Below are 115,343 nucleotides of genomic sequence, written 5' to 3'. Positions count from 1 at the left end.
AAACTAGATCAGCCTTTAAGAGAAACCGTTCTTCACCTTTATAAACCTTTTAAATGGACGCCATGCTTTCTTCATCGTTTTTTCGAAGGCAGACTGAAGAAGAAAAAGAAGCTTCGTGTGATCATTGAATTTAAGGAAGGTGCAGCCGAGACAGGAATTCAAAACACGAAACAATTAATGAAAAAAAGCAGAAAAACAAATATAAAACGACATTTTTCACATATCGACTGCTGCGCTGCTGATTTAACGCCTGCTGCTTTAGAGGAGCTATTAGCAAACGGTGAGCATATTCGTAAAATTTATTTAGACCGGAAAGTTCATGCGCTGCTGGACGTAGCCACACAAGCAAGTCATGCTGAAGAAGTCATCCGAAACGGGACAACTTTAACCGGTGAAGGCATTACGGTCGCTGTCATTGACACGGGAATTTATCCGCATGAAGATTTAGATGGAAGAATTCGTGATTTTGTGGATTTAGTCAAACAAAAAACAAAGCCTTATGATGATAATGGCCACGGTACACACTGCGCGGGAGATGTCGCGGGAGATGGATCCGCTTCAGACGGCCTATACAAAGGACCTGCCCCAAAAGCAAATCTGATTGGTGTGAAAGTGTTAAATAAACAGGGGGCTGGATCACTTTCTACTATTATAGAAGGTGTTGAATGGTGCATGCAGTTCAACGAAGACCACCCTGATGATCCGATTCATATTATTAGCATGTCGCTAGGCGGAGCTGCGCAGCGTTATGATGACGAACAGGACGATCCAATGGTGCGTGCTGTCAATGCGGCTTGGGATCAAGGGATTGTTGTATGCGTCGCTGCCGGGAACTCTGGTCCTAACAGCCAGACGATTGCAAGCCCTGCTGTCAGTCAAAAAGTCATTACGGTCGGAGCCTATGATGACAGGAATACACCAGAATCAAGTGACGATATCGTGGCACCATTTTCAAGCAGAGGGCCTACTGTTTACGGGGAAGCAAAGCCTGATATCCTCGCACCAGGAGTAAACATCGTTTCTCTCAGATCACCAAGATCCTTTCTGGATAAACTCGACAAATCAAGCAGAGTAGACGATGATTATACAACGTTATCTGGCACATCGATGGCAACACCGATTTGTGCTGGTATTTGCGCTCTACTATTAGAGCATTCACCAGATTTAACGCCAGATGAAGTCAAAACCCTGTTAAAAGAAAATACAAGCAAGTGGTCTGGGGATGATCCGATGATTTATGGAGCAGGTGCAATTGACGCAGAAAAAGCAATCAAAGAATAAAGAAAAAAGCCCTTTACGTTTATGCGTAAAGGGTGTTGTTTGTCTCATTTTTAAGTGTGAAGTCTTTCATCTACTTGAGCAGCTGACATGTTATGCTTCGTTCTCATACATCTCATCTCCTTTTTGAATGTGCGTACGCGCTTCGATCACAATCTCAAAAAAAGTGGAAGATTCCTTGTACATGTCGCGTTCCTTATAATAATTAGCCGCATCAAGTGCTAATTCCTCTAAATCAGCAAACATTTTTTTATTTCTCAGGCCAAAAAGGGCCGACCTCAATTGCTCACAGCCGTCTTTCTCTATATAGAGCGCCTGTAAAAATTGGAATTTCAACTGATAAATTTCATCTTCCAATACACAAGCCTCTTTCATTCCTGTAGAGATGGCCTCGCCCGCCCGCTGAATATCTCCGAGTTTAAAACAAGTAAGGGCAAGTGAAAACAACGATTTGATCATCGTGGATGCTTGATCTTTCTGATAAAGTGAAATGGCTTGTTCAAAAAAGACAGTCGCTGTATGGTACGTTCCCATACTATAATGACAAGTGCCTAAGTTATTAAGAGCCATTGCTTTAAAGTAAGATGTACATTCTTTTTGTTCCATCGCTTCACAGACTTTTAACGCTTTTTCTAAATAAGGAAGCGCTTTTTGATACTGATTGACATCAATCCAATTACCTGCCATGACAAAATCACATTGAATGCTTCTTTTTCCATAAAGCTGATGTTTCTTATAGATGTCTCTCGCCTTTTTAGCATAGTGCATGGAGAAATAAGTTTGTTTCATATGATAGTATACTTCTGCGATTTTATAGTAGAATTCTGCTTTTTCGATCTCATCTGTCACTAAAATCAGTTGATGTTCCGCATGCTTGTAATATGAAATGGCCTCGATATACCGGCGCTGGATAAACGCATACATTCCATGAAAAAAATGAAAATAATAGCCTAGTAAGCCTGTCATCTCATCTTCTGCATCGTCAATTTCTTTAGGAAAGGACACTGCTTGAAGCGTTTCACTCCCTGCATGGACGGGCGCTAAGTGCTGAAGCATCATTTGATGGCGAAAATCCATTAGGGAATAATATAGGAGTAAATCTTGATCCTCTTCCATATCATGAATTTCTTCTTCAACAAGGCGCTTCATGCCGTTTGCCTGTTCAACTTCAAATTTGCAAATATGCGTGTACCATTGATTGATCTTTACACCTACTTCGGAAGATGGTATTTTGTGTGCCATCCACTTCAGCCCCATTCTATCATATCAAACTGATAACTATTATTTTACATAATTTATGTTTTTAAGGCAAATTGTAAGTTATTACATATTTTATGCTCAAATCGCATATTCCTATCTTTTTTACCAAGTTTAAATAGAGTACTTTTGCCATCAAAACTTTTTTACGAAGACGGGTCGAATTCTCTTAATACTTCTTTTAACGCATTGATATAACGTCTGAATGCTTTTTTCTTTCCTTTTCTCGTATCAAAATTGTCAAAAAAAGCTTCTCTTTGCGCTGTACTAATTTCTAGTTGAACACTTTCACCACTTGCATTTTGATTATTTATATTTTTAGGATCTGTACCAGAAAGCCGTTCGCCTTTTTGTACCATTTCTGCGGAAAATCCTCGATCTCTTAGTTCTCGCACAACCGCTCTTTGCATTTTTTCATTTGTGCCGCCAACGAGCGTGTGTCTTTTATCACTTTTATAGCCGTGGATGGAAATTGAAAAAGGATACGTTTTAATCATTTGAACCAAAACGGGTTCATCAAAATTAGTACTCGTGATATGCAGGTCCCGGTTATTGTCTTGCTTTGTACCTTCGAACAAATATGTAGAATAGCTTTCTTGAAAGGCTTCTACAATTTCACTTGTTCCTGGTTCAATCTCACCTCCATGAGGAGAAAATACGAGTAAATCACTTCCGCCCTTTTCGTGAAATTCTATCTCGTACCCTTCTTTTTCATGTCGTATGAGCTGTTTAAAGCTTTCGTATTGATCACCTTGTTTTCGCTCTTTTTGATACTTTTCTACCTCTTGATAATGCTTCTTTTGCTCTTTTTTTTCTTGAACAGAATGGGTGCATTTCACCATTAAAAGAGTACACAGAATAAGAAAGATGAATCCACATATTAGTAACCTTTTCATTTCACCGCTCCTTTTTTCTCTTAGGTGTCATCTTACCGCAATATTTTACTATCAATGGCTTAAAAAATTCAAAGGTTGTCCGGCTCATTTGAATGAATCAGGAAAACTTACCTGTTTTTAATGTCATCTAGGTATATCAGAGGTCTTTGAATTTTTGTTGTGCACATAAAAACTAAACCGTATGACCTCATTTCAATATTAGTTAAAACCACCTACAAAAATGCCAATATTACTCTTTTTTCAAAACAAAAAAGCTGTAAACAAAGGAGTCTCCTCTTCTGTTTACAGCTAGTCTCTGTATATCATCATTACATTCTTAATTCATTCTCTAAAGCTGTCATCACTTCATCTTGCGACAGTCCCTGCGCAAGTGAAATCTCACTCACTAACATGCCTCTTGCATCTTCAAGCATCTTCTTTTCACTTGAATTTAATGCTTTCTTCTGATTTCGTCTCATCAGATCTTTAACAACGTCTGCACCATCTTCGATCGCACCTGTTTTTAGCTTTTTCAGATTTTCATCATATCTTTGCTTCCAAGTAAGCGTGTCGTCGTTTGTTTCTTCTGCAAAATTGTTCATCACAACTTTCAGCGTTGCTTGATCTGCTACCGGACGTATACCTAGTTGATTGATTCTGCCTTTTGGGACCATCATCTGCATATTCGGCATTTGAATCAGAAAATATTCCTGCGTCTTACCTAAAATCTCTTTTTCTTCCATTCCTTCAATCACACCGGCTCCATGCATTGGATAAACAATTTTATCACCTATTTGAAACAAATCCGCCACCTCCGAAAGTATTCACAATATCATTATAACACATTTCATCAGAGGATAAAAATTTATATTTTATCATGTTAATTTAGCACTAGTCAATTCTTTTTATTTGAGTTTTTTCAGAAAAAGCCTTTTTTATAAAAGAAGTGAGAGCATCCAGTCCTCATGACTCTTTCTTGCATATACTAGCATTGAGTCACATTTAGGAGGGATGACAATGTGCAAATGCAAGTGCAAACATTCCCACTCAAACTGTCATAAAAAGCATGACGATCATCACCATGAGGATCCATGTAAAGAAAAAAAGTATTGTCATAAAAAAGATAAATGGTTTGAGAGCGATTTTTGGGATACCTCTCGAAGCTACGATCCCTGTTATTTTCCTAAAAGTGTCTGCAGCAGATGTAAAAAGCGTCGTAGAAGAAGACATCGCTACGAAATTTAAGGCTTGACGCTTTACCTGCTTTTCCTTTTCCCGGCTGAAAAGCCGGTTTTTTTCTTTCATATGGATAGGCTCATCAAGTAAATCTGTCTCATAGGATATGGCAACCTGACATAAAGGATGAGATATACATGAACGATATGAACAGCCAAATGAATCATTATCACCAAGAAAATCCCTATCACACATTTGAAAATGTGTATACAGCCAATCATGAGCATATGATCGCACCAAACATGCATGATCATATGAATATGCCAAACCATTATCATAGCGGCAAAAAAGATATGTATAATGCGCACCATCCACATCATCATTCACCCTATTCAACGTTTCCAAATCAGCATGATTACTTTTCAAAGCATGTTCCAATGAAGGACCACCATCATCTAGGCCATTATGGTGGGTACGGGATGATGCCGCACCATCCATACGGTTATCAAGATATGCATATGATGATGCCAACAAACCAGCAAATGCCTGGCCATTTTTACGGAATGAATCAACCAAATGCGCTATTCCCCCGCTATTACTAAAGAATGACAAAATAAGGGTATAATATCCCATTTAATACCATATGGTAATATGGTAACATTATAGGTAAATAATGGGTGTAATCATCTATTATTTACCTATATTCAACAAGGGGGAAGGAAAAAATGAAAAAAACATGGACGATTCTTATGCTGGGGATGCTCACATTGGTTATGGCGCTGTCAGTACCACTTTCTGCATCTGCTGAAGGAGCCGAAAGCAAAGCATCAACCAATGTAAAGCCAGCTGCGCTTTACGCTAAAATTACAGGAGCTAGTAAGCAGGAATGGTCTTATTCTGACATTGAGCTGACGTACAGCCCAAATTCAGTTTTAAGTCTTGGTACAGTAGAGTTCACATTGCCAAAGGGTTTCCAAGCAACAACGAAAGACATTATGAACGGTAAAGCATTAAAAGACAGCTACATTTTGAACAACGGGCAAACCGTTCGTATTCCGCTCAGATTGGATTTACTTGGAATTTCCAAGTATACATTAAAGCTTTCACATAAAGTACTTCCTGCTGCAGGTACATATACGTTCCGCGCAGAAAATCGAGCACTCAGCATCGGTTCTACATTTTATGCAGAAGATACGCTTGATATTAATACACGGCCAGTTGTGGTCACACCGCCAGATCCTTGCGGATGCTAAAGAAAAAAGCGCTCTGTTAAGAGCGCTTCAGATTGTTGACAAAGGGCTAAAATGATCTTAATTTTAGCCCTTTGTCTTTTTTTCAGCGTGATAGAAAACCTTTGCAGTCTAGGAAGGACGAGCATCGGAGCGGAGCGAATTTGACATTCGTGAGCACCGAAGCGCAGACCTGACAACGAATGCGAGGGTTTGTCTACACGCTGAGCGCTCTGTTAAGAGCGCTTTTTTTATATCACATCACCCGTTTAAACATTTTCTCCATTTCATAAGTGGAGTGATGAATAATGATCGGCCGGCCGTGCGGACAGGTGAATGGATCCTTCGTTGTCCGGAGTTCATCTAATAAGGCTTTGATTTCATCATGACGCAAATGACGATTTGCTTTGATTGAGCCTTTGCAGCTCATCATAATCGCCGCTTCTTCTCTCAGTTTCTTGATGTCAACACGTTTTTCATTAAGCACTTGCTCTATAATCTCTTCGATCAGTTCAGCCTCTTCACCTTTCGGAAACCACTGCGGATGCGAACGAACGATGTAGCTTCCTGAACCAAAGGGCTCTAAGAAGACACCCACTTTCGCTAGAATATCCTTATGCTCTTCAATGATCAGCATATCGTTTTTAGAGTAGTGAAATGTTAAGGGGACGAGCATTTCTTGCACTTCCTGTTCGATCTCTCCCACCTTCTCACGATAATACTCATACTTGATTCTCTCTTGAGCTGCATGCTGGTCAATGATATAAAGTCCTCGTTCATTTTGAGCCAAAATATATGTGCCGTGCATTTGCCCAATTGGATACATCACAGGGACGCGTTCGTTTTCAGGCATCGTCTCTGTCACATCTTCATATAGTACCGTCTCTTCATCTTCAAATGAAGCGGCGGATTCCTCTAAATGAATACGCTCAGATGATACTTCTTCATAAGATACTGGTGATGATGCTTCTCTCTTCTCTTGTTTAGGCATCCCATATGCATCGGTATAACTTGTCTCGTATATGACCGACTCGTGCGGCTCCGGCTGATAGGTTAGCGGTGTTTCCGGTTGGCTTTGGTTTCCTTGTTTCGCATCAAAGGTTAAGGATTGCTGCTCATTTTTCACAGCTGGTATTGGTGCTTTTTTTGGTACTGAGGCACTTGGAATGAGCTGCTGCTTTTGAAATACTTCCTTAATTCCTTGTTTAATCAGCTCATGAAGTTCCTGTTCTTTACTTAGTCTCACTTCAAGCTTCGAAGGATGAACGTTCACATCCACTAAAATCGGATCCATCTTCATCTCAATAAATGTAATTGGATGACGGCCAATTGGAAGCAGCGTATGATATCCTTCATGGATCGCTTTCACGAGCGGAAAATGTTTGACATATCGGCCGTTTACAACAGAAGACATATAATTCCGTGATGCCCTCGTCACTTCAGGTAACGAAATATATCCTTTCACTTCAAAATCAAGTGATTGTACGTGGAGCGGCAGCATTTTTTTCGCCACGGCTGTTCCGTAAATGGCCGCAAGTACATGACGCACATCTCCATTTCCATTCGTTTGGAGGAGAACTTTCCCTTGATGACGCAAACGGATCGATACTTCGGGATGTGCTAGCGCAATTCGGTTGACCACATCCGATATATTACCAAGCTCCGTATGAACGGTTTTCATATATTTCAGGCGAGCTGGCGTATTGTAAAATAAATTGGTGACCACAATCTCAGTGCCGCGGCGGCCAGAGGTTTTTTTCTCTGAAATAATCTTCCCGCCTTGCAAAGCTAAGTGTGTCCCAGCTCCTTCGCCAGTACTTGTTTTCATTTCTAAATGAGAGACAGATGCAATACTTGGCAGTGCCTCTCCCCTGAATCCAAGGGTTCTGACACGGAACAGATCATTTTCGTCTTTGATTTTGCTCGTTGCATGACGCTGGAAGGCGAGCTTACAATCTTCAGCATCGATTCCAACACCATTATCAATAATCCTTATAGAAGAAAGACCTGCTTCTTCTACATCGATTTCAATCACTGTACTTTTTGCATCGATCGCATTTTCCACAAGCTCCTTTACAACAGAAGCTGGGCGCTCGACCACTTCACCTGCAGCAATTTTATTGGATAGGTCATCGGATAACTGAATAATCTTTGCCATTTCTGCTCACCTCACCTTACATTATAATTTCTTTTGCAATTCATACAGCTTTGTCATAGCTTCAAGCGGAGTCATATCCATTAGGTTGTATGATTTTAATTCATCGATGACCGCTTGATCTTTCTGTTTTAGAGCAGCTTTTGGCTGTGGTTTTTCTTCTACTTCAAAGAAAGATAGCTGCTGTTTTTCTTCAGTCTTTTCTACTTTTGGTGCTGGAGATACGTTCGGGGTCACGTCATGTGATCCGCTCTCAAGCTCCGTTAAAATGGTCTGGGCTCTATTGATGATGGCATCAGGCAATTCAGCTAGCTGCGCTACATGAATACCATAGCTTTTATCAGCTGCACCTTCTTTGATTTGATGTAAGAAAACGACTGTGCCTTCATGCTCTTCAGCTCGCACATGAACATTTTTCAGCTCGCTTAATTGAGATTCAAGAACCGTAAGCTCATGGTAATGTGTAGAAAATAGGGTTTTGGCCCCAATATGATCATGAACAAATTCAATGATCGCCTGCGCAAGCGCCATTCCATCATAGGTGCTTGTCCCGCGTCCGATTTCATCAAATAAAATCAAGCTGTTTTTCGTTGCGTGCACCATCGCATTTTTTGCTTCGAGCATCTCTACCATAAAAGTACTTTGACCAGAAATCAAATCATCTGCTGCACCAATACGGGTAAAGATTTGATCGAAGATTGGTAGCGTCGCCTTTGACGCAGGCACAAAGCAGCCAATCTGTGCAAGAATCGAGATGAGAGCCATTTGTCTCATATACGTACTTTTCCCTGACATATTCGGTCCAGTGATGAGTAAGGTTTGTCTGCCTTTTCCCATATGGCAGTCATTCGGTACATATTCCTGGTGATCCAGCACTTTTTCAACGACAGGGTGACGGCCATCTTTGACATCCACGTCATCCTCTGAGAATTCCGGACGGATATAACGGCGCTTTTCACTAACAGTCGCAAAGCATTGAAGCGCATCCAGCTCACTCATTTGTTTTGCGAGCAGCTGTAATCTAGGAATATAGCCTTTTACTTGCTCCCTGAGAGCTGTAAATAGTTCATATTCCAATTCGTTAATATTTGATTCCGCTTCAAGAATCAGTGCTTCTTTTTCTTTTAATTCAGGTGTGATATACCGCTCTGCATTGGCAAGCGTTTGTTTTCTTTCATAGCGCCCTTCCTCAAGCAGATGTGTATTTGCACGTGTCACTTCGATATAATAACCAAACACTTTATTAAACCCGACTTTTAATGAGCGAATGCCGGTATATTCTCTTTCCTGCTGTTCGAGACGTGCAATCCAGTCCTTTCCGTTTCGGCTGGCATCACGGTATTCATCTAATTTTGCATTGTAGCCATCTTTAATCAAATTGCCTTCTTTTATCGTCATCGGCGGATTTTCATAAAGTGCATCTTCTAATAAATCAAGCAGGTCGCCGCAAGGATCAATCTCATTCGCTCTTGATTTTGCCATTTCCTCTGGTAATGATTGAACGAGTTGTTTAATATCCGGTACTTGTTTTAAGGATTCCTTGAGCTGGATGAGATCACGGGCATTCACGTTGCCAAATGCCACGCGGCCCGCTAGACGCTCAAGATCATATACTTGCTTTAATCGTTCGCGCAGATCCTCGCGCTCAAAGAAATGATCCATCAGAATTTGCACCATTTCCTGGCGCTCGTTAATTTGCGAAAGACGAATGAGCGGCCGGTCGATCCATTGCTTGAGCAGTCTGCCGCCCATCGCTGTTTTTGTTTCATCTAACAGCCATAATAAAGAGCCTTTTTTGCTTTTTGAACGAATCGTTTCTGTTAATTCAAGGTTTCGTTTTGAGTAAAGATCAATTTTCATCGTTTGTTCAAGCTCAAACACTTGAACTTTCTGAAGGTGATCCAAGCTTCTTTTTTGCGTTCTTCTTAAGTAGGCATATAGTGTTAAAAATGCCGTTTTTAACTTGTCGTCAAGATGGTAAACGAGCTGTTCAGCTTCCTCTAATAGTTCATCACTATCTTCGTATGAAATAGTTGCTTGGCAGCGTTCTTTAAGGGTTTTGATTGTTTCCTCATCCAGCTGCTTTGACACCACAATTTCTTTTGCACCAACAGAATAAATTTCTGATACGACTTCATCTAATCGATCGATGAAAGCCGCCATGTTTTCACCTGTTGATAAATCAGACAGCGCAAGACCGTATCCATTTTGAAAGCTAGTAACAGACGCAATGAAGTTGTTCTCGTTTTCACTTAAACCTTTACCATCCATGACGGTACCTGGTGTAATCAGTTGAACAACTTCCCTTTTGACTACACCTTTTGCCGTTTTAGGGTCTTCCACCTGCTCACAAATGGCGACCTTGTAGCCTTTTGAAATCAACTGTTCTATGTATGCAGAAGCAGAATGATATGGAACACCGCACATTGGAATTGTGCCGCCGTCTCTGCTTGTTAACGTAATTTCCAGTTCTTGCGCCGCTTCTTTCGCATCATCAAAAAACATCTCATAAAAATCGCCTAAGCGAAAAAATAAAAAGGCATCTTGATAATCTGCCTTGATCTTTAAATATTGCTGTATCATGGGCGTATAACTTGCCATATTTCTAATCCCTCACTATATTACTTTCGAATTCATACCATCTTCAATTATAGCATAAAAAAACACCTTTTTTCTCCTAGTTCAGGCACAAAAAAACTAGGGGGATATGCGCCCTAGTCATTTATTACTCTTCTGGATCACCTGCTAGGAACTCTGGATGAATATCCTCTAACTCCTCATCCACTTCCTCTTCCCACTCGTGATCATCTTTTTCTTTCCAGTCTGAATTGACCTCTACAACAATTTTTGTTTCACCGACTACCTCAGCAATGAACTCACGCTCTGCCTGAACGATAATTTTATTGCCATTTGGAGAAATGGTCACTTCTAAGCAATTGGGCTGCTGCAAAACTTTCGCAATCACTTCGTGCTCATCATCAAGGAAATTTTTATCTTTATATCTCAGTTTAATGATGTCTACATACTTCACACGCTCTGTGACGACTTCTGTTTTCGTGTTGTCAGCGTAAGAGTACCATACGTTAATATCAAATGTTCCTTCGATTTCAACCGTTTTACCGACCTTTTCAGCATCATACTTATGATTAATGATCCAACCACCTAGGATACTGGTTGGTTTTTGCGATGGAGAAATGGTGTGTGTGCTTTGGGTGAATTTCCTCCCTTTTGCAACCACCGCTTTTGTAATAATTTCTCTGTATTCAGACATTCCGGCATGCCTCCTTGTTCTTGATCGTTTTATCTTATGCTGGGCATTCGTCTAGTGTGTCACGATTTTGAACTTCATGTTCAATTAAATTCATTTCTGTTTCAGTGTATGCATGGTCGCCCATAAACTTGCCTTGAAAATTGGAAAAGTTGGAGAGTGAGAGGTTTGGAGATGATGAAACATGAAGAGAATGGGTAGTGCATTTCAATAGGAAAACAAAAAACCCCGCATCTGCGGGGTTTTCTCATTTAATGGAGCAACTTGGTGATGAGTTTTTCACTTTTGAACCGGTTTCTCCTAATAAGAGGTCACCGCCGGTTGAAAGAATGATTTCATCTGTTACTTGATTCGAAATTGTGTGCGCTACAAGCTGAAGCAGGGAATTGACTTCCATTTGTGATTCTTTGAATTCTTGAATGACTGGGATGTCATCCAGTTCTTCTTGCAGGGCATCGATTTTTTCTTCGACTTGCTTTAAGGCTTCATGTTTGCCGTAATGCTTTAAGTTCACAGCTTGTTTTTGAAGCGCCTTAATTTGATTAATGATCGTTGAAATTTTTGTATTTTCATTGATTTGCGCTTCTGCTTTTTTGAAGAAATCAACTTCTTCCGTTTCAGAAATCATTTTAGCGAGCTCTCTTGCGCGCTCGACAATCTCTTTCTTTGAATAAAGTGTCATTTTAATTCACCTCGATAGCTTCTCCAACCATTTCTCCGTCAAGAGACCAAGTTTTGGCTTGTGTGATTTTCACTTTGACGATGTTGCCAATCGCTTCTTTTGGTGCTTTAAAATTCACAAGCTTGCTTTTACTTGTATATCCGGCTAGGATCTCAGGGTTATTTTTACTTTCACCCTCTACTAATACTTCGACAATCTGCCCTTCATATTCCTTCATTTTTTTCGCAGAAATTTCATTCACAAGTGCATTTAAGCGCTGCAGACGTTCTTTTTTCACACGCATTGGCACGTTGTCTTTCATTTTCGCTGCCGGCGTTCCTTCTCTTGGAGAATAAATGAACGTATAAGCGGCATCAAACTCAACCTCGCGATAGAGGGAAAGTGTTTCTTCAAACTGCTCATCTGTTTCATTTGGGAACCCAACAATAATGTCCGTTGTTAATGAAGCATTCGGCATAGCTTCTTTGATTTTGCGCACAAGATCAAGGTAGCGCTCACGGTCATATTTTCTCGCCATAAGCTTCAGCACAGAAGAACTTCCGGATTGTACTGGCAGATGAATATGATCAAGAAGATTTCCGCCCTTGGCTAGCACTTCAATTAAGTGATCATCAAAATCACGCGGGTGACTTGTTGTAAAACGGATACGTGGAATATCAATTTTTCGCAGCTCATCCATCAGGTGGCCAAGACCATATTCCATATCTTCAAAATCTTTTCCATATGCATTCACGTTTTGACCAAGAAGGGTAATTTCCTTATATCCTTCTGCTGCTAAACGTCTGACCTCTTGAATAATTTCGTCTGGGCGGCGGCTTCTTTCCTTGCCGCGCGTATAAGGCACGATACAGTATGTACAGAATTTATCACAGCCGTACATAATATTCACCCAGCCCTTGATTTTACCTTGACGGGCTCTCGGAAGGTTCTCAATCACATCGCCTTCTTTTGACCAAACCTCAATGACCATTTCTTTTGAAAGGTAGCATTCAGATAACAGCTCTGGCAGGCGGTGAATGTTGTGCGTGCCGAAAATCAAGTCAACAAATGGGTGTTTCTTCAAAATACGGCTCACGACAGATTCTTCTTGTGACATACATCCGCATACACCTAAAATTAAATCTGGCTTTTCGCGTTTTAATGCTTTTAAATGACCAAGCTCTCCAAACACTTTGTTTTCTGCATTTTCACGAATAGCACAAGTGTTTAATAAGATGACATTTGCATCTTCCGTTGAGTTTGTTGGTTCATAGCCAAGCGCCATAAAAATACCAGCCATCACTTCTGTGTCATGCTCATTCATTTGACAGCCATATGTGCGAATATAAAACTTGCGGCCGTTCCCTAACCCTTGAAACTGCTCGTCAATTTGAAATTGATTGTATTCGACTTCTTCTTTACCCCGTTTTTTTGCATCTTTTAAGGAAGGCGGAATGTACACAGCTTCAAAATATTTGCTGTAGTCCTTCTCGGATTTTTTGTCCGATGAACTTACTTGTCCGCTCGCTTTTCTCTGCTCTTCATTCATGAATTTGTACTCCTTTCAAACCAAGTTCCACCCTACAGTATAGACTATTTTGTGATGAATTGAAAATAAATCATATGTGTCATCACTTTTCAATCCACCCGGATTCTGCATGAATATTGAGTAGGTTTTAACAGTAGGTTATCTTTCTCCAAAGGGTTTTGTATTTCTTTTACAATCTTCATTTGCTGTGTACCGACACTCTCAACTAAAGTAATCACATACGCTTCTTTTTCCTCTTCTGCTACCATTCTTTCTTGTTCCGATAAGAAGAAAGGGAAGTCTTGATGAGCAAGTTTAGAGCCCTTCACCTCTATTAGTTTTTCTTTTCCATCAGGGTAATACGATTGGATATCAAATCCATGACCATCTTCCCTTTCGGCTAACCAATTGACTTTTTTCGCTAATTGCTCCTGACCCGCTGCTTTTAATTGCTCTACTTCCATATCATAAACAAATTTTTCAGCTATCCTACCTGTCTCTTCATTTCGCTTGGCTCTTTCTTCTCTTAATTGCTTATAAACGTCTCTATGGATGATTCTTTTTCGTTTTATACTCTTACTAATCTTCGTGTCCATTTGAAGATCCGGATTCGAATATATTTCGAAAATAAAATCATAAAAGAATTCATTTAAGTTATATATATCTTTTAAAAATTCGTATTGATTAAATGTATCGATATTATACCTTTTAAATACCAAAGAACCTGCTGCATATTTTTTAGGTCTATCAGATTCTCCTAAGTAAAAATCACCTATTTCAAATCCTTTTAAATTAGGACTATGCACAGGTTTTAGTCGTTCTCGCCAAACATTCGCTTCATATTTGATCTTTTTGAGAGAAAGATTTTCAGTACCTAATCCTATCGATAAATAAAAGTCTTTGCCATTATTAGCGAATAAAATGACTATATATAATCCTTTTTGTGTTGTTGTTTTATTTGTTTTTGGATCCTTTGTTAAGAGTTGGTCTAGAAACGCTATCCAAATAGACTCTGAAATTTTCCCATTTCCTGTAGATGCTTTAATATCGATTCTATCCAAATTTTTCATATGGCTTTTTTCTAATTCATTTTGAATTTTGTTTGGTATCTCTTTATTAAACATTTTGTGAAATGGGTGATTCTTATCTGTTATTACATTGCTCTTATAATCTAAATATTGCTTATAAAAATCTTCTTTACTAAATAACATTTGTCTCATCACTTACCCCAATAGATCTTTTTACATACATTATACATAACAAACGGTAGATTTGATGAAAATTGGAAAGAATATCGCAAAAAAAGAGAGCCTGCGCTCTCTCAATCAAGTATGTTTAGTTTTTTTGCTTCTTCTTCAATGATTGTCAGTGCCCGGTTTAGTTCTTCTTTTGTGTGCTCGGCTGTGATGATGGCTCTAATTCTTGCCTTGCCTTTTGCTACTGTTGGGAAGGCGATGCCTTGAGCAAACACGCCTCGTTCTATTAAAGCTTTTGAGAAACGAAAAGTAAGTGCTTCGTCTCCAATCATGATTGGGATAATCGGTGTCTCTGTTGGGGCGACTTGAAATCCAAGGCTGATGACCTTTTCTTTAAAATAAGCGGCGTTCTCCCAAAGTGTATCGATTCGCTTCGGTTCATCTAACAGCACTTCAATCGCTTCTTCACATGCTCTAGTCACAGCCGGCGGATGTGAGGTGCTGAATAAAAACGGTCTTGCTTTATGTTTTAAATAATCAATTAAAACCGCTGAACCAGCTACGTAACCGCCGAGCACTCCGACAGCTTTACTAAGGGTCCCGACCTGTATGTGCACTCTGCCGTCGAGTTTAAAATGGTTGACCGTCCCGCGGCCATTCTCACCAAGCACGCCCGAGGCATGCGCATCGTCTACCATGACAAATGCATCATATGCTTCTGCTAGCCTGACGATTTCAGGAAGTGGCGCGATATCACCATCCATTGAGAAAACACCGTCTGTAACGATGAGGCGGACGCGATAATTCATTGATTTTTTCAAAATCTTCTCCAGCTCTTCCATATTGGAATGACTGTATACCTTTTTATCTGCTTTGGTTAGTCGGATTCCATCAATAATTGAGGCATGATTCAGTTCATCCGAAATGACAATATCATCTTTTGTCAGGATACTTGATAAAACCCCTTGGTTGGTCGTAAAGCCTGATTGGAACACAAGGGCTGCCTCTGTCTTTTTAAATGCAGCAAGCTTTTTTTCAAGACGTTCATGCATTGTCATTGTGCCGGCGATGGTTCGTACGGATCCTGTACCCGCTCCGAATTTATCAATCGCCTCTTTTGCTGCTTTCATCAGCCTTGGGTGCGAGGTGAGACCTAAGTAGTTATTTGAGGAGAGTTGTATAACAGATTGTTCATTTAAAGTAACAGTGGATGATTGTTTTGAGTCGATCTCTTTTAAGGTTTGGTGAGTGCCTTGCTGCTTCATTGTTTCCAATTCATCTTGTAAATACGTGAATTCCTTCATCATTTCTTCCCCCTTTGATATGATGGCATCATCAGTACGACTTTTCCGCACGTACCATTCCGCATGAGTTCAAAACCCTTTTCGAACTCTTCAAATGGCAGTGTGTGAGTGACAACTGGCTTGACATCAATGGTATTCGTTCTTAACAGCTCAGATACTTGACGCCACGTCTCAAACATTTTTCTCCCCGTGATCCCTTGCACGGTTAATCCCCTAAAAACAATTTGATTCGTAATATCAATTGTCACTGGCCGTTCTGGCAAGCTTAGTATATTGACTTTTCCTCCATTTGCACAAGCTTCGAGTGCTTGATTAATGGCAGCTGGCTGACCTGACATCTCACACATTACGTCTGCCCCTTCCATCCGGGTGAGCTGCTTAATCATCGCGACTGGATCATCTTTTCCAATATCCACGATATGATCTGCACCCATTTTTCGGGCAAGATCGAGCCTGTATTCATTTTTATCAACGGCGAACACTTGAACAGCTCCAGAAGCTTTTGCGACAGCGATTGCCATTAAACCGATTGGTCCGCAGCCAAAAATCGCCACAGATTTACCTGAAACAGGTGTGTGCAGTACTGTATGGACAGCATTTCCTAGCGGCTCTTGTATAGAGGCAAGTTCAACTGGCATTTGAGCCGGATTATGCCACACATTTTGTTCAGGTATTTTGACATATTCAGCAAAACAGCCATCAATGTCTACCCCTAAAATTTTCGTTTCACTGCACAAATGCTGCTGCCCTGTTAAGCACATATAACATTGATTACATACAACATGCGTCTCAGCCGATACAAAGTCCCCTACTTTTGCTCGTGAGACCTGCTTCCCGACTTTGACAACTTCCCCTGTAAATTCATGACCAAAAATGTAGGGCGCTTTGACTCGCCCCTTAGCCCAGTCATCCCAATTATAAATATGCACGTCTGTTCCGCATATCGAAGTGGCTTTCACTTGGATCAAGACTTCATGATCTTTGATTTCTGGAATCGGCATCTCCAACAGCACCGCTCCGTAAGCGCTTTCTTTTTTAACAATTGCTTTCATCGTTCCACACATGACGTACAACCCCTTTGTTAAAAAACTTCTCCCAATCAGATTTTAACACGACTTATTTTAGTCGTAAACACCACTGTCTACTAGATAAAGACAAATGAACACTCCACATATTTTTTTAGATATTTTTCTAAAAAAAAAGCAAATCTCCGGTTGAGAGGAGATTTGCTTTCATCGTCAGCGTTTCTTTGAAACGGCAACATATAGGGCTGGCACAATAAATAATGTCAGAATCGTTGAGAAAAAGACACCCGATACAATGCAGATGGCCAGCGGCTTAAAGAGTGGATCATGACTTAATGCAACAGGCATTAATGCAACTAATGCCGTAAATGCTGTTAAAAGTATCGGTCTAATCCTTGCTCTTCCCGCTTCAATGACGGCTGTCTGTTGATCAAATCCTTGCTTGCGCCGCTGTTCAATAAATTCGAATAAGACGACCGCATTTCGAACGACAATACCAGCCAATGAGACAATTCCCATTGTTGCCATAAAGCTGAATGGCGTTTGTGTGACAAACAGTCCGATAATGGCTCCTGATACGGCTAAGTAAACCGTTCCTAGAACTAACAGTGGAAGCATTAATGAATTGAACTGGAATGCGATGGTCACGTAAATGAGCAGCAGGACAACCGCAAATAAGAGACTAATTTCAATAAAGAACTGGGTCTGATTTTCATTTTCTCCACCTTGTGAAATGGTCAAATCCTTCGCTGCCGCGCTTTTCCCCACTTGATTAACGACTTCTTTCATATCGTCTTTAAACGAATCTGATGCGCCGGGATACGCCTTTAGCGTAATGGTTGGAACTCCATTTTCATGTGGAATGCTTTCATACTGCTCTGTTTCTTTTTCTGTTACATATCGGCTAAGCGGCTCAAGTTGAGGCATACCACCCTCGTTGGTCTTCACAGGTACTTTCAATTCTTTTAGCTTTAAACCATTTTGATGTGTACCTGTATCCTGTTTTACCACTAAATCGATGTCATTTGTTCCTTGTTTAAAGGTACCTAATGGAATCCCTTCTGTCACAAGCCCAAGCTGTCTGCTGACAAATTGAGCACTGAGCCCATCCTCTGCCATTCGCTCACGGTTTAATTCAAAGGAAATCGTTTTCGCCGGCTTATTGACATCATCTGTAATCAAGCTTGCTCCTTTGTCTTTCATTTCATTTGTCAGCGTTTCTTTGACATCAATGAGCTTTGTGAAAGAGTCACCCGCAACTGTTACTGTCACTGGCGCTCCAGTTGGCGGTCCTTGAACAATGGTTTTCATAAAGAGATCAGCCTCTTTGAATTTCTCTCGCAAAGGCTCGGTCATACGATCTATCAATGCCTTACTTGTCATCTGATCATTGTCTACTCTTACAACAATCTGACCGGTGTGGTCACTTGCATTTGAAATACTTTCATTAAACAGATTCGGCACCCCGCCGCCTGCAAAAATCGCCGTTTCTTCAATGCCTTTTTGCTGCTTAATTTCTTGTTCTATTTTCTTTAGTGTTTCATTTGTTTTGTCTAATGTTGTTTCACTTGGAAGCGTGACCGTGACGACCACTTCTTTCTTATTCGCCGCAGGGAAAAATTCAAATGGTGTGACGAAAATAAGTAAAAAAGCAAGCGTTGCAACAAGCAAGCCACTTAGTCCAATAACGAGCGGCCGCTTCACAATGTTTTTCAGCACACGGTCTGCATAGAAATCCGCCAGCTTTTTTAATGGTTTTCCTAGGAAGCCCGGCTCTTTTTGACTCTTCTTGTTCTTTCTTTTCCTGTTCACAGTATATTGATAGACCGGCACAAGTGTCAGCGAAATCACCATGGACGCAAGCACAGTCGTTACTAGAACAGACGGTAGTGCCCGAATAAATGAACCGTTTGCACCTGATAAGAAAAGAAGCGGCAGGAAGGCAAACACAACAGCAAGTGTTGATGTCAAAATGGACCCTGCGACTTCTTTTACGCCAGCAATTGTTCCTTTAAGCGGACTTTCGTATTTTTTCATTTGTCTTAAAATATTATCATTGACGACAATCGCATCATCGACAAGTATCCCTAAGGCAATGATAAAGCCGATGATCGAAATTTGATTGAGATCCACTTGTAAAAATGGCAGCGGAATGGTTCCAATTGTAATGGATAGCGGAATGGCGAGTGAAACGATAAACGCCCCGCCAATCGTGAGTCCAAGTGTAGTAACGATAATGACCGCGATGACTGCAACAATGGCTTCTTTTATTAAATCATTGAAAATGGCATCCACTTCACTTTTTTGTGAATAGTAGTCTACCCACTCCACCCCATTTGGCAGCTGCTTTTCTTTCTCAATGACATCATTGACTTTGTCATACATTTTAGGAATATCAAGCCCTGGTTTAATATTCACTGTAAATGAATAGGCGGGCTTTCCGTTATAGGACACAATATCACTTTTCTCTTTTTCTACTTCTTTTAAGCTGCCAAGCTGACTAATTGTGACCGGCTCTCGTTTTGTTTTTGAGAAAAGCTCAATTTTTTTGACTTGATCTAAGCGGTCATATGTATCGATGGACAGCTTGACCTTCTCTTTACCTGCCCGAATATCGCCTAGTGGAGATGTGTCAAATTCCTGATTGATGGCATTTGTGACATCAGTTACATTGAACCCTTCCCCCTCCAGCTTGTTTGAATCTAAGTTTAATATCGCTTGTTTGTCATTGAAGCCTTTGATAACGACATTGTCTACCCCTTTGATGTCCTCTACTTTTTCCTTCAATGCACGCAGCGATTTCTGACTCTTTGCTAAGTCCGATGATTGACTCGACACAATCATATAAGAACCAACGGGTACGCTGCCGAACTCATCCTTTATATCCGGCTCCATCACTCCGTCAGGAAAAGATGACGCAGCACTTGTCGTTTCATTCTTAATTTGACTTGCCACCTTTTGAAAGTCGGCTTGATCCTCAATTTCAAGCACAATATTTGAGAAACCAATGGCAGAAACCGAGCTCGTTTTCTCTACACCATTGATATCAGATAAAGCTGATTCCAGCTTATTGGTGACGTCTCTTTCCACCTGTTTTGCATCTGCACCAGGGAAAACGGTAGAAATCGTGACGAGATTCGCCTCGAATTCTGGCAGTTCTCGTTTAGGAAGCTGCGCGAATAAATAGCCGCCAGCAATGAGAACGATAAAAAATAAAATAAAAACAAGCTTTCCTCTTTTCAAAAAAGCTTCAAACATTATTTCACCTACTTAAATATTTATTTTTGATGTAGTAAATTCAACTTAATCTTAATTTATCATCATGGTGAAAAAATGCAAGCTCTAATATGTCATTTTTATCTATTTCACGAACTGAATATGTTATATAAGAAATGTATAGCGGTAAACAAAAACAACCTGCTTACATGATGTAAGCAGGTTGAAAATAATAAAATTAGAATTATCGTGGCTCAACAATCAATTTGATGGCTGTTCTTTCTTCTCCATCGATCAGAATGTCAGTAAAGGCTGGAATGCATATCAAATCCACTCCGCTTGGCGCAACAAATCCCCTTGCAATGGCGACAGCCTTAACCGCCTGATTCAGTGCTCCAGCGCCGATTGCTTGTATTTCTGCTGCACCGCGTTCACGTAAAACGCCCGCTAATGCTCCTGCTACTGAATTCGGATTTGACTTTGCTGAAACTTTTAAAATTTCCATTTCTGCTCCCCCTTAAATTTACAATGGATAAGTGAGTGTTCATTAGAACAATCTTTGTTAGATGATGCTATTTTTTTGAAAATCCATCCCCAAAATGTTTTTCAAAAATAGCAGGCTACCTACCATTTTTACTATATTCACGATAGAGGGCGCATATTCCTTCTTTCTGATTAATATTTTTCTGAAATAAATATGTGAACATTTATTCAAAGAAAATATGGTCATCATTTATCAAAATTCGATCAATTTTGACAGCTTTTTTCGACTGTTCGTCAATTTCTACGATTACTGCACTTAATGTTGTGCGGCCTTCTGCAATTTCAAACCGGACTGGGAGACTTGTTTTGAATCGTTTAATAATCGTTTCTCGGTCAACACCCAAAATGCCATCATAAGGCCCTGTCATCCCAACATCTGAAATATACGCAGTTCCTTTTGGCAATACGCGGTTATCTGCTGTTTGAACATGTGTATGCGTTCCAACGACACATGATGCACGGCCGTCTGTATACCAGCCCATTGCTTGCTTTTCACTTGTGGCTTCACCATGAAAATCAATAAAAATAAACGGTGTCCGTTTGGATGCTTCCGCAATTAATTCATCTACTTTTTGAAATGGGCAGTCAATTGGCGGTAAAAACGTACGTCCTTGCAGGTTAATGACAGCCAATTCTTTTCCTTGTTTTTTAATAAACGTGAGACCTTTTCCAGGTGTGCCTTCTGGGAAGTTAGCAGGACGGACCATATTGGCTGCATCATCGATGAAATCGAAAATGTCTCTTTTATCCCATGTATGGTTGCCCATTGTGAGCACATCAGCTCCTGCTTGCAGGAGCTCATGATAGATTTTTTCAGTCAGGCCTTTCCCGTGAGCAGCATTTTCTCCGTTGACAATGGTAAAGTGCGGCTGATATTTTTTCTTCAGCTTTGGCAAGTATTCTTTCAGTGTGTCTCTGCCAGGTGAACCGACGATATCTCCAACAAATAATATTTTCATGCGCTTTTGAACCCTTTCTCTTATAAATTGATCTTCTTATCAGTGTTGCATATTTACACAAAAAAATAAAGCGGCGCTAAGCGCACCGCTCTATTTTGCATACTCTACTGCGCGAGTTTCTCGAATGACTGTCACTTTAATGTGACCAGGGTAATCGAGCTCGTCCTCAATTCGCTTACGAATATCCCTTGCTAGACGGTGAGCTTCAAGATCATTAATTGAATCTGGCTTCACCATTATACGTACTTCACGTCCAGCCTGTATCGCAAACGATTTTTCAACACCTTCATAAGATTCAGAGATATCTTCTAATTTCTCAAGTCTCCGAATGTAATTTTCAAGCGTCTCACTTCTTGCACCAGGGCGTGCTGCAGATAATGCATCAGCTGCCGCAACAAGAACAGCGATAATAGATGTCGGTTCTTGGTCACCGTGGTGAGAGGCAATACTGTTGATGACAACAGGATGCTCTTTATATTTCGTCGCAAGCTCAACGCCAATTTCTACGTGGCTTCCTTCTACTTCATGATCAATGGCTTTTCCAATGTCATGCAGAAGACCTGCTCGTTTTGCAAGCTTTGCATCTTCTCCAAGCTCTGAAGCCATGAGACCTGCAAGATGTGCAACCTCAATTGAATGCTTCAGGACATTTTGTCCATAACTTGTACGGAATTTCAAGCGGCCGAGAATTTTGATAAGATCCGGATGCAGACCGTGAACTCCGACTTCGAATGTCGTTTGCTCACCCATCTCGCGGATATAATCATCGACTTCACGGCGTGATTTTTCCACCATTTCTTCAATTCGTGCAGGATGAATGCGGCCATCCTGGACTAGCTTGTCCAGAGCTATCCTCGCTGTTTCACGTCTAATCGGATCAAAGCCCGATAGGATAACAGCTTCAGGTGTATCATCTATGATCAAGTCAATACCAGTTAACGTTTCTAACGTACGGATATTTCGTCCTTCACGTCCGATAATACGACCTTTCATCTCATCATTTGGAAGATTGACTACAGATACCGTTGTTTCAGCTACATGATCAGCTGCGCAACGCTGTAACGCAAGTGAAAGAATGTTTTTCGCCTTTTTGTCAGCCTCTTCTTTCGCTCGGTTTTCAGATTCTTTCGTCATGACTGCAATGTCGTGGGAAAGCTCATTTTCAACTTGATCCAGAATGATTTGTTTCGCTTCATCTCGAGTTAGACTTGAAATGCGTTCCAACTCGGCTTTCTGCAAACGAATCATATCATCCACTTTGCTTTCCATCTCTTCAATATGTTGTTGTCGTTCATTCAGAGAATGATCTCTCTTCTCCAACAGGGACTCCCGTTTATCTAAAGATTCGTCTTTGCGATCAAGATTTTCCTCTTTTTGAAGTAAACGGTTTTCTTGTCTTTGAAGCTCATTTCGTCTTTCACGAACTTCTTGCTCCGCCTCTACACGAAACGAATGAATTTCATCTTTCGCTTCCAAGAGCGCTTCTTTCTTCAATGCTTCCGCATCACGCTTTGCATCCTCAACAATTTGTTCGGCCATGTTTCTTGCGCCGGATATTTTTGCTTCTGCAATGGTTTTACGAACAAAGTAGCCAACAACTAAACAGATTAGGCTCAGCAAAATGGAGATGATCGTAAACATCGTAGGCGACATATTTTCACCTCCTCTTGCTATGAACTTGGTTTTACAAATAAAGTGTCGGCATGTACATTGTTTTGTGTCTCAACATACAGGGCCTTCACAGGGAATGAGATCCTCACTGCCCTTGTCAAGTTTAAATTAGTTATCAATCATGTTAAGAAAAACAAGTGATACATTCCCATTGTAATTGTGTCGGAAATACTTGTCAAGCGTGCCATCTTAGCGTTTGCAAAAGCAGATCAGAATTATTCTTGATTCAGCAGCTGATATACTTTATTGTTCACTTGTCCCAGTTTAATGTTATTTTGAATGTTTGAGAACAAAACAACAATGGTTTGACCAGATTTGCTAAAGCTGTTCAAAATGTTGAAGCCCGGCATGACACCATGGCTTGAATAGCTACCGGGAGCAACATAAAATCCCATTCCGTATGTGGAGCTGCTTCCTGGCGTAAACATCTTTTTATAGCTCTTCTGCGAATACAGTTTGCCGTCAATCAGGGCTTGGTCAAATTTGTACATATCTATAGCACTCATATAAATATCTCCAGCACCATACAGCTGAGATAGATCGGGCATATACGGTGTAACCGCTTTGCTGCCTTTCAGCTTATACCCGACAGCAGGATAAGGTTCTTTTTCATATGTTTTGTAAAAGCCTGCATGCGTCATTCCCGCCGGTTTAAAAATATGATTCTTTATATATTGTTCATAGGACTCACCGCTTACTTCAGCAACAATATAAGCAAGAACAGAATAGTTGGAATCCTTGTAGCCCCATACGCCCGGCTGACGATTAATTCCCTGACGTTCTATGTCTTTTATTAATTCGTCCGGAGTAATTGCACCGTTTCCTTCAATATGTCCGTTTATTCCCGATGTATGTGTCAGCAGATTTTTCAAAGTAATTGTATGTCCGTTAGGGAAATGAGGTAAATACGTGCTTACCGGATCACTTGTCTGAAGTTTTCCCTTTTCCTCAAGCTGTAAAATGGCGGTTGCAATCAGCGCTTTTTGTGACGAACCGACATAAAAAGATGTTGATGGATTATTTCGAATTTTTCGTTTACGGTCTGCATAACCAAAACCTTTATTTGTTATGATTTCTCCATTTCTAACAATCATGGCTGTTCCGCTGAAACCGATCTTATTTAAATAACTGCTGATTTTGTGATTGCGGTCCACTGTTTTGATTTGTTCCTTTGATATTTTGGCGGTTTTCCTTTTGACTTCTTTTTTCTGGCTGTTTTCTAAAGCTACTGCCGTTTTTTGAAACGGGTATTTCTCTTCACTATTTCGATGAAGCACATTCCACATCGTTAAGCAAATCATCGCTACTAAAAAAACAAACACAATTTTTCCCTTCTGACTTGGTTGTTTCCGGCTACGTTTTGCATTTCTTCTGCGGGTCGGGCTTGTCATTAGTTTTTCCTCCCAAAATAAATGCCATTTTGTACACTTTAGACGGATGAAGTACTGAAAAAGTTGTCGAAAGTTTTTTGCAAAATAAAAAAGGCTGAGTTTTTCACCCAGCCTTTTTTATCATTTCATACTAATTTAATTTTTATTCTAATTCTAATTGTTCTAGCGCTTCTTCAGATTCCTGCTGCGTTACTCCGTTAGTATCCAAGCCGTAATGTTCTCGAATTTGCTCCTGGATCATCAGCATGATATCTTTATTTTCTTTTAGGAACTGTTTCGCATTTTCACGACCTTGTCCAAGACGTTCCTCTTGGTAAGAATACCAAGCGCCGCTCTTTTGTACGATATCTAGTTCGCTTCCAAGGTCGATGATTTCTCCCTCTTTTGAGATCCCTTCACCGTACATAATGTCTACTTCCGCAATACGGAATGGCGGTGCTACTTTGTTTTTCACCACTTTAATTCTCGTTTTATTCCCCATAATGTCATTGCCTTGTTTCAGCTGTTCAGCACGGCGCACTTCTAAACGAACAGACGAATAGAACTTCAGCGCACGTCCACCAGGCGTTGTTTCAGGGTTACCAAACATAACCCCAACTTTTTCACGAATTTGGTTAATAAAGATGGCAATTGTTTTTGATTTGTTGATAGCACCTGATAGCTTACGAAGTGCTTGAGACATCAAACGCGCTTGAAGACCAACGTGTGAATCACCCATGTCTCCTTCAATCTCTGCTTTTGGTACAAGAGCAGCTACAGAGTCAATCACAACAATATCAACTGCCCCGCTGCGGACAAGAGCTTCTGCAATTTCAAGTGCTTGCTCTCCTGTATCCGGCTGAGAAAGTAACAGTTCATCAATGTTGACACCTAGTTTTTGAGCGTAAACTGGATCGAGTGCATGCTCTGCATCAATAAATGCAGCTTGTCCTCCCTGCTGCTGAACTTCAGCAATGGCATGAAGGGCTACTGTCGTTTTACCAGAACTCTCTGGACCATATACTTCGATAATACGGCCTCGGGGATATCCGCCTATTCCAAGCGCAGTATCAAGTGCTAACGAACCACTCGGTACTGTTGAAATACGTGTATCTGTTTGCTCTCCTAGTTTCATAATAGAGCCTTTACCAAACTGTTTTTCTATTTGTTTAAGAGCCATATCTAAGGCTGCTTGACGATCACTCATTCTATTGTTTCCTCCTTTATCAATTCCACTATCTATACTATACCTTGTTTTACGTCATTTGCCAAGAAAAAAACGAACACATATTCGATTTTTTTCTCGGCAGATTTTTTAAGAAAAGAGTGTTTTCTATTAGAAAAAAACGCTCTTTTATAAAGGAGTAAACCTAACAAAAAACAAAATTAACTCTCTTTTAATAAATTGAGTAAGTGATGTAGACCATATTTCACAGCGCGCTTTCGAATGCCCGACCGGCTGCCTGTAAACATCCATTCAAACACGTCCGTCTGGTCTTTCGTCGATAGTCCAATGAACACTTTTCCAACAGGCTGACCCTCTTGGGTATCAGGTCCTGCTACACCCGTAAAGCTAATGCCAATATCACTTCCGGTCAGCTTTCTAACCCCTTCAGCAAGCTCTAAAGCGCACTCTTTGCTGACAGCCCCATAAGAAGACAGTGTTTCTTCCCGGCAGCCAAGTACCTGCTGCTTTACTTGGTTTGTATAACAAACCACACTTCCGTTCAAAATGGATGATGCTCCTTCGAGATCTGTCAGCCATTCGGAGAACATTCCACCCGTCAGACTTTCTGCTGCTGCTACTGTTTTCCCGTGCTCGTGCAAGGCTTTGGACGCTTCGCGGACAAGCGATGTATCCCCATATCCGTAGAAGTACTCTCCTACCCGTGCTAAAATTTGCGATTCTGTTTCTTTTAACAGACGCCCTGTTTCTTTTTCATCCTCATGCTTAGCAGTCAGCCTTAGCGTCACTTCACCGTCAGATGCGAGTGGTGCAATCGTCGGGTTGGTTTGAGCATCAATTAAATCTTCTAGGTCTGTTTCAAGCTGCGATTCACCGATTCCGAAGAAGCGCAGAACAACAGACACAATTTTTTCCTTTAAGCCAAGCTTCTCAGAAATCAGCGGCTTTGCCTCGTTTTCAAACATCGGGTGCAATTCACTTGGCGGTCCAGGAAGAAGCATATAAAACGTATCGTCTTCTTGAACAAACATACCTGGAGCCATCCCGAAACGGTTCACGAGCACATCTGATCCTTCTAGAACGAGTGCCTGCTTACGATTGTTCGGTGACATATCGCGGCCGGTCTTTCGAAAGTAGTCTTGAATCGATTCAAATGCTTCTTCATTTAGTACAAGCTCTTTACCGAGCGTACTCGCAATTGTTTCTTTTGTTAAGTCATCTTTGGTTGGTCCAAGACCACCTGAGAAGATAATAAAATTAGATCTTTCCTGCGCCACCTGAATGGCCTGTTTTAAACGCTCTGGATTGTCACCAACTGCTGTGTGGTAATAAACATTCACACCAATTTCAGCTAGTTGTTTGCTGATGAATTGTGCATTCGTATTCGTAATTTGCCCTAGCAAGAGTTCAGAACCGACTGCAATAATTTCTGCTTTTCTCTCTGACTTCAAAGCGTACACGTCCTTTTTAGTTAGAATTCTTTAAAGCTTCCCAGTTTTTTGCAAAGTAATCCCAGCCTGAGACAACAGTGAAGAACACCGCTACCCACATCGCTAGATCACCAAACGGGAATGATACAAGTTCAAACGGCAGGTTATGCAGTAAAAGTGCTGAAATCGCAATGATTTGCGCCCATGTCTTCACTTTTCCAAGCATATTCGCCGCCACTACTTCACCGCCTCCAGCTAATACAAGTCTTAGACCTGTTACAGCAAATTCACGGCTGATGATCACTATCGCCATCCATGCCGGTGTGAGGTTGTATTGAACAAGTATAATTAAAGCAGCTGAAACAAGCAATTTATCTGCAAGCGGATCTAAAAATTTACCAAAGTTCGTCACTAAATTAAGTTTACGTGCGTAGTAGCCATCAATCCAGTCAGTTGTTGAAGCGACAATAAACAGAATCGCTCCAACAAGGTGCGTTACTTCGATGCTGACGTCGCCAAAGCGTGCGACACCCCAATCAAACGGTGCAAGCATAATGATCATAAAAACAGGGATCAAGGCGATCCTAGAAAGGGTTATTTTATTCGGTAAGTTAAACATGAAATTCAATCCTCCAATAATGCAATTTTTTATGTATATATAATAGTAGGAACAAAAGAAAAGTCATCTACTTGCTTAAGATGACTTTTCCTTTCCTTTATTCACAATCACAATGTTTTGTGTCATGGTATTCTTAGGGTCTAATTCGTACTTAAGTGTCTCGTCATTTACCTTGATATCAATTCCAGACGCATTGCCTAGACGGATATCGACCTGAGAAAGATCAGAAAGGTCTGTTTTAAACGATTCGCCATCTTTTAGTTCACCCATCTTCAGCACTTTTCCAGATTCGTCTCTTACGCGCAGCCATGAAGCTTGCGAGGCAGAAATGGTTAACTCCATTTCGTCAGCACCTGATACTTCATACGTTGTCGTTGAGCCTTCTGTATTCGTCGCCTTTAAAGAGACCGTTTCATCGTCTTTTGATGAATCATCTTTTTTAGATGATTTTTCTTTATCATCTGACGTAGCTTTTTCTTTTTTCTTTTGATCTTTTGCAAGAGATGAATCCTCAGATACTTCATATTTAGATTCTGATTGCTGAGGGGCCGCCTGATTATTCTTCTGTCCGCTATCATGATTCACCGCCTGCACGATCACATAAATGATGGCGATGACTACAATGATGCCTCCAATAATTAAAATTGTCGGCAATAGCTCGAGCACTTTCGAGGCAGGCTTTGGCAGCTCTCTTTGCGGCTTAATATTCGATAATTTATCAGATACTTCATCATTGTACGTGCTTGGAACATCTTTACGAAACTCTTCGAACAATTGTTCAGGATTCAGTCCAACGGCTTCGGCATATTGTTTAATAAACGCTCTGACGTAAAATTTACCTGGAATAATATCATAGTTTCCTTGTTCGATTGCTAGCAAATAGCGCTTTTGGATCTTGGTAACCGTCTGAAGATCCTCCAGCGACATCCCTTTTTCCTCTCTGGCCTCAACGAGCCGTTTTCCCAATTCAGTCAAAACAAACACCTACCATTACCATATTAAAAATCGAAGCCAGAAAAACCAGAATGATCAAACACTTGTGGTTCTTCAGCGTGTTCATATGTAATCTCTTCGTCTGCGCTATTACGCAATTCAATGATATAGTCGAAATCATCCATTGTATATTCTGAATTTTGAATAAAGATGTCTGGATGCTCGACCACCTTTGTTGCCGGCAGTCTCATAATTTCCCTTAAAAGCTGCAAATGCTTCTCAGAACCTCTTCTTGTCGACACAATTCCATCAATAATAAAGACGTTATCTGGGCTGTATTCATCTGCGATCAGCTGACTTCGGATCGTCTGTTTCAAAAGAGTAGACGATACAAACAGCCATCTCTTGCTTGCACAAACACTTGAAGCCACAATTGATTCTGTTTTTCCGACACGCGGCATACCGCGAATCCCAATCAATTTATGTCCTTCTTTTTTAAAGAGTTCAGCCATAAAATCAACAAGAAGACCGAGCTCGTCTCTTTCAAAACGGAACGTCTTTTTGTCATCCGCATCACGCTGTATGTATCTTCCATGACGAACAGCTAAGCGGTCACGAAGCTTTGGCTGTCTTAATTTCGTTACTTTTATCGTTTCCATTGTATTTAAAATTGATTCAAGCCGCTTAATTTGATCTGTGTGGTCACAGCGTAAAAGCATTCCGCGTCTTGATACATCAACACCATTGATTGTCACAATATTAATTGAAAGCATCCCCATTAGAGAAGAAATGTCTCCTAAAAGTCCGGGACGGTTTACCTGTATCTCATATTCAAAATACCATTCGAGCTTTGCCAAATGATATTACCCCCTTCATTGTGGCAAATTTTTACCTTCCTTTATCATAAAGCATTTTCACATTTTTAGAAAGCACAATGTTGTGAAACGGTTAAAATAAAAAGAGAGGCACAAACGACCTCTCTTTTTGTTTAGTGCGAGCTATTATTTTCAACTAGCTTGACCATCATATTTGCAATGGCACGCTGCTCATCTTCTGATGCAACGCTCCAAAGGTCAGCAAGTACTCTTTCCTGCTCGTTCTTTGCCTCAACTTCGTTAGCTAGATATCCGCCAATTTCATATGCAAGGTTATTGATGGTCTCATCTTCTAAACCTTTATCCTGCGCATGATTTAAGCGATCACCTAAAAAGTTTTTCCAATGGTCCCAGTTCTCAAGTACAGACATGTCGATTCCTCCATTCGAAAAGATGAATTACAGCCATAGCTTTTGTCATGGAGAGACGAATTATACACGTTTTTTAACAGTACCAGCCGCCATTAACAGATAAAATTTGACCTGTGATATAACTTGACTGTTTTGAGGCGAGAAACCAAATGACATCTGCAACTTCCTCAGGCGATGCAAGCCGGCCAAGCGGGATTTCTTCTTCCAGCATTGCGATGTCTTCCTGCGTAAAACTACTCATCATGTCTGTTTTGACAGCACCTGGTGAGACAGCATTTGCTCTAATTCCACTTGGGGCAAGCTCTTTTGCTAATCCTTTTATAAAAGCATTTTGCGCACCTTTGACCATGCTGTACAGCACTTCACACGATGCTCCCGTTTCTCCCCATATCGAGCTGACCGCAATGATATGGCCTGCTTTCTTTTGGATCATGGCAGGTAAAAGGGATTGGGTAAGCTCATATGGACTTGTGACATGAAGCTGCACCATACTGGCTAATACATCTTTTTCTGTGTCTGTCACCAATCCGACATGGCTCCTGCCGCTATTTAAAACAAGTATATCTGGACAGAGCGGCAGGCGGCTGACAAGCTCATCTGCTCCGCCCGTTATAGCTAAATCTGCTTGAACGACATGCGTCTGAATGTGATATGCCTCATCCAAATGAGCGGCGAGGCGCACAGCTGCCTGTTCATTTTTATGATAATGAAGCATTAGGTTGCAGCCTTCTTGGGCAAGCTTTTTGGCTGCTGCCTGCCCAATCCCGCCACTGGCACCTGTTATCAGCGCCCAACGACTCATCACATTGATTCCTTCTTTCTATATGGGATACCTATTCTTTTCGTTTAAATGGGAACCAGTTGGCTGATCCGAACAATTTCACCATTACAGGTACGAACAATGGTAGCACAACGAGTGCGTACAATAAAAGTCCTGTGAGGACAAGTGTTGCAATCTGCAAGAGAGACAGCACACCTGATGGAAGCATTGCGGCAAATGTTCCTGCCAGAATAACAGCAGCAGACATAATGACAGATCCCATATTTTTCATTGATTCGGTCATGGCAAACTGGATGTCTTTTGTTTTGTATTCATTGAATCGCTCCATTAAGAAAATCGAATAATCGACTCCGAGCGCCATTAATATGACAAATCCAAAGAATGGTACAGCCCAGTTAATGCCTGGATATCCGAAGAAATGGGTGAAGATAAATTCTGTTATACCGATTGCTGTAAAGTAAGTCAATATGAGTGAACCTACCAAGTACAGCGGCATAACAAGCGAACGGAACAAGATCACCAAAATAAGGAAAATACCGATCATCATGTAAAGCACCGTCTTATTGAAATCTTGATCTGACAGCTGTTTCAGATCAGCGTTCATACTTGATACACCTGAAACGCCAAATGACGCATCTTTTAGGTTTGTTTCAGGAAGTGCCCTTTCAACAGAAGCTTCCACTTGTTTTATTGTCGACAGAGCTTCATTTCCATATGGATTTTTTTCTAAAATGACATCAATTTTTGTCATCTTGCGATCATCTGACATGTATGAATCAAATACTTGCTTGAACGCTTTATTTTTTAAGACGTCTTTTGGAATAAACCAGCCGGCCATGTCTTGATCTGGTGCATTTTTCAGTTCATCTAAGTAGTCACCTGCACCCATTAAGCCGCTCGAAATTTTCTCCAGTCCATTAACACTTTTGTTCAGGCCATCTGTCAGCTTTGTCAGATCATCCCCAAAGCCGCCAATCTTTTCTTTCATTTGCTTTTGACCATTAATGATGTCGCCCGCTCCATTTGCAAGCTTTGGCATATTATCAGCTAATTGTCCTTGGCCTTTAGACGTTTGATCCAGTCCAGTTTCAACTGCATCTAAGCCAGCAATGAGTTCATCGATTTGACTCGTCAAGACTTTTTGCTGCTCTGAGGCTTTTGCGATAAAGGCATCAGCTGCTTCAAGCTGCTTTCTAGCTTCTTTCGCTTGTTTGGCATAGCTGTCTGCCTGTTTCGCCCCTTCTTGCAAGGTCGCAGAAAGTTCATTGTACGAAGCTTTGATCGCTTGATACGATTGATTTTCTTTTACCTGCGGGATTTGCTTTTCAAGTGTACTAAATTGTGTATTTGCTTGTTTGATTAACGCTTTTACATCTGCTGCGGCAGAGGATGATGTATCCACTTGCGCTAACGCCGCCTTTAGTTCTTTAGAAATGCTTTTATACAGCGAAACTTGCTGATTCACTTGTGCGACTTGAGCCGTTAATTCCTTTTTCGCACCTTTGATTTCATTTTTAATGGCTTCTACACCTTTTTTATTTTGGTCGATGCCGTTTTGCAATTTTCTTAAGGATTTTTCAACATTTTGAATCCCTGTTTGCACAGATTCAGTACCGGAAATCAATTGATTAATCCCTTTTCCTGATGATTTGATTTGCGGCGTTTGATCCTCAATGGATTGACTCATTGTTGTGAGGGCATCCTGAATTTTTTTCAATCCTTCATTGCTTTTATCAAGCCCTGTGTTCAGTTCCTTGGCTTGTGATTTCACGTACAGATCACTCAGCCCTTTACCGACAGGACGGGTAGCACTTCTGACTTTGCTGACACCATCTGTTTGTTCAATTGCACGGCTGAGTTTTTCGATGGCAATCAGCCCTTCATTGTTGTCTAAAACATCAGCTGATTTCACGACCACTGTTGCCGGAAGTGCTTCACCCGGTCCAAACTTGTCAGAAATGGTATTGAATGCGTTGACCGATTCGTATTTGTTACCAATTTCATCTAAGCTGTTATAAGAAAGGGTTCCTTTATACATCAGAATGGGCGGAAGTGTAATGATTCCTACGATTATTAAGCTGAAAAGCGGTTTCTTAAATGAAAAGCGGCCTGCTGTTTCCCACATTTTTGACTGCGGGTGAGCAATATCGCCTTTAATCGGCCAAAATAACACCTTTCCTAAAACCGCCATAAAGAACGGTACAATCGTGAGAAGGGCCACAATGAGCACAGCAACCCCGACTGCTACTGCAACAGCTGATTTATAAAGCTGAAATTGTGCCAGACCAATACATGTAAAACCAATCAGAACCGCAATTCCGCTGAATAAGACGGTCTTTCCTGCTGTTTTATACGTAATGAGAATCGCCTCAATTTTATCTTTACCATGTGCGATCTCTTCCTTAAAGCGGCTGAGAAGCAGTATGCAGTAGTCCGTTCCAATTCCAAACATGATCGCGACCATAAAGATTTGAGTAAAGGTCGAGAGCGGAAAGTCTACATATTTTACTAAATAAGCCACGATCGATTGACTCACCAAGTAAGACAGTGCCACTGCGACTAACGGAACGAAAGGCGCCACAGCTGATCTAAAAACAAGAACAAGAACGACGAGAATAAACCCAATCGTAATGAATTCTGTTTTCTTCAAGCCTTCCTGCGAACTTGTGATAACATCATCATCAATTAACGGCTGCCCTGTCATTTCAAATTTCAGGTTTAAGCTTTTCAGCTTTTCATTGACTCTTTCTTTAAAATCGGATGCTTTGATTTTGTTTGAGTCATATGTAACTGGAACAAGAAGTGTCGTTTGATCTTTGGAGAGCATTTGTTTTTTAATATCTTTATTGGCTTCAAAGTAAGAAGTGATGTCCTCTATGTGGAGATCTTGATCCTTTTCTAAAATGTCCATTGCCTTTTTTAAAGAGGTTTCTCTTTCTTTCACAATGTTCTTTTCTTGAAAGACAATGACGATTGATTTTTCTGTATCCCCGTTTTCAGACATTTTCTTTAATAACTGATTGGCATATGAGGACGGATAGCCGTCTGGTACAGAAATTTGCCCCTTTTCTTTTGTTAATTGCGCCATATTAGGAGCGGTGATGAGTAACACTGCCGCTAATACGACCCACAGGATCGTGATCAGCCATCTACCCTTTATGATTGCTCTCATTAGTACTTTGTGCCTCCTCTTCGATGATCACTTGATAGATCTTTTCATATGTTTGAATAAATGATTCCATTTCTTTTTCTTCAAGCTTTTCAAAATAAGATCGAACTAGGTCTTGAAGCTGCTTTTCCATTCGGCTGACTACATCTTTGCCCTCTGGCGTGACATACAGGTGAACATTTCTTCTGTCAGCTTGATCATGTTCACGAAAAATATAGTTTCTCGTAAAAAGACGATTGGTCATAGATGTTACAGCACTTTTGTTTACATTACATACATAAGCCAGGTCCGTTGATGTACACCCCGGATGTAAATTGATGTATCGAAGGGAGTAATATTGATCAAGCGTCAGCTCTTTATCAAGCTTTTCTGTGATCATACTCGATACTTTTTTCTCCATCATGAGATAGACATCTGTATACCTCTGGATGAGCTGGGCAATTTTATTTTGTTCCATACGCTGCTCCTTTTTAGTTTAAGTGTTTAACTATTAAAGAGTTTAACTAACGAACAAAACAATTGTCAATGAATATCCTCGCAAATAAAGCGGCTTTTTCAATAAACATAAAAAAAGACAAACTCTGCCGATATGAGTTTGTCTTTTTACATTTATTTTGTTTTTGGGACGACTTTGAAAACGGACATCCGTTCTTCATCAATTTCTTCATCTAAAATTTGCTGAATATCAGCTAATTGAATTTGTTCCAGCACTGTGACGACATCAAATAAGCTCATGTCTAAGAATGCATATCGAGTAAATTGGTTCGCAATGTATTCTGGAGAATTCATGGCTTTTAAAAAGCTGCCGATTTTTTTCTTGCGGGCAAGCTCAATTTTCTCCTCTGTCATGAGGCTTTTTGCTTGAAGAAGGGTTTCTTTTAATACTTTTGCGAGTTGATCAGGATCATTTGTATCCCCGCCAACTGAAGTGAAGCCAAAGCCGCCTTCTTCTGTATAATCGTAGCTGAATGTTTCATCAATTAAGCCTTTCTCATACATCTGTTCATATTGTAATGAGCTTTTGCCAAACAGCGTCTCTAAAATGAGGTTCATCCCAAGCTCATGCTTTAGCAGTTGATTTCCTTTTTTATGCGGATTTTTTGTTTTCAACCCGAACATACATTTAGAGCCTTGTACGTTCATTGGTAGTTCGTATTCTTTCCGGTATACACCTTCAGGTTCATTGATGTCTTTTCGTTTGATCTCCGGCTGATCTGTAAATGGCTTTTTCGCCTGATTCGCTCTGACTTGATCTAAAATTTGCTTCGGATCAACGGGACCGACAACGAAAAGAAGCATATTGCTCGGGTGATAGAACGTTTCATAGCATTCATACAAATGATCTTTTGTAATAGGGGCAATGCTCTCTACTGTTCCAGCAATATCTATTCTCACAGGATGCTCTTGATATAAATTTTCAATCAGACCAAAGAATAAACGCCAGTCCGGATTGTCATCATACATGTTAATCTCTTGGCCAATAATACCCTTTTCTTTTTCGACTGTTTTTTCAGTAAAATAAGGCTCCTGAACAAAATCAATGAGTGTCTCAAGATTTTGTTCGACATTTGAGGTGCTAGAGAATAAATAAGCCGTTCTCGTAAACGTTGTAAAAGCGTTTGCGGATGCTCCTTGTTTACTAAAAGTATGAAACACGTCTCCATCTTCTTTTTCAAACAGCTTATGCTCTAAGAAATGGGCAATTCCGTCAGGTACTCGAATCATGTCTTCTTTGCCAAGCGGCACAAATTCATTATCAACTGAGCCATATTTTGTTGTAAAGGTCGCATAGGTTTTGTTAAACCCTTGCTTTGGCAGCACATAGACGTCAAGTCCGCTTTCCATTTTTTCGTGATAGACCGTTTCTTGCAGCTGATCGAATTGAATTGTTTTCACTGTCATGAAGCACCCTCCGTTCCTTTAAGAAAATAGGTCGTATCCCACTCGATTTTCTGACCCACTTTGATGATGTCCTCTTTTGTCACTCGGTCTAATGCTTCCAAAAAGGAATCAAGGGTTTCCCCAGTTGGCACAACGGCATGCTGATATAAATATTCTGCTGTCCCATAAGATGTATCGATCGTTTCAAGCAGCTGGTTTTTGACGACTGCTTTTGTTTGATCAATTGCTTCATCAGAAAAATCACCTTTTTGCATCGCTTCAAATTGTTCTTTGATGATGTCTACTGCCTGCTGGTAGTTGCCAACTTCAATCCCTGACATGACCATCATCAAGCCTTTAAAGCTCTCAAGTCTAGAAACAGCGTAGTACGCAAGACTTGCTTTTTCACGAACATTGATGAATAGCTTAGAATGCGAGAAACCGCCGAATATACCATTAAACAAATGCAGCGCCGGATAATCTTTATCTGCAATCGTTGTATGTGTGCGAAAGCCGATGTTCAGTTTGCCTTGTTTTACGTCCTCTTCATCAATGACTTCTTTTGGTTCATTTTGAGGTCTTGCTGATTCAGTCTGTTGTTTGATCGGTTCTCTTTCACTTGTTTTAAAGTATTGGGAGACCATTCGGCTGATGTCTTGTTCGTCAACATCTCCTACTACATAAAGATCAAGCTGGTTTGATTGAAGCGCATGCTCATAAGCTTCAAAGAGCGAGTGAGCGGTGATTGCGTCGATGTCTTCCATTTCACCATTGACGTGCAGTGCATATGGTTCACCTTTACACATTTCCTGCACGAGTCTTAAATTCGAATAACGCATTTTATCATCATAGACTGCCTGAATTCGCTGTTTTAACGTGCGTTTTTCTTGATCTACATATAATTGACTAAACACCCCATCTTCAACATACGGGTGGAATAATAGGTCAGATAGTAAGGCAATCCCTTTTTCTAGTAAAGGAGTTTGATCCTTTAGATATTTTTCATTCGCCATTTCTAGACGGAAGGTAATAATGTGATTCTCACCTTTTTTCGCCATGTCTGCCGAAACGGTTGCTCCATAGAGCTCATCAAAATAAGCACGCAATGCACCTGTTTTCGGCATCTTTTCTGTTCCTCTTAACAACACATGCGGGAAAAGAGAACGCATGGTGACGTCATCTTTGGATAACGGTGCAAGCATTTTAAAAAGGATTGTCACGGTTTTAAATTTTTCTGTTTTGACAATATGAGTATGAAGACCAGGTGTGTCCAGTGTCTTCTCTTGTAAGTACGTCATGAGAAACCTCCTTTGTTCATCCTATTTATTATGTATTAGAACATAGCTGATATATACGTGAAACAGCCATTTAATAGACATTATATCAATCAGAGGAAAGGATAGGAAATAAAAACGCCTCTGCTCATAGCAGAGACGCCAGTCATTATTTCGTTCTAAACGGCCACCAATTCCATTTACCAAAAATACGAACCATAACCGGAATAAAGAGCGGCAATACAACAAAAGCATATAATAAAAGTCCAATGAGTACGACCGTTGCAATTTCAACAAGTGATAATACTCCCGATGGCAGCATAGCGGCGAACGTACCTGCCAAAATGGCCACTGCAGAAATAATGACAGAACCCATATTTCTCATCGCTGATATCATCGATGCTTGTACATGCTCTCCCTTCCATTCATTAAAACGATCCATGAGGAAGATGGAATAATCGATCCCGAGTGTCACAAGAATAACAAAGCTGAAAAATGGGACAGCCCAGCTGACACCATCGTAGCCAAAAAATGTTTTAAATATCCATTCTGTTAACCCGATTGATGTAAAATAAGTTAAAATCAGTGAAAGTGTTAAGTATATCGGCATGACGATTGACCGTAATAAAATAATTAAAATTATAAAAATACCAATTAACATGAAGATGACAGTTCGAATAAAGTCACCGTCAGACGTTTCTTTTAAGTCCACATTTAAACTTGAGATACCAGATACACCGTATTTGGCATTTTTGAGTCCACTTACAGGTAAATATTGATCAAGGGTTTCCTCAATTTTTGCGACACCTTTCATCGCTTCATTGCTGTATGGATTCACATTTAGGATGACTTCAAAAGTCGTTAATTTACGATCTGGAGACATATACGTATGGAAGATTTGCTTAAATTCTTGGCGTTTCAGCACTTCTTCTGGAATAAACCAGCCCGTTATTTCTTCATCTGGCGCTTGCTGAAGCTGCTTTAAGTAGCCGTCAGCCTCGGTGAAGCCGCTTTTGACCTGCTCAAGCCCTTCAATACTTTCATCTAATCCATCTGTTAATAATGTAAGTTTTGATGAAAGCTGGCCAAATCCTTTTTTGATGGCTTTTTGGCCGTCTGTCAGCTGATCTGCACCATCTTCAATTTTAGGCATTTCTTTAATCAATTTTTTTTGGCCCTCATTTGTTTGGTCAAGACCGTCATAAATTTGATCAAGCCCATCCATGAGCGCCTGCACTTGGCGTTTTACTTCTTTTTGCTTGCTTGATAAGATTTGAATCACTTGATCTGCCTGCTTGATCTTTTGCTTAAAGTGAGAGGCTTCCTCTTCATATACACTCATTTGATCCCCTGCTTGATCAAGCATTCCTTTTGTTTCTTTGAATACTTTCTTGATTTCTTTATATTCTTCCATGTCTTTTACTTCTGGAAGACGATTTTCTAGTGCTTCAAATGATAGATTTTCATAAGATTTCTTTACTTTCTTAATGGTTGTCATCAGCTGCTGATTCGATTTCGCATGGCGTTCCAGTGTATTCACCACTTGCTCTAGCTCTTGAATCATCGTTTCACTGCTGCGATATTCTTGCTCTAATTCTTTTTTCGCTTCTTTGATTTTACTTCGAATCGTGCCGACGCCTTCTTTACTGCGCCTCACCCCATCTTCTAATGAGATAAGGGATTCCCTGACTTCTCCGATACCGCTTTTGATTGCTTTCGTTCCATCAATCAGCTTGTCAATGCCTTGAGCGGATTCTTCAATTTTTGGTTTTTGTTTGAGAAGGGCCAGGTTTGTTTCTGTCAAGCCATCAGAAATTTTCCCGATTCCTTCATGTCCTTTGCCAAGTTCTCCTCCCAGCTCTTTCGCTTGAGAGGTGACATAAAGCTGGCTCAGCCCGTCTCCAACAGGGCGCGTGACACTGCGGACTGTTTTGACTTCGTCAATGTCATTTAATTTACGGGTCAGTTTTTCAATGATCACAATCTTTTTTTGATTATCTAGCTTATTGTCACTTTCAACAAGCACATTCAGAGGCAGCGCTTCACCAAAGCCAAATTGCTCTGATATCGTATTAAATGCAGACACCGACTCATACTTATTCCCAATTTCATTTAAACTGTTATAAGATAGGGTGCCGTCGTACATCAGAATAGGAGGCACCGTAATAAGAGCGACTAAACCTAAGCTGATCAGCGGCCTTCTAAATGAAAAGCGCCCAGCCCATTCCCACATTTTACTTTGCGGGTGCCGGATGTTTTCTCTTTTAGATGGCCAGAATAGAGATTTTCCGAAAACAGACATAAAAAAGGGAACGATGGTAACAAGGGCAATCAGCAGAACGCCCACTCCAACGGCAACACTAACGGCTGATTGATACAATTGGAATTTAGCAAATCCAATACTTGAGAAGCCGACTAACACGGCTAAGCCGCTGAAAAATACCGTCTTCCCTGCACATTGATACGTGACGATAATCGACTCTTTGACATCACGGCCTTGGCCGATCTCCTCTTTAAAACGGCTTAACAGCAGGATGCAATAATCCGTTCCGATACCGAACATAATGGCTACCATAAAAATCTGAGTAAAATTAGATAGAGGAAATTGTGTATATTCTACAAGAAAAGCCACAATACACCGGCTGACAGCGTAAGAAATGCCTATCGTAATGAGCGGAACAACAGGTGCCAATATCGATCTGAAAACAATAATTAAAATAAAGAAAATAAAAATCATCGTGATAAGTTCAGTTTTCTTCAGACCTTGTTGAGAACTTTTAATGACATCTGAATCCACAAATTTTTGACCCGTTATTTCATATGAGACATGATAGGGCTTTAAAACTTCCTCAATTTGTTCTTTAATCTTCACAGCTTTTGTTTCGTAGTGGTCGAATTTGAATGGAACAAGAAGTGTACTTTTATCCTTTGATAAAAGTTGTTTTTGAATGTCCGGATCTACATGAAAATATGAAGTAATTCCGTCAATGTGGAGTTCTGGGGCATGTGTCATGAGTGCAGCTAAAGCCTTTTTTAATTCCTGCTCTTTCGCAGGGAACAGATGTTGTTCGGAGAATACAAGCACACCTGTATCTTTTTTCCCGTTCTTATCTGACAGCTTATCCAATAGGTGAAGTGCCTCAGCTGTTGGTGTCCCCTCCGGAACCTTTAATTGCCCTTTTTCTCTTGTTAATTCCTCTAAATCGGGCGCAGTAATAAACAGAATCACAGCTGTTATCATCCACACCACTAATACAATCCATCTTGCTTTAATTATTTGCAACATAGCTGCTTCAAGCTCCTTCTAGTTCATCAATCAATTTGCTGTATTTGAGCGTGTCTGAAGTGCTGACTGCGTCTCCTTCAAATGGCAGGATGACCTATTCAATTGTCCTTACGTGTTGAAGAAACACATCTCCATCATCAGCACGCGAGCTCAATTTCTGCCTAAAGAAAGACAGAAAATGAATGTTTTTGAACACCTCCAATTTGGGATAATTTAAAAGATATTACTATACATTAGTTTAACTATCAAAATTTTACATGTCAATTTATAAAAAAGAAAAAAGATGGCAAAATGCCGTCTTTTTTCTATATTTAAACTGTTTTCAATTGTTCGCTCTCATCCTCTTCATCTGGCTGGATGAAAAAGAGGACCAAAAATAGTGAAATGAGACTGCAAATGGTCGAGAGAATAAAAACAATGGAGTCCCCTTTATCCATAAGATAGGCAAAAATCGGAGGCCCTAAAGCAACACCGATAAAACGCATACTACTATAAAATGACGTAATGGTACCGCATTGTTCTTTTTCAATACCTTCTGTAATCAGCGCATCAAGTGCAGGCAGCACAATACCGATACCAACACCGCCAATGCTTAAACAGATAAACAATACGTAAAAGCTGTGATTCCACCATAAAAAAATATAAGAAAGTGATAACAAAGCCATACCTGCGATTAAAAAGATTCTCATTTTCCCTTTTTCTTTTCCAATCGTTTTTCCAGCAACGAAGGAACTGATTGATAGAAAAAGGAGCGGAATACTCAGCAGGAACCCTTTTTTGACACCTTTTATTTGATAAGCTGCCTCTAGATTATCGGATAAGTAAAAAAGCACACCAAAAAGAAGAAACATAATAAAACCGCCAATAGCAAAAATGGCATAAAGCCAGCGTCCCTCATGCTTAAAAATGGTCTTTGTTGATTTTAAAAATTCTTTAAATGAAGGCGGGTCCTCCTCTTTTTTTGCCGACTCTACCATGAACAGTACCATGAGAAAGCTGATGGCCGAAAAGAACGGAATGAACCAAAACGGCACATACCAAAACCATGAAGCAAGAAGTGCCCCAATAATCGGGCTTAGTACCTTTCCCGCTGTGTTAGAGGTTTCAATGGCGCCAAGTCCCGCACTGACCTCTTCATCATCATGAAACAAATCTCCTATAAATGGCATAACAACAGGTGCCGCTCCAGCTGAACCGACACCTTGAAGGACCCTGCCAAGAAGGATCCACATATACGGTTCTTTCATGATTGTTGAGGCGACTGCTGCCACAGCCCCTCCAAGTCCGGCGATTAAAAGACACGGCAGCAGTACCTTTTTCCGCCCAATCCGGTCTGATAAATAACCGGCGATTGGAATACATAAGATTGCTACAACCGAATATACCGTAATAATGAGAGAGACTTGAAAGGAAGTGATCGAGAGTTTCTTTTCTATCTCTGGCAATACAGGTATTAACATCGAGTTCCCTAGTGTCATGATTAGAGGGACTGATGATAACGCAATGATATTCTTTTTACTGACTGTTTTCTCGCCCAACATCATTCACCCAATTCTATATACTGTTACGTATTAGTGTGGCAAGTTTGGCGAGTATTATGTATGGGCAAACAAAAAGCAGCCGCCTATGGAAGCGACTGCTTGTTAAAATCGTTTGCGTATGACATGAAAGCTGAATTTATCCGCTCGAAAATAATTGAGGGAGTATAAGACCGGCTGATCATCCTGATCATAGTGCATTTGTTTGAGTAATAATAACGCCGTTTCAGGGTCACAATCTAGAATCGGTGAAACCTGATCGTGGTAGCCAATTGGTTCAATGTCCGCAACTGCATATTTGATCCCGCTGTGCGGTTCTCTTCCAAACAGCTCAAAAAGAGACTCTTCTTCATGTGTAAAAGAAGCGGGAAGGTGTTTGACTGGAATTTTATCTAAACAATAAACAACTGGCTGTCCATCTGCCGTTCGAACGCGTTCCATTGAAAAAATCCCATCAGATTCATCACACTGAAAACGAATGACATCATTCTCTGTTGGCTCCCCTTCTTGCGAAGATAAAAAGATGGTACCAGGCGTCATATTGACCTGCTCAATCATTTTCGTGACACTTGTCAGCTGTTCTATGCCTGTCGAAAAAAGTGGTCTTGAGTTGACGAAAGTCCCCACACCATGCCTTCTTATTAAATACTTTTCTTCTTCTAATATACGAAGGGCTTCACGCAGTGTCGCTCTGCTCACACCTAAAAGCTTTGAGAGCTCAAACTCAGAAGGCAGCTTTTCTTTTTCGGCATATACACCTGTTTGAATATCTTCTTTAATACGGTCAATCACTTTCAAATATAAATGGCGATTGTCTGTTTTGGTCGACATGTTTTCCCTCCGTCTAATCAATGCAAATGATAAGATGAGAAATCTCTATTCCGAGATAAGTTGAACATAACTATATCATGTTTTTGCAAATAAATAAATAGTCTGACATCCAGTTAACATAATCATACTATCGTTTACTATTTTCTAGGAAAGCTCTCTTCAACTTATGAAGAGAGCTCGTCATATTGTTCTTTTGAGAGTAGAACCTCTCTTGGTTTACTTCCTTCATATGGGCCTACAACGCCTCGTTCTTCCATTGCGTCAATGAGACGTGCTGCCCGGGTATAACCGATGCGGAACCTTCTTTGCAGCATAGAGACAGAAGCTGTCTGCATACCGATAATCAGTTCAACTGCTTCATCATATAGATCATCTTCCACAGCTGCAAGCTGATCCTGCGTTTCTTCGCTTGGAATCATTTCCTCTTGGTATTGTGCCTTTTGCTGTGTGATCACATGATCAACAACATGTTCCACTTCTTCATCTGATAAAAAGGCGCCTTGCACACGAACCGGCTTGTTTGCACCAACAGGTAAAAACAGCATGTCCCCTCTGCCCAGCAACTTTTCTGCGCCCCCCATATCAAGGATCGTCCGTGAATCTGTTTGGGAGGATACGCTAAAGGCGATGCGGGACGGGATGTTGGCTTTAATGACACCAGTAATGACATCAACAGAAGGTCTTTGTGTGGCGATAATCAAATGAATTCCCGCAGCACGAGCCATTTGAGAAAGTCTTGTAATGGAATCTTCCACATCAGATGAAGCGACCATCATTAAATCTGCAAGCTCGTCTACAATGACAACAATATAAGGAAGCTCTGGCTGTTTGGCATCTTCTGTTTGATTCATTCGTTTAATGTAATCATTGTATCCTTCAATATTTCTTGTCCCCGTATGAGAAAACAATTCATAGCGGCGTTCCATTTCGCTGACTACTTTTTTAAGTGCTTGAGAAGCTTTCTTAGGGTCTGTTACGACAGGTGCCAAAAGGTGCGGAATGCCGTTATACACATTTAATTCAACCATTTTCGGATCAATCATCATCATTTTCACTTCATGAGGCTTCGCTCTCATGAGAATACTTGTGATAATGCCATTGATACACACACTTTTTCCGCTTCCAGTCGAACCTGCTACAAGTAAATGCGGCATTTTGTTCATTTCAGCAAGCACGGCTTCACCCGAGATATTGCGGCCTAAGCCAATAAGGAGCTTAGCATTTGGACGGTCATTTTGCTTCGATTCTAATACCTCTTTTAATGAAACCATAGCGATTTCTGCATTCGGAACTTCAATCCCGATGGCTGATTTACCAGGAATCGGCGCCTCAATTCGAATGTCCTTTGCTGCAAGGGCGAGTGCTAAATCATCACTTAGATTGACGATTTTGCTGACCTTCACGCCAACATCTGGATATACTTCATATTTGGTCACAGCTGGACCTAAATGAACCTGTGTGACTTTTGCTTTCACACCAAAGCTTTGAAATGTTTTTTCAAGCTTTCTTGCATTTTCATATATATTTTTCTTATCTGTTTGCTGACCTGAATGCTGCGGCTCTGCCAAAATATCAAGTGACGGCAATTCGTAATCTTTGTTTTCAAGTTCTGTAAATGTCATCGGCGGCGCCTCTTTAGGTTCATCAGCTGTACCAGATTGAACTGGTGCACTTTGCACAGACTCTTGAAGAGGCTCTGTCTCTTTTGCAGCCTGCTTCTTTTGAACGGGCGGGGTGAGAATGTCATCCCTGTCTGCAAAGCTTGAAATAATCGGCTGGCTATTCTCAGAAGACGGCGTTTCCTCTTCGATCAAGATCAGATCATCCTCGTCCTGTTCTTGAATGCGTGAACGTTTTTTCTTTTCACCTGTTTTCTGAGAGGACGCGCTCTTTTTCGCCTGCCTGATTCCTTTCATATCTTCAACAAACGCCTTCCACTGCTTCACCATAAATTGTGATACAGGAATCGTCACTTTTTTCACCATTTCCTGCAGGGATCGGTTTGTAATCAGAACAATTCCAATCAGCATCAGGACAATCGCCATGATTTGCGAGCCTGCTTGCGCAAATAAGAAATAAGAAGCAGCAAACAATACAGCACCGATCATGCCGCCTCCTAAATCAGGTGACCCTGTTTCACCTTTCATATCCATCAAGAAAAGCTCAAATGTATTTCTAATTACACTTTGAGAGCCAATGACGCCAGCAGATGAAAGATGCTGAAAAAGCTTCACATGTGACAAAAGCAAGATACTCGCAATGATGCAGTAGAGACCTGCTTTTCTTCTTGTCAAAATATCTGGGATTTGTTTTTTCCAGAAAATCGTCACACCAAAAAGAAATAATCCGATAAGGCAGAGAATAAACCATTCACCTGCAAAGAATCGGAATAAATGTACAAAGGTTTGTCCAACAACGCCCAGCTGTAAAATGGCAATGATCGCTATGGCAATACAGACTAATCCATTTAATTCATATTTCAGTTTTAGCTGTTTATTTTGTTTTTTTCTCGTTTTCCGTTTTCTCTTTTTAGCCATACTCATCACCTTACTACGAAAGAAAATATAACCTACCGAAAGATCAGAAAGAAAGCAGCCTGGTTTTGGCTGCATCTTGTTGTAAGTTTTCCCTTTATTATAGCATAGAATCATTCATATGAGTCGGTTTGATTGGTGCCTAAATGTAACTTCAATCGCTTGCCTGGTGCAAGCTCTTGATTGAGAAAATCCATAGGATTGGTGCTCATGACTTGAACGATTTCTGCTTCATCTTCTTTCATTTCAACCATCACTGGCACACCTTGAATGTTTACCTGCTGGAGTTTACGTTCTCCCTGTTCCTCAGCGTAAATGGCTTCATATGGCATAGGCGTATATAAAATCATTGGATCAGCCCCTCGTTTTGAGATGCCCTGTCTCCGATAAGTTCATTCAACTTTTTAATCGCTTGTCCTACACCGCCGACTTCATTCATGAGTCCGTATTCCGCTGCCTCATGACCAACGACATTTGTTCCGATGTCTCTTGTCAAATTGCCTTTTGAGAACATGAGCTCTTTAAACTTCTCTTCTGTAATGTTGGAGTGGCTTGTGACAAAGTTAATGACTCTTTCCTGCATTTTATCTAAGTATTCAAAGGTTTGCGGAACACCAATGACAAGACCTGTTAATCGCACAGGGTGAATGGTCATCGTGGCTGTTTCGGCAATATACGAATAGTCACACGATACAGCAATCGGGACACCTATCGAGTGGCCGCCGCCAAGCACAATCGAAACAGTTGGTTTTGATAAAGAAGCAAGCATTTCTGCAATTGCGAGTCCCGCTTCAACATCTCCCCCTACTGTATTTAAGATGATCAAAAGGCCCTCTATTTTCGGGTTTTGTTCAACGGCTACGATTTGTGGAATGACATGTTCGTATTTGGTTGTTTTATTTTGCGGTGGAAGCTGCATATGGCCTTCAATTTGTCCAATAATGGTGAGGCAATGGATATTTGTATCTTGCGGCAGCTGCGGAACGGCTGTTTCACCAAGCTGCTGTATTTTGCTCATAATGCTGTCTTTTTCTTCTGGCTTTCGCTCAGGCTGCTGTTCATTCTTTTCGTCCATTTGTCTCCATCCTTTCCTCAAACTCTTCTCCTATTATGAACAAATAGCCCATATTCCATCCGCATTCCTCACGCTACATCAAAAAAGCCCAAAGAGCTTATGCTCCTTGGGCTTAGCGTGTAGACAAACCCTCGCATTCGCCCGCAGTCCTGCGCTTCGGTGCTCACGAATGTCAAATTCGCTCCGCTCCGGTGCTCGTCCTTTCTAGACTGCAAAGGTTTTCTATCACGCTAAAAAGAAGACAAAGTGCTAAAATAAAGTTCATTTTAGCACTTTGTCAATAATCTAAAGCCCAAAGAGCTTATACTCTTTGGGCTTTTCTCATCACACTTCCATAATAATTGGAATGATCATCGGCTTACGTTTTGTTTTTTCATATAGGAATTGATTGAGTACATCGCGCATGGATTGTTTCAATGTTGACCATTCAACAATTGAGTTTTCCGTTTGCTCTTTGACAATTCCTTTGACCATTTCTGTTGCTTTCACAATCAGCTCTTCGGATTCTCTTACATAGACAAATCCTCTTGTGATGATTTCAGGTCCAGAAATTAATTGTTTCTTTTGTTTATCTAGCGTAATGACAACGATCAAGATGCCGTCTTGAGACAACAGGCGTCTATCGCGTAGCACGATGTTTCCGATATCACCAACGCCAAGACCATCGATTAAAATGTTCCCTTGGTGAACTTTTTCACCGATTTTGACGTTCTGTCCTCTAAACTCAACCACATCTCCTTTATCAATCAAGAAAATGTCGCTGCGTTTCATACCTACTTCTTCGGCAATACGAGAATGTGCTTTTTGCATACGATATTCGCCATTCACCGGAATTAAATACTTCGGTTTTAGTAAGTTCAGCATCAGCTTTAACTCTTCTTGGCAGCCATGTCCAGATACATGCACACGTTTTTGTGCAAAAATGACTTGTGCTCCGCTTCTTGTGAGGAAATCCACTGTTTTAGAGTATGTGAGTTCTTGTCCAGGAAGTGGTGTAGATGCAATCACAACAGTGTCATCTTTTTCAATATGAAGCTGTTTGTGATTTTGCTTTGCCATTTTTGTTAAAGCAGCAAGCGGCTCTCCGTGGCTTCCAGCAGTCAGGATGACCACATCGTTTTTCGCCATTTTCTTCACTTCTTGAACGGGTACAAATAATTCTTCGTCTGCTGTCACATAACCAAGCTTGATCGCCAGCTGAAGGGTTGTCATCATATTCTTCCCTGCAACGGCAAGCTTACGGCCATTTTGATTGGTTGCATTAATGATCTGCTGCACGCGGTTAATATTAGATGAAGACACAGCAACAATCACACGATTTTCAGCATTGTACATCGCATTTGAGATTTCGTCTTGGACGAGCGCCTCAGAAGGTGTATAGCCTGGTTTTTCAGCATTTGCACTGTCTGAAAGTAGTGCTAAAACGCCATTGTTTCCAATTTTCGCAATCTCTCCGATGTCACAGGCTTGGTTAAGCGCTGGGGTTTGATCAAATTTAAAATCACCTGTGCATACGATTGAACCAAGAGAGGTTTTGAAGCTGATCCCAACTGAATCAGGGATGCTGTGATTCGTTCTAAAGAATGATACTTTTGTTGTTTCAAAAGTAATGACTGATTTTGCATGTACCTCACGCAAATCAGCTTTTTGATTGAAGCCATACTGCTTTAATTTTTCTCGAAGTAACGCAAGGGTCAGCTTCGTTCCGTAGACTGGTACAGACAATTTACTTAAGCAATGGAATACGCCTCCGATTGCTTCATCATGTCCGTGGGTAAGAAAAATTGCTTTCACCCGATCAGCACGTTCTGTTAAATAAGAGATATCAGGAATGACAACGTCAATGCCTAGCATTTCATTTTCTGGATGCATTAAACCTGCATCTACTACATATATGTCCGAATCAATTTCAATGACATATAGGTTTTTCCCGATTTCTCCAACGCCTCCGAGTGCAATAATTCTTACGTTCTCTGTATTTTTCTTTTTCAAAATTCTTATCCTCCTAGTCTCAAGCCCGTCCATCATCGCTTAATGCTATTATAACTGAATCTAATTTTAGAAAACAAGATGAAGTCACATTTTAAGAAAGTGTTTATGTATAAAAAACGGTCATACTCAGGGACATCTGAGAATGACCGCTTACGAAATCTTTTGTTTTGATCAGCTGTTTAAAACGCTGCTTAAATTCAGTCTCTCTTCTTCTGACAAAGGCAAAAGCGGAAGACGAACAGATCCGACGTCTAGTCCTTTCAGCTGAAGAGCTGTTTTGACAGGCGTTGGATTTGGCGCTGAGAAAAGCTGTTTCATGATTGGAAGCAGCTTTTGATGGATCAATGCTGCATTCGCTGTTTGGCCTGAAGCATAGCTTTTCAGCATTTGCTGCATATCAAGCCCTACGATATGAGACGCAACAGAGACAACTCCTTTTGCACCAACAGATACAGCCGGAAGTGTTAAGCTGTCGTCCCCTGAATATACATCGAAATCTTCTGGCGTCTCAGCAATGATTTTTGTCATGGCATCAAGATCGCCGCTTGCTTCTTTGATGGCAACAATGTTAGGTATTTGCGCAAGCTTAATCGTTGTTTCTGGTGCTAATGAAGCGACCGTTCTTCCTGGTACATTGTAAAGCATGACAGGAAGAGATGTAGACTCGGCAATGGCTTTAAAGTGTGCATACATGCCTTCCTGTGATGGCTTGTTGTAATAAGGTACGACAAGCATCACTGCATCAACGCCCGCTTCTTCTGCTTTTTTCGTTAGTTTGATAGACGCATTTGTATTATTACTGCCTGTTCCTGCAATGATTTTACAACGACCATTTGCTAATTTGACCGATTGCTGAAAAAGAGCGACTTTTTCTTCATTCGATAAAGTTGGCGATTCGCCTGTTGTCCCTGCAACGACTAAGGAGTCACTGCCGTTTTTTAATAAATAATCAATGAGAATTGATAGCTTTTGGAAATCGATGTTGCCCTTTTTATCAAAAGGTGTAATCATAGCTGTTGCGATATTTCCGAAATTCATTTTTTTCACCTCATCATGATTCAATCACATTTATCTTGAAAGTTCAAACACTTCATGCAGGGCATTGACGGCCGCTCTCATGTTTTCTTCGTTCACTAACACCCAAATGGTCGTATGACTGTCAGCTGATTGTAAAATCGGAATGTTTTGCTCGGATAGTGCCGATACAATTTTAGATGTGACACCTGGTACACCCATAATGCCTGCGCCAACAGCTGATACTTTCGCACAATTTGTTGTCACAATTGGCGTATAGCCAAGATCTTTTAGGATCGACGTTGCCTTTTCAGTCATTGCACCTGTCACCGTATACACAATTTCACTCGGTGTAATGTTGAAGAAGTCGACACTGATTTGTGCGTTTGCCATTGCTTTGAAGACCTCTGTTTGTACGCTGTACTGACCTTCTTTAGCAGGAACTTTGATTTGCGTCACATCATTGACATGTGCAATACCCGTAATAAGGCGATCGTACACATCATGGCTCATTTTATCTGAGTAGTGTGATGTAACGAGTGTGCCCTCATCATCAGAGTATGTTGAACGGACCCTCATTGGTACTTTTGCCTGCATCGCAATTTCGACAGCTCTCGGATGAATGACTTTTGCCCCTTGATATGCGAGGTTGCAAATTTCCGTATATGTCACAACTCTTAGCGGTTTTGCATTTTCAACAATACGGGGATCTGCTGTCATAACGCCTTCTACATCTGTAAAAATATCAATAAAGTCTGCCTGCAATGCAGCGCCTAAAGCAGCGGCGGACGTATCACTGCCACCTCGTCCGATTGTTGTCACGTCTCCATTTTTCGCGGCTCCCTGGAATCCAGCAACAACGACAACATCATGTTCAGACAGTGCTGCCTCCAGACGTTCGCACTTCATGTCAATAATTTTCGCACTTGTATGCTCCTTATCTGTTACAAAACCCGCCTGAGCACCAGTCATCGCTACAGCCTTTAGACCGTTTTCATTCAGCATACTTGAAAACACAACGGCTGAGATATTCTCTCCGCAGGAAACAAGCAAATCCTTTTCTCGATTTGTCATATGCTGCGCGCTGCCGTAAAGCAGACCAAGCAGCGTATCTGTCGCATAGGGATCGCCTTTTCGTCCCATTGCAGAAACGACGACAACCGATTTATAGCCTTTCTCTTTTGCAGATAAGATATGTGCGAGTGCCCTTTTTCTACCTTGATCATCTTTGACAGATGTACCGCCAAATTTTTGGACAATTATTTTCACTGTTTTCACTCCAAGTTCATTCTGACGTAACAGAAGAGAGCAGGCGAAAGATGCCTAACTCTCTTCTGTTCGTCCTCATCATCCATTGAATGTTAAACTAATTTTAATGCTTTTAAGCTTTCTGCAATTTGAACTGAGTTCCATGCAGCACCTTTAAGCAGGTTATCAGATACAATCCACATATGGAACCCGTTTGGACGGTCCAAATCTTTCCGAATGCGGCCGACAAATACGTCGTTTTTCCCAACAGCATCTGCAGGCATTGGATAAATTTGCTGAGACGGATCATCTTGCAGCGTAATTCCTGGTGCATCTTTTAGAATTGATTTGAGGTCTTCCACTGTTGCATCATTTGATTCTAGTTCGACGTAGACAGATTCTGAATGTCCCGTTTCAATTGGAAGTCTCACGCATGTTGCCGCTACTTCGAGCTCTGGCATATGCATGATTTTTTTCGTTTCGTTGATCATTTTCATTTCTTCGAATGTATAGCCATTGTCTTGGAATTTATCAATTTGCGGAATCGCATTAAATGCAATTTGATAAGGCATAACTTCCGGTGTTACATCTTCTTTATTTAAAATGGCTTGTGATTGGCTGTATAGTTCGTCAATGGCTTCATGTCCCGCACCTGATACTGCTTGATACGTAGAGACAATGACTTTTTTCATTCCATACGCCTGACGAAGCGGTTCTAATGCCGCTACCATTTGAATCGTTGAACAGTTAGGGTTTGCAATGATCCCTTGATGATCATGCAAATCTTTTTCGTTTACCTCTGGTACGACAAGAGGGATGTTTTCGTCCATACGAAAAGCACTAGTGTTGTCTACAACAATCGCACCTCGTTTGACTGCTTCAGGAGCCAGCGCTTTAGAAACATTTCCTCCAGCACTGAATAATGCAATGTTTACTCCTTCAAAGCTTTCAGGTGTTGCTTCCTGAACCGTGTACTCTTGACCTCTGAATGTCACTTTTGTTCCAGCAGAACGTTTTGAGGATAGTAGAGTAAGTGTATCCATTTCAAAATCTCTGTCAGCTAGTGTTTTTAACATTTGTTGACCGACAGCTCCAGTCGCTCCAACTACAGCTACATGCAATCCTCTTCCCATCAGTAAAACTCCTTCCGACCCATCCATGATTCTTTTCTTTCGGATGGCCATCCTATGACTTTTTACATTTTATTTTACCATAGAAAAGCAAGGCTTGAAGCATCTTTTTTGAATCTTTCATGATTTTCTAGTGAATCTATTATTCGTTTGGTCCAATTAAAATCGGCTGAATTTGTCTATGCTGGAGTGCCTCTTCTACTGTTTGAGATAGCAGATCCATGTTTGCGACCATAGAGGTCGGTTTTTTGAATGGATCATCCTGGCCAAACGGAATAAAGAAAATATTCTTTGTCGACATCAGCCTCATCAGATTTGTACCATTTAAGCCTAACGCATCATTTGTTGAGATACCTAAAACGACAGGTCGATGATTTCGAATGGTCGCTTTAGCAGCCATTAAAACAGGACTGTCTGTCATAGCATTTGCAAATTTCGCCATCGAGTTTCCAGTTAAAGGCGCAATGACCATACAATCAAGCGGTAGCTTAGGTCCAAGCGGCTCTGCTTTCACGATTGAGTCAATCGCTTGAAATCCAGTCAGCTTCTCAATCCGCTCGATCCACTCAGCTCCCTCGCCAAATCTCGTATTCGTGCTCTGCACCGTGTACGACACTACTGGACGCACCTCTGCCCCTTCTTTTACAAGCGCTTCGATTTGCGGAAAAACGGCTTCATACGTACAGTGGGAGCCTGTTAAACCAAAGCCGATTCTTTTCCCTTTTAATGTTGTCATGATTCCATCCCCCTTTTTTCCTCCGCAAGTTCACATAAAAGCCCGGAAAGCACTTTTGCAATGATTTGTCCTGCTGTCTTTGGTGCAACAATCCCTGGGAGTCCTGGTGCAAGAAGTGCCTTCACTCCGTGCTTTTGTGCAAAGTCAAAGTCTGTTCCGCCTGGGCGGGAGGCGATATCCAAAATGAGTGTCTTTGGTGTCATACTGACGATGACAGATGAATCTAATACAAGACTTGGAATGGTATTGATGATAATATCAACATCCGTTACTTCCTCTTTTAACTGGTCCATTGAAAATGGATCAAGCCCCATTTCAAAGGCACGCGCTAAATGTGCTGTGTCTGCCGCCCCTACTTTTACGTCTGCCCCTAGTGCCCGAAATGTGCGGGCAATGGTGAGTCCTGTTCTTCCAAGTCCGAGAACAGCGACGTGAGACCCGTGAATCGTATAGTCCGTTTGCTGAATGGCCATCATGATAATTCCTTCAACTGTTGGAATAGAGTTATATATGGCAATATCATCTCGCTCAAACAGCTTCACAAGCTTCCGGTTCACCTGCTTTGCCAGATTGTCTAAGTACGTATTTGAAATACCTGAGTACAAGGTACAATGGGCAGGGGTTCTTTCTAAATATTTAGCTTCTAGCAAGACCTGCTCGTTTGAAAAAACTGTAGCAACAGCGCCTTCATCCGTTGCCCCTGATACTGGCAGGATCATACTGTCTACTTGTTCGAATGGAAGTTCAGACATTTTCAGCTTTTCAGCACCGATAAATCCATGATCCAGCTGATCAAATCCGACCAAAAACACTTTGGCATGCTGCTGTGACAACTTGCGAATAATTTCAAGCTGCCTTGCATCTCCCCCGATCACCGCAACCGTTAAACCGCTCAACATACTGACCGTTCACCTTCTTTATTTAAAAAAGTCTGTAATATTTTCTGAATCTCCCTTTCAGCATATGAGGAGAGGATTCAGCCTGTGAACGAATCAGAGAGAGAAAAGAAAAAGAGCACCCATGTGGGTGCTCTTAGATTGTTGACAAAGGGCTAAAAGGTTTTTCTTTTAGCCCTTTGTCTTCTATTCAGCGTGATAGAAAACCTTTGAAGTCTAGGAAGGGCGAGCACCGGAGCGGAGCGAATTTAGCATTCGTGAGCACCGGAGCGCAGACCTGACAAAGAATGCGAGGGTTTGTCTACACGCTGAGAGCACCCGTTTATGACGGGTGCTCTTTTTCTCCGTGCGGCTGAAGTTCTTCAGGCACATCGAGAATGATCATATCTGATCCTATTTTTTGAATGTGATTCCACGGGACGCGGATGTCATTTCCTTGTTTTCGAAAGCCAAACCACTTCACGGAAGGTATAATGAGTGCTGTAATTTGACCGTCCTGTTCATTGATTTCAAGGTCGGTTTGTCCAAGCACGCCAAGCCGCTCCGCTCTTTTAATATCGACGATCTCTTTTCCTGACAGTTCACTCAGCCTCAAAATCGCATCACTTCCCTTCCGTATCATATATGCGGCAGGCAAGAGGAATAGACCAGATCTCTTTAATGACTCGTTTGGAGAGAAAGCTGGGTCCCTTTCATATAGTGATCATGCCACAATTCCAAGTTGTAAAGCATCCAGACTTTTTGATCCGCTCCATTTTTGTTTTTCTGATTCGGATCATTTCGTAAAAATTGCTCTAGTGGTTTTCTTTGAAAGAGTTCTGTTGCAAAGCTTTGTTGGTCAAGAAGCTTCTCTTCGATTTCTTTCATTCTTTTGCTCATCCAATGATACACTGGAACCGGAAAACCCATTTTTCTTCTATATAATATACGCTTATCCACTGTTTGCTCCATTGTCTTTTTTAACATATATTTCGGAATGTCTTGTACTTCACTTGTTTTGAGACTCGACTGAAAAAATGCTTGCAGCCTGTTAGGCATTCCCTTATAAGGAAGCTTATACTTGAAGGGCATGTCATTGACAAATTGGATGATGCGATGGTCAAGAAATGGAACACGTGCTTCTAGTCCATGTGACATCGTCATCATATCCAGCCGGTCTAACAGATTGGGTAAATGAATCTGCTGAAATAAATAAAGCAGTTTATTTTCATACGACGCTCCCTCCATCTTTTGAAAACAATGAGCGATAAACTGGTTCATGTGTGAGTCAGGGGGATCAATTGAATCAGCGCGACGACTTAAAAGCTGCTCTTTTTCGCCAGCAGTAAACCACGCATACCTTCTTTTGTAATGATCCATCTCACCATCAAGATGGATCATTTGATGTACCTCGTGCTGAAAAGATGGTTCAAATAATACCTTTGAAAGGATGGAAGACATTTTTCGGTTTTTTTGAAGCCATAAAATTTTCCGCCAATCTGCTGGACTCCTAAAGACACGTCCATAACCTGCAAACAATTCATCCGCTCCTTCACCACATAGAACCACCGTCACGTGCTTTTTTGCTTCCCGTGACATATGGTAAAAAGCGACTTCATGAGGAATAGAAAGAGGATGATCCCTTCGCTTCACAACTTCAGGCAATAATTGAAAATACTCTTCTTCACTCATTCGATGTGAGTGAAGCTTGACATTGTATTGATCTGCCGCCAGCTTGGCATAGCTCTCTTCAGAAAAGCCTTCCTCTTCAAAGCTGGTCGAAAAACAATGAATATTCTCGTTTTTGTATTTGGACATCAAAGCGACAATCGAAGTCGAATCCACTCCCCCGCTCAAAAAAGCTCCCACAGGCACATCAGACATCATCTGTTTTTGCACACTATCTTGAATTAATTCAAACAATTCCTTTTGATAATAACGTTCTCCCCGATCGATCCCATCAGTTGGGAGCGGATATTGCCAGTAGATCTCTTTTGTTATGCCCGTTTCATCTATTTTCAAAATGACACCTGGAGGTAATTTTTGAATTCCTTTAAAGAAAGTCTGCTCGCCGATCGCATAACGGAAGGATAAATAACTAATGACAGCCTCCGGCTCAATCGCAGTTTGTATGTCTGGATGCTGAAAAAGAGCCTTCATTTCCGACCCGAAAATAAGCCCTCCCCGGCATTCTGAAACATACAGCGGTTTAATCCCAGACCGGTCTCTAAACAAATAAAGTGCTTTTTTCTTTTTATCCCATATCGCAGCTGCAAACATTCCGTTTAATTGCTCAACAAAGGAAATTCCGTATTCTTCATAGCCATGAACCAGTACTTCTGTATCTGTCTCTGTACGAAATAAGTGGCCTTTATTCCATAAGTCTTCTCTTAATTCTTTGAAATTATAAATCTCTCCATTTAGAATCACACATATAGAATCATCTTCATTTGTTATTGGCTGAGGCCCAGATTGAATATCGATAATGGAAAGCCGCGTATGAACCAAACCAACTGAGTCATCTTGATATATACCACTATCATCAGGTCCACGCACAGCAAGTGCGTTCTTCATCTCCAGTAAGATGTGAGGATCAAGTGGTGCTTGGTTAAAATGACAATAGCCTGCAATGCCGCACATAGACATGGCTCCCTTCCATTAATGATCTGACTGCTGAATCGTCATTGCGAAAATATGCATAAATGGATTATCTTGAAAGCGAATTTCATCAAAAACTACTTTTTGCGAAAAGGTGAGCGAATCAAGCCATAGGTTTGATGTCAAATGATGATTAATGCCGGATACTGTATGAATATAATCAAATGCATATGCCGCTCGATCATGAAAGGCAGGTTCACGTTCAATCACATCCGTTAATGAAAGCCGAGACTCACAGACAACGTTCCCATCTCGTAATAATGAAATCTCTTCGTAAAGATTGCCATTTGAAGAACAACCAACGACGTGAAGGGCTTCTGCTTCAAGTGGCGGAAAATGAAGAGACTGTCCCTCTAATTCAATATTGTCTCCTTGATCTTGATATATGAACTGAAAAGGAATTCCTTCTACAAAAGGTTCTTGCACGTTCATGATTAACTCAGCTGGCAAAGAAGCTCCGCCAATTGTTAATTGGCCTTTTTCATATTCATTTTGATATGTGATGCCTCTGTTATTGACATAATCATGAAGAGAGAGAGTTTGATAGGTCTTCATTTTGAATCACCTCTTTTAGTTCTGTGAGCAGGCTGGTCTCCACTTCTAATGTTTTTTGAAACCGATTTGCCGTTCTTTCTATCATCCTGCGAGGGTTTTTACTGAGGCCTACTCTAGCCGTAAAATTAGCGAGCACTGTCCAGCTTTGATAAGCATCTTCAAAAGCTTGAATAAGGGGATGTAAAAACTCATTTTCATACGAAGATAAGAATGTGACCATATGTTTTCTGGAGTTAGCCACATCCTTTAATCCTTCAAAGTAAACATTGTCTAATAAATTTCCATTTTCATTGTCTTTGATACTATCAATATAATCCCTTTGAATGACTGAAATAGCGCCTAGCCCTGTGACAGCTCCAGGCAAATCAAAATGCGGCGGTGCTCCTTCTAAGATGGCAGCATGCTCCTTTAATATCACCAGCACATCTGGTTCTTTCTGAAGTTCCACATGTTTGATCCACTTATAACGATTTTCAGTTCGAGGTGTATGTTCATATACAGAGCGGGCAGCTTTCAGCAAGTGGTCTTTACTCAATGTGCCATGATAGGAGTATGCATGGTCACTGACCACTGCATGATCATCATTCACCTCAAGTACTTCCAATGTGTGATACCCATGTTCTCTTTCGTAAAATGGACAGTACGGTAATTCAAATATATCTAAAGAAACAGAGACAGTCCCTCCGCTTGGATGCTGTTTAAACACACGGTTGATATAGAGGTCTAATTCCTCTTCCGTGTAAAAAATTTCTTCTAAATGAATGCCATTATGATGGAGAATATCCTCGCGAAAATGCTTAAAGGAACCGATCAAAACAAACCCTTTGTCTTGAGGTCTATAAACAAGGCCTGCCTGCCTCCAAACCCTATCAATTTCAATCCCTTTTCTAAGAAGCATGGCTGCAATCGTTAATTGAGAACAGTTTAAGTAATTGTTTCGGTAAATAGGTGCTGCAGTAGCCACATATGTCTCCTCCTTTTTCTTGCCATCATACCCAGCGATTTTTTAACGGGATAATGCCCAGCTCTTTTTTCGCAATCACTTCTTTTAATAAATCTTCAGAAGGCGGATGAAATTTTGACGCTTTCACATCTCGGCTTAAACGCTCAAGCAAAGAGCCTTGCTGTAACGAAGAAAAACCCTCTACCTGAGAAGCTAGCTGTACGATTTCTTCTGCTGATTGCGTCACAAAATGTTTTGTAATCAGCGTCTTCGTATACAAATCACTTGAGTAATGATTTTGTTTCTTTTCTTGATCTGCTTGCTGAGCGCAAGCCATAAGCTGAGAATGTGCAACATCTAATTTTATTTTCATATCTGCAATACGAAATTGCTGGCCTGGTAAAAAGGCTGTTTTTTTCTTGGAAATTCGATCATTTCTTTTATATATCACATCGAGGGCATGTTCATATGCTGCTTTTGCAATGCCATAATAAACAGCTGTAACAGCTAGACGAAACCAATAGATTAAATTTTCAGTATCTTCTATTGCGTAGCCTTCTCTCCCGATGAGCTGATGATCGGGTATAAATACTTGGTCAAAATGAATGTGATGACTCATCGATGCCCTCATGCCCGAATAATTCCACGATTCCTCAATCGCAGCACCTTCACTCGGTAATGTCATTAAGAGCGCCGTCATTCCATATTGAGATGTGCATGACGACGGCGCATACTGACAATAAATCGGTAAATATTTAATGCGCGGTGCACCAGTCACTGTAAATTTAGTTCCACTCACAAGATACCCGCCATCTGTTTTTTCTGCAGTAATGGTCGGAATTCCGTCCATTTGCTTACGCTGATAAATAAAAATCACATTCGGATCGCTAACAGAAGCGATTAGTTCTCCTGAATGCAGAATATCGTCAAAAACTACCGCCTGCTGCTCACTTGTAAGCACTTCAGAAAATGCGCCGAGCGAATAGTAATGCATCGCCATAATGAGTCCTGTCGACGCGCACCCTTTAGATATGTGTGACAAAAGAGTCACCGTTTCTTCAAATCCATACCCAAGACCCCCGTCTTGTTTCGGCATATTGGCGACATGTAATCCACAATCAATCAGCTCGTCTAGATTCTGATGCGGGAACTGAAATTCGTCATCAAGCTGACCCGCCCTTTCCGAAAATTGCAAAACAAGACGATCAATCGTTTCTTGACGAAGCTCCGTCAGTGTCATATTCATCCCTCCTTTGTCTAAAGAATAATCTATTTTGTTTCAATAAAAGGTCATCCGGAGTCCCTCTCTCTCGAATGACATAATCGTTTCCTTCAAACAAAAGCAGCTCTAGCGGAGAAGAATGACCTAAAAATAAGGTAGGGCTGTAGCAAAGTCCATATGCCCCAGATTTCTCAATACAAAGAAGATCACCTACATCGCCTTGCGGAAGCTCCACCTGCCGGCCAATTAAGTCTTCCGGAGTACAAAGTGGACCCACAATCGATTGTTTCACTACAGCCGAAGGTTTACTGGAATGTTTAATGAGCCGCATCGGATAATTATTGCGGAGCAGCCTGCCTCTAAACGTCATCGCTTGATGATGATGCATTCCTCCATCAGCAACTAAAAACGTCTGCTCTTTTGATTCTTTTACATATTGTATAGTGGTTAAATAAACACCACATTCCGCTAAAAGAAATCTCCCCATCTCAATAATAAACCTCGGAAATTCAAGCTCAGCTTCGTACGCTCGAATCAATTCCGCTACGTTTTGAAATAACCGTTCAGCATTTAGCGGTGTCTCATGCTGAAAATACGGAATGCCAAACCCGCCGCCTAAATCAACCATCTGGCAAGTTAGTCCATATTCATTCTTGATTCGAACAGCCGTGTTGAGTGTGTATTCAAACGATGATAAAAGCGATGTTTCATCAAGAACTTGAGTCCCCAAATACATATGAATCCCTTTAAATAAGAGCGAATGATCATACTTCTGAAATAGGTCAAATACGTCTTTTAGTTTGGATTCATCTACCCCAAATGGACTTGGAACTCCGCCCATTTTGATTTTTGCTCGTGACTCAATGGATTCAGGATTAATCCGAATGCCGACGAATGCTCGTTTGTTTTGATGCTTTGCAGACTCAGCGATATAGATGAGCTCTTCTTTCGATTCGGCAATAATACAATAGATCTCGTGCTGAATCGCAACATCGATCTCTTGCTTCTGCTTACCTGGTCCAGAAAAAATGATATGCTGCGGCGAATAACCTGCTTTAACAGCCATAAGGAGCTCTCCTGCAGAAGCCACTTCTATACCAGCGCCAAAAGACCGTAACAATGACGCAATCGAGACATTTCCATTGGACTTAAATGAAAAGAACACCTCAGCTGATTGATGGAGCCATCCTGTAATGTGATCATAGTGATCTTTCAATGCATCTCCATCGTATACATACATCGGCGTCCCATAACCATTCGCTTTCTCTAAGAGCGTAGAGTCATTTTTCGGCAAATTCTCTCCCCCTTTCTGCTGAAAATTCCATATCATCAAACTTTGTCAGCATATGAATCTGCTTATCCTTCTTCATATGGTAAAACAATATAAACAGGCGATAATGCCACATATCATCCGCTCTCGTTTTACCGAAAGTATAAATAAAAAACCCACCATCTTCTCCCGGATCGAGTGCTTCGGTCACCTCCGTTAACACATCTTCAAACGGCAGGTCGGCACTGCATGAGAATCTTTTAAAGCGGCTTTCAATATATTCGTAGGTTGAAAAAAAACGACAAATGATTGGGAGTAAATAAGTAACTTGCGTGAACCGGGCATTTATTTCAATGATCGGTATAAGCTGTTCATTTATATCAATGATCGAATCAACGCCAACCACACCTCGATACCCTTCTTCATATAGTAGATCTATGATTCGATGCATGCTTACTTCATATTCACGTTTTTTGTTCTGTTCATAAATAGGCGCAAAATCGGTCCCTAAGTAGATGCCGTCCTCATTGATTTTCTGTTCTGTAATTGAAAGTAAGTGTGATCCTTCCTCTTGAATGAGCAATTGGGCATTTAATGATCGCTTAATCGGATGCCATCCCTCTAAAAGGAGTTCTGTTTGGATTTTCCTTCTTTCAATAAAGGTCACAAGCTGCATGAATTCTCTCTCGTTTTTTAAAATACGAAGTCCCTTACCAGATGATCCATATGGTAATTTCAAAACCATTTTTGAGAAATCATCGGACCTTAATTTGTTATACGTCTGTTTTAACTCGTCAGCATTTTGACAAACAGCACCACACGTGACGGTAAACTGATGTTCTTCTGCCCATTTTCTAGTCGAAATCTTATGATTGAATCGTTTTACAAGTGTTGAATTTGAGCCATAAATCTTTCTTTTTTCAAGCGATGATGCTTGTTCAACCGATTCATCTAAAAGATAGGGTACAATGAGTCCCTTTAATTTTAAGGCATCTTCTTTTTGAACCATATGCGGAAGCTTGACACCTTGCTCCTCCAAATAGGCTAAAAAAGCAGGTTCTGGCTGGTGATGCATGATGACATGATGATCCTTAGAAGCAATCAAAAGCAGTTGTTGTTCTTGCTGAAGAACTAGTTCATTTTGAACATGGTCTGTCATAACAGGTAAAGCCTTTGTTTGATCCCAGCTTTGTTCTTGATTCATATTCCCAAACCATATGACGTCGTTTCTTCCCTTAAAATCAAATAGCGCTGCCGGATCTTTCATCACACTACTCCTTATGAACAGAATGCTTTTGTATTTCTAAAGACCGGTTAATGTGAAAAAATCGTTTGCGAATAGGCTGATTCCAGGTATGAACGACATCATTTGCATCCAGCACTTCAGATAAATAAGCAAGTGATTCAGGCTGAAGTGCATCCATGACAAGATCAGAAATCGTATGAGGAAAGACTTCATTCACATAATGCAAAGCAAAATAGACCATCTTTTCAAAGCCATACGCTTTCGTTCGACGGACAAACAACTCCACATCCAATAGGTCTTCTTTCATAAACATGCCATATATATCAAGCAACTTATAAAGCAGCAAGTCTTTCATTGACTCCACTTCATTTAAATAAATCGCCTCTTTGTAAAAATGAATACATAAGAAAATCAGCATATCCTCTTCTTTTAATGACCATACAAGATGCTCATCAACAGACGTTTGAATTCGTCTAGACAGCATTTCTTGGACAATTGAATCTGTCCGGTTTCCTGTCATGAGGTCAACTGAAAACTGAACATCAATTTTATGACAATCAATAAAGCGGCATTCTGGTGTAGGTTTCATATAGGTGTAGGTTTGATGTGAGTTCATGATGAGGTAAAGAATGTCTTTTCGTTTCGCAGGTGTGACTGTCTCCGTTTCATAGTTCCAAGAACCTTGAATATAGCCTAATTCTTTTAATACATGTCCGGTTTCTTGCAGCTGATCTTGTGAGATAAAGAGATCGTTGTCTCCAAATAAGCGAAGCCCTACATCGCCGTATGCCCACTGGCCAAGCACACTTCCTTTTACAATGGCATACTCAATTCCTTTTTGATCAAGTGCTTTGAATAACTGATCATTTAACGTAATATTGTCTCGTGCCGTTTCTAATTGCCCTTTATACATAATTTCTAATGACTTTAAAAAATAAGTTGCTTTAAAATCTTTTCTTAAATGAATGGCATAACGTTTAATATTTTTCCATGCAATACCGGCTGTCCGGTGAACATGCAGCATTCCGAGAATGACATTCCAGTCTTGCTGCTGATACAGAAGCTCCTGCATCTCTTTTATCTGGCTGTCTTCTAAAAAAGGATCAGATAAAATGAGGGCTGTGTGCTCTTCTTGAGTCAGATTACTTTGCAGCATAGTGACCCTCCTTTATATGAAGCATCTCATTTGGCCAATTCTTTCGATTTCGACCGTACGTTTGTAAAAAGACTTGCACCCATCGATCGATACCAAATGCAGCACAACCTGAATAAAGCGGCATACCATCTTCTCCCTTGATCTGGAACCTTTCACAAAGCATCTCTCCACAGTCGTTAAAAGAAGCGATCGAAACGTCTTTCTTTTCTGTCACAGCTACTAACTCATATTTGCTATTCGCCATTAATTGATAATTCGCTTTATCCATATCATCATAAAAGAAAAAGGGGTCATTTGCGGTCGTGACTTTTCCGCTAAGGCCAAGCTGATGAAAACATTGCCATGTGCGTTCAAGAAGTGTTTTTCTTGTTTCGTTGATGTATTCGTTATCACCGATAAAGACAATTTCACGCATACTAAATTCTAGTTTCCGAAGAGGATCGACTTTCCAAGAAATTTCATGTCTAAAACACTGCCCCGCTGCTGTCATCATTTGATTGTCTAGATAGGTCTTTCCTTCCCATTCCTCATAACAGTGATAACAAATACACGGCTGTAAAAAACGGCCTGCTTGCTGGAAGTGTTCAGGCAGAAAACCATGATGCTTTTCTCGAATGTCATCAATAATTTGGTAATCATGAGGTATTTCAAAAACAGAATAAATATTTTGCGGAAAATTCGTATGGTATTTACATTTTTCCATTAATTCTTTACTCATCGTAGAAGGGTATCTTCTTATTTTGGCTCCAAGTGAAGCTCCCATATTTAAGAATAATTGATCAAAATAATGTGAGAGTTCCATTTCAATTTCATCATAGAAGGTTCTCTTTTGATCATCCTCGCTTAGTTTCGAATGAACAGGCTCATTGGACAAATGAATATTTGATTTCATTTCCTTTTCACGAAACCTCCGCAGTTGAGCTACATTTGACGATAACTTTAAAAACGCAGCTGATATTGCCTCTGCATCTCCCGTTTGATCTACTGTTACTTCTATAACAGATTCCTCTTCAAGAAGATCAACGTGCAAAATGTGAGCAGATAGAAAAGAAACTCTTTCCACAAAATCCGGTATCATTGTATCTTCTAGTGCATCTGGTAAAGGCAGCTGAAGGGTTTTCAACTAAATACCTCCCTTTTCATTGATCACTTTTGGTGCTTCTAATGATTGTAAAACTTTATCAAGATATTCATAAATAGACTCCCCCAGATGTACATCGCATAACTCAATCGCCGATGGATGGCTATCTTGAACTGCAAGCCCCCACCTCGCCTTCTTCAGCAGCAGTCTGTCATTGTAACCATTGCCAAAAGCAATCACACGATGTAAATCACTTTCTCCAAAACAATCTAATAAATGACGTTCAAGCATATCTGCCTTACAAATTCCTTTCGGGGAAATCACTTGTGCATTTAAAAACTGTGCATCCGCAACATCACAATGACAATCTCTTAATAGATGAGCGATATCTATTTTTTGTTTCGGTAAAATAAATAGCTTTGTCACACGGTCAAATCTGAATTCTTTCTGATGACCAACCTCTATTTTTTCTCGTGGAAATGTGTAAAGCATGCAATATTTCAACTTAGCGCTTTTACTGGATGCCACATGCTTCCCGTGTGATTCCATGACAAATTCAGCTTGACCATCAAGTGATGAGATGACCTGCCGGCATTTAGCAGCATCTAGATATTGTATAACGTCAAATGTTTTCTTTTGATGGTGGCAAATCACATTTCCATCATTCAACAACACATCATGATGAAATAAATCGAGTAAAGATGGATCTAAGTTCAGAGAGAAGAAAGAATCATACGTTCTGCCTGTGACAATCATTGAAATAATGCCTCTTTGGCGCAGCATGTTCACTGCGCCATGGACATCACCAATAAGCCTGCCTCTGTCATCAATTAATGTTCCATCCAAGTCAAAAGCGGCAAATTTTATCTCGCAAAGATTTAGTTCTGCTTCCACTGATCACACCTTTTTCAGCTGAGCATTTGCTACATATTCATTGAATAGACGCAATGATTCTGAATCTACTTGTCCAATTGGAGGGCTTTTGAATAAGAATGGGCAAACGTCATGTATGACACCGCTGTGATTCATGTCTTTAGCTGCTTTTGCTACACGCATTGCGTTAGCGATAACACCAGCTGAATTCGGAGAATCTTCTACTTGTAAACGAATTTCAAGCGAAATGTCTGAATCCAAAACGGAATTTCCTTCCAATCGCAAGAAGCAGACTTTATGATCTCCTAAGTAGCTGACATAGCCATTTGGACCTGCTGCCACTTCGCTGGCATCAATACCAGAGGCAAATAATGCTTTTCTCTTCGATTTTTGTTTACTCGTTGATCTCATTGGGTTGGCAAGGTTTAAAAAGTCTGTATTGCCTCCGACATTCAATTGGTACGTATTGGTAATGTCAATCCCTCGGGATTTTAATAGCTCAATTAACGCTGTATGCAGTGTTGTGGCACCTAAATGACTTCTTAAGTCATCTCCAAGGAGCGGGGTATCCGACTCTTCAAACATTTTGACAAATTCAGGATCATTTGCCACCGGTTCAGGTGTCGCATTAATAAAGGCAGTTTGCGCATGTGCACATGCCTCTGCGTATACTCGAACTGCTTCAAATGAACCCGTCGGTAAGAAGCAGACTAGTACATCTGCCTGAACGTCCTTTAATCTTTGCGTCACATCATGTGTGTTCATTTTTAATGAATGTTCATGCGGCTGAATGCAGTTGGACAAATCTCCTTCAAGACCATCACACAAAGGACCTGCTTCAACAGTTACTTGGAATAACGGGACATCTATATGTTTTACTGCAGCCGTTGGTTTAGTAAAAATAGCCTCTGATAAGTCTTTTCCTACTTTATTTTGATCTACTTCAAAAGCTGCAACAAATTCTACATCAGACAAGTGATAACCTCCAATGACATCATGCATAACACCGGAGAGCGTATCCATCTTTTCCTTTGCCAATTCTACAAATTGAACGATACTTGAAGCGCATGATCCTACTCCTGCAATTGCTACGCGAACTTTTGTCATTTTCATAACCCCTTTTTTTAGAATTTATAGAGCCAATTTTCGCTTTTGACGAGATTGAAAGATATACCATTCCCGATAACCTAATTCCTTCAGCACCTGTTTTACTTTCAGCCAATCATCTGCTACGCGGGCTGGCTGATGGGCATCTGAGCCAAACGTGACATCCACACCATAAAATTTGGCTCGCTCTAATAGATCCATTGATGGATACCAGCCGCCGCAGTCTTTTGTTTTGCCAGAGGTATTCACTTCAATGACAGAACCACTCTCCGCAATTGCTTTTAGTGCATCATCGACAGCTTCTGTTTTGAGATGAGCAATCTCTGGATAAAAACCTTTTAAGGCATCAATATGGCCTAAAACGTCGAACATTTGACTCTCAGCAGACATTTTAATCAACTGGTAATATGTGTCTTTTTCAATGATGGCTTGCTGCTCTGTGATTCGTTCCCACCGTTTCCGGTTAAATAGGTCGTATCCATTACTGACATGAACCGAGCCAATGATATAATCAAATGGATAATGTCGATACACGTCTCGGTAAAGGGCCTCGTGTTCTGGAAAATAGTCAGATTCAACACCTAACAGCACGTGAATTTTTCCGTCATATTCCCTTTTCAACTGCAGGACTTCCTCTATATATGATTGAAATTCACTTTTAGCCATCGCTACCCATGGTTTAAAGTGGTCAGCCTCTTCACCAAAGAAGGGAGAGTGATCCGAAATCCCAATAAAGTCCAGACCTAATTTCACAGCCTCATCGACATATTCTCTGATGTTCCCCTCCGCATGACCACAGCGTTGATGATGTGTGTGCAGATCAAATTTCATGCAATTTTTACTCCTCTACATGGCAGTATAGCCGCCGTCAACCATCAAATTTTCTCCTGTAATAAAACTCGCTTCATCTGAAAGAAGGAAGATGACAGCAGATGCGATCTCTTCTGGATCAGCGGTTCGTTTCAACATGTGCATCCCGCCAATATCAGGATGCTGATTTGCTTGCTCTCTTGTTAATCCAAGCTCTTCCAAATGGAACCGCTCGTTATTTTTGTTCCATACCGTACCTGGATTCACTGCATTTACACGAATACCTGCATCCGCCAAATCCATTGCCATGCACCGGGTCATGTTGACAACTGCTGCTTTTGTCGCGTTATATGTTAAATATTTCGGCTGGGCAATGTGGCCTGAAATGGAGGCAATATTTACAACCGATCCTTTTCCTATTTTCTCCATGTATGGCGCAGTGTGTTTCACACAAAGTGCTTGTCCCATAATATTCAAATCCATGATGCGCCGCCATTCTTCAACGGTTGCTTCAAGACCTCGCATGATAAAAACGGCTGCACAATTCACCAGCATGTCTATTTTTCCGAAATGATTGGCTGTTTTTTCGATCATTGAAACAATTGATGCTTCATCAGCAATATCAGCCTCTATAAACAAAACATCATATCCATTTGCTTTGAGCTGTTCTTCTGCTGACATTCCGTAATTTACATGGTGATCAGCAATGGCGACTTGTGCGCCTTCTTGTGCGGCTCGTTCTGCGACCGCATATCCAATCCCTTGAGCTCCGCCTGTCACAATAACCGTCTTTCCTTTCATACCTCGCATGTAGCTGCCTCCTCTTACCACTGAAGTCTTTGCCCGTCTCTCAACAATTCTCCTGTTGGTCCATCTCGGGGCAGCTGTGCCGCCCACACGATTCCTGATGCACCTTCCTGTGTGGTTTTAACAGCCTCTGATGTCCCCATATCCGTTTGTACCCAGCCAGGACACACTGCATTCGCAAGAATAGAATAGGGTGCCCCTTCTAAAGCGGTGACTTTTGTGAGAACATGCAGTGCCGCTTTTGACATCCGGTAGTAAGGACCGCTTTTTCCGTCACGCCTGACATCGTCTGAAGCGTAGATCGCCGAAAGCCTTCCCATACCGCTAGATACATTGACGATCCGTCCATATCCTCCCTGTTTCATGTAAGGGAAAACGGCCTTGGTCATTCTGACTGCACCATACACATTCACATTCATCGTTTCTTGAAGAGTCGATACCGGAAGATCTAGAAAAGATGGAAATGTGTGATCCTTTATGTTGTCATGAAAGACACCGGCATTATTAATGAGCACATCCACTCTGCCAAACGAATCTTTCATAAATTGCGAGAAACGTTCAACTGATTCTTCATTTGTTACATCCAGCTGAAATGGCACAACATGCTCAGCCATTTCAGACGCAGCTATTTTGGCACTTTCAAACTGCCGTGCAGTTAAAATAACCAGCATTCCACACTGCGCAAGCTGTCTGCACACTTCTTTGCCTATGCCCCTATTTCCACCAGTGACAACAGCGACCTTCATATTCTCATCTCCTTTTGGAGATACCAATCTTCCTTCAGCTGGTTCGATGCAGATTCTAGTGCTTCGAAAGACCAATCAATATACCAGTTTAATAGGTGAGGTGTATAGGTATGCAGCAGTGTTAAATACCGCTCTGTTGGAATATATAAAAGTCTGATAAACGCAGATATAGAACGCCATTCATATTCGGATAAATCATCTGCATATGCCTTTAAAAATTGAATCGTTTTCACAATATCTAGTTGAAACGTTCCTCTTTTGATTCTCGTTAATAAAAATGCAGATATGGCTGCATCATATATTCGTGGTCTAAAGCCTGCTGTATCAAAGTCAAGAACCATGGCAAGCTTTTTGTTACGAATTAACAGGTTGCCAGAATGAAAGTCACCATGTGTCACAGCATGAGGTAATGCTTCGTATATACTAGGGTTTAACAGCGTGATGATATTCATTAGTTCTCGATCATACACTTTGAGCAAAGCAGCAGCCTTTTTAGAAGAAACAACCTTTTTTAGTGCGTAAGCCGTCTTGCCGAGCGTTTCGTCCGGAGAAGCAATCCAGTTCTTCAATTCGCAGTTTGGATTCACAGGCCCTTTCGGTAAGTTCTTAAATGAATGAAGCTGTTTTAATACCCGAATGGCTTCTTGTTCATCTGAACGATTTCCCATTTCATATGGTCTTCCTTCAAAATAGGGCCGCAGCTGCCAAAAATGTTTTTTGAATAAAATGGTCTTACGATGGTCTTCTGTCTTCACCATAGGCTGGATCGGGAAATGATGATCAAGCAGAGCATCTGTTAAATCCTCTAAATACTTAAGCCACTCCGCATCATGATTTCTTGCACATTTTTTCAAGACAAAGCGGTTTTTGATCGTTTCTACAAGCCACCCTTCATTAGGGCTTCTTCCGTTTAAAGGTGTTAAACGAATCGGCTTTTCAGAAAACCAATATTTCAGGACATTATAAGCATCATCTAATGTCGTCATGTCCTCACCCCTTTTTCTCAAGGTTTTGGATTTTCATAAGCACCTGGTCTGCCTCGTCCCGCTTGTCTATGCGCAGGCATTTCACATGAGATTCTTCTTTTAATTTGTGAAAAAGCTTTTCGTTTTGATGAATCACCTCTGGATAGACTTGAAAGGCATATGAGAAAAATTGGAGCGCATTACCCATTCGCTCCTTATTTCCATTCCAAAGTTTCTCTCTTGTGATGAGCCGTTTGAATGTCCTTTTCATAAGGCGGGGGAATGTCTGTCTTCTCTTGACATCAAGCCAAATGATCGTATCAGCATATTCAGCCAATATGTGGTGAACAGATGAATATTGACCATCAACGACCCATTTCTTTTCTTTAACAATTTCATGGACACTATCGATAAACACCGTCTTATCTGTTTTTTTCCAATTCGCTTGCCAGAATAGGGCATCAAGTTCATAGTGAGGTAACGTTAACTCCTGCTTCAATTGATGTGCAAGGGTTGTTTTTCCAGATCCAGGTGGACCGACAATCCAAATTCGCTGGCTAGCTCCTTTATTGTTCAAGTTGTTCCCTCCGTTACAGAACACGTTCATGCTTTTGAATGTCGTTTCTCACTTTTACTAGCAAATCAAGTGCTTCATCCCAATTCAGGTTTTCTGTTAATTCAAATACAGGTGTTTCGCTTGAATGAATGGACACATCTTTACATAATAGATCTAATGCTTCCGGCGAAAAGCCATTTTCCTTTAACAGCTGGCCAAAAAGTGTATGTGCGGGAGTCAATCTTGTTTCAGGTGTACTAAAATAGTGAATCATTCCCGCCATTGCTTCTACAGGACCCGGTGACAGGTGAATGCCATTAAACCGGGTACACACGTTAGATAAACCAAACCGTTTTTGCTCCGACAGCAGCATGTGTTTAAAAGAACCCGTTTTTGCCTCTTTAGGATCCGTTGCACCGATAAAATCTTCTCTTAACTTCCTCATAGGCTGCTTTGAAAAACATTCAATGACGATAATAGACTTTGCAGGTGCAGTGAACCATTCTATTTGACAAGGGTGGAATGAATTGAGCAGAAGCATCTTTTCTCCATCCACCTCGGCCTCTATGGCATATGTGCCCGCACCCAGCTTGTCTACCTTAACGTTTCGGGTTAACAGCTCTAAACCATACGGCGTAAGCTCTTTGTACTTTTGTAAAAATTGATGGGCTCCATATATGAAATGTTCCTTCTTTTTAAACTCTGGGTATTTCATGGCGAGCATCTTTTTTGCTGCATCTGACACTTCACTCAGACCGTTTTTAGAAATTTTATTTAGCATCCCATATTGATTTTCAATGATTTTCTTTTCTTTCAAATATAAGGATGATATAACGCGCACGGCTCCTATTTCTACCTCACGATCATCTAATCGTTGGAGAAGTTCATCTAGTATTAAATCAAGCTGTACACCTTTATTGATACTTGTTAATTCAGGCTTTAGCATCAACAGAAGATGATGTTGATTCAATTGTTGTTGTTTTTCAATTTCATATGGATGAATGGTCACTGCCATAGGTTCTTTTGTATGAATACATGCTTGAACGGCTTCAATGACTCTTTTTTTCATCCTTTTTACCACATTGTCACGCCTTTAAAAATTAAATCTGTTGTCACATCGCCCATGGAATGAACCGCATTCATGACGAGGTCTTCAATTCTTTTTCTATCAACTTCATTTCCATCCCACTGCTGAATACGGACGGCAATTTCATCAGGGTTGTGGAGCGGTGCCTCTTTTGAAGTAAAGATATGCACTTCTGTTGGCTTTTGAATCGTTTCAAAAATTTGATCTGCCAACCGTTGTGCGAGCACCCCATATAATTTCCCTGTATGATCAAGCGGGTTTTTCCCAGCTGGCGCTTCAATACTCATAGACCGCATTGGGGTGATCAGTCCATTTAATCTATTTCCTCTTCCAACAACTCCTACATCGCCGGTATCTGCTACAGAACCTAGCGCTGTTAAGTACGGACGGCCATTGCGATCTGTTGCGTTAAGCATGAGATCAGGCGTGAGGCCTAACGTTTCATGAATATAGCGAGCGATTTGATCTTGACATTCCTTTTTGCGAGCAAAATACTCCTCAAGACTATGAATATCTTTAGCTAGAAATGGCATGTTTACAATGAGTTTGAAATCTTCATGACGTCTGCTTCCAAATATTTTTACATCCCAGCCGGTATCTGGATTGACCTTTTTAAATTCTGGTCCATTCACATAACGCTCTGTATAAAGGACCAGCTTCTCAAGACGGCTTAACGGAGCATGAGCATGCAGTAAGTTACAGTCGTTTGACACAAGCTTTGGATCACCGATTTCAATCATGTCCGTTTCAACCATCGGACGATATCGTGAATTTTTGCGGCCTGCCCCCTGATGATCGACGATTCGGCAGTCAATGACGAGATGTTCTTCAGGATCAAATCCTGTTGTCACCTCTGATAACACATCCTTTGCCGCATCGAAAAGAATCTTTTTAAGAGGAATGGGCTCATCCCCGTATGCGTATGCCCCTTTTCCAGCAAACACAACTTGATACGGTTTGACCATTGTCCCTTTCCCATACGTGACATCCGCATCTCCGCCAAGAAGCATGACTTTGTCAAACCAGTGGTGTGCCACTCTGCCGAAATGCTCCATGCAATATTGAGAATAGTATTGAGAAGCTCTTTCTGCTATGGCGTCACACATCGTATCTGGATGTCCTACACCTTTACGTTCCACAAGCTCATATGGAATTTGTTCTATATCTTGTCCATCACCTTTTAAAATATCAAGAATGGTTTTTTGAATTGTTTTCATTTTCTATCGCCCGCTCTCTTTTAAAATATAAAAATATTGATCGTTCATCTTAAAACAACATGAAACATTTGGTAATATATATATATTCTGTATGAAAGAGGTGTCTATTTTGATCAATGAATCGATCCTGCAGCGTCTGCAAGATACAACCACCGACATTAGAAAATTATTGGAGCAACATCAAATTCCCGGCTGTTCCATTTGTATTTCTCATGAAGATGAGCACATTTGGTCGTGGTATGAGGGCCTCGCTGATATTGAAAACAGCATCCCTGTTACAAAAGACACAACCTTTCGAATTGGTTCTGTGACTAAGCCTTTTACTGCAATGGTGATGATGAAATTGCGAGAGGAAGGATTCATTCAACTCGATGAACCCATTCATACTTACGAACCTTTGCTTTCTTCCATAAAAAGTCACTTACCTGAACCAATTCCACTCACTTTCCGAATGATTGCCTCTCATATCTCAGGCCTGCCCAAAGCACTCGACAAAGCCGTTCATTTACGAGAGATGACTCTAGCTCAGTGTATTGAAATACTCACTATTTTCACACCGCCTTGGTCTATCATCAATTATTCCAGTCTTGGCTACTCTATATTAAGTAAAGTGCTAGAAAAGGTGAGTCATATGCCATATAGAGAATTAGTGCATTCCCACATACTAAAACCGCTCGATTTGAAGCAAACCGGATTTATTGAAACAGCATCTACAGCCAAAGGGTATACAGTTTCTTCCCCTGGCCTGTCTGACGTATCCTATCCAAGTGCTGAAACACCTTCTTGGGAGGATGGTTCAAGCGGACTACTTTCCACAGCAGATGATCTGATTCAATTCATTCAAGCTCAATACGGTGAAAACAGCCTGCTTCATCAGCATTCGCTAAAAGAAATGCAAAGCCCCGTTATGGTTGAAGAAGATTTCAGCAGAGGTGCTGGTCTTTCATGGTTTTTGAGACCTTTTAACGGTTTCACCTTAGCTGAACATAGCGGAGAAATTAAAGGGTTCACCTCCTATATTGGATTCATTCCAAAGAAAAAATTAGGAGTTTGCATTCTCATGAACTCTGACGAAAGGCTCGCACGGCCAATTGCCGAAATGCTCTTTCAAATTTTGCTGCCAGCAGATCACGAGCAAATGAAAAAACGTGAAGACCGGCTCAAACGAATGTTTAGACAATCGTCTCTTTAAATCGAACTGACTTTTTTGTTTAACAGATCTGGAATTGCATCCTGCAGGTAACGCGGATCACCCTCTAAATAAAAGCATGGCATGTTAAACAAGTGATGGATAAGCTCAGATGCCTTTTGCCTCAGAAAGGTATCTGACACATGTCGAAGTCCGAGCCACCCTTTTAAATAGTCGGGATCTTCTGGTTCTCTTATATTTGCTGTCATAATTTCTTTTGCTCTTTGATCATCTTTTTTTACCGGCACAAGCCTAATCTCACCCGAACCTATTTTAAGTGAAGGAAAAATCACCATATCTACTTTCGTAGAGCTCCGAATCGTTGTTCCTGTCATTTCAGCAGCTTCTTTCGGTGTGATTTCAAATTTACAGCCGCTCGCCCATTTTTCTTTTGCCTCTTCCTCTGTTGATATGGCTTCATCCCATATTCTTTCATCTTGAGACCGGCTGAATTGTTTATTTTTCAGTTCCTGTATATTTGTTGTGGCTTGGACAGTTCCTACTCCAAGCGCCAAGCACATCGGCCATCCATACACAGTCAGTTCCTGATCTTCAAGCACTGAAATGGAACGATCGTTTGTGATAAAATCTGCTCCTCCATGATGCAAAAACTGCCACATAGTGGTTGACTTCCCGGCACCTTTATCGCCGATAATGAGCGCTCCTTTTTGGCCATCTTCAAAAGAAACAGCTGCTGCATGTGTAAAGCATCCACCTTGGTTTTCTAGTGTTCTAAGGGCAATTTCTCGGACGATTCGCAGTGGACAGCGTATTGCAGATTCATTATTGTTTTTTCCAATCACAGCATAACGCCCCTTATTGACCACCACACTGTGCGGCTCGTCACCTTCATGTGAGGCAAATAATACTTGGTCATCTAATTTTAATCGTTTGTAAGTAAACTTCCTTTTTGCAATAATGGTTTCGCCCTTTTGAAAGCAAGCACTGCGAACAGACTGTTCAAGCTCCGGATCAATAATAAACCTTATTTCAATCTGTGAAGGGATATCCCCCTCGCGGCGATCCAATTCTTTTGGGATATAATGTTCAATATCTTCAATCGCCTGCAATTCCATTGATAGAATATGAAAATGAATACCTGCAAACACAAATGACTTTTCAAAAGGAAAATCGTTCTTAGGCTTTTCAAAAAGCGCTTTTATATCCATATAGAATCCTCCTCTTCAATTTGCTATTGCCTTTCAGGAAATAGCTGTATGGCTGGTTCCTCTTCAAGTTCATCGCGATTATCTAAGCTGAAAAAACGCTCAATAAAAGATTTTTTCCATATTTTCAAAGAACCGAAATCATTCTCTCCATAAGCTTCTAAGAAGGATTGGTCACTCATGTCTAGCTGCTTCAATTGATCGATATAGTTCGTTTGATACAATAAATCTAAAAACGTAAACGTGTAAAAAAGTGCTTTCTCGGCCCCTAATTCCTTCGCTCTTACTTGCAAAGCATGCCAATCAAGCTGATTTTGCTCTTCAACAAACATGACGTACTCCCTTACATCACAAAACTTGATCAAATTAAGATCTGCATGTAAGTAGACATACTGTACATTTGTTGCCTCCTTATATAGATGGAAAGCAAGATGGATAAGAAAATCTAATGGCTGGAGCAAATGGACATCTGTTTGAAAAAAGTGCTTTTCTTCAGCAGCATCCAGCAAGGCATTTGTTGCTTCGTAGTTTTTTTTCAGCTCAACATCATAAGAGAAATCGACTCGGTGTACCTTCAAAAAATCTTCTCCGCTCCGTTTAATATGTGAATAAAGATTCCCGGCATTCATTCTCCACATCATTTCTTCTTCTCTTTCAATCGGTATTTCCTGATCGGCAGCCCAGTCATATTTCCCGATGATAAACCCTTCTTTCTTGAGCAATGATGAGGCACTTTTCCGGTCATCTGGATGAATTAAGAAATCAAGGTCTGACATCATTCGCAGTCCATAATCTTTGTACACAAGCGGGGTTAAAATGACGCCTTTAAGGGGGACCGCTTTCAGCTTCGCATTTCGGAATGTTTGTAACAGACGCTTGAATTCTTTGAATCTCTCCACATTTTTTTGACGATTCCCTATATAGTGATAGTGAAGCAAAAATTTGTATGTTGTCGTAATGCTCTTTTCATCATCAAGGCGAATTAAATGAGGTGTCATCAGCTGAAGCACCTTATGTCTTGATGCCAGTCCAATTAATTTAGGCATATCAATGCCATCTTTCAATAGAGCTCTAATAGACTCTTCTTCTTGTTCATTTAATTGAATACGTGAGCTAAGTAATAACAGTCTCTGCTCATTTGAGAGAGTGGATTGATCCAAAACAGCTCGCATGTTTGACTACTCCTTCCCGTAAAACGATTGAAATCTAGTGATAAATCGAGAGCGCTTTCCTTTTCGATTGACTGGCATGTCCAAATCATCAGTTAGTGTATGAAACAATTGATCTGCCTCATATGCTTTTTCACTGTCATATTCAATTTCCAGTTCATAATCTGTGATGCCAAGATAGCTGCTTTGATCCAAATCCACTTTGATGCCTTCCTCAATGTGAAAGGTTGTTCGCTCAGTGACCAATAGCCCTAACATTTCTGGCTGTTGAGTACCTGTAATCGGTAAAGACGTCATGATGTCTTGTAGATCTAGTTTTCGCGGTAACTCCTCAATAGGTAATGACGTTTCTTCTCTTACTCTTTTATAGCCAGATGTTTGACTGGGGCGTTTGATTTCAAGTGTTAGTTTCCCGCTGATTTGACGGATACGTACGGTATAACCAAATCGTTTTAATAGAAAATCTGGGGTGTCGTAATAGTAATTGAAATTAAGTATATAAGTAGGGCTATAACTTTGAATGAACATGTCGTATATGTGCTGAAAATCTGTTTGTGACAACAAATATTTATATTCCTGCTCAACCATGACTCACCTCCAAAAAGTCTTACACGACAATGTCGGATTGTTCAAGAAGCTCTTGAATGAGGACAGTACCTTTCTCTAAAGAAGTAAATGCCTGCTTTAATGAATAACAAGGCACCTTTTCCGCTAGTGCGTTAAGAAATGGTTCTAGCTCTTCGGGTGTCGGCAATGTGAAAAACGGTAATAAGAATTCATTATGTCTTCCAGGATTAATGACTGCATGCTCGTTCAGACGTTCCGCTGCTTCATGCGATGTCATTTTCGATAGTTCTGCACCAGTTTGCCCGTGAGGTAAAAATTCAGGAAACACAATCACATCGATTTTTCCCATTGTTTTGACTTCACGTGCAAACCATTTTTCTAGCTCCTCTGGATATACAAAATGATAGCTTTTATCATCCTCGTTAAAAGGGTGACTTGATGTTTGGAGTCTGTATGGGGTACCAAGCTTTTCAATGGCTTCAAACGAATCTTTCCGAATGCTCATAGATCTAGGCCAGCCAGTTCCCGTGTACTCGGTGTTCGTATATGAAACACCTATATCATCGTTTGTGATATACCGGGCATCGGTTAATGATAATAAGGATAAGATGGTGGACGTTTTCCCTGCCCTTGATCCGCCTACTAGGGCAATTCCCTTTTGGTTCATCTCCATCATGCCCCCATGCAAATAGATGAGTCCATCCTGATAACACAAAAGGCGGAGCAAAACTCTAATTAACCGTAGAGCATGCTGGGCTGCCCATCTGACATCTTTTGGTTCATCTATCACAATGACTTTTTTCTCTCCGTGATACAGGTAGCGGCAGCGGGGTTCCATCTTCGTTTGGTAAAAGACTTCTTCAAGCGGTATTTCTTTTTGAATTTCTTGTGCATATTCACTGGTTAAAATTGTCCAAACGTCTCCTTCATGTCTTTCTGTTAATTTGCTGCAATCAATATAGGGATGTACTTTACTTATGACTAAATTCTGAATTGATTCATCTGCACCTAATACGACAAGAACATCATTTTTTTGATAGCTTACATATGACAATGAATGCCACCCCTTATGATAGATTTATAAAAACAATTGCATTTTTTTCCTTCATCAACCAAAATGTAACATATATCAATCTGTTAGAAAGGAGCCGCGACATGAATGAACTGAAACTAACTGAAGTTGAAGAAAAAATTGTCCAGCTTGTCATGAATAAGTTGTCTCTCAATGAGCAGCCAAGCCGGGATGATAGTTTAAAAGCTTTAGGATTAAATTCTGTCCAAATCGTCTCTTTTGTTATTTCATTAGAGGACACCTTTCATATTGCTTTTGAAGATGAAGAATTACATCCCGACCACTTCCGCACCTTAGATCGACTCTTTACTTTGGTTAAAAACAAACTGACTAAGACGCTGTAATCACCTGGGCCATAAATAAAGAGCGGTAATGCGAGGAGGCTTCCATCAGCTCCTCATGAGTACCGCAGCTTTGAACAGCACCACCTTCAAGTACATAGATCATATCTGCATTTTGTATGGTTGATAATCTGTGCGCTATCACAAGCAAGGTGCCGCCCCCTTTGGCATCATCTATCCCTTTTTGAACTTTCCTTTCAGTCTGCCGATCAAGCGCGGAGGTCGCCTCATCCAATATAAGTAAATCAGCCTGTTTTAAAAGCGCTCTGGCGATTGCTAAACGCTGTCTTTGTCCTCCTGATAGAGAAATTCCCCTCTCTCCAATGACTGTGTCAAAACCTTTTTCAAGCCCTTTGATGAAGGAAAGAATTTGTGCAACTTCACACGCCTGTTCAAGTTGTTCTTCGGTCACATCATTTAAGCCCATGATTAAATTCAGGCGTATAGTATCTGGGAAAAAATAAGGTTCTTGCGGAACAACGGCTATTCGCCTTAATAAATGAGATGGATTTATCTCTGATAGATCAATCCCATTCACTAAAATTCCCCCGCTATCTGGCTGGTAAAGTCCAAGTGTGAGCTTTGAGATTGTCGATTTCCCGCTTCCGCTCGCTCCAACAATCGCCACTTTCTTTCCCTTTGGAATATGAAGATTCAAGCCGTCTAAAGCGCCTTTAGAGGTTTGTTCATAAGAAAAGCAAACATCTTCAAACACCACGTCTTCTACAGCATCTATTTGTTTTGTTCCTTTTTCTTCGTTTTCCATTTGCAGCACTTCTGCGATTCGATGAACAGATGCACGCTGTTGGAAAAATTCAAATACATACTGGAATAACTCTTGATAACTCTTCATTAATTGAGATGCATATTGGTAAATGACGACAAATAAACCGATGGACATGTTTCCTGCTGCTACTTGATATGTGCCAAACACTAGAACTGATAGTATCCCAAACCATTTCAATGGTTCTGTTAAAAAAAGAAGCTTATTTTGAAACTTACCTTCCTTCATGACACGATCCATCATTTTGTTAAACAGCTTTTCATACAAACCAATTTCCCACTTACGCCGATCAAATGCGACAACTTCCCTTGTAGAGGAAATTCCTTCTTCTACATGCACGAATAGGTCTGATTTTCTCTCCTGCACATCTTTTGCTATGTTTGTTGCCGTTTTCGCCATTTTTTTACCGATAATGAAATAACAAGTGCTTGCAAAGAGAAGCAAGAAAAATAAGACATAACTCACAGATAGTAAAACGATAGATAAAACAACGGCCATAAAAATCGTTTGGACAATTTTCGGTATATGTAAAGCAGCCGTGACAGCAACTGTCTTTACATCTTGATTAAGCTTGTGTAAATAAAAACTAACTGGGTGAGTTTTATATGATCTCATGGATACTTGCTGAAGCTGATCTAGCATCATTTTCTGCAATGAATGGTGGATGGTCAGATAGTTTTTATGCATCACATACGGACTCGCCACAAACATCACAACATACACAAGAAATATAATGGCAAACAGCATCAAGATCTGGGAAAAATGTGGACTGATACCACTATGCAAAAGAACATCATCAATGAGCCACTTTTGCAGTCCTATCATGGCTAAATTAGCTGCTGCTTCAATCAAAACGAGTAAAAGAGCAAGGAGGAGCATCCATTTTTGCCTTGTGATTAAAAGAAACAGCCAATTTTTTCTCATGTTACACCTGCCTCCTTTTCTGAGCGGTCAGACGCTAATTGGTAAAAATGCCCCTTTTTCCTCATCAATTCATAAAAAGATCCAGTCTCTAACACACAACCATCTTTTATAAAAATAATTCTGTCAAAATGTCTGACTGTTGATAAACGGTGTGCAACTGCAATGACAGTAGAATCCTTAAATGTTTGGTGTAATGCCTGCTGGACTTTTTGCTCACTGACATTGTCAAGAGATGCTGTGGCTTCGTCGAGTAATACAACACTTGGATTTTTAGCAAATAGCCTGGCAATCGCTATTTTTTGTTTTTGCCCGCCGGAAAGTTTTAATCCCCTTTCCCCGAGTATGGTGTCGTATCCATTTTCTAATTCTCTTATAAATGAATCACAGTCTGCTTTTTTTGCGGCTTCAATGATCTCTTGATCTGAAAGACTTGTATCTCCAAAACGAATATTGTCCTTTACACTCATATTGAATAAGAACGTTTCTTGAAAAACAAATCCCATCGCACCTCTTATTTGACTAGTAGGTAAATGGCGCAAATCTACTCCATTCAGTGTAATCATCCCGGCTGAGGGATCATAAAAGCGTCCAATTAGCTTAAGAAGTGATGTTTTCCCTCCGCCGCTCGTACCGACAAGCGCTACTTTTTCACCCTTCCGAATATGTAGATTCATCCCTTTTAATAAAGGAGGATGATTTGGATAATGAAAACTGACGTCATGAAACTCGATATCGCCTTCTACATGATCAAGGTGCACCGGCTGCTGAGGCTCTCTAATATCAGGTGTTTTTTTCATAAAATGATATAAAGGCTCAATTTGAAAGGTTAATATCCGTTGTTCTGTTAAAAGTGTGACAATGGAAGTAAGCATATGCATCGCTGAAAAATAATATAGGATATATGCCACAAAACCACCTGTCGTCAGCTGTCCAGTCTTTACAAGGTGGATACCAATACCAAAAGTGGCAAGAGCACCAATATAATAAGTCAGCCTGCGGTTGCTTCCTCGTAAATAGGCGAAAAACACATTTTTTTCATGATCTTGGCGCACTTTTTCATGCAGTCGTTGAATTCGCTCCATATCCCATTTCATATAGCCTAAAATTCTAAGCTCTTCCATCGAAGCAAGACTTTCGTATAATTTTGTTTGTAGCGTGCGAAAACCTTCTGCACTTTGTCTACCGTAGATTGTTGCCTTTTTTTCAAGCCATGGTCCAAAGACATAGTAGAGAATAAAACTTGGAATGATGATGAGTGTGAGAAAAATAGAAATGTTTATCATAAAGTAAAGTGAGATGGCGATAAATAATGTCTGATTGATAAATTGTGGGAAGTATCGTCTGTAAATTTCTTGTACAGCTCGTGTCTGTGTGTTAACAAAGGAGAGTGTTTCACTAACAGAATGTTGTTCGTAGTATGAGAAACCAAGTTGACGAATTTGCTGGAAGGCAGCAAATTGTGAATCTCTTGAGGCTTGTTCAATTAATTTTCTTTGCCATAAATTTCGTGCGGCGGTCAGTATAATGCCAAGTACAATTAAGCCAGTCAGTCCTAACAATAAACCATTCATTTTTGAAAAGTCTTTTGCTGGCAAAATGGTCTCAATAAAATATTGAATAAATTTAGGTATTATGAGCTCGCTCAAGGTAATAACGAAACCACTCATAATAACTAGAATCACTTTACCTGTATAAGGTTTTAAGAATGAAAGTGTCCATAAATATACATGCCATAACTGCTTTGAACCCTTGTCGATTTGTTTCAATCCATCACCAGCCTTTTGCTCTTTTTCAACAAAAAACGGAATTTTTTTACATCTTTTTCGATCCTTGTTTGGATTATATAAAATGTTTTTAGTCATGACAATGTGTAATTTGTATCATTATAACAAAAAAGACAGTGACTTCCATCACTGCCTGATCGTCCTATATTTCACTGTTATCTAGTGATACGCGTATACCACTGAGGCTCTATTTGATCAAAATAATGATGATCTTTTAGCACATTTTCTAGTCTTTCAATCATCTCATCCATTTGACCCGGATCGAATTTAATGACCCACATAATCGATGAGAAGATACTCATTGCGACATAAACAGAGTAAAGCAGCCAAAAATCATCTGGGATGTTCCCATCAAAATATCCATTAATTTGACCTGCCGAAAAGGCTTCACTTGTTTCTCTGCTGAAAAGAGCTACTTTATAAAAATCATGAATGGGATCTCCCCAATCAAAATTGTTAAAATCAATGACACCTGCATATTTATTATCGTTTACTATAATGTTCCCTAAATGAAAATCATCGTGCTGAAATTGATTAGGTCTGCCTTTCACAATATCTATGTGCTTGGCTATAAACTGAGCCACTTTTTCATCCCCTTCAAGGGAGATGCCGCTTTCCCGGTAAGCAGTTAAATATCGATGATGCTTTTTCATGACACGATCTTCCCAAGGTTCGATGTGTGAAGGTGCTGGATATTTATGCATATTTCGTAAATCCCGACCTGCACTTACCCCGAGAGCATACTGCTTTTCTTCAGTTAACTGACTCATGATTTCTTTTGCTTCCTGGCCTTCTATAAACGATAAAATATAGTACACTTGCTGTTTTGCTTCTAGAACACCGATGTCCACTGGATCAGCACACTGAACACCGTGACGTCTTAATTCATATAGCAGTTCAAACTGCGTCTTTATTTTGTCATACTGGTCTTGATCTGTGAATCGAAGGACATATTTTTCACCTGATACGGTAGTCATGACCCATTTTTCATCCCGAGAATATCCTTTATCAATCTGGTCTATGCTGACTGCTTCTTTTAATAAGGGAATGTGCTGCATAAGGTCTGTTTTATTCATGGATTCATTCATCCTTCCAGTCTCTTTTCTTCTCACTCTACCAAATATTTCATTTGAATAGAATGATTAACAATTCCTATTTATGTCGAAACTGCTTTACAATGTTTTTTCATTCTAATATAGTTAATTTATGTAAATGATAGAAAATTTGTAAAAGGGAGCGTTGCAGATGAATGAACCGACGGATGTCCTTTCACTTTCAAGTCAAGTAAAAGATTTGGTTCTGCGTTCTTTGGATGATAGCAGCAAGATTTCTATTGGTGCAGATGAAGAATTAACAAATCACGGTCTCGATTCAATTAAAGCAGTTTCACTCATATTGGAATTAGAAGAGGTTTTTGATATTCAATTTGCAGATGAGGAATTACTGACAGAGCACTTTTCGACAATCAATAAAATTGTTCATCAGCTGCAAAATAAGTTAGCTGATTAATCTTTTTTGCATGAAAAAAAGGCATCTCTTTAAAAGACATGCCTTTTTTGTTTAAGCAGAAGGTACATCACCCGTCGGACTAATAAGCGAGAGCGCATAATCTTCTGTAAAGATGCGTTTAGATAAGTTATTCACGCCGTCTAATGTGACGCTGTTGATTTCGTCAATAATTTCATCGAGTGTCCGATGTTTGCCAAGGAGCAGTTCATTTTTACCGTTTCGGCTCATTTTGCTGTTTGTGCTTTCAAGGCTCAGCATAAGGTTGCCTTTCATTTGCTCTTTAGAGTTCTCTAGTTCTTTCTGCGTGATTCCCTCACGCTTTAAGACGTCTAATGTTTGTAAGATGGTCTCAGAGAGCAGGTTTAGCTGCTTCGCTCCAGTTCCGCCATAAATCGTAAGCATTCCATTATCTGCAAATGAACTGTGATAACTGAAGACAGAATAAGCAAGTCCTTTGTCCTCTCTTACATCTTGGAATAACCGGCTGCTCATGCTTCCGCCAAGAACATTATTTAAGACGATTAAGTCATAGATGCCTTTATCTCCCGCTGGAAGGCCATTAAAGCCCAGACATAGGTGCGCTTGTTCCGTTTCCTTTTTGCGTGTGAGCTTGTCATAATGAAATGCTGGGGCTTCTACAGGCTGCTTTTTCCCTTTTCCTTCATAAGAGCCGAATAGCTTTTCAACCTCACGAATAAAGGTTTCATCTACGTTCCCTGCAACAGAGATCACAACGCGGTCCGGCGTGTAGAATTCATCCATATATTTTCTAAGTGAGTCTCCGTTAAAGGTAGAAAGTGTTTCCTCTGTTCCTAAAATCGGATATCCTAATGAATGTTCACCATAAATGGCTTTGCTTAATAAATCATGAACGATGTCATCAGGTGTATCCTCATACATTTTAATTTCTTCATACACCACATTTTTTTCTTTTTTCAGCTCTTCTTCATCAAAAGCAGAGTGAAAGAACATGTCGCTTAATACATCGAGGGCGTAGCCAGCATGTGAATCAAGCACCTTTGCATAGTAGCAAGTATATTCTTTTGATGTAAAGGCATTCACTTGACCACCAATGCGGTCAAAGGATTCTGCGATATCACGTGCAGATCTTGTCTTTGTCCCTTTAAAGAACATATGCTCTAAAAAGTGTGAGATCCCATTAATTTCAGGTGTCTCATGTCTAGAGCCTGTTCCAATCCAGATGCCAATTGCGACAGACCTTACAGTGGGATTGTTTTCGAGTACAATTCTTACTCCGTTTTGGCAAGTATACGTTTTGACCAAGTTTTGCTCCTCCTATTCAACAAACAGATCGCATCACGGATGTCTTTTTTCACTTAGGAGGTCAGAAACCGTCCCTAATTCATATCCTCTTTCCTTGATTTGAGTGATAAGTGCGTCAAGACTTTTCGCCGTTGCATCTGTTGGATGCATTAATATCATCGCCCCATTGTGAATTTTCCCAAGCACCCGCTTTTGTAAAATAGCCGGTGATGGCTTTTGCCAGTCGATGGTGTCTACTGTCCACATAATGGTTTCCATGCCTTCTTGTTTGGCAAGCTTAACTGTTTCTTCTTTAAAGCTGCCGCTTGGAGGCGCAAACCATTTTGGTTTCTTCCCAAGGGATTCTTCAATTTGGCGATTTGTTTTCGTTATCTGCTCTAATGCTCGTTCTCTTGTCAGTGTGCGCATATCTGGGTGATTGTATGAATGATTTCCAATTTCATGACCATCTGCCACGATTTTTTTAGCAAGCTCTGTGCTTTTTTTCACCCATTTTCCTTCTAAGAAAAAGGTCGCCTTGACTTGATGTTTTTCCAGCGTCTTTAACATGTTGATTAAATGTTCGTCACCCCAAGCTACGTTGATGAGGAATGCATTCATTTTTTTATCTGGATGGCCTTTATAAATAGGCTCAGCACCAAGTTCATGTAAATGAATAGATGGTTTTGTTTCATTCAAAACAAGCAGCTTTTCATCGAATGACCCCTGTTTCTTCATTTTTTCATAAGAGGCATCGATATCAACTGTCTGTCCATTTAAGCCAGGTATCTTTTTCCACACTTTATCAATCTTAGCATTTTGCGCCTTTACTTCATAGTCAGAAGACTTCGATTCAATCTCCTGATATAAAATATCTTTTGAAACAGATGCTACCTCGGCATGCTCTTTCATTGATTCAATATATGTAACAGCAGCCGGCTGCTTCATCGTTTGATATGACACGAGCAGTAAAAATACAAACACAATGAATGGTAACGTTTTTTTCAATGGTTGTCCCTCCCCTTTACCACAAATTATGATGGGGAGAAACAAGCTAGAACTATTGTTAGCGCAAGAAAAGAAAGAAGCCTGGCACGGATACCTGGCTTCTAACACATTTTATTTGATCTCATTAAGACTGCTTTTCTTCTTTTTCCTTTTCTTCACGTAAAACAGCTTTCCGAGAAAGGTTCACACGGCCTTGTTTATCGATTTCAGTGACCTTGACAAGTAATTCATCGCCAAGTTTCACAACATCTTCTACTTTGCCCACACGCTCAAGCGCAAGCTCAGAAATATGAACAAGTCCATCTTTTCCACTGAAGATTTCAAGGAAGGCACCGAATTTTTCAATGCGTTTGACTTTACCTAGGTAAAGCTGTCCTACTTCAACTTCTCTCACAAGATCTTCAATGATTTTCTTCGCTTTTTGGTTCATATCTTCTTCTGTAGAAGAAATAAAGATTGTACCATCTTGTTCAATATCGATTTTCACACCGGTATCTTCAATGATTTTATTGATTTGTTTACCGCTTGGTCCAATGACATCGCGAATTTTATCCGGATTGATTGTCATCGTTAAGATTTTTGGTGCATAACGAGACAATTCTCCTCTAGAAGCAGGAATCGTTGACAGCATGCTGTCTAGGATTTCCATTCTTCCTTTTTTCGCTTGTTGAAGAGCTTCTTCTAAAATGTCTTTTGATAGACCATCGATTTTGATGTCCATTTGAAGTGCTGTGACACCTTTTGATGTACCTGCAACTTTAAAGTCCATATCTCCAAGGGCATCTTCCATTCCTTGAATGTCTGTCAGCACTGTGTAGTATTCCCCTGATTTCACAAGTCCCATTGCAATCCCTGCAACTGGTGCTTTAATTGGAACACCCGCATCCATCATCGCAAGTGTGCTTGCGCAAATACTTGCTTGTGAAGTAGACCCGTTTGATTCTAATACCTCTGAAACAAGGCGAACCGTATAAGGGAAATCTTTTTCGGATGGAATCACTGGTTCTAGTGCTCGTTCACCTAGTGCGCCATGTCCGATCTCACGGCGGCCTGGACCACGCATTGGGCCTGTCTCACCAACACTGAATTGCGGGAAGTTGTAATGGTGCATGAAGCGTTTTGATTCTTCAACACCTAGACCATCAAGAATTTGCACATCGCCAAGTGCACCTAATGTACAAATACTAAGCGCCTGTGTTTGTCCTCTTGTAAATAAGCCTGAACCGTGCGTTCTTGGCAGGAGTCCTACTTCTGAAGAAAGTGGACGGATTTGATCTACACCGCGTCCATCTGGACGTACTTTCTCTTCAGTGATCAGACGGCGAACTTCGTTTTTGACAAGCTTATTTAATACATCTTTCGCTTGTTTAATCGTTGCTTCGTCACGTTCTTCTGCTTCAAACTTTTCGACTACAGCTTTTTTCACAGCACTGATTGCATCCTCACGCGCATGCTTCTCATGTACTTGAATCGCTTTCAGCAGGTCTGCTTCAGCAAGGGCTTTTACTTCGTCTGCTAACGTTTGATCTACTTCATATAAAGGAATATCGATTTTTTCTTTACCGACTGCCTTCACAATTTCTTCTTGGAATTCGATTAAGCGTTTTATTTCTTGGTGACCGTACATGATCGCTTCAAGCATTGTTTCTTCCGGTACTTCATCAGCACCAGCTTCTACCATGTTGATCGCATCTTTTGTTCCAGCAACCACAAGATTGATGTCACTTTGTTCAAGCTGCTCCACATTTGGGTTAATGATCAGCTTTCCATCCACTCGTCCTACTGTAACGCCGGCGATTGGTCCCTCAAATGGAATGTCAGACACACATAAAGCTAAAGATGAGCCAAACATTGCAGCCATTTCAGATGAGCAATCTTGATCCACACTCATGACGATACTAATAACTTGTACTTCGTTTCTAAATCCATCTGCAAACAGCGGACGAATTGGTCTGTCAATTAAGCGGCTTGCAAGGATCGCCTTTTCACTTGGACGGCCTTCTCTTTTAATGAAGCCGCCAGGAATTTTACCTACTGCGTATAGTCTTTCTTCGTAGTTCACAGTGAGCGGGAAGAAATCAAGTGGTTTTGGTTCTTTAGAAGCTGTTGCTGAGCTAAGCACAGCTGTATCTCCGTAGCGTACGAGGACCGCTCCGTTTGCTTGCTTTGCAAGCTGGCCAGTTTCAACTGTCAGTTGACGTCCAGCCCAGTCTATGGTGAAGACATGTTTCTCTTGTCCCATTCTGAGATAAACTCCTCTCTTATCGTAAAGTTTTAGTTAGTTCTTATTATGAACAAAATGATTTTCACATATCAATGTGAAAGCTGTATGTAGAAGGGTTTTTGCCATTCTTTCAACATTTTAACCATAAAATATTAGTGATTATACGATAAAAAAGCGGGAATCCTCCCGCTTTTTACGATTATCGACGTAAGCCTAGTTTGTTAATTAACTCACGGTAACGAGTTACGTCTTTATTACGTAGATACGTAAGAAGATTACGACGTCTACCTACCATTTTCAAAAGACCGCGACGTGAGTGGTGATCTTTCTTATGAGTACGTAAATGCTCGTTCAAGTTGTTAATTGATTCTGTTAGGACAGCGATCTGAACTTCTGGAGATCCAGTATCAGATTCGTGTGTTTTGAACTCATTAATTAATTGCGTTTTACGCTCTTGAGTAATTGCCATCCTGTTTCACCTCCAAATCATGTTAGCCCCATCTACCTCGCAACCGTCGGTGAAGTCGGCCTGCCAAGTAAGTGGTTTTAAAGCTACAGGAATTATCATACTAAAAATATGCTGAATTTGCAAATGGTAGAGCAGTTTTTCTATATTTTTTTTGTTTGCTTGTGTTGATCTTGAAAAAACTGAATCGCTTCTTCTTTATCTTGACTAATTTGAGCTGTCAGCTCCTGAATTCCGTTAAATTTACGTTCACTGCGTATGCGCTTGAACCATTGTAATTTAATCGGCTGGCCATATATTTCTTCGTTAAAATCAAAGAGGTTTACTTCAATGGCAGGCTGATCAGGTCGCTTTTCATAAAACGTTGGTTTATACCCAACATTACAAACGCCGTCATATACTTTGCCTTTCACTTCTGCTCTTACAGCATATACCCCTGTTGGCGGAATAATGTATTCAGCAGATAAGCCGACATTAGCTGTCGGAAACCCGATCGTCCGTCCGCGTTTGTCTCCATGGATGACAATGCCGCGAAGCTGATAAGGTTTTCCTAGAAGCTCGCTCACATATTCAACATCCCCATTTTTTAATGCGGAACGGATGAGAGTGGAGCTGACTTTTCGGTCTTGATTGGACAGCTTAGGGACGATGGTTGCCGTGATACGGCCTTTTCCATATTCATCAAACGTTTCCATTGTGCCTGCACCAAAACGGCCAAACGTAAAATCAAACCCCGCTACTGCGTGCTTCACATTCAATTCATCCAAATATTGATCCACAAACTCTTGAGGAGATAGAGCTGCAAAGCTCTCGCTGAATTGTACGATGTATAAATAGTCAGCGCCCAGCTGCTTGATAAAATCAATTTTATCCTCAAGCGGTGTAATTAAGTCTTTTGGTTCCCGTGCCTTTTGCAAAACATGTGATGGATGCGGATGAAAGGTCATGACCGCTAAGGCCAATCCTTCTTTTTTCGCAATGCTTCTTGCTTCATCAATGACTTTTTGATGCCCGAGGTGAACACCGTCAAAGTACCCTAAAGCCATGACAGACGGGACTTGATCCTTTTGATTCAATGTATGTGGGTGTGAAATATGTATAGTCTTCACGAGATGTCACCTTTTCTTTAAGATTGCTTGTCCTGAGATAAGATCTTCGCCGGCTTCATCAGGTTCGGTTTGGTCGGGTGCTTCATATATATCGCCAGACAACGACCTGAAGGAGCAAAAACAGCGACACGATCCTCCTCTGCGAAATGAGCAAATTCATCAGGCATTGGCAGGACTGCACCGTTTTCCACTTTACTTGCTAATGTATCATTTATCTCCCATTTCGGCAAATGATTGAGCGCACGCTCGATCGGAACAAGGTGCTCATCTACAGTTCCTTCCTCGCTTATCTCTCGCAGCTCATCCAACGTGATACATTCATCAAGTGTAAAATCACCAGACCCTGTGCGAATGAGGTGTGACATGTGGGCTGGAAACCCTAGTTTCTTCCCGATATCAACCGCTAATGTTCTCACATATGTTCCCTTTGAGCATAGTACGGTGAATCTAAATGACACGCTGCCATCCTCATATGTGACAGGTGTAGTCCGCTCGATACGGTGAATGGTAATTTCACGGCTTGGCCGTTCAATTTCAATACCTTCTCTAGCATATTCATAGAGCTTTTTCCCGCCAATTTTCACAGCAGAAAACATGGGAGGAATTTGTTCAATGGTTCCTTCAAACTGCTTCAGCGCCGCATCAATGTCTTTTTCTGAGATCGGTTTTTCCACTTTTTTTTCTTCTACGATCTCACCTGTTTGGTCTTCTGTTGTTGTAGAAAAACCAATCGTGATTTCTGCATCATACGTTTTCGATTTATCTGTTAAGTATTCTACAATCTTCGTTGCTCTTCCGATACAAATAGGCAGAACACCTGAAACCTCTGGGTCGAGGGTGCCTGTATGTCCGACTTTTTTTGTGTGCAAAATTTTTCTTACCTTAAACACACAGTCGTGGGAGGTCATACCTCTTTCTTTATGTAATAAAAGAACACCATTTATCATCTGCGTTCTCTCCTTTCATAAACGATGAAAAAGGACAGACGATCATCGCCTATCCTTATTTCAACGTCTTATTCGTGATCTTTTGTGTTTAATTCAGCAATCAGGCTTTCAATTCGGTTTCCGTAATCTACGGATTCGTCGAATTCAAAATGAAGTTCTGGTGTTTTTCGAAGTCTGATTCGATTGCCAATTTCAGAGCGGATGTACCCTTTAGCCTTTGCAAGGCCTTTTAAGGTTTCCTCTCTTTTCTTCTCGTCGCCAAGAACAGAAATGTAGACTTTGGCAATTTGCAAATCACCGGATACTTCGACATCGGTTACAGTCAAAAAGCCGATTCTTGGATCTTTTAGCTTTCTGCCTAGAATGTCGCCCAATTCTTTTTTCATTTGCTCACCCACACGGGTTGCTCTCATACTCATGATCTTATCACCTCTAATTAAAACCACTCAGTTTTCGTGATCGTTCGTTCAATTTCTGGAAAAGAATCGATAAAGCTTAATACACGCTGAAGCTCCTTTTCCACTTGAACCCGAGATGAGGAAATCACGGCGATTCCAATTGATGTACGCTGCCATGTATCCTGGTAATCCATTTCAGCAATGGTTACATTGAATTTATGACGCGTTCTTGTCAATATACGCTGAAGAACCGCACGTTTTTCCTTCAGTGAGGATGCATCATAGATCATGCACTCACATTCGGTATAACCGATCATTTTCTTTCGATTTCTTGCATAACGAATGATTCCATAACATCACCTTCACGGATATCATTGTATTTCTTAATGGTAATACCACATTCATAGCCTTGTGAAACTTCTTTCACATCATCTTTAAATCGTTTTAATACGTCAACTTCGCCTTCGAAAATAACGACGCCGTCACGGATTAAGCGGATTCCGCTATCTCTTGTAATCGTTCCTTCAGTTACATAGCCGCCAGCAATTGTACCGATTTTAGATACTTTGAACGTTTGACGAACTTCAACTTGACCGATGACTTTTTCTTCATATTCAGGGTCAAGCATCCCTTTCATCGCAGCTTCAATTTCATCGATGACTTTATAGATAATGCGGTGCAAGCGGATATCTACGTTTTCTGTTTCAGCTGTGCTCTTCGCATTTCCATCAGGGCGTACGTTAAAGCCGATTACGATGGCATTAGAAGCACTTGCTAAAATGATGTCTGATTCTGTAATCGCTCCAACACCCGTATGGATGATTTTCACTTTTACGCCTTCGACTTCAATTTTTTGTAGAGCTGCCGTTAATGCTTCAGCAGAGCCTTGTACGTCTGCTTTCACGATCAAGTTGATATCTTTTACGTCACCTTGTTTGATTTGCTCAAATAGGTCGTCTAGAGATAATTTTGCTTTGTCTGAACGCTGTTCGTCCAGCTGTTTAGAAGCACGCGCCTCACCAACTTGACGAGCTGTTTTTTCATCTTTGAATACGAGGAACTGATCCCCTGCATTCGGTACATCGTTTAAACCAGTGATTTCAACAGGTGTAGATGGTCCTGCTGTTTTCACGCGGCGGCCGATATCATTGACCATTGCACGTACACGGCCAAATGTATTTCCGACAACGATTGGGTCACCTACTTGAAGGGTACCTGTTTGAACAAGAAGGGTTGCAACAGAACCTCTTCCTTTATCAAGCTCAGCCTCGATAACAGTCCCTTTTGCCGCACGATTTGGGTTGGCTTTCAATTCTGCTACTTCGCTGACAAGAAGGATCATTTCGATCAATTCGTCAATGCCTTCACCTGTTTTTGCAGATAGTGGCACGAAGATCGTTTCCCCGCCCCAAGCTTCTGGTACAAGACCATGCTCAGTTAATTCCTGCATCACGCGGTCAGGGTTTGCTGTTGGTTTGTCAATTTTATTGACAGCGACAATGATTGGCACTTCTGCCGCTTTCGCATGGTTAATCGCTTCAATTGTTTGCGGCATGACACCATCATCTGCTGCAACAACCAGAATTGTCGTATCGGTTACTTCGGCACCACGTGCACGCATCGTTGTAAATGCTGCGTGTCCAGGTGTATCAAGGAACGTAATTTTTTTGCCGTTTTCTTCGATTTGGTATGCACCGATATGCTGCGTAATTCCACCTGCTTCGCCTTCGACGACTTTTGTCTTACGAATGCTGTCAAGAAGAGTTGTTTTCCCGTGGTCAACGTGTCCCATGATCGTTACAACTGGAGGGCGTACTTGCATATCTTCTTCTTTATCTTCAACTTCATACTTTTCAAGTTCAGTTTCTTCTAAAATAATGACTTCCTCTACTGGAACACCATATTCAGAAGCGATTAATTCAACTGTATCTTTGTCAAGTTCTTGGTTGATCGTTGCCATGACACCAAGCATCATCAGCTTTTTGATGATTTCAGCTGTTTCTTTTCCAAGCTCATCAGCCAGCTGGCCGACGGTCATTGAATTTGTAAATTCAATTTTTTCAGGAAGCTCTTTTTTAGGCTTCACAGGTCTAGCTTGCTGATGCTGCGGTTTGTTATTTCCACCACGTTTATTTTTGTTTTTATTTTGGTTGTTGTTTTTTTTGTTTTTATTAAATTGATTATTCTGCACGTCATTCTTCTTTCTATCATTGTTTTTGTTAGATGATTGTTTTTTTTGTTCTGCGGGTTTCTCGTTAGTTGTCTCTTTTGCTTTGGCTTTTTTATAGATAGCGTCTAGCTTTTTCACAGTGTCGTCTTCAAGCGTCGCCATGTGGTTGTTCACTTCCACGTTCATATCCTTAAGCGCTGCTATAATATCTTTACTTGAAACATCTATGGCTTTTGCGTATTCATATACTCTCACTTTAGCCATTCGTTCACCCCCAAATAAATTAATCGAGCAAGCTTATGAGCTTCTTAGCGAAGCCTTGGTCAGTGACAGCGACAACTACGCGAGCTTCTTTCCCGATAGAACGTCCGAGAACGGAACGGTCTTCAACTTTTCTAACCGGAACATTATAAAATTTGCATTTGTCAGATACCTTTTTTTCTGTGTTAGGTGAGGCATCTGCTGCAAGAAGAACCAGCTTAGCACGCGCATGTCTAATTTCTTTGATCACCAGATCTTCTCCTGACACGACTTTACGAGCTCGATTTGCTAGACCAAGCAAAGGATACCATTCAGATTCATTCATTAGGTTTTTTCACCTTTTCAGCTAGTTCTAGTAATTCTTCAAATATGTGTTCGTCAATCTGTGTCTGAAATTGCTGCTGTAAACTGCGTTTGTTCTTTGCCGCAAGAATGGTTTCTTTATCGAGAGAAAGGTAAGCCCCGCGTCCGTTCATTTTTCCGGTAGCGTCAACAGACACTTCTCCTTCTTTCGAACGAACAACACGGATCAGTTCTTTCTTTGGTTTCATTTCTCCCGTCACGACGCATTTTCTAAGCGGGATTTTTTTTCGGCTTTTCACCTTTTATATCACCTCTTATTCGTCAGATTCCTCAGCTACTGGTTCAGCCTCTAAGAAAAGAGATTCAGAGTCTTCAGTTCTTGGGAAAATACCGAGTTCCCTTGCATCTGTTTCGCTTTTAATGTCAATTTTCCAGCTGGTCAGCTTCGCTGCAAGACGAGCATTTTGACCTCTTTTACCAATCGCTAATGATAGCTGATAATCAGGGACAATGACTGTTGTCGCCTTGTCTTCTTCATTCACAATGACATCAAGTACTTTTGATGGACTCAGCGCATTGGCAACAAATTCAACCGGGTCATTAGACCAATGGACAATGTCAATTTTTTCGCCTTTTAGCTCATTGACAATTGCTTGTACACGCTGGCCTTTTGGTCCAACACAGGAGCCAACTGGATCAACATCAGGATCATCTGTACGAACAGATATTTTAGAACGGTCTCCAGCTTCTCTAGCAACCGATTTAAGCTCTACAGTACCATCATAAATTTCTGGTACTTCAATTTCAAATAAACGCTTTAAAAGACCTGGATGTGTTCTAGACACATAAATTTGTGGTCCTTTTGTTGTTTTTTCTACTTTTGTAATGAACACTTTAATGCGGTCATGAGGTTTGTATTCTTCATTTGGCATTTGTTCATTGACAGGAAGAAGGGCTTCGATTTTGCCAAGTGACACGTAAATGAATTTACTGTCAATTCGCTGAACGATTCCCGTCATAATGTCTTCCTCGCGGTCGATAAACTCAGTGTAGATCACACCACGCTCTGCTTCTCTTACTCGCTGCGTCACAACTTGTTTCGCTGTCTGAGCTGCAATGCGCCCGAAGTCTTTTGGTGTGACTTCAATCTCAACGACGTCACCCACCATGTAATTCGGGTTAATATTGGCTGCATCATCTACAGAGATTTCAAGGCGAGAATCATACACTTCATCTACAACATCTTTTCTTGCGAACACACGAATCGTTCCCGTTTCGCGGTTTAAATCAACACGAACATTTTGTGCTTGATTAAAATTACGCTTATATGCAGAAATGAGTGCAGCTTCTATCGCTTCAATTATAATTTCTTTACTAATACCCTTCTCTTTCTCAAGAACAGTCAGGGCATCTAACAACTCACTACTCATTTTTATGGTTCCCCCTTATATCAATGAAAAGGTTAATTGAACGAAACTGCTAATCTTGCGTTAGCTATTTTTTCGTATGGAATATTGATCTCTTTCTTTCTTGTCTTGATCTTCACTGTCACTGTTGCAATCTCACCATCAAAGCTTGTAAGCTCACCTTCAAATGCTTTTTCACCATCAATTGGTTCATATGTTTTCATGAAAACATTTTTTCCAAGTGCTTTTTCAAAATCAGCTTTTTTCTTTAATGGGCGCTCCGCTCCAGGAGAGGACACTTCAAGAAAGTAGTTTTGGCTAATCGGATCTGCCTCATCAAGCTTTTCGCTCAAGGCTTCGCTCACTTTGGCACACTCTTCGATATCGACACCTTTATCAGAGTCAATAAACACGCGAAGGAACCAGTTTTGACCCTCTTTGACAAATTCAACATCAACGAGTTCAAGCTGTAAGCCATCTAAAATTGGCTGCACCATTTCGCTTACGACATCCACTACTTTTTTGCTCATTCTCTTCCTCCTTGTGCTTTCGATAAACGCTCTTATCAATCATTCTGCATAAAAACCCTGCTTTATGTGAGCAGGGGGAGCAGAAAACGGATGAATAATGTCGAGACAAAAATTGCCTGTTCAATACAAAAGAGCGGGTTTCCCCACTCTTGTCTCGGTAATCGTTAGCATTTCCATAAAAACTATACCATATCCAATTTTTTTATGCAAATGAAGTTCCTTATTCAGCAGGCATTCATCATCGGTTTTTTTCATTCATTCTTTTCGCATGTTCACTGATAAGTGCTGCCTCCCTGCTCCCTTTTATGATGCGGAATCCGTCATAATCCGGATAGAGCGAGTCATCGTCCTGAATGCTTGTTAAAATCCAAAATTGACTGCCAGCACCTCCAAGCCGCTCTACCGCTGACAGCCAGCTTTGATATACGTCTGGACGAGCTGATTGATTTTGGTAGCCAAACTCTTCTAGCACAACTGGTTTTCCGATTGAATTTCCGCGGGTGATATGGTCTTCGATCCATTTCACTCCCCAGACAGCAGACTTGTTCCAGTGATCTGGGTACAGATGATAGGTTCCATAATCGATATTAGGAAGAGATGTTAGACGGTCCCAATCGACGCCTTCCCCTCCTCCGTAAAACCAATCTTCATGTCCTGGTATACGAAAGAATCCTTCATCTCCTACTGCAACAAGGTGGTGACGATCAAGCGATTTGATCCATGTACTCATTTCATCTGCCCATTTGACTAGTCCATTTCCCGTTGGATCTGACTGCATCCGCGGCTCGTTGGCTAATTCCCACGTCATAATAGCTGGGTCGTCTTTATATTGAACACCTGTATACGTATTGGTTCTTTCTAATACATAGCGGACATAATTTTTGTAAGCCTTTTGAATACGAGGATCTGTATAAAAGGTATCATGCGATCCTGCCCCGAACCACTTCACATATTGATTCATACCGCCGAAGTCATCCCAATTGTTCACTAGTGGGATGACAAGCTTTATTCCTTCCTTTCCTGCTTTATAAATGGCATAATCTAGTTTTTGAAATCCCGATTCTTCATAGACCCCTGGACTAGATTGTAAGACTGAGTTTTCTTGAGGGGCCCCGTCGTGAAAGCCCCAAATCCGTATGACCTTTAAATTCATTGCTTTCATATCATCGAACACAGCATCTACCATTTTTTTAGATTTGTAATGGAAATAGTAATTATTTGTGCCGGCGAAGTAAAATGGTTGATTGTTCAGCGTAAATTGTGTACCAGACGTCTGCACATAAGCGGCCGCTTTAATCGTAAGCGAAAACCAGCCGGACCATATAGCGGCCACAAGTATGAAGCAAGATACTCTTTGAGCCCACTTTTTCATTTACATTCTCCTCACAATCTATCTCTATCCTTCTTGAGGCAGGATCACGTCTAGTTGAAACGGTGTTTGTTCATTTGAATCAAGTTCAATCGTCTGCTGTTTCAACATTTTACTTTCTTTACCGATTCGAACCTCATATGTTCCGTGAAATGCTGGACATCTCACATGGCCATTAGCATCTGTTTTTTCAATTCTTTGGGTCGTCCACTCATTTAGAAGCTTTTCATAACGTCTTCCTGCTTCATTTAAAGACCAATCATAATTCACGATGGCTGCATTTTCCCCTCTCCAATGGGCACCTGCCCAAAATCCCCACATCAGCACTCCTTTTACGGCTGGATGACTAAATGCGACGCGATATAAAGCTTCCAGGTTATCCGCTCTTCGATTAGGGTCAGGGTGAACCGAATCGTACTCTGTGACCCATATTGGAAGACCTAGCTCAGCAAGCACATCGAGTCTCTCTTTGACAATGACTGGATCGACCCGTTCTTCAAAATGGCCTTGAACCCCAATCGCCTCAATAGGTGCGCCTAACTGACGCAGTTCATTGATATGCGCTTTATAGGCATGGTGTTCACCATATGAGATCACATTATAATCATTCACAAACAATAGTGCTTGAGGGTCAATTTTTTTCGTTTCTTCATACATCCACTTCCAAATATTTTTCCCAAAGCGATCTTTAAAAAATGAACCATGCATCATTTCATTGTTTACATCCCAATGACGGAACCTTCCCTTAAAGTGATTGCCCGCATGCTCAAGCCGGTTTTTCATGGCTTCATATACTTCATGATTTGGCAGTGACCTTAGCCAGCTTGGATTCGCATCCTCTACCTCCCAAAACAAAGCGTGCCCTCTCACTGGAAGCTGATGTCGATCTGCAAAATTCAGCATCGCATCTGCTTTTTCGTAGGTGATTCTCCCTCTTTGTGGCTCATTCGCATACCATTTTGCCTCATTTTCAAAAACAGCCCAATTAAAATGTTTCACGAAAAAATCAGCATATTGTTGATTAAATAACACTTGATCATTCATCGCTGAACCAAAGGCGAATTCATGTCTGATTTGCTTTATTTCAACCCCTATACCTGCTATTGGCTTTTTTTCACCGTTTGTTACGTTGATCACAAGATCTCTTTGTCTATGCTCTGAGATTCGATCATCCGCCTCTTTTTTCCACATCAGACTGTCCTGTCCATTTTCGCCCCTATTGAATGAATGATGAAGAAAACTTCTTTCTTTGACCATATAAACTCACCCTTATCTTCATTGGATTCTTGATATTTTCTATTCAAACTGCCGGCTAGAAGCCGACAGCTTGAATTTGACCTTTGATCTCTTAGTTGATCAGACGATGATATTCAGCATAGGCAGTGGCCATATCCACTTGAGACCAGAAGCGGTGATAAGTGAAAACTGGTGCACCATTCTCCCATTTGCCTGTAGCTTCATTAAATGAAGACTGATATTTACTTTCGAGTGAAGACCACGCTGGATCTTGTTTAATCTTCGGACGAAGGTCAGCAAAACTCGTATAGACCCCATTCCCTCCTCGCTGCGGGTCAGAAGGAACGGTGCTTGCTCCAGGAATCTGATTTCCTTGACCAAATGTCCCGTTCCATCCATTTGGGAAATACACTTCTTTTCTAAAGAAACGGTCATAGTCTTCTCTATCTTCCTCGGTCACTATGCCGACACCATCATTGTAATTCCATGCAACCTCTAGGAGCTGCGCGGCTGCATCTTTCGCTCTTGCACCAAGCGCTGTATAATCACCTGTTTCCAGCTTTGTGGCTGCAGCAAAGAATATTAAAGCTTTGGCAAGACTCCCTAATACGCCCGTATCCTGAGTCGGATCTTTTGTGACAGCTGTTAAATTTGGATTTCCTGTTGCAGACTGGAACCCATTCCAAGTATCCGGCTGCCCGCTCCAAGCAATATTTCCAGGAAGCCAAAACTCTCCAGGCGCACTTGTTGTAGCAACCGAAACATTTGTTCCTCCTAGAATTCTCTGTCCTTGCTCATCTAAGAAATAACCCTCTTCATCCGACACAGGACGGCTGCCGGTAAAAATGTAATCTAATGCATAGTTGACCCATTTTGTTATGGCAGATTTGGCCATTTGGACATTTTCAGATGTTTTGTCGCCATCTTTGACAAAAATATAATAAAGCTCTGCTACGCGCTCCATTGGCCACGCCTGCATTCCAAACCAGTTATTTGATGGCGGATCAAGGTAAACAGGCGCATCTTCATATGCCATATCGTAAAAAGTACTTCTTCCCGCCGGATAAGCACTATAGTCTCCATTCCAGCTATTGGTTGCGCCTCCTGCTATGGCTCCTTCTTTCGATTGAAGCCATACGTAAAATTCAAGCTGCCTCTTTAAAGTTTTTTCCCAATCGCTTGCCCCGGTAGCAGAAGATGGCTTTAAGCCTCCTTTATCTGTGGATAAAGCATAAGCGGCGACAGGATTTTGATATCCCTGATGACAATGGCTCGCTCCGATACGCCATGACCAGTTGGCATACTCCCCAAGTCCTCCGCCCCAAGAGGTATACCACGCCATTAAGTAATGACAGGCACCCTTTCCGTTTCCAGGATACGGATTCCCCTGCTTCCCGCTTCCAATCGTTTGAAAATATTTATCGTACATACCGTAACGGAGGAAATCCCCCATTTTTTTCGCTTTATCAAGATAAGCTGTCTGATTATAGCCGAGCTCCTTCGCCCAATACATCGCTTGTATCGCACGTGCATCAGCATCTGTTGCATTCGTATAACGCCACTGAGCAGCTGGATCTTGATTTTCTTTTGTGAACAAGCTCATAAAGCCTTCATTCGGCTTACCAAAAGATTTATCGTCTTGTGATGGATGAGGGATGGACTCCCATACAGATTCCTGTGGACCACGCTGGAATGTGTTCACATATGCGGCTGTATGTGATGGGTTGAGCAAGTTCCCATAGCCATACCAGTTATCTACGTCAAGGAGCCAGTGCATTAAATACGTTTCATTTGATCCATAGGTTGATTTTAATTCACCATCAATTGGATCTTGACCAGCAGGACGGGCACCGGTTAATTGGCTTGGGTATTGATCCGGAAATGGTTTCTCTGCTGCGTATGTGGCTGGACTGGACGGATTATAAGCATTCATATGCGGCTGCTCATCATGCCCATCTTCATTGACTGGGATGATGTACTTCTCCATATTGTCCCAAGCTGCCTCTAATTTGCTCCAATCCCCTGTGTAATGTCCGTACAGCACCTCAAGCCATAGCCAATAGCTATACGCTTCCGAAGTTGTCATATGTCCGTAATCAGGCGCTTCACAAATGAGCGTCTCGATTGAATGGTACGGAATTCCTTCTGGTGAAAAATATCCATTCGCATCGCTTTTGATTTGATGATAAAGCGTTAAAAACCGTTCTTTATTTGACAAGTCCTTCACCCTTTCAATAAAATCGTTGATTTTTATTTGTCTGGAAGTGTGCCAAATACTAAAGCACCATCGTCAAAGACAGGAATCTTCGTTGTTTTTTGCATAGTGGATGTTAATCCTTGATAGGAATAATCATTTGAGGCATCCCATATATTCGATCCATTTGGAGCAGATATTCGAAATTGTATTTCCTTCTTATGCTCAGATTCTCCTCTAGGAGAAATAGCTACGCCGGTAAAATCAATTTCTGCAAAATAGACGCGAGCTGATGCGTCATATACCTTTAAAGGCGATAAGGAAGCGCCTTCATTGTAGGCTGCTGTCACCTGAATATCCTTTTCAGTCAATCCCTTTGCAAAGACCTCGCTCAGATTAACGTAATACCTGAAGGAGAGTGTTTGACTGGTTCTTGCCGGCCAGCCGGACCTGTTGTACAGCACTGCTTTCACTTGAGTAGATGTTGTATCGTTATGCATCACAGCTGCCTCTACAAAAAACTCATCCTCCACCTGTTCTTTAGGCGGGAAATTTGGCAGCTTTGATTGGCCTTGACCAAAGAGCTGCACCATTTTGGCGATATTTCCAGTAAAGGCGGCATTATAATCAGTCGCCACTTCGTTAGATATATAATCAGAGATGTCATCGTCATATTGATCCTGTGCATTAGGACCTCCAACAAGCGCTCCATAAAGTGTGTGCCGGTGATTTGGAGGGTTTGTCAGCTGGTTAGACCATGAGCCATGTGCAGTACGATGGTGCGGGTGCTTCGGCGGATTCTGGCCAAACCCAACGACGTAGCTTCTATTCAGCGGATTATCACCTAACATATAGTGAGTTTGCTTGATCGCAAACGATTGGTATCGATTCTTCTTTTCTTGATCAGATACCCAATCAGCATAAACAAAGGCTAAAAATGCTGCATTGGCGGCATAACGAAGTGAACCCCATTGATCTAGCCATGCCAAACCACCAGGCGTATAGGTGATTCTTTCTACTTTTCCATTTTGAACGAGACCTGTGGTCCAGTAATCAAGATTGCGCTCAGTGGATTCTATAAATCTGTTCTCTTTCGTGATTCTTGCAAGTAAGATTTGTGAAGCAAAAAAAGTATTGTCCCATGACATGGTAAACGTATAATCCCAATCCTCCGGCCATTCCTCTACCGCTTTTAATGCTTGGTTTAAATAAGTTTCTTCATTTGTCGCCAAGTACAGCCAGATTCCGCCCCAAATCAGTTCGTCAACATAGCCGCTCCAGGAGTTGTAAAATGGCTGCGCATTGGTGACACAATCTGAATATTTGCCGCGATACTTGTCAGCAAATGCATATAGCTGTTTAGCGTGCGTCAAAAGCTTTGCCGCATAAGACGCATCTGTTTCTTTAAAAATGATAGAACCTGCTGCTAAAGCCGCCGCAGTTTGTGCAGCTACTTCTGTTCCAGGACAATGTTCATCAATTTTAAAAGCTGGCCGGTTCATCGGCATCACTTCTGCTGGTCCCCACCAAGCATGATCAGCATTTCCATCACCTACTTGCGCCCAAAATTCATTCGGGCCCGTATGTGCTTTCAAAAAATAATCCGTTGCCCACTTGATTTGATCTAGTATCTCATCAAGCAGCTCCGCCTCTTCATAAGCTTCCCGGTATTCATATACTGTCCATGCAAGCACGGCTGCTGAATAAGCCATCGGAAGTCCAAATTTCACATGATCTCCTGCATCATACCAGCCACCAGTTAAATCATGCCCAACATCCTTCCCGTCCTCTAGCCCAGAATCTCCCCGCCAGTTAAGACGATTGTTTTCCGGAAGCCGGCCTGACCGCTGCGCTTCATAAAAAAGCATGGATTTTTGTAAAACCTCTACATAGTTGTAAGATGCCATTTCTCTATTGCTCACCCCTTCTTTTTAGTGAAACATTGATCAATAGACGCACCGCCTCCTTTTGATACTTCGTTTCGTGATCTGTACAGTTTTGAAAAGAATCAAATATGTTTCAAAAATAAGCATAGTAAACAGCAATCAGCTTTACGCTCATCGAAGTTTTCTCTTGATTCTCCTTCTGACTGTACCCAGAATGATCATATGTCGCTTAAGAACATTTCAGACGGCGAAATTCTCTTTTGAGCTCTATTTGGGTAGAAAGAATGACATACAATCTCTTCTCTTAAAACATCACGCTAAATCAAGATATATGAATGGATATGAAAATAATTCCAGTTGGTGAAAAATCTTTATTAGTTAACATAATAATATTATTGTATATATAGAAAAGAACGCCCTTTTAAGGGCGCTCTTATTCATCACATTAAAATAAAGAAAGCTGATTTTGATCAGGAAGTGCTTCTAAACAGCCTTGACGATCTAAATACTCAAGAATAGTCTTTGAGACTTTTCCACGCTTTTGTAAATCTTCTTTTGAAAGGAATTCCCCATCTTGCCGCGCGCGGACAATATTTAATGCAACGTTTGTGCCGAGTCCAGGGATCGAGTTGAATGGCGGAATTAATCCGTCTCCATCAATGATAAACTCTGTTGCACTTGAGCGGTACAGGTCCACTTTTTTGAAGTGGTAGCCTCTTTCACACATTTCAAGCGCAAGCTCTAGCACAGTTAATAGGTTCTTTTCTTTCGGTGATGCATCTAAACCTTTTGAATTAATATCATCCATAACGGCTCGAATCGCATTCGATCCTTTTGTCATCGTTTCAATATCAAAGTCATCCGCACGAACGGTAAAGTAAGCCGCATAGTACAGGAGTGCATGATGCACCTTGAAATAAGCAATACGAACAGCCATCAATACATAAGCAGCCGCGTGGGCTTTAGGGAACATGTATTTGATCTTTTTACAAGAATCAATATACCAGTTTGGTACATTATTATTCTTCATTTCTTCTTCCCATTCAGGAGGAAGTCCCTTTCCTTTACGAACAGATTCCATGATTTTAAAGGCAAGTGACGGCTCTAAGCCTTGATAGATGAGATAGACCATAATATCATCACGACACCCAATTACTTCACTTAGTTCACACGTTTTATTGTGAATGAGCTCTTGTGCGTTTCCGAGCCATACATCCGTACCGTGTGAGAGTCCAGAAATCTGAACAAGCTCTGAGAAGGTCGTTGGTTTTGTATCCTCTAGCATTTGCCGAACAAATCTTGTTCCAAATTCCGGGATACCGAGTGTACCTGTTTTACAGCCTATTTGCTCTTCTGTTACACCTAGCGGCTCTGTCCCTTGGAAAATCTTCATGACTTCAGGGTCATCTGTTGGAATCGTTTTTGGATCGATTCCGCTTAAATCTTGAAGCATACGAATGACCGTTGGATCATCGTGCCCAAGAATATCCAGCTTGAGCAAGTTATCGTGAATCGAATGGAAATCAAAATGTGTCGTCTTCCAATCAGAACCTGTCGCATCTGCTGGGTATTGAATAGGTGAGAAATCGTAAATATCCATATAATCCGGCACAACGATAATCCCGCCTGGATGCTGGCCCGTTGTCCGTTTTACCCCTGTACAGCCTTGTACAAGCCGGTCGATTTCAGCACCTCTCATATGAAGGTTATGATCCCCTGCATAGCCTTTCACATAACCGTATGCTGTTTTTTCTGCAACGGTACCAATCGTACCTGCTCGGTATACATACTCTTCTCCGAACAACTCTTTCGTATAGTTATGCGCGATCGGCTGATATTCGCCTGAGAAGTTCAAGTCAATATCAGGAACTTTGTCTCCTTTAAAACCTAAGAACGTTTCAAACGGAATATCATGTCCGTCTTTTTTATACGGCGTTCCACATTCAGGACAGTCTTTATCTGGAAGGTCAAAGCCTGAACCAACAGATCCGTCATTAAAGAACTCAGAGTGCTTACAGCTTGGGCATACATAATGAGGTGCAAGTGGATTTACTTCAGTAATCTCTGTTAATGTCGCAACAAGAGATGAGCCGACAGATCCCCTTGAACCAACAAGATATCCATCATCAAGTGATTTTTTTACGAGCTTATGAGAGATTAAGTAAATAACGGCGAAACCATGACCGATAATACTTTTTAATTCTTTCTCAATGCGGTCTTCTACGATTTTCGGCAGGTCATCTCCGTAGATACTGCGCGCCATTTGATAGCTCATTTCCCGTATTTCTTCATCTGCACCTTCAATTTTTGGTGTGTAAAGATCATCTTTGATAGGTTTAATGCTTTCGACCATCTCAGATACTTTTTGCGTATTTGTTACGACGATCTCTTTCGCTTTTTCGTCTCCTAGGAAGGAGAACGCTTCGAGCATTTCATCTGTCGTTCTAAAATGAACTTTTGGCAGTTCATGTCGGTTCAGCGGATTCGCTCCACCCTGTGATGAAATTAAGATTTTACGATAAATTTTGTCTTCTGGATGCAGGTAATGTACATTCCCAGTCGCCACAACTGGTTTATTCAGCTTTTCGCCAAGTTTGACAATGTTTGTGATGATTTCTTTTAACGCACGTTCATCTCGAACTAGCTCAAGCTGCAGCAGGTGCTGATACACTTCTGGCGGATGTACCTCTAAATAGTCATAAAATGCTGCAATGTCTTCCACCTCATCAGGTGACTTTTGCATCATTCCTTCAAATACCTCACCCTTATCACAAGCAGACCCAACAATTAAACCTTCTCGATATTTCTCAAGCTGTGAGCGCGGAATACGCGGAACCCGATAGAAATAATGAATATGAGAAAGTGAAACAAGCTTAAATAAATTCTTAAGACCTGTCTCATTTTGAGCAATCAAAGTTGCATGGTAAGGACGTGAGCGCTGATAAGCATTCGACTGCCCCATGTTTTCATTCAATTGATCGTGATAGGCAATCTCTTTCTCAGCCGCATCTTTTAGCATCTTCAGCATGAGATAGCCTGTCGCCTCTGCATCATAAATCGCCCGGTGATGCTGCGTTAGTTCAATATCAAACTTTTTACAGAGGGTGTTCAGCCGGTGATTTTTAAATTCTGGGTAAAGGAAACGGCCAAGTTCAAGTGTATCAATGACAGGGTTTGACGCTTTATCTGTTTTTAAGAGGCGTTTATACGCTGCATTTAAAAAGCCCATATCAAAGCTCGCATTGTGCGCAACAAGAATATCTTGTCCAATCCATTCTTTGAAATCCCGTACGACGTCGACGACATCTGGTGCATCTCTCACCATATCATCGGTGATACCTGTTAATTCGATGGTTGTCGCTGATAACGGGTGATGGGGATTTGCAAACGCCTCAAAGCGGTCAATGATTTCCCCGCCTTTGATTTTCACTGCTGCCAGCTCAATGATCGTGTCATAAACGGCTGAAAGTCCAGTTGTCTCTACGTCAAATACGACATATGTCGCATCCTCTAACAAGCGGTGCTCTGGGTTATATGCAATCGGTACCCCGTCGTCCACTAAATTGATTTCCACACCGTACATCATTTTGATGCCATGCTTTTTACTTGCTGCATACGCATCCGGGAAGGATTGTACAACGGCATGATCTGTCAGGGCAATGGCTTCATGTCCCCATTTTTTTGCTTGTTCAACAAGCCTGCCGATGCCAGTGACAGCATCCATTTGGCTCATAGGTGAATGTAAATGAAGCTCCACACGCTTTTCACCCTCAGGTGCTGTATCTTCTTTCAGCTGCGGTTTCATTTCATTGACATCATTAGCGATCATGACAAGATCTCTGACAAACGTATCATTTTGAATGCTTCCTCTTGCTTTCACCCACATGCCTTTTTTCAATGATTTCATCAGCTGAGCATCTTCTTTTTCTCTTGCAAACATTTTGATCAATATACTATTTGTATAATCAGTGATCTTAAAGATACAAAGCGTTCTCCCGCTTTTCAGCTCACGCGTTTCTGCATCGAATACGTAGCCTTGAACGGTGATTCTTCTTTCCTCGTCCATGATACTGTCAAGCGTACGAATTTCTTCATTGTCTTTGATTTGATAGCCAATCATCAGAGGGCCTGATGGAGCTTCATCCTGCTCCTCACTTTCTTTCTTCTCCATCTCAGTGAGGGCTTGCATGGCTCTTTCTTGATCTTCAGCAAGCTTTTGTTCTCTGAACTTCTGAATCTCTTGATCTGATACAAAAATTTCTGTATCGAATTGCAGCTCTGGAAAACCTACTTGTTTAAATGCGGCCTGGAGCATCGGGCTGTACTTCTTCTTAATAGCGAGTGCCTCTGTTTCGCTTTTCGTTTTAATGATGATTTTATGACCAGACAGCGATGGCTTTTGCTGCTGAAGCAAACTGATGATTGGGGGAGAAATTCCTTGAAGTTCTTCCACACAATGTGACCAGTACGATTGTACGAGTTCTTCAGAGATGTGCGGATCACTCACTTCAATTGTACAAGTAATTTGTGCAATATGAGAAAATGCATTTGTCAGTCTGCTGAGAAACATGGCGTATACTTTGTAAGGCAAAAGAGCCTTAAATTTAAAAAGGAAATGCCATGTTTTCGACGCCTTGTGCACCGTCAATTTGACGATTTCCCCTTCTTCAAAGTAACGACTGAGGTCATCATCTGTCATTTGAATCTGATTGAGTAATATATGAAATTGCCGCCGTGTGATCGGTAATTGTTCATCCAAGACAGGACCCTCCTTTTTTCAATCAGAAAGGTACCTCTTTTCTACAGGAGGTACCTTCATTTTTTTGTTCGTTTTATGCTTGGCGTATAAATGAAATCAGATCATCAACAGATACTTCATGTGATTCACCTGATTTTCTAAACTTCACTTCAACAATACCTTCTTCTGAACGTTTACCGCAGCTAATGCGAATTGGCAGTCCAATTAAATCACTGTCTGCAAATTTCACTCCTGCACGCTCCTGGCGGTCATCGAAAAGTACGTCAAAGCCTTCATCTTCTAAGCGCTCGTACAACGTTTCAGCCAGTTCTTTTTGCGCATCGTTTTTCATATTTAATGCAAGGAGGTGAAGGTCATATGGTGCCACTGTTTCCGGCCAAATGATTCCTTTCTCATCATGATGCTGTTCAACAATCGCTGAAAGAGTTCTAGAGATGCCGATGCCATAGCAGCCCATAATCATTGGCTGCGCACGTCCATTCTCATCAAGGTACGTTGCATCCATTGACTCAGAATAACGAGTGCCGAGTTTAAAGACTTGTCCTACTTCAATCCCTTTTGCAAACTGGATTGTGCCTTCCCCGTCTGGAGAAACATCTCCTTCTTGAATCAAGCGAAGATCTGTGAATTCTTTCACTGACACATCACGTGCAGGGTTGACGTTGACATAGTGATAATCCGCTTCATTTGCACCAGCGACTGCATTTGTCATTCCCTTCACAGCAAGGTCCGCATAAATATCGACTTCTGCTTCCAGTTTAACAGGTCCAACAAATCCAGGCTCAGTTCCAGTGACTTCTAGCACTTCTTCGCGTGATGCTAGTTCGACAAGCTGTGCTCCTACTAAGTTTTTCACTTTCACATCATTTACTTCATGATCGCCTCTAGTAAGGATGAGAACATACGCATCATCTGCTTTAAACAAAACAGATTTCATGCATGCAGAAGGATCAACTTCTAAAAATCCAGCCACATCTTGGATTGTTTTCGCTTGCGGCGTGTAGACTTTTTCAAGCTCTTTGAAGTCCACAGGATTTGCTTCTTCTCCGTGATATACAGCCTCAGCCATTTCAATGTTTGCAGCATATGAGGAAGTATCAGAATAAGCGATGGTATCCTCTCCGACCTCTGAGAGTGCCATGAACTCATGTGTATCTTTTCCGCCCATTGCCCCAGAATCTGCAATGACTGGTCTAAAGTTGAGACCCACTTTTGAGAACACATTAGAATAAGCTGTAAACATTTTGTTGTATGTCTCGTCAAGGCTTTCTGGTGAAGAATGGAATGAGTATGCATCCTTCATAATAAATTCACGTCCGCGCAGCAGTCCAAAGCGTGGTCTCTGTTCATCACGGAATTTTGATTGAATTTGATATAGAGTTAAAGGTAGCTTCTTATACGATTTCACTTCACTGCGTACTAGTGATGTAATCACTTCTTCGTGGGTTGGACCAAGCGCAAATTCGCGGCCATGGCGATCCTTCATACGCATCAGTTCTGGACCGTATGTATACCATCTTCCTGACTCTTGCCACATTTCTGCCTGCTGAAGCACTGGCATTAACAGCTCAGCTGCGCCTGCCTTTTCCATTTCCTTGCGGACGATGGATTGAATATGCTGAATGACTTTATGCGCAAGCGGCAGATAATGATAGATTCCACTTGTATTTTGTCTAATAAATCCAGCTCTTACTAAGAGTTGATGGCTTTTTGCCTCAGCATCTGCCGGCACCTCTCGAAGAGTTGGAATGAAAGTCAGGGATTGTCTCATGTCGTTACACCTCATTTATGAAATAGGACTTCTCACAAAAACTCTTGTTTCCCGGAATGAGAAACAAGAGAGAATGGTTTTTATAAAAATAACCGCTGAATGTCATTCCACGTTACCACTAACATTAACAGCATGAGGAAAGCAACACCAATAAAGACAACAAGTGCTTCTTTCTCACGATTAATTGGTTTACCGCGAATGGCTTCAACAAATAAGAATAGTAAACGTCCTCCGTCTAATGCAGGAATCGGTAACAAATTCACGATGCCTAGGTTGATACTGAGGAACGCCGCAAACTGCATTAATGTTAACACACCTTGTTTGGCTACTTCTCCTGTCATGTCATAAATTCCAACAGGACCTGCTAACATATCTAGTGAAAATTGTCCTGTGACAATCTTTTGCAAGTTCGTTAAGATCAGACCTGCCGTTGAAATGACGGTTGTGCCTGAAGATGAAATAACTTTCAAAAATCCATTTTCCGTTGGCGGATATGATCCGAAACGGCCAATGCTTTTTCCGTCAGCTTTCACAGCTTCTGGTACAACCTGCACAGTGCTTTCTTTGCCGTCTCGGTCAATGACGACATTCATTTTTTTCTCAGGGTTCTTTTGAACTGTTTGAACGACGTCTGTCCAAGAATTCATTTTCTCGCCGTTAATGGACACGATGTGATCTCCCTGCATCAGTCCAGCTTCCGCCGCTCGTCCGTCTTTTGTCAGCTTACCGAGTACAGGATCATCAACGGTTACCCCTTGGATAAAGCCTAAAGCAACCAAAATCACATACGCCAGGATAAAGTTCATAATTGGTCCAGCTGCGATGGCTTTAATTCGCTGCCAAACCGTTTTTGAACCAAATTGACGATTGTATGGTGCAATTTGAATTTCTTCACCATCTGCAATATAGAAGCTTGTTTGACTGACATTGTAGCCAGTCAGAATATCTTCATTTCCAGCTTCATATCCCGAGATTCTCATGGCATGATCTAAATCGATCTGCTCCACTTCGATGACAAGTGCATCAGGATATTTTTCTTTATCATTTAAAATGATCTTTTCTACTTCATTTTGCTCATTGAATAAGAGCCCCACTGTATGACCTGGTTTAATTTCGATGACTTCTGGGTCTTCTCCAGCCATTTTCACAAATCCGCCAATAGGGAGGAGTCTAATGGTATAAACGGTTTCCTTTCGTTTAAAGGAGAAAATCTTCGGCCCAAAACCAATTGCGAACTCGCGGCATAAAATCCCCGCGCGCTGCGCCATAATTAAATGGCCAAGCTCGTGGAAAAAAACGAGCGTTCCAAAAATAATAATAAACGCAATCACTGTATTCACGAACATACCACCTTATGTGAGGATTGATTGAACAAAGTCTCGTGTATCTTTGTCCACTTCATGGATATCTTGCAAACTAGGCGTTGAAATCACATGATGTCTAATTAGTGCCTTTTCAATCAATTCTTCAATTTGCAGGAACGTTACTTTGCCTTTCAGAAATGCATCGACTGCTATTTCATTTGCTGCATTAAGTACAGCAGGCATTGTCCCTCCTATTTTACCTGATTCATAAGCAAAATGTAAGCAGCGATACCTGTCAAAATCCGCTTTTTGGAAATTCAATTGTCCAATCTCCCAAAGGTTCAATGATTTCGCTTCTTGTAACGGCGCCCTGTCAGGGTATGTGAGTGCATATTGAATAGGCACTCTCATGTCAGGTGTCCCTAACTGAGCCATGACGCTTTTGTCGTGAAATTCCACCATCGAATGGATAATGCTCTCTTTATGTAGCAACACATCAATTTGTTCATAAGGGATATCAAACAACCAATGTGCCTCGATCACCTCGAGCCCTTTATTCATCATCGTCGCTGAATCAATGGTGATTTTCGCTCCCATCGACCAGTTCGGGTGGTTCAGCGCTTCTTCAACCGTAACACCTTCAAGTTCAGTTCGTTTTTTATCTCGGAAACTACCACCTGAAGCTGTCACGATTAAGCGTTCAATATTTTTAGCTTGTTCACCTTGCAGGCATTGAAAAATAGCGGAATGCTCACTATCGACAGGAAGTAAAGGTACATCATATGTTTTAGCGTACTCTTTTACTATATGACCAGCTGTTACAAGTGTTTCCTTATTTGCGAGTGCAATCGTCTTTTTTTGTTCAATGGCCTTTAATGTTGGAACAAGTCCAACACTTCCTACAAGTGCATTTACCACTACGTCCACTGCATCATAGGTCGCTGCCTCGATGTTGGCTTCATCACCAGCAGCCAGCTTCACACCGTATGCAAATGAATGATTTTTTAGCATGCGATAGGTTTCTTCGTCTACACAGCCAACGAATTCAGGCTGAAAGCGCTCAATGATCGGAATCGCTTTTGCTATATTTCTGCCAAAGGTCATGGCTTTCAGCTTAAATTTGTCCGGGTGCTGCCTGATCACATCTAACGTTTGTTCTCCAATTGATCCTGTTGCGCCTAATAGCGAAATATATTTCAAATTGCCACTCCTTCTCTCGTTCAATAAGTTTCTATGAGGTTAGCTGGCAAACGTTGCGAGCAGTAAGTATAAAAACGGCAGAACGAATAAAAAGCTGTCAAACCTGTCCAAAATTCCGCCATGGCCAGGGAGAATTGTCCCTGAATCCTTCACGTGATAATGACGCTTTAAAGCAGATTCCACTAGGTCGCCAAGCTGTCCAAAGATACTGAGTAAAAGAGTAATAAACATCACAAGCAGATATGATGGCAAAAATCCTGTAACCGCCTGAAACACAAGTGACAACACGACCGCTGTGACGATTCCGCCGATAAATCCTTCTACTGTTTTGTTTGGGCTGATTTCAGGCCAAAGCTTTCGTTTCCCCATAGATTTCCCAATAAAGTAGGCTCCTGAGTCAGTAGACCAAATAATCACTGCTGCGAAGAAGATCGCACTCATGCCATATAAGCCTCTAATTTGGATAAAATAATAGAAACTAACGCCAATATATAATGTGGCTAATACAACAAAAGCAACCTCATCGAATGTAAAAGAGTTTTTGCTCAAAACTGTATAAGTTAAAAGTATTAAGACTGCGAATAAAGCAATCTGCATTTTTGATGCGTCCACGTTTGGGAAGAAACTGTTGTCTCCGCCCATTAAAAGCCAAAGCAATATTAAGCTGACAATACCAGGAAAGCTGAAAATCGAGATTTTTTTCATTCTTAAAAGCTCAAAGAGAGCGACACTTCCCATTAAATAAATCAGCAGGGTAAATGGCATCTGTCCATATATAACAGCAAGTAAAAAGACTGCAGCTGCCAAAACACCCGTCAAAATTCTTTGTTTCATCTGCACCACCCTCTAAATTCCACCGAACCTCCGGCCGCGGCGCTGGTACTCTCCAATAGCGCCTATAAGGTGCTCATCAGAAAAGTCAGGCCAAAGCACATCCGTAAAGACAAACTCGCTGTAAGCAATTTGCCAAAGCATAAAGTTGCTTAATCTAATTTCTCCACTCGTGCGAATGAGCAAATCCGGATCTTGAAGAGATTCTGTCATTAAATAAGCTGAAAACATCTCTTCTGTGATGTCTTCTGCTTGAAGCTTACCTTCTTTGACCATTTCAGAAATTTGTCTGCATGCGGAGACGATTTCTGTGCGCCCCCCGTAGTTGAGCGCAAAATTCAAAACGAGTCCGTCGTTATTTGCCGTACTCTTTACTGCATTCTCTACCGCTTTTTTCGTATGCTGCGGGAGGCCGTCTGGATCACCTGTTAAACGCACACGGACATTCTCCTCGATGAGTTCAGGCAGGTAGATGTTTAAAAATTCTTCAGGAAGTTTCATTAAAAAGTCTACTTCTAGTTTTGGACGTTTCCAATTTTCCGTAGAGAAAGCATACAAAGTCAGCACTTTGACATTCAGCTCATTTGCAAGCTTTGTCATGCGCTTGACGACTTTCATTCCTTCATGATGACCTGCTACCCGTGGAAGAGCACGTTTTTTCGCCCATCTTCCGTTCCCATCCATGATAATGGCGATATGTTCAGGAATTTCTCCATTTAATATGTCTTCTTTTGTCAGGCTTTCTAAGTTGGAAGCTGCTGTTTGCTGATTCTTCCAATTTTTGAGTATATTGAGCATGAGATTCCTCCATCACCCAAAAAGGTTGCGTTCCCGCTAATAATATAGTCATCAACAGTATTAACAAAAAAACCCCCTGTAAACATGAAGAGGGTCTTTTCACTATTATCTATTGTACATAGTTTTTTCTTAAACTTCCATGATTTCTTTTTCTTTATCTTTCGTCACGTCATCAATTTTAGCGACATATTCATCTGTCAATTTTTGGACATCCTCTGTCGATGATCTTAATTCATCTTCAGTGATCTCCCCATTTTTCTCAAGCTTTTTCAAATCATCGTTTGCATCACGACGAACGTTACGAACAGCTACTTTTGCTTCTTCTGAGTATTTTTTCACTACTTTCACAAGCTCTTTACGTCTTTCTTCTGTCAGCGCAGGAATCGCAATGCGGATCACATTTCCGTCACTTGTTGGCGTGATGCCAAGATCAGACTTTTGGATCGCTTTTTCGATATCACCGATTGCTGTTTTATCGTAAGGTGTGATAATCAGCATACGTGCTTCTGGCACTGTGATTGACGCAATTTGGTTAAGAGGTGTTTGTGCACCGTAATAATCAACTGTCACTTTATCAAGCAGTGAAGCATTTGCACGGCCTGCACGAACAGTTGCAAGCTCACGTCCGTATGCTTGTACAGCTTTTTCCATTTTTTCTTTCGTTTGGTTCAACACTTCTTTTGACACGTTATTTCCCCCTCACGATCGTTCCGATTGATTCGCCATTTACGGCACGTTTAATATTTCCTTCTTCCATAATGGAGAAGACAATTAATGGAATGTCATTGTCCATACATAATGAGGACGCAGTAGAATCCATTACAGCAAGCCCTTCTTTAAGTACATCAAGATATGAAAGCTTATCATATTTTACTGCATCCGCATCTGTACGAGGATCAGCACTGTAGACACCATCTACATTATTTTTCGCCATTAAAATGACATCTGCTTCAATTTCTGCTGCACGAAGTGCTGCCGTAGTATCTGTAGAGAAATAAGGGTTACCTGTTCCAGCAGCAAAAATGACGACACGTTTCTTCTCAAGATGACGGATCGCTTTTCTTCTTATGTATGGTTCTGCAACCTGTCTCATTTCGATAGAGGTTTGCACTCTAGACTGAATGCCAAGCGTTTCTAGGCTGTCCTGTAACGCCAGTGAGTTCATCACTGTTGCCAGCATCCCCATGTAGTCTGCTGTTGCACGGTCCATTCCTAGATCACTGCCTGTCTTTCCGCGCCAAAGGTTTCCTCCGCCTACAACGACTGCAACTTCAACATCAAGCTCTGCAATTTCTTTTACTTGCTTTGCAATGGATTGAATGACAGTTGGGTTAATTCCATTTCCAGCATCACCCGCTAGTGCTTCGCCACTTAGCTTCAGTACAATGCGATTATATTTCGGTTTGCTCATGATAACCTCCAAGTGTAAACTATACCGTCTCTTATTATGCGTAAGAAACTGCCTTTTGTAAATCAATATCCTCTAAAAAATAGGGAACACAGTGCTTGTGCTCCCCTAAAAAAGCCCCAGAGAGCTTTTCAAACATTATTTTTTCACTTGGCTCATAACTTCTTCAGCAAAGTTGTCTTGACGTTTTTCGATACCTTCGCCCACTTCATAGCGAACATAAGTTTGAACAGTTGCGTTTTTCGCAGCTACAACTTGTTTCACTTTTTCATCTGGGTTTTTAACGAACGCTTGGTCAAGTAAGCAAATTTCTTCGAAGAATTTGTTTAGACGGCCTTCTACCATTTTAGCTACGATGTTTTCAGGCTTTCCTTCTTGAAGCGCTTGCTGTGTTAATACTTCACGCTCACGGTTTGCTTCTTCTTCTGACACTTGGTCACGAGAAATGTATTTAGGGTTTACAGCTGCAACGTGCATTGCGATGTCTCTTGCAAGCTCTTCGTCAGTTGTTCCGTTAAGAACAGCTAACACACCAATACGTCCGCCCATGTGCAGGTATGAACCGAATGCAGCATTATCTTCTTTTGTGATGACAGAGAAACGGCGTAGAGTGATTTTCTCTCCGATTTTCGCAATTGCAGATGTGATATGCTCTTCAACTGTTGAACCGTTTTCCATTTTAGAAGCATGAGCTTCTTCAATTGTTGCAGGTTTAGCAGCAAGCAAATGATCAGCAAGTTCGTTAAGAAGTGCTTGGAATCCTTCGTTTTTCGCAACGAAATCAGTCTCAGAGTTCACTTCTAGAATGACGCCTGTGTTGCCGTCAGTTTTGATAAGAGTTAATCCTTCTGCCGCAATACGGTCTGCTTTTTTCGCAGCTTTTGCGATTCCTTTTTCTCTTAGAAGGTCGATTGCTTTCTCGATGTCACCATCAGTTTCTGTTAACGCTTTTTTACAGTCCATCATACCTGCACCAGTTTTTTGACGCAGTTCTTTAACTAATTGAGCAGTAATTGCCATTTTACATTTCCTCCTTCTATGTTAAAACACGGATTACTAGGTGAAAAAAAGGTGATAAAAGGCATTTCCCTCTTATCACCTTTTGAATAGGTTACGCAGTTGTTGTTTCAGTTTCTGTCGTTTCTTCTACAACAGCTTCTTCTTCGCCTTGTTTAGACTCAAGAATTGCATCTGCCATTTTAGCAGTTAGAAGTTTTACAGCACGGATTGCATCATCGTTTGCAGGGATCACAACATCAATTTCGTCTGGATCACAGTTTGTGTCAACGATACCGATGATTGGGATATTCAATTTACGAGCTTCTGCAACTGCAATACGCTCTTTACGAGGGTCGATAATGAAAAGTGCATCCGGAAGACTCTTCATGTCTTTGATTCCGCCTAGGAATTTTTCAAGACGCTCTAATTCTTTTTTCAGTTGAACGACTTCTTTCTTAGGAAGAACTTCGAATGTACCGTTTTCTTGCATTTTTTCAATATCTTTCAAACGTTTAATACGTTTTTGGATTGTTTCAAAGTTTGTTAAAGTTCCACCAAGCCAGCGTTGGTTCACATAGAACATACCAGAACGGATTGCTTCTTCTTTCACTGAATCTTGTGCTTGCTTTTTCGTACCAACGAAAAGGATTTTTCCTCCGTCAGCAGCAAGGTTTTTCGTGAAGTTGTAAGCTTCCTCTACTTTTTTCACCGTTTTTTGAAGGTCGATGATGTAGATACCGTTACGCTCTGTAAAGATGTAACGCTTCATTTTTGGGTTCCAACGGCGAGTTTGGTGACCGAAGTGAACACCAGCTTCTAGCAATTGTTTCATAGAAATAACTGACATTTTGTTGCCTCCTAATATAATGGTTTTTTTTCCTCCGCTTAAGTCATGTTCACATAAAACTGCGCCACGGCAGCACCTTCATACGAATCATTAAGCGTGTGTATTTAACACCAAGAAATAATATAACACATGATGGACTGACAATCAAGAATCCTTTACAGCTTTCCGCTAAATTTTAATAAAAGCTCGATTTCTGTCTTGCCAGTTTTCATTTCTTTCGCTATTTCTTCTAGTGACCGCCCTTCATCATATAGGGTCTTCACTTGATTTTCGAATGTTTCTTCTATTTCACTTTCAGAAGGCAGAGAAGCCTCTGTTTCAAGTGGTGGAACGGGTTCGTTTACCTTCTCTTCCTGCACCTCA

General features: G+C 41.0%; 99 protein-coding genes (2 of these 99 running past the window's edge). 6 read left to right on the top strand and 93 right to left on the bottom strand.

Annotated features, from left to right (window positions below):
* A protein-coding gene (locus ACN6NB_RS08300) for a S8 family peptidase (protein ID WP_144491243.1) crosses the window boundary here: on the top strand, nt 1-1,281 show its 3' portion. It extends 45 nt beyond the left edge of the window; the window shows 1,281 of its 1,326 coding nt (coding positions 46-1,326); its start codon lies beyond the left edge, outside the window; it ends in the stop codon at nt 1,279-1,281.
* 90 nt (nt 1,282-1,371) lie between these two features.
* Here the strand turns inward: ACN6NB_RS08300 and ACN6NB_RS08295 are convergent, their stop codons facing one another.
* From ACN6NB_RS08295 to ACN6NB_RS08280, 4 genes are all read right to left on the bottom strand, one after another.
* Nucleotides 1,372-2,520, bottom strand: coding sequence for a Rap family tetratricopeptide repeat protein (locus ACN6NB_RS08295; protein WP_034281920.1), 1,149 nt, complete (start codon nt 2,518-2,520; stop codon nt 1,372-1,374).
* 161 nt (nt 2,521-2,681) lie between these two features.
* Nucleotides 2,682-3,431: a poly-gamma-glutamate hydrolase family protein gene (locus tag ACN6NB_RS08290; RefSeq protein ID WP_039178752.1), complete on the bottom strand. Its 750-nt coding sequence runs from the start codon at nt 3,429-3,431 to the stop codon at nt 2,682-2,684.
* Nucleotides 3,432-3,739: 308 nt separating this feature from the next.
* Nucleotides 3,740-4,213: a CarD family transcriptional regulator gene (locus tag ACN6NB_RS08285; protein ID WP_039178750.1), complete on the bottom strand. Its 474-nt coding sequence runs from the start codon at nt 4,211-4,213 to the stop codon at nt 3,740-3,742.
* Nucleotides 4,214-4,457: 244 nt separating this feature from the next.
* On the bottom strand, nt 4,458-4,715 hold the full coding sequence (locus ACN6NB_RS08280) for a hypothetical protein (RefSeq protein WP_058837650.1): 258 nt from the start codon (nt 4,713-4,715) through the stop codon (nt 4,458-4,460).
* 68 nt (nt 4,716-4,783) lie between these two features.
* Here ACN6NB_RS08280 and ACN6NB_RS08275 point away from each other — a divergent pair, with 68 nt between their 5' ends.
* Both ACN6NB_RS08275 and bslA read left to right on the top strand, forming a co-directional pair.
* Entirely contained in the window at nt 4,784-5,188 is a 405-nt protein-coding gene (locus ACN6NB_RS08275; RefSeq protein ID WP_047203896.1) for a hypothetical protein, read from the top strand.
* A 123-nt stretch (nt 5,189-5,311) separates the two neighbouring features.
* On the top strand, nt 5,312-5,839 hold the full coding sequence (gene bslA, locus ACN6NB_RS08270) for a biofilm surface layer hydrophobin BslA (protein WP_058837651.1): 528 nt from the start codon (nt 5,312-5,314) through the stop codon (nt 5,837-5,839).
* Nucleotides 5,840-6,071: 232 nt separating this feature from the next.
* Here the strand turns inward: bslA and mutL are convergent, their stop codons facing one another.
* The 54 genes from mutL to ACN6NB_RS08000 form a co-directional block, all read right to left on the bottom strand.
* Nucleotides 6,072-7,973, bottom strand: a complete 1,902-nt coding sequence (gene mutL, locus ACN6NB_RS08265) for a DNA mismatch repair endonuclease MutL (protein ID WP_039178738.1) — start codon at nt 7,971-7,973, stop codon at nt 6,072-6,074.
* A gap of 21 nt (nt 7,974-7,994) precedes the next feature.
* A complete protein-coding gene (gene mutS, locus ACN6NB_RS08260; protein ID WP_144491242.1) occupies nt 7,995-10,571 on the bottom strand; it encodes a DNA mismatch repair protein MutS in 2,577 nt (858 codons plus the stop codon).
* Nucleotides 10,572-10,695: 124 nt separating this feature from the next.
* Nucleotides 10,696-11,241, bottom strand: coding sequence for an outer spore coat protein CotE (gene cotE, locus ACN6NB_RS08255; protein ID WP_039178732.1), 546 nt, complete (start codon nt 11,239-11,241; stop codon nt 10,696-10,698).
* Nucleotides 11,242-11,485: 244 nt separating this feature from the next.
* Entirely contained in the window at nt 11,486-11,920 is a 435-nt protein-coding gene (ricA, locus tag ACN6NB_RS08250; RefSeq protein ID WP_008358013.1) for a regulatory iron-sulfur-containing complex subunit RicA, read from the bottom strand.
* 1 nt (nt 11,921) lies between these two features.
* On the bottom strand, nt 11,922-13,448 hold the full coding sequence (miaB, locus tag ACN6NB_RS08245) for a tRNA (N6-isopentenyl adenosine(37)-C2)-methylthiotransferase MiaB (protein WP_034281907.1): 1,527 nt from the start codon (nt 13,446-13,448) through the stop codon (nt 11,922-11,924).
* A gap of 89 nt (nt 13,449-13,537) precedes the next feature.
* Entirely contained in the window at nt 13,538-14,647 is a 1,110-nt protein-coding gene (locus tag ACN6NB_RS08240; RefSeq protein ID WP_260982286.1) for an MrcB family domain-containing protein, read from the bottom strand.
* A 101-nt stretch (nt 14,648-14,748) separates the two neighbouring features.
* Nucleotides 14,749-15,927, bottom strand: coding sequence for a glycine C-acetyltransferase (locus ACN6NB_RS08235; RefSeq protein ID WP_144491241.1), 1,179 nt, complete (start codon nt 15,925-15,927; stop codon nt 14,749-14,751).
* On the bottom strand, nt 15,927-16,991 hold the full coding sequence (gene tdh, locus ACN6NB_RS08230) for an L-threonine 3-dehydrogenase (protein WP_126681848.1): 1,065 nt from the start codon (nt 16,989-16,991) through the stop codon (nt 15,927-15,929). The genes ACN6NB_RS08235 and tdh overlap by 1 nt, the downstream gene beginning before the upstream one ends.
* Nucleotides 16,992-17,165: 174 nt before the next feature.
* Nucleotides 17,166-20,210, bottom strand: coding sequence for an efflux RND transporter permease subunit (locus ACN6NB_RS08225; protein ID WP_144491240.1), 3,045 nt, complete (start codon nt 20,208-20,210; stop codon nt 17,166-17,168).
* A gap of 202 nt (nt 20,211-20,412) precedes the next feature.
* A complete protein-coding gene (spoVS, locus tag ACN6NB_RS08220; RefSeq protein WP_003211281.1) occupies nt 20,413-20,673 on the bottom strand; it encodes a stage V sporulation protein SpoVS in 261 nt (86 codons plus the stop codon).
* A gap of 202 nt (nt 20,674-20,875) precedes the next feature.
* Nucleotides 20,876-21,670, bottom strand: coding sequence for a TIGR00282 family metallophosphoesterase (locus ACN6NB_RS08215; protein WP_024424109.1), 795 nt, complete (start codon nt 21,668-21,670; stop codon nt 20,876-20,878).
* A 90-nt stretch (nt 21,671-21,760) separates the two neighbouring features.
* On the bottom strand, nt 21,761-23,323 hold the full coding sequence (gene rny / locus ACN6NB_RS08210; RefSeq protein ID WP_003211958.1) for a ribonuclease Y: 1,563 nt from the start codon (nt 23,321-23,323) through the stop codon (nt 21,761-21,763).
* Between the two features lie 233 nt (nt 23,324-23,556).
* Nucleotides 23,557-24,732, bottom strand: coding sequence for a serine hydrolase domain-containing protein (locus tag ACN6NB_RS08205; protein WP_064498482.1), 1,176 nt, complete (start codon nt 24,730-24,732; stop codon nt 23,557-23,559).
* 142 nt (nt 24,733-24,874) lie between these two features.
* Nucleotides 24,875-25,918 (bottom strand): recombinase RecA, encoded by a 1,044-nt coding sequence (gene recA, locus ACN6NB_RS08200; RefSeq protein WP_039178719.1) that lies wholly within the window; start codon nt 25,916-25,918, stop codon nt 24,875-24,877.
* A 179-nt stretch (nt 25,919-26,097) separates the two neighbouring features.
* Nucleotides 26,098-27,348 (bottom strand): competence/damage-inducible protein A, encoded by a 1,251-nt coding sequence (locus ACN6NB_RS08195; RefSeq protein WP_144491239.1) that lies wholly within the window; start codon nt 27,346-27,348, stop codon nt 26,098-26,100.
* A 16-nt stretch (nt 27,349-27,364) separates the two neighbouring features.
* The gene (gene pgsA, locus ACN6NB_RS08190) at nt 27,365-27,946 is read right to left on the bottom strand and encodes a CDP-diacylglycerol--glycerol-3-phosphate 3-phosphatidyltransferase (RefSeq protein WP_047202208.1); all 582 of its coding nucleotides are present in this window, start codon (nt 27,944-27,946) and stop codon (nt 27,365-27,367) included.
* A gap of 75 nt (nt 27,947-28,021) precedes the next feature.
* The gene (locus ACN6NB_RS08185; RefSeq protein WP_059376236.1) at nt 28,022-28,921 is read right to left on the bottom strand and encodes a helix-turn-helix domain-containing protein; all 900 of its coding nucleotides are present in this window, start codon (nt 28,919-28,921) and stop codon (nt 28,022-28,024) included.
* 23 nt (nt 28,922-28,944) lie between these two features.
* On the bottom strand, nt 28,945-29,736 hold the full coding sequence (locus tag ACN6NB_RS08180; protein WP_003211480.1) for a DUF3388 domain-containing protein: 792 nt from the start codon (nt 29,734-29,736) through the stop codon (nt 28,945-28,947).
* A gap of 131 nt (nt 29,737-29,867) precedes the next feature.
* Complete coding sequence (locus ACN6NB_RS08175) at nt 29,868-30,125, bottom strand: DUF3243 domain-containing protein (protein WP_024424114.1); 258 nt, start codon at nt 30,123-30,125, stop codon at nt 29,868-29,870.
* A gap of 73 nt (nt 30,126-30,198) precedes the next feature.
* Nucleotides 30,199-30,927, bottom strand: a complete 729-nt coding sequence (gene ymfI, locus ACN6NB_RS08170) for an elongation factor P 5-aminopentanone reductase (RefSeq protein WP_144491238.1) — start codon at nt 30,925-30,927, stop codon at nt 30,199-30,201.
* Between the two features lie 31 nt (nt 30,928-30,958).
* The gene (locus ACN6NB_RS08165) at nt 30,959-34,078 is read right to left on the bottom strand and encodes an MMPL family transporter (RefSeq protein ID WP_059376241.1); all 3,120 of its coding nucleotides are present in this window, start codon (nt 34,076-34,078) and stop codon (nt 30,959-30,961) included.
* A complete protein-coding gene (locus tag ACN6NB_RS08160; protein WP_039178702.1) occupies nt 34,056-34,532 on the bottom strand; it encodes a MarR family winged helix-turn-helix transcriptional regulator in 477 nt (158 codons plus the stop codon). The genes ACN6NB_RS08165 and ACN6NB_RS08160 overlap by 23 nt, the downstream gene beginning before the upstream one ends.
* A 152-nt stretch (nt 34,533-34,684) precedes the next feature.
* The gene (gene yfmH / locus ACN6NB_RS08155) at nt 34,685-35,977 is read right to left on the bottom strand and encodes an EF-P 5-aminopentanol modification-associated protein YfmH (RefSeq protein ID WP_039178701.1); all 1,293 of its coding nucleotides are present in this window, start codon (nt 35,975-35,977) and stop codon (nt 34,685-34,687) included.
* On the bottom strand, nt 35,974-37,254 hold the full coding sequence (gene yfmF / locus ACN6NB_RS08150; protein WP_144491237.1) for an EF-P 5-aminopentanol modification-associated protein YfmF: 1,281 nt from the start codon (nt 37,252-37,254) through the stop codon (nt 35,974-35,976). The genes yfmH and yfmF overlap by 4 nt, the downstream gene beginning before the upstream one ends.
* Nucleotides 37,255-37,399: 145 nt before the next feature.
* Nucleotides 37,400-40,516: an MMPL family transporter gene (locus tag ACN6NB_RS08145; protein ID WP_144491236.1), complete on the bottom strand. Its 3,117-nt coding sequence runs from the start codon at nt 40,514-40,516 to the stop codon at nt 37,400-37,402.
* 311 nt (nt 40,517-40,827) lie between these two features.
* The gene (locus ACN6NB_RS08140; RefSeq protein WP_224929260.1) at nt 40,828-42,057 is read right to left on the bottom strand and encodes an MFS transporter; all 1,230 of its coding nucleotides are present in this window, start codon (nt 42,055-42,057) and stop codon (nt 40,828-40,830) included.
* A 102-nt stretch (nt 42,058-42,159) separates the two neighbouring features.
* A complete protein-coding gene (locus ACN6NB_RS08135; RefSeq protein ID WP_039178693.1) occupies nt 42,160-42,885 on the bottom strand; it encodes a GntR family transcriptional regulator in 726 nt (241 codons plus the stop codon).
* Between the two features lie 164 nt (nt 42,886-43,049).
* The gene (locus tag ACN6NB_RS08130; RefSeq protein WP_144491235.1) at nt 43,050-45,422 is read right to left on the bottom strand and encodes an FtsK/SpoIIIE family DNA translocase; all 2,373 of its coding nucleotides are present in this window, start codon (nt 45,420-45,422) and stop codon (nt 43,050-43,052) included.
* Nucleotides 45,423-45,532: 110 nt separating this feature from the next.
* The gene (locus ACN6NB_RS08125; RefSeq protein ID WP_008344712.1) at nt 45,533-45,769 is read right to left on the bottom strand and encodes a YlzJ-like family protein; all 237 of its coding nucleotides are present in this window, start codon (nt 45,767-45,769) and stop codon (nt 45,533-45,535) included.
* Complete coding sequence (locus ACN6NB_RS08120; protein WP_024424124.1) at nt 45,766-46,494, bottom strand: ClpP family protease; 729 nt, start codon at nt 46,492-46,494, stop codon at nt 45,766-45,768. Before ACN6NB_RS08120 ends, ACN6NB_RS08125 begins: the two co-directional genes overlap by 4 nt.
* Nucleotides 46,495-46,818: 324 nt before the next feature.
* Nucleotides 46,819-48,486 carry a ribonuclease J2 gene (gene rnjB / locus ACN6NB_RS08115; protein WP_012010007.1) on the bottom strand — a complete coding sequence of 556 codons (1,668 nt, stop codon included), beginning with the start codon at nt 48,484-48,486 and terminating at the stop codon, nt 46,819-46,821.
* A 171-nt stretch (nt 48,487-48,657) separates the two neighbouring features.
* Entirely contained in the window at nt 48,658-49,524 is an 867-nt protein-coding gene (dapA, locus tag ACN6NB_RS08110) for a 4-hydroxy-tetrahydrodipicolinate synthase (protein WP_041084805.1), read from the bottom strand.
* A gap of 30 nt (nt 49,525-49,554) precedes the next feature.
* On the bottom strand, nt 49,555-50,769 hold the full coding sequence (gene dapG, locus ACN6NB_RS08105) for an aspartate kinase (protein ID WP_034662253.1): 1,215 nt from the start codon (nt 50,767-50,769) through the stop codon (nt 49,555-49,557).
* A gap of 92 nt (nt 50,770-50,861) precedes the next feature.
* Complete coding sequence (asd, locus tag ACN6NB_RS08100) at nt 50,862-51,881, bottom strand: aspartate-semialdehyde dehydrogenase (protein WP_024427010.1); 1,020 nt, start codon at nt 51,879-51,881, stop codon at nt 50,862-50,864.
* Nucleotides 51,882-52,020: 139 nt separating this feature from the next.
* Entirely contained in the window at nt 52,021-52,614 is a 594-nt protein-coding gene (gene dpaB, locus ACN6NB_RS08095; RefSeq protein WP_039178677.1) for a dipicolinate synthase subunit B, read from the bottom strand.
* On the bottom strand, nt 52,611-53,513 hold the full coding sequence (gene dpaA, locus ACN6NB_RS08090; RefSeq protein ID WP_047202196.1) for a dipicolinic acid synthetase subunit A: 903 nt from the start codon (nt 53,511-53,513) through the stop codon (nt 52,611-52,613). The genes dpaB and dpaA overlap by 4 nt, the downstream gene beginning before the upstream one ends.
* Before the next feature lie 319 nt (nt 53,514-53,832).
* Entirely contained in the window at nt 53,833-54,105 is a 273-nt protein-coding gene (locus ACN6NB_RS08085; protein ID WP_008344726.1) for a YlmC/YmxH family sporulation protein, read from the bottom strand.
* A 62-nt stretch (nt 54,106-54,167) separates the two neighbouring features.
* A complete protein-coding gene (gene asnB, locus ACN6NB_RS08080) occupies nt 54,168-56,135 on the bottom strand; it encodes an asparagine synthase (glutamine-hydrolyzing) (RefSeq protein WP_144491234.1) in 1,968 nt (655 codons plus the stop codon).
* Nucleotides 56,136-56,147: 12 nt separating this feature from the next.
* Entirely contained in the window at nt 56,148-56,702 is a 555-nt protein-coding gene (locus ACN6NB_RS08075) for a hypothetical protein (RefSeq protein ID WP_064498472.1), read from the bottom strand.
* Nucleotides 56,671-57,666 carry a hypothetical protein gene (locus ACN6NB_RS08070; protein WP_144491232.1) on the bottom strand — a complete coding sequence of 332 codons (996 nt, stop codon included), beginning with the start codon at nt 57,664-57,666 and terminating at the stop codon, nt 56,671-56,673. Before ACN6NB_RS08070 ends, ACN6NB_RS08075 begins: the two co-directional genes overlap by 32 nt.
* A 25-nt stretch (nt 57,667-57,691) precedes the next feature.
* The gene (locus tag ACN6NB_RS08065) at nt 57,692-58,885 is read right to left on the bottom strand and encodes an acyl-CoA dehydrogenase family protein (protein WP_186315126.1); all 1,194 of its coding nucleotides are present in this window, start codon (nt 58,883-58,885) and stop codon (nt 57,692-57,694) included.
* Nucleotides 58,851-60,161, bottom strand: a complete 1,311-nt coding sequence (locus tag ACN6NB_RS08060) for a type III PLP-dependent enzyme domain-containing protein (protein WP_186319785.1) — start codon at nt 60,159-60,161, stop codon at nt 58,851-58,853. The genes ACN6NB_RS08065 and ACN6NB_RS08060 overlap by 35 nt, the downstream gene beginning before the upstream one ends.
* A complete protein-coding gene (locus ACN6NB_RS08055) occupies nt 60,148-61,404 on the bottom strand; it encodes an ATP-grasp domain-containing protein (protein ID WP_144491228.1) in 1,257 nt (418 codons plus the stop codon). Before ACN6NB_RS08055 ends, ACN6NB_RS08060 begins: the two co-directional genes overlap by 14 nt.
* 4 nt (nt 61,405-61,408) lie before the next feature.
* Nucleotides 61,409-62,539 carry a nucleotidyltransferase family protein gene (locus ACN6NB_RS08050; RefSeq protein WP_126681835.1) on the bottom strand — a complete coding sequence of 377 codons (1,131 nt, stop codon included), beginning with the start codon at nt 62,537-62,539 and terminating at the stop codon, nt 61,409-61,411.
* On the bottom strand, nt 62,526-63,662 hold the full coding sequence (locus ACN6NB_RS08045; RefSeq protein ID WP_064498467.1) for an aminoacyl--tRNA ligase-related protein: 1,137 nt from the start codon (nt 63,660-63,662) through the stop codon (nt 62,526-62,528). The genes ACN6NB_RS08050 and ACN6NB_RS08045 overlap by 14 nt, the downstream gene beginning before the upstream one ends.
* On the bottom strand, nt 63,663-64,514 hold the full coding sequence (locus ACN6NB_RS08040) for an HAD family hydrolase (RefSeq protein ID WP_474253309.1): 852 nt from the start codon (nt 64,512-64,514) through the stop codon (nt 63,663-63,665). It abuts the gene before it with no gap.
* Nucleotides 64,515-64,517: 3 nt separating this feature from the next.
* Nucleotides 64,518-65,600 (bottom strand): inositol-3-phosphate synthase, encoded by a 1,083-nt coding sequence (locus ACN6NB_RS08035; RefSeq protein ID WP_474253308.1) that lies wholly within the window; start codon nt 65,598-65,600, stop codon nt 64,518-64,520.
* 24 nt (nt 65,601-65,624) lie between these two features.
* Nucleotides 65,625-66,431 carry a histidinol-phosphatase gene (locus ACN6NB_RS08030; RefSeq protein WP_474253307.1) on the bottom strand — a complete coding sequence of 269 codons (807 nt, stop codon included), beginning with the start codon at nt 66,429-66,431 and terminating at the stop codon, nt 65,625-65,627.
* Between the two features lie 15 nt (nt 66,432-66,446).
* Nucleotides 66,447-67,220 carry an SDR family NAD(P)-dependent oxidoreductase gene (locus tag ACN6NB_RS08025; protein WP_041084821.1) on the bottom strand — a complete coding sequence of 258 codons (774 nt, stop codon included), beginning with the start codon at nt 67,218-67,220 and terminating at the stop codon, nt 66,447-66,449.
* Nucleotides 67,221-67,234: 14 nt separating this feature from the next.
* Nucleotides 67,235-67,963, bottom strand: a complete 729-nt coding sequence (locus ACN6NB_RS08020) for an SDR family NAD(P)-dependent oxidoreductase (RefSeq protein WP_041084822.1) — start codon at nt 67,961-67,963, stop codon at nt 67,235-67,237.
* Nucleotides 67,960-68,949, bottom strand: coding sequence for a phosphotransferase enzyme family protein (locus tag ACN6NB_RS08015; RefSeq protein ID WP_474253306.1), 990 nt, complete (start codon nt 68,947-68,949; stop codon nt 67,960-67,962). The genes ACN6NB_RS08020 and ACN6NB_RS08015 overlap by 4 nt, the downstream gene beginning before the upstream one ends.
* Before the next feature lie 4 nt (nt 68,950-68,953).
* Nucleotides 68,954-69,505: an AAA family ATPase gene (locus ACN6NB_RS08010; protein ID WP_052468184.1), complete on the bottom strand. Its 552-nt coding sequence runs from the start codon at nt 69,503-69,505 to the stop codon at nt 68,954-68,956.
* A gap of 13 nt (nt 69,506-69,518) precedes the next feature.
* Nucleotides 69,519-70,553: a hypothetical protein gene (locus ACN6NB_RS08005; protein ID WP_474253305.1), complete on the bottom strand. Its 1,035-nt coding sequence runs from the start codon at nt 70,551-70,553 to the stop codon at nt 69,519-69,521.
* A gap of 5 nt (nt 70,554-70,558) precedes the next feature.
* Nucleotides 70,559-71,788 (bottom strand): methionine adenosyltransferase, encoded by a 1,230-nt coding sequence (locus ACN6NB_RS08000; protein WP_052468186.1) that lies wholly within the window; start codon nt 71,786-71,788, stop codon nt 70,559-70,561.
* Between the two features lie 109 nt (nt 71,789-71,897).
* Between ACN6NB_RS08000 and ACN6NB_RS07995 the strand changes: the two genes are divergently transcribed.
* A complete protein-coding gene (locus ACN6NB_RS07995) occupies nt 71,898-72,980 on the top strand; it encodes a serine hydrolase domain-containing protein (protein ID WP_474253304.1) in 1,083 nt (360 codons plus the stop codon).
* Here ACN6NB_RS07995 and ACN6NB_RS07990 read toward each other — a convergent pair.
* The 4 genes from ACN6NB_RS07990 to ACN6NB_RS07975 are packed head-to-tail and all read right to left on the bottom strand — an operon-like array spanning nt 72,977 to nt 76,933.
* A complete protein-coding gene (locus tag ACN6NB_RS07990) occupies nt 72,977-74,146 on the bottom strand; it encodes a hypothetical protein (protein ID WP_474253303.1) in 1,170 nt (389 codons plus the stop codon). The genes ACN6NB_RS07995 and ACN6NB_RS07990 overlap by 4 nt on opposite strands.
* A gap of 23 nt (nt 74,147-74,169) precedes the next feature.
* Nucleotides 74,170-75,315: a nucleotidyltransferase family protein gene (locus ACN6NB_RS07985; protein ID WP_474253302.1), complete on the bottom strand. Its 1,146-nt coding sequence runs from the start codon at nt 75,313-75,315 to the stop codon at nt 74,170-74,172.
* A gap of 6 nt (nt 75,316-75,321) precedes the next feature.
* A complete protein-coding gene (locus ACN6NB_RS07980; RefSeq protein WP_474253301.1) occupies nt 75,322-75,900 on the bottom strand; it encodes a CYTH domain-containing protein in 579 nt (192 codons plus the stop codon).
* Nucleotides 75,901-75,919: 19 nt separating this feature from the next.
* The gene (locus ACN6NB_RS07975) at nt 75,920-76,933 is read right to left on the bottom strand and encodes a hypothetical protein (RefSeq protein WP_058837684.1); all 1,014 of its coding nucleotides are present in this window, start codon (nt 76,931-76,933) and stop codon (nt 75,920-75,922) included.
* 101 nt (nt 76,934-77,034) lie between these two features.
* On the opposite strand from ACN6NB_RS07975, the gene ACN6NB_RS07970 reads away from it, so the two are divergent.
* A complete protein-coding gene (locus ACN6NB_RS07970; RefSeq protein WP_041084830.1) occupies nt 77,035-77,295 on the top strand; it encodes an acyl carrier protein in 261 nt (86 codons plus the stop codon).
* Here ACN6NB_RS07970 and ACN6NB_RS07965 read toward each other — a convergent pair.
* The 3 genes from ACN6NB_RS07965 to ACN6NB_RS07955 all read right to left on the bottom strand — a co-directional run bounded on the left by ACN6NB_RS07965 (nt 77,282) and on the right by ACN6NB_RS07955 (nt 81,860).
* Nucleotides 77,282-79,000: an ABC transporter ATP-binding protein gene (locus ACN6NB_RS07965; protein WP_126681823.1), complete on the bottom strand. Its 1,719-nt coding sequence runs from the start codon at nt 78,998-79,000 to the stop codon at nt 77,282-77,284. The genes ACN6NB_RS07970 and ACN6NB_RS07965 overlap by 14 nt on opposite strands.
* A complete protein-coding gene (locus tag ACN6NB_RS07960) occupies nt 78,997-80,766 on the bottom strand; it encodes an ABC transporter ATP-binding protein (RefSeq protein WP_474253300.1) in 1,770 nt (589 codons plus the stop codon). The genes ACN6NB_RS07965 and ACN6NB_RS07960 overlap by 4 nt, the downstream gene beginning before the upstream one ends.
* Before the next feature lie 173 nt (nt 80,767-80,939).
* Nucleotides 80,940-81,860, bottom strand: coding sequence for an aminoglycoside phosphotransferase family protein (locus tag ACN6NB_RS07955; protein WP_366206649.1), 921 nt, complete (start codon nt 81,858-81,860; stop codon nt 80,940-80,942).
* Nucleotides 81,861-82,029: 169 nt separating this feature from the next.
* On the opposite strand from ACN6NB_RS07955, the gene ACN6NB_RS07950 reads away from it, so the two are divergent.
* On the top strand, nt 82,030-82,293 hold the full coding sequence (locus ACN6NB_RS07950; RefSeq protein ID WP_064498454.1) for an acyl carrier protein: 264 nt from the start codon (nt 82,030-82,032) through the stop codon (nt 82,291-82,293).
* A 51-nt stretch (nt 82,294-82,344) separates the two neighbouring features.
* Here the strand turns inward: ACN6NB_RS07950 and ACN6NB_RS07945 are convergent, their stop codons facing one another.
* The 28 genes from ACN6NB_RS07945 to ACN6NB_RS07810 form a co-directional block, all read right to left on the bottom strand.
* Nucleotides 82,345-83,577, bottom strand: a complete 1,233-nt coding sequence (locus ACN6NB_RS07945; RefSeq protein ID WP_474253299.1) for a M16 family metallopeptidase — start codon at nt 83,575-83,577, stop codon at nt 82,345-82,347.
* 33 nt (nt 83,578-83,610) lie between these two features.
* Nucleotides 83,611-84,564: a polysaccharide deacetylase family protein gene (locus tag ACN6NB_RS07940; RefSeq protein WP_039178663.1), complete on the bottom strand. Its 954-nt coding sequence runs from the start codon at nt 84,562-84,564 to the stop codon at nt 83,611-83,613.
* Between the two features lie 124 nt (nt 84,565-84,688).
* Nucleotides 84,689-86,806, bottom strand: coding sequence for a polyribonucleotide nucleotidyltransferase (gene pnp, locus ACN6NB_RS07935; RefSeq protein ID WP_024424134.1), 2,118 nt, complete (start codon nt 86,804-86,806; stop codon nt 84,689-84,691).
* Between the two features lie 181 nt (nt 86,807-86,987).
* Nucleotides 86,988-87,257: a 30S ribosomal protein S15 gene (rpsO, locus tag ACN6NB_RS07930; protein WP_008354438.1), complete on the bottom strand. Its 270-nt coding sequence runs from the start codon at nt 87,255-87,257 to the stop codon at nt 86,988-86,990.
* 140 nt (nt 87,258-87,397) lie between these two features.
* Nucleotides 87,398-88,363, bottom strand: coding sequence for a bifunctional riboflavin kinase/FAD synthetase (gene ribF / locus ACN6NB_RS07925; RefSeq protein WP_039178659.1), 966 nt, complete (start codon nt 88,361-88,363; stop codon nt 87,398-87,400).
* 17 nt (nt 88,364-88,380) lie between these two features.
* Entirely contained in the window at nt 88,381-89,310 is a 930-nt protein-coding gene (truB, locus tag ACN6NB_RS07920; protein WP_144490540.1) for a tRNA pseudouridine(55) synthase TruB, read from the bottom strand.
* A gap of 68 nt (nt 89,311-89,378) precedes the next feature.
* Nucleotides 89,379-89,729 carry a 30S ribosome-binding factor RbfA gene (rbfA, locus tag ACN6NB_RS07915; RefSeq protein ID WP_007499525.1) on the bottom strand — a complete coding sequence of 117 codons (351 nt, stop codon included), beginning with the start codon at nt 89,727-89,729 and terminating at the stop codon, nt 89,379-89,381.
* A 17-nt stretch (nt 89,730-89,746) separates the two neighbouring features.
* Nucleotides 89,747-90,025, bottom strand: coding sequence for a DUF503 domain-containing protein (locus ACN6NB_RS07910; protein WP_024424137.1), 279 nt, complete (start codon nt 90,023-90,025; stop codon nt 89,747-89,749).
* Nucleotides 90,022-92,142, bottom strand: a complete 2,121-nt coding sequence (infB, locus tag ACN6NB_RS07905; RefSeq protein WP_039178650.1) for a translation initiation factor IF-2 — start codon at nt 92,140-92,142, stop codon at nt 90,022-90,024. Before infB ends, ACN6NB_RS07910 begins: the two co-directional genes overlap by 4 nt.
* 19 nt (nt 92,143-92,161) lie before the next feature.
* Nucleotides 92,162-92,464, bottom strand: a complete 303-nt coding sequence (locus ACN6NB_RS07900; RefSeq protein ID WP_039178647.1) for a YlxQ family RNA-binding protein — start codon at nt 92,462-92,464, stop codon at nt 92,162-92,164.
* On the bottom strand, nt 92,457-92,741 hold the full coding sequence (rnpM, locus tag ACN6NB_RS07895) for an RNase P modulator RnpM (protein WP_024424139.1): 285 nt from the start codon (nt 92,739-92,741) through the stop codon (nt 92,457-92,459). Before rnpM ends, ACN6NB_RS07900 begins: the two co-directional genes overlap by 8 nt.
* Nucleotides 92,742-92,756: 15 nt before the next feature.
* Nucleotides 92,757-93,872, bottom strand: a complete 1,116-nt coding sequence (gene nusA, locus ACN6NB_RS07890; protein WP_024424140.1) for a transcription termination factor NusA — start codon at nt 93,870-93,872, stop codon at nt 92,757-92,759.
* 32 nt (nt 93,873-93,904) lie between these two features.
* Entirely contained in the window at nt 93,905-94,378 is a 474-nt protein-coding gene (gene rimP, locus ACN6NB_RS07885; RefSeq protein WP_003211398.1) for a ribosome maturation factor RimP, read from the bottom strand.
* Between the two features lie 238 nt (nt 94,379-94,616).
* Nucleotides 94,617-95,750 carry a glycoside hydrolase 5 family protein gene (locus ACN6NB_RS07880; RefSeq protein WP_073979498.1) on the bottom strand — a complete coding sequence of 378 codons (1,134 nt, stop codon included), beginning with the start codon at nt 95,748-95,750 and terminating at the stop codon, nt 94,617-94,619.
* A gap of 24 nt (nt 95,751-95,774) precedes the next feature.
* The gene (locus tag ACN6NB_RS07875) at nt 95,775-97,004 is read right to left on the bottom strand and encodes an endo-1,4-beta-xylanase (RefSeq protein WP_474253298.1); all 1,230 of its coding nucleotides are present in this window, start codon (nt 97,002-97,004) and stop codon (nt 95,775-95,777) included.
* 91 nt (nt 97,005-97,095) lie between these two features.
* Complete coding sequence (locus ACN6NB_RS07870) at nt 97,096-99,201, bottom strand: glycoside hydrolase family 48 protein (protein WP_474253297.1); 2,106 nt, start codon at nt 99,199-99,201, stop codon at nt 97,096-97,098.
* Between the two features lie 32 nt (nt 99,202-99,233).
* Nucleotides 99,234-101,084 (bottom strand): glycoside hydrolase family 9 protein, encoded by a 1,851-nt coding sequence (locus tag ACN6NB_RS07865; protein WP_151284285.1) that lies wholly within the window; start codon nt 101,082-101,084, stop codon nt 99,234-99,236.
* 424 nt (nt 101,085-101,508) lie between these two features.
* A complete protein-coding gene (locus ACN6NB_RS07860) occupies nt 101,509-105,822 on the bottom strand; it encodes a PolC-type DNA polymerase III (RefSeq protein WP_064498450.1) in 4,314 nt (1,437 codons plus the stop codon).
* 73 nt (nt 105,823-105,895) lie between these two features.
* The gene (locus ACN6NB_RS07855; protein ID WP_474253296.1) at nt 105,896-107,593 is read right to left on the bottom strand and encodes a proline--tRNA ligase; all 1,698 of its coding nucleotides are present in this window, start codon (nt 107,591-107,593) and stop codon (nt 105,896-105,898) included.
* Between the two features lie 80 nt (nt 107,594-107,673).
* On the bottom strand, nt 107,674-108,939 hold the full coding sequence (gene rseP / locus ACN6NB_RS07850; RefSeq protein ID WP_087975441.1) for an RIP metalloprotease RseP: 1,266 nt from the start codon (nt 108,937-108,939) through the stop codon (nt 107,674-107,676).
* A gap of 6 nt (nt 108,940-108,945) precedes the next feature.
* Nucleotides 108,946-110,097, bottom strand: a complete 1,152-nt coding sequence (gene dxr, locus ACN6NB_RS07845; protein WP_039178581.1) for a 1-deoxy-D-xylulose-5-phosphate reductoisomerase — start codon at nt 110,095-110,097, stop codon at nt 108,946-108,948.
* Nucleotides 110,098-110,136: 39 nt separating this feature from the next.
* Nucleotides 110,137-110,931, bottom strand: coding sequence for a phosphatidate cytidylyltransferase (locus ACN6NB_RS07840; protein WP_024424148.1), 795 nt, complete (start codon nt 110,929-110,931; stop codon nt 110,137-110,139).
* Nucleotides 110,932-110,943: 12 nt separating this feature from the next.
* Entirely contained in the window at nt 110,944-111,726 is a 783-nt protein-coding gene (locus tag ACN6NB_RS07835; protein ID WP_039178577.1) for an isoprenyl transferase, read from the bottom strand.
* A 129-nt stretch (nt 111,727-111,855) separates the two neighbouring features.
* Nucleotides 111,856-112,413, bottom strand: a complete 558-nt coding sequence (gene frr, locus ACN6NB_RS07830) for a ribosome recycling factor (protein WP_024424150.1) — start codon at nt 112,411-112,413, stop codon at nt 111,856-111,858.
* A 1-nt stretch (nt 112,414) separates the two neighbouring features.
* Nucleotides 112,415-113,137: a UMP kinase gene (gene pyrH, locus ACN6NB_RS07825; RefSeq protein ID WP_008344767.1), complete on the bottom strand. Its 723-nt coding sequence runs from the start codon at nt 113,135-113,137 to the stop codon at nt 112,415-112,417.
* Nucleotides 113,138-113,272: 135 nt separating this feature from the next.
* Entirely contained in the window at nt 113,273-114,154 is an 882-nt protein-coding gene (tsf, locus tag ACN6NB_RS07820) for a translation elongation factor Ts (RefSeq protein ID WP_034281801.1), read from the bottom strand.
* A gap of 91 nt (nt 114,155-114,245) precedes the next feature.
* Complete coding sequence (rpsB, locus tag ACN6NB_RS07815) at nt 114,246-114,980, bottom strand: 30S ribosomal protein S2 (RefSeq protein WP_024426991.1); 735 nt, start codon at nt 114,978-114,980, stop codon at nt 114,246-114,248.
* A 155-nt stretch (nt 114,981-115,135) separates the two neighbouring features.
* Nucleotides 115,136-115,343 carry the final stretch of a hypothetical protein gene (locus ACN6NB_RS07810; RefSeq protein WP_064498448.1) on the bottom strand. It continues 332 nt past the right edge of the window, so the window shows 208 of its 540 coding nt (coding positions 333-540); its start codon lies beyond the right edge, outside the window — the gene reads right to left on this strand; it ends in the stop codon at nt 115,136-115,138.

Source organism: Bacillus sp. 11B20, assembly GCF_056098985.1.
The sequence above is the reverse complement of the archived record's forward strand: the minus strand, read 5'-3'. Positions and strand labels throughout refer to the sequence as shown.

Bases quoted from the DNA above. Each gene is read 5' to 3' on its own strand.
- ACN6NB_RS07970 (WP_041084830.1), top strand. From the start codon at position 77,035: ATGAATGAACTGAAACTAACTGAAGTTGAAGAAAAAATTGTCCAGCTT.
- ACN6NB_RS07865 (WP_151284285.1), bottom strand. From the start codon at position 101,084: ATGGCATCTTACAACTATGTAGAGGTTTTACAAAAATCCATGCTTTTT.
- ACN6NB_RS08235 (WP_144491241.1), bottom strand. From the start codon at position 15,927: ATGAAGGAATTCACGTATTTACAAGATGAATTGGAAACAATGAAGCAG.
- asnB (WP_144491234.1), bottom strand. From the start codon at position 56,135: ATGTCTATGTGCGGCATTGCAGGCTATTGTCATTTTAACCAAGCACCA.
- ACN6NB_RS08130 (WP_144491235.1), bottom strand. From the start codon at position 45,422: ATGGCTAAAAAGAGAAAACGGAAAACGAGAAAAAAACAAAATAAACAG.
- ACN6NB_RS08205 (WP_064498482.1), bottom strand. From the start codon at position 24,732: ATGACAAGCCCGACCCGCAGAAGAAATGCAAAACGTAGCCGGAAACAA.
- ACN6NB_RS08275 (WP_047203896.1), top strand. From the start codon at position 4,784: ATGAACGATATGAACAGCCAAATGAATCATTATCACCAAGAAAATCCC.
- ACN6NB_RS08240 (WP_260982286.1), bottom strand. From the start codon at position 14,647: ATGAGACAAATGTTATTTAGTAAAGAAGATTTTTATAAGCAATATTTA.
- rseP (WP_087975441.1), bottom strand. From the start codon at position 108,939: ATGTTCGTGAATACAGTGATTGCGTTTATTATTATTTTTGGAACGCTC.
- ACN6NB_RS08075 (WP_064498472.1), bottom strand. From the start codon at position 56,702: ATGAAGACCTATCAAACTCTCTCTCTTCATGATTATGTCAATAACAGA.
- rpsO (WP_008354438.1), bottom strand. From the start codon at position 87,257: ATGGCAATTACTCAAGAGCGTAAAACGCAATTAATTAATGAGTTCAAA.
- dpaA (WP_047202196.1), bottom strand. From the start codon at position 53,513: ATGTTGAGCGGTTTAACGGTTGCGGTGATCGGGGGAGATGCAAGGCAG.
- ACN6NB_RS07875 (WP_474253298.1), bottom strand. From the start codon at position 97,004: ATGGTCAAAGAAAGAAGTTTTCTTCATCATTCATTCAATAGGGGCGAA.
- ACN6NB_RS08055 (WP_144491228.1), bottom strand. From the start codon at position 61,404: ATGAAAGATCCGGCAGCGCTATTTGATTTTAAGGGAAGAAACGACGTC.
- ACN6NB_RS08035 (WP_474253308.1), bottom strand. From the start codon at position 65,600: ATGACAAAAGTTCGCGTAGCAATTGCAGGAGTAGGATCATGCGCTTCA.
- ACN6NB_RS08030 (WP_474253307.1), bottom strand. From the start codon at position 66,431: ATGAAATTTGATCTGCACACACATCATCAACGCTGTGGTCATGCGGAG.
- ACN6NB_RS07855 (WP_474253296.1), bottom strand. From the start codon at position 107,593: ATGAGACAATCCCTGACTTTCATTCCAACTCTTCGAGAGGTGCCGGCA.
- ACN6NB_RS07985 (WP_474253302.1), bottom strand. From the start codon at position 75,315: ATGCGAGCTGTTTTGGATCAATCCACTCTCTCAAATGAGCAGAGACTG.
- rny (WP_003211958.1), bottom strand. From the start codon at position 23,323: ATGTCGCCTACGATGTTTACGATCATCTCCATTTTGCTGAGCCTAATC.
- mutL (WP_039178738.1), bottom strand. From the start codon at position 7,973: ATGGCAAAGATTATTCAGTTATCCGATGACCTATCCAATAAAATTGCT.
- ACN6NB_RS07840 (WP_024424148.1), bottom strand. From the start codon at position 110,931: ATGAAACAAAGAATTTTGACGGGTGTTTTGGCAGCTGCAGTCTTTTTA.
- ACN6NB_RS08050 (WP_126681835.1), bottom strand. From the start codon at position 62,539: ATGCTGCAAAGTAATCTGACTCAAGAAGAGCACACAGCCCTCATTTTA.
- ACN6NB_RS08120 (WP_024424124.1), bottom strand. From the start codon at position 46,494: ATGGACGAAAAGAATGAACAGCAGCCTGAGCGAAAGCCAGAAGAAAAA.
- ACN6NB_RS07965 (WP_126681823.1), bottom strand. From the start codon at position 79,000: ATGAGAAAAAATTGGCTGTTTCTTTTAATCACAAGGCAAAAATGGATG.
- ACN6NB_RS08225 (WP_144491240.1), bottom strand. From the start codon at position 20,210: ATGTTTGAAGCTTTTTTGAAAAGAGGAAAGCTTGTTTTTATTTTATTT.
- ACN6NB_RS08215 (WP_024424109.1), bottom strand. From the start codon at position 21,670: ATGAAAATATTATTTGTTGGAGATATCGTCGGTTCACCTGGCAGAGAC.
- ymfI (WP_144491238.1), bottom strand. From the start codon at position 30,927: ATGAGTCGTTGGGCGCTGATAACAGGTGCCAGTGGCGGGATTGGGCAG.
- dpaB (WP_039178677.1), bottom strand. From the start codon at position 52,614: ATGACAACATTAAAAGGGAAAAGAATCGGCTTTGGTTTAACAGGCTCC.
- ACN6NB_RS07990 (WP_474253303.1), bottom strand. From the start codon at position 74,146: ATGGATATAAAAGCGCTTTTTGAAAAGCCTAAGAACGATTTTCCTTTT.
- ACN6NB_RS08295 (WP_034281920.1), bottom strand. From the start codon at position 2,520: ATGGCACACAAAATACCATCTTCCGAAGTAGGTGTAAAGATCAATCAA.
- ACN6NB_RS08000 (WP_052468186.1), bottom strand. From the start codon at position 71,788: ATGAAAACAATTCAAAAAACCATTCTTGATATTTTAAAAGGTGATGGA.
- pgsA (WP_047202208.1), bottom strand. From the start codon at position 27,946: ATGTTTAACTTACCGAATAAAATAACCCTTTCTAGGATCGCCTTGATC.
- tsf (WP_034281801.1), bottom strand. From the start codon at position 114,154: ATGGCAATTACTGCTCAATTAGTTAAAGAACTGCGTCAAAAAACTGGT.
- ACN6NB_RS07950 (WP_064498454.1), top strand. From the start codon at position 82,030: ATGAATGAACCGACGGATGTCCTTTCACTTTCAAGTCAAGTAAAAGAT.
- ACN6NB_RS08125 (WP_008344712.1), bottom strand. From the start codon at position 45,769: ATGATTTTATATACGCCTATGCCATATGAAGCCATTTACGCTGAGGAA.
- dapA (WP_041084805.1), bottom strand. From the start codon at position 49,524: ATGAATTTCGGAAATATCGCAACAGCTATGATTACACCTTTTGATAAA.
- ACN6NB_RS07880 (WP_073979498.1), bottom strand. From the start codon at position 95,750: ATGAAAAAGTGGGCTCAAAGAGTATCTTGCTTCATACTTGTGGCCGCT.
- ACN6NB_RS08020 (WP_041084822.1), bottom strand. From the start codon at position 67,963: ATGAAGGTCGCTGTTGTCACTGGTGGAAATAGGGGCATAGGCAAAGAA.
- recA (WP_039178719.1), bottom strand. From the start codon at position 25,918: ATGAGTGATCGTCAAGCAGCCTTAGATATGGCTCTTAAACAAATAGAA.
- ricA (WP_008358013.1), bottom strand. From the start codon at position 11,920: ATGACACTTTATTCAAAGAAAGAGATTGTCGAGCGCGCAAGAGAGCTC.
- asd (WP_024427010.1), bottom strand. From the start codon at position 51,881: ATGGGAAGAGGATTGCATGTAGCTGTAGTTGGAGCGACTGGAGCTGTC.
- ACN6NB_RS08290 (WP_039178752.1), bottom strand. From the start codon at position 3,431: ATGAAAAGGTTACTAATATGTGGATTCATCTTTCTTATTCTGTGTACT.
- mutS (WP_144491242.1), bottom strand. From the start codon at position 10,571: ATGGCAAGTTATACGCCCATGATACAGCAATATTTAAAGATCAAGGCA.
- yfmF (WP_144491237.1), bottom strand. From the start codon at position 37,254: ATGACGTACTTACAAGAGAAGACACTGGACACACCTGGTCTTCATACT.
- ACN6NB_RS08065 (WP_186315126.1), bottom strand. From the start codon at position 58,885: ATGACACTGACGGAGCTTCGTCAAGAAACGATTGATCGTCTTGTTTTG.
- yfmH (WP_039178701.1), bottom strand. From the start codon at position 35,977: ATGACAGTGAAAACAATTCAATTCGATCAGCTGCAAGAAACGGTCTAT.
- pnp (WP_024424134.1), bottom strand. From the start codon at position 86,806: ATGGGACAAGAGAAACATGTCTTCACCATAGACTGGGCTGGACGTCAA.
- rpsB (WP_024426991.1), bottom strand. From the start codon at position 114,980: ATGTCAGTTATTTCTATGAAACAATTGCTAGAAGCTGGTGTTCACTTC.
- ACN6NB_RS08165 (WP_059376241.1), bottom strand. From the start codon at position 34,078: ATGAGAGCAATCATAAAGGGTAGATGGCTGATCACGATCCTGTGGGTC.
- ACN6NB_RS07900 (WP_039178647.1), bottom strand. From the start codon at position 92,464: ATGAATGAATCTGAATGGTATCCTTTGCTTGGTCTAGCAAATCGAGCT.
- spoVS (WP_003211281.1), bottom strand. From the start codon at position 20,673: ATGGAAATTTTAAAAGTTTCAGCAAAGTCAAATCCGAATTCAGTAGCA.
- cotE (WP_039178732.1), bottom strand. From the start codon at position 11,241: ATGTCTGAATACAGAGAAATTATTACAAAAGCGGTGGTTGCAAAAGGG.
- miaB (WP_034281907.1), bottom strand. From the start codon at position 13,448: ATGAATGAAGAGCAGAGAAAAGCGAGCGGACAAGTAAGTTCATCGGAC.
- rbfA (WP_007499525.1), bottom strand. From the start codon at position 89,729: ATGAGTATGAGAGCAACCCGTGTGGGTGAGCAAATGAAAAAAGAATTG.
- rimP (WP_003211398.1), bottom strand. From the start codon at position 94,378: ATGAGCAAAAAAGTAGTGGATGTCGTAAGCGAAATGGTGCAGCCAATT.
- ACN6NB_RS08160 (WP_039178702.1), bottom strand. From the start codon at position 34,532: ATGGAACAAAATAAAATTGCCCAGCTCATCCAGAGGTATACAGATGTC.
- ACN6NB_RS08135 (WP_039178693.1), bottom strand. From the start codon at position 42,885: ATGTCGACCAAAACAGACAATCGCCATTTATATTTGAAAGTGATTGAC.
- ACN6NB_RS08145 (WP_144491236.1), bottom strand. From the start codon at position 40,516: ATGTTGCAAATAATTAAAGCAAGATGGATTGTATTAGTGGTGTGGATG.
- ACN6NB_RS07835 (WP_039178577.1), bottom strand. From the start codon at position 111,726: ATGCTCAATATACTCAAAAATTGGAAGAATCAGCAAACAGCAGCTTCC.
- ACN6NB_RS07955 (WP_366206649.1), bottom strand. From the start codon at position 81,860: ATGAATAAAACAGACCTTATGCAGCACATTCCCTTATTAAAAGAAGCA.
- ACN6NB_RS08280 (WP_058837650.1), bottom strand. From the start codon at position 4,715: ATGAAAGAAAAAAACCGGCTTTTCAGCCGGGAAAAGGAAAAGCAGGTA.
- bslA (WP_058837651.1), top strand. From the start codon at position 5,312: ATGAAAAAAACATGGACGATTCTTATGCTGGGGATGCTCACATTGGTT.
- ACN6NB_RS08140 (WP_224929260.1), bottom strand. From the start codon at position 42,057: ATGTTGGGCGAGAAAACAGTCAGTAAAAAGAATATCATTGCGTTATCA.
- ACN6NB_RS08015 (WP_474253306.1), bottom strand. From the start codon at position 68,949: ATGACGACATTAGATGATGCTTATAATGTCCTGAAATATTGGTTTTCT.
- ACN6NB_RS08005 (WP_474253305.1), bottom strand. From the start codon at position 70,553: ATGAAAAAAAGAGTCATTGAAGCCGTTCAAGCATGTATTCATACAAAA.
- truB (WP_144490540.1), bottom strand. From the start codon at position 89,310: ATGATAAATGGTGTTCTTTTATTACATAAAGAAAGAGGTATGACCTCC.
- tdh (WP_126681848.1), bottom strand. From the start codon at position 16,991: ATGTGTGGAACGATGAAAGCAATTGTTAAAAAAGAAAGCGCTTACGGA.
- ACN6NB_RS07980 (WP_474253301.1), bottom strand. From the start codon at position 75,900: ATGGTTGAGCAGGAATATAAATATTTGTTGTCACAAACAGATTTTCAG.
- ACN6NB_RS08175 (WP_024424114.1), bottom strand. From the start codon at position 30,125: ATGTCTGTACTTGAGAACTGGGACCATTGGAAAAACTTTTTAGGTGAT.
- ACN6NB_RS08025 (WP_041084821.1), bottom strand. From the start codon at position 67,220: ATGCGAGGTATGAAAGGAAAGACGGTTATTGTGACAGGCGGAGCTCAA.
- pyrH (WP_008344767.1), bottom strand. From the start codon at position 113,137: ATGAGCAAACCGAAATATAATCGCATTGTACTGAAGCTAAGTGGCGAA.
- ACN6NB_RS07910 (WP_024424137.1), bottom strand. From the start codon at position 90,025: ATGATCGGTTATACCGAATGTGAGTGCATGATCTATGATGCATCCTCA.
- infB (WP_039178650.1), bottom strand. From the start codon at position 92,142: ATGGCTAAAGTGAGAGTATATGAATACGCAAAAGCCATAGATGTTTCA.
- nusA (WP_024424140.1), bottom strand. From the start codon at position 93,872: ATGAGTAGTGAGTTGTTAGATGCCCTGACTGTTCTTGAGAAAGAGAAG.